At 53.5% G+C, this 112338-nt stretch carries 125 protein-coding genes; 95 read left to right on the top strand and 30 right to left on the bottom strand.

Annotated elements, in window-relative coordinates:
• Positions 1-85 precede the first annotated feature (85 nt).
• The 4 genes from EL29_RS16790 (at position 86) to gntU (ending at position 3898) form a co-directional block, all read left to right on the top strand.
• The gene (locus EL29_RS16790) at positions 86-781 is read left to right on the top strand and encodes a pirin family protein (protein ID WP_014594800.1); all 696 of its coding nucleotides are present in this window, start codon (positions 86-88) and stop codon (positions 779-781) included.
• 99 nt (positions 782-880) lie between these two features.
• Positions 881-1876, top strand: coding sequence for a gluconate operon transcriptional repressor GntR (gntR, locus tag EL29_RS16785; RefSeq protein WP_013027543.1), 996 nt, complete (start codon positions 881-883; stop codon positions 1874-1876).
• 141 nt (positions 1877-2017) lie between these two features.
• Entirely contained in the window at positions 2018-2554 is a 537-nt protein-coding gene (gene gntK, locus EL29_RS16780; RefSeq protein WP_014604836.1) for a gluconokinase, read from the top strand.
• Positions 2555-2557: 3 nt separating this feature from the next.
• Positions 2558-3898: a gluconate transporter gene (gene gntU / locus EL29_RS16775; protein WP_028715885.1), complete on the top strand. Its 1341-nt coding sequence runs from the start codon at positions 2558-2560 to the stop codon at positions 3896-3898.
• Positions 3899-3942: 44 nt separating this feature from the next.
• On the opposite strand, the gene EL29_RS16770 is transcribed toward gntU, so the two are convergent.
• A complete protein-coding gene (locus EL29_RS16770; RefSeq protein ID WP_006121032.1) occupies positions 3943-4536 on the bottom strand; it encodes a YhgN family NAAT transporter in 594 nt (197 codons plus the stop codon).
• A 219-nt stretch (positions 4537-4755) separates the two neighbouring features.
• On the opposite strand from EL29_RS16770, the gene asd reads away from it, so the two are divergent.
• The 6 genes from asd to glgP all read left to right on the top strand — a co-directional run bounded on the left by asd (position 4756) and on the right by glgP (position 16184).
• Positions 4756-5865 carry an aspartate-semialdehyde dehydrogenase gene (asd, locus tag EL29_RS16765; RefSeq protein WP_013027540.1) on the top strand — a complete coding sequence of 370 codons (1110 nt, stop codon included), beginning with the start codon at positions 4756-4758 and terminating at the stop codon, positions 5863-5865.
• Positions 5866-6755: 890 nt separating this feature from the next.
• Complete coding sequence (glgB, locus tag EL29_RS16760) at positions 6756-8939, top strand: 1,4-alpha-glucan branching enzyme (RefSeq protein ID WP_028715884.1); 2184 nt, start codon at positions 6756-6758, stop codon at positions 8937-8939.
• Positions 8936-10915, top strand: coding sequence for a glycogen debranching protein GlgX (gene glgX, locus EL29_RS16755; RefSeq protein ID WP_235193337.1), 1980 nt, complete (start codon positions 8936-8938; stop codon positions 10913-10915). The genes glgB and glgX overlap by 4 nt, the downstream gene beginning before the upstream one ends.
• A 13-nt stretch (positions 10916-10928) precedes the next feature.
• Positions 10929-12221, top strand: coding sequence for a glucose-1-phosphate adenylyltransferase (glgC, locus tag EL29_RS16750; protein ID WP_014604839.1), 1293 nt, complete (start codon positions 10929-10931; stop codon positions 12219-12221).
• A 63-nt stretch (positions 12222-12284) separates the two neighbouring features.
• Positions 12285-13718: a glycogen synthase GlgA gene (glgA, locus tag EL29_RS16745; RefSeq protein ID WP_014604840.1), complete on the top strand. Its 1434-nt coding sequence runs from the start codon at positions 12285-12287 to the stop codon at positions 13716-13718.
• 18 nt (positions 13719-13736) lie between these two features.
• A complete protein-coding gene (gene glgP / locus EL29_RS16740) occupies positions 13737-16184 on the top strand; it encodes a glycogen phosphorylase (RefSeq protein ID WP_013027535.1) in 2448 nt (815 codons plus the stop codon).
• Between the two features lie 993 nt (positions 16185-17177).
• Here glgP and glpD read toward each other — a convergent pair.
• Complete coding sequence (glpD, locus tag EL29_RS16735; RefSeq protein WP_015699383.1) at positions 17178-18683, bottom strand: glycerol-3-phosphate dehydrogenase; 1506 nt, start codon at positions 18681-18683, stop codon at positions 17178-17180.
• 226 nt (positions 18684-18909) lie between these two features.
• On the opposite strand from glpD, the gene glpE reads away from it, so the two are divergent.
• The 5 genes from glpE (at position 18910) to malQ (ending at position 25523) form a co-directional block, all read left to right on the top strand.
• Positions 18910-19236: a thiosulfate sulfurtransferase GlpE gene (gene glpE, locus EL29_RS16730; RefSeq protein ID WP_014604842.1), complete on the top strand. Its 327-nt coding sequence runs from the start codon at positions 18910-18912 to the stop codon at positions 19234-19236.
• 29 nt (positions 19237-19265) lie between these two features.
• Positions 19266-20084: a rhomboid family intramembrane serine protease GlpG gene (glpG, locus tag EL29_RS16725; protein WP_013027532.1), complete on the top strand. Its 819-nt coding sequence runs from the start codon at positions 19266-19268 to the stop codon at positions 20082-20084.
• Positions 20085-20123: 39 nt separating this feature from the next.
• On the top strand, positions 20124-20882 hold the full coding sequence (locus EL29_RS16720; protein WP_013027531.1) for a DeoR/GlpR family transcriptional regulator: 759 nt from the start codon (positions 20124-20126) through the stop codon (positions 20880-20882).
• 153 nt (positions 20883-21035) lie between these two features.
• Positions 21036-23441, top strand: a complete 2406-nt coding sequence (malP, locus tag EL29_RS16715; RefSeq protein ID WP_028715881.1) for a maltodextrin phosphorylase — start codon at positions 21036-21038, stop codon at positions 23439-23441.
• A 9-nt stretch (positions 23442-23450) separates the two neighbouring features.
• The gene (malQ, locus tag EL29_RS16710; RefSeq protein ID WP_014594792.1) at positions 23451-25523 is read left to right on the top strand and encodes a 4-alpha-glucanotransferase; all 2073 of its coding nucleotides are present in this window, start codon (positions 23451-23453) and stop codon (positions 25521-25523) included.
• Between the two features lie 37 nt (positions 25524-25560).
• Here malQ and nfuA read toward each other — a convergent pair whose 3' ends face one another.
• Together nfuA and gntX are read right to left on the bottom strand one after the other, a co-directional pair.
• Complete coding sequence (gene nfuA / locus EL29_RS16705; protein WP_013027528.1) at positions 25561-26136, bottom strand: Fe-S biogenesis protein NfuA; 576 nt, start codon at positions 26134-26136, stop codon at positions 25561-25563.
• Positions 26137-26194: 58 nt separating this feature from the next.
• On the bottom strand, positions 26195-26875 hold the full coding sequence (gene gntX / locus EL29_RS16700) for a DNA utilization protein GntX (RefSeq protein ID WP_028715880.1): 681 nt from the start codon (positions 26873-26875) through the stop codon (positions 26195-26197).
• A 34-nt stretch (positions 26876-26909) separates the two neighbouring features.
• On the opposite strand from gntX, the gene bioH reads away from it, so the two are divergent.
• Both bioH and EL29_RS16690 read left to right on the top strand, forming a co-directional pair.
• A complete protein-coding gene (gene bioH, locus EL29_RS16695; RefSeq protein ID WP_013027526.1) occupies positions 26910-27686 on the top strand; it encodes a pimeloyl-ACP methyl ester esterase BioH in 777 nt (258 codons plus the stop codon).
• A 169-nt stretch (positions 27687-27855) separates the two neighbouring features.
• Positions 27856-28125: a YdgH/BhsA/McbA-like domain containing protein gene (locus tag EL29_RS16690; RefSeq protein ID WP_026021071.1), complete on the top strand. Its 270-nt coding sequence runs from the start codon at positions 27856-27858 to the stop codon at positions 28123-28125.
• Here EL29_RS16690 and EL29_RS16685 read toward each other — a convergent pair whose 3' ends face one another.
• From EL29_RS16685 to yjbE, 4 genes are all read right to left on the bottom strand, one after another.
• A complete protein-coding gene (locus tag EL29_RS16685) occupies positions 28126-29811 on the bottom strand; it encodes an alpha-amylase family glycosyl hydrolase (RefSeq protein WP_028715879.1) in 1686 nt (561 codons plus the stop codon). It abuts the gene before it with no gap.
• Between the two features lie 282 nt (positions 29812-30093).
• Entirely contained in the window at positions 30094-32418 is a 2325-nt protein-coding gene (locus EL29_RS16680; protein ID WP_028715878.1) for a Tex family protein, read from the bottom strand.
• Between the two features lie 99 nt (positions 32419-32517).
• Positions 32518-32994 carry a transcription elongation factor GreB gene (gene greB / locus EL29_RS16675; protein ID WP_014604849.1) on the bottom strand — a complete coding sequence of 159 codons (477 nt, stop codon included), beginning with the start codon at positions 32992-32994 and terminating at the stop codon, positions 32518-32520.
• Positions 32995-33157: 163 nt separating this feature from the next.
• Positions 33158-33406, bottom strand: a complete 249-nt coding sequence (yjbE, locus tag EL29_RS16670) for an exopolysaccharide production protein YjbE (RefSeq protein WP_014604850.1) — start codon at positions 33404-33406, stop codon at positions 33158-33160.
• 535 nt (positions 33407-33941) lie between these two features.
• Here yjbE and ompR point away from each other — a divergent pair.
• Together ompR and envZ are read left to right on the top strand one after the other, a co-directional pair.
• Positions 33942-34661 (top strand): osmolarity response regulator transcription factor OmpR, encoded by a 720-nt coding sequence (ompR, locus tag EL29_RS16665; RefSeq protein WP_001157751.1) that lies wholly within the window; start codon positions 33942-33944, stop codon positions 34659-34661.
• A complete protein-coding gene (gene envZ / locus EL29_RS16660; protein ID WP_013027520.1) occupies positions 34658-36022 on the top strand; it encodes a two-component system sensor histidine kinase EnvZ in 1365 nt (454 codons plus the stop codon). The genes ompR and envZ overlap by 4 nt, the downstream gene beginning before the upstream one ends.
• A 38-nt stretch (positions 36023-36060) precedes the next feature.
• On the opposite strand, the gene pckA is transcribed toward envZ, so the two are convergent.
• From pckA to EL29_RS16635, 5 genes are all read right to left on the bottom strand, one after another.
• Complete coding sequence (pckA, locus tag EL29_RS16655) at positions 36061-37680, bottom strand: phosphoenolpyruvate carboxykinase (ATP) (protein WP_019106462.1); 1620 nt, start codon at positions 37678-37680, stop codon at positions 36061-36063.
• A gap of 280 nt (positions 37681-37960) precedes the next feature.
• On the bottom strand, positions 37961-38827 hold the full coding sequence (gene hslO / locus EL29_RS16650; protein ID WP_013027518.1) for an Hsp33 family molecular chaperone HslO: 867 nt from the start codon (positions 38825-38827) through the stop codon (positions 37961-37963).
• 45 nt (positions 38828-38872) lie between these two features.
• Positions 38873-39274: a ribosome-associated heat shock protein Hsp15 gene (gene hslR / locus EL29_RS16645; RefSeq protein ID WP_013027517.1), complete on the bottom strand. Its 402-nt coding sequence runs from the start codon at positions 39272-39274 to the stop codon at positions 38873-38875.
• Positions 39271-39936, bottom strand: a complete 666-nt coding sequence (gene yrfG / locus EL29_RS16640) for a GMP/IMP nucleotidase (protein WP_370620537.1) — start codon at positions 39934-39936, stop codon at positions 39271-39273. Before yrfG ends, hslR begins: the two co-directional genes overlap by 4 nt.
• Before the next feature lie 56 nt (positions 39937-39992).
• Positions 39993-42128, bottom strand: a complete 2136-nt coding sequence (locus EL29_RS16635; protein WP_013027515.1) for an intracellular growth attenuator family protein — start codon at positions 42126-42128, stop codon at positions 39993-39995.
• A 382-nt stretch (positions 42129-42510) separates the two neighbouring features.
• Here EL29_RS16635 and nudE point away from each other — a divergent pair, with 382 nt between their 5' ends.
• Positions 42511-43077 (top strand): ADP compounds hydrolase NudE, encoded by a 567-nt coding sequence (gene nudE, locus EL29_RS16630; protein ID WP_013027514.1) that lies wholly within the window; start codon positions 42511-42513, stop codon positions 43075-43077.
• Positions 43078-43132: 55 nt separating this feature from the next.
• Here nudE and mrcA read toward each other — a convergent pair whose 3' ends face one another.
• On the bottom strand, positions 43133-45685 hold the full coding sequence (gene mrcA, locus EL29_RS16625; protein WP_014604852.1) for a peptidoglycan glycosyltransferase/peptidoglycan DD-transpeptidase MrcA: 2553 nt from the start codon (positions 45683-45685) through the stop codon (positions 43133-43135).
• Between the two features lie 116 nt (positions 45686-45801).
• On the opposite strand from mrcA, the gene pilM reads away from it, so the two are divergent.
• From pilM to EL29_RS16560, 13 genes are all read left to right on the top strand, one after another.
• Positions 45802-46605: a type IV pilus biogenesis protein PilM gene (gene pilM, locus EL29_RS16620; protein ID WP_028715877.1), complete on the top strand. Its 804-nt coding sequence runs from the start codon at positions 45802-45804 to the stop codon at positions 46603-46605.
• Positions 46605-47147: a PilN domain-containing protein gene (locus EL29_RS16615; RefSeq protein ID WP_028715876.1), complete on the top strand. Its 543-nt coding sequence runs from the start codon at positions 46605-46607 to the stop codon at positions 47145-47147. Before pilM ends, EL29_RS16615 begins: the two co-directional genes overlap by 1 nt.
• Positions 47140-47628: a HofO family protein gene (locus EL29_RS16610; protein WP_028715875.1), complete on the top strand. Its 489-nt coding sequence runs from the start codon at positions 47140-47142 to the stop codon at positions 47626-47628. The genes EL29_RS16615 and EL29_RS16610 overlap by 8 nt, the downstream gene beginning before the upstream one ends.
• Positions 47615-48007 carry a HofP DNA utilization family protein gene (locus tag EL29_RS16605; RefSeq protein WP_028715874.1) on the top strand — a complete coding sequence of 131 codons (393 nt, stop codon included), beginning with the start codon at positions 47615-47617 and terminating at the stop codon, positions 48005-48007. Before EL29_RS16610 ends, EL29_RS16605 begins: the two co-directional genes overlap by 14 nt.
• On the top strand, positions 47940-49211 hold the full coding sequence (gene hofQ / locus EL29_RS16600) for a DNA uptake porin HofQ (protein WP_071999637.1): 1272 nt from the start codon (positions 47940-47942) through the stop codon (positions 49209-49211). The genes EL29_RS16605 and hofQ overlap by 68 nt, the downstream gene beginning before the upstream one ends.
• Positions 49212-49574: 363 nt before the next feature.
• Entirely contained in the window at positions 49575-50096 is a 522-nt protein-coding gene (gene aroK / locus EL29_RS16595) for a shikimate kinase AroK (RefSeq protein ID WP_013027507.1), read from the top strand.
• Between the two features lie 38 nt (positions 50097-50134).
• Positions 50135-51223, top strand: a complete 1089-nt coding sequence (aroB, locus tag EL29_RS16590; protein WP_014594780.1) for a 3-dehydroquinate synthase — start codon at positions 50135-50137, stop codon at positions 51221-51223.
• A gap of 71 nt (positions 51224-51294) precedes the next feature.
• A complete protein-coding gene (locus EL29_RS16585; RefSeq protein WP_028715872.1) occupies positions 51295-52347 on the top strand; it encodes an SPOR domain-containing protein in 1053 nt (350 codons plus the stop codon).
• 96 nt (positions 52348-52443) lie between these two features.
• Positions 52444-53256 carry an adenine-specific DNA-methyltransferase gene (dam, locus tag EL29_RS16580; RefSeq protein WP_013027504.1) on the top strand — a complete coding sequence of 271 codons (813 nt, stop codon included), beginning with the start codon at positions 52444-52446 and terminating at the stop codon, positions 53254-53256.
• A gap of 66 nt (positions 53257-53322) precedes the next feature.
• Entirely contained in the window at positions 53323-54006 is a 684-nt protein-coding gene (gene rpe / locus EL29_RS16575) for a ribulose-phosphate 3-epimerase (RefSeq protein ID WP_014594778.1), read from the top strand.
• Positions 53990-54667, top strand: coding sequence for a phosphoglycolate phosphatase (locus EL29_RS16570; protein WP_019106456.1), 678 nt, complete (start codon positions 53990-53992; stop codon positions 54665-54667). The genes rpe and EL29_RS16570 overlap by 17 nt, the downstream gene beginning before the upstream one ends.
• Before the next feature lie 17 nt (positions 54668-54684).
• Complete coding sequence (trpS, locus tag EL29_RS16565; RefSeq protein ID WP_013027501.1) at positions 54685-55689, top strand: tryptophan--tRNA ligase; 1005 nt, start codon at positions 54685-54687, stop codon at positions 55687-55689.
• 275 nt (positions 55690-55964) lie between these two features.
• Entirely contained in the window at positions 55965-57248 is a 1284-nt protein-coding gene (locus EL29_RS16560) for a cytosine deaminase (protein ID WP_013027500.1), read from the top strand.
• A 36-nt stretch (positions 57249-57284) separates the two neighbouring features.
• On the opposite strand, the gene tsgA is transcribed toward EL29_RS16560, so the two are convergent.
• Complete coding sequence (gene tsgA / locus EL29_RS16555) at positions 57285-58463, bottom strand: MFS transporter TsgA (protein WP_013027499.1); 1179 nt, start codon at positions 58461-58463, stop codon at positions 57285-57287.
• Positions 58464-58723: 260 nt separating this feature from the next.
• Here tsgA and ppiA point away from each other — a divergent pair, with 260 nt between their 5' ends.
• From ppiA to argD, 5 genes are all read left to right on the top strand, one after another.
• A complete protein-coding gene (gene ppiA / locus EL29_RS16550; RefSeq protein ID WP_014604860.1) occupies positions 58724-59296 on the top strand; it encodes a peptidylprolyl isomerase A in 573 nt (190 codons plus the stop codon).
• A gap of 78 nt (positions 59297-59374) precedes the next feature.
• Positions 59375-59545, top strand: a complete 171-nt coding sequence (ficA, locus tag EL29_RS16545; RefSeq protein WP_013027497.1) for a FicA/YhfG family antitoxin — start codon at positions 59375-59377, stop codon at positions 59543-59545.
• Positions 59535-60134: a putative adenosine monophosphate-protein transferase Fic gene (locus EL29_RS16540; protein ID WP_013027496.1), complete on the top strand. Its 600-nt coding sequence runs from the start codon at positions 59535-59537 to the stop codon at positions 60132-60134. Before ficA ends, EL29_RS16540 begins: the two co-directional genes overlap by 11 nt.
• A 170-nt stretch (positions 60135-60304) precedes the next feature.
• The gene (locus EL29_RS16535; protein WP_014594773.1) at positions 60305-60880 is read left to right on the top strand and encodes an aminodeoxychorismate synthase component II; all 576 of its coding nucleotides are present in this window, start codon (positions 60305-60307) and stop codon (positions 60878-60880) included.
• 88 nt (positions 60881-60968) lie between these two features.
• Positions 60969-62189: a bifunctional acetylornithine/succinyldiaminopimelate transaminase gene (argD, locus tag EL29_RS16530; RefSeq protein WP_028715871.1), complete on the top strand. Its 1221-nt coding sequence runs from the start codon at positions 60969-60971 to the stop codon at positions 62187-62189.
• Between the two features lies 1 nt (position 62190).
• Here argD and EL29_RS16525 read toward each other — a convergent pair whose 3' ends face one another.
• Both EL29_RS16525 and crp read right to left on the bottom strand, forming a co-directional pair.
• Positions 62191-64266 carry a YccS/YhfK family putative transporter gene (locus EL29_RS16525; RefSeq protein WP_028715870.1) on the bottom strand — a complete coding sequence of 692 codons (2076 nt, stop codon included), beginning with the start codon at positions 64264-64266 and terminating at the stop codon, positions 62191-62193.
• 58 nt (positions 64267-64324) lie between these two features.
• Positions 64325-64957, bottom strand: coding sequence for a cAMP-activated global transcriptional regulator CRP (gene crp, locus EL29_RS16520; protein WP_000242758.1), 633 nt, complete (start codon positions 64955-64957; stop codon positions 64325-64327).
• 303 nt (positions 64958-65260) lie between these two features.
• Here crp and EL29_RS16515 point away from each other — a divergent pair, with 303 nt between their 5' ends.
• A complete protein-coding gene (locus EL29_RS16515) occupies positions 65261-65665 on the top strand; it encodes an OsmC family protein (RefSeq protein WP_013027492.1) in 405 nt (134 codons plus the stop codon).
• 29 nt (positions 65666-65694) lie between these two features.
• On the opposite strand, the gene EL29_RS16510 is transcribed toward EL29_RS16515, so the two are convergent.
• From EL29_RS16510 to EL29_RS16500, 3 genes are all read right to left on the bottom strand, one after another.
• Positions 65695-66564 carry a phosphoribulokinase gene (locus tag EL29_RS16510; protein ID WP_013027491.1) on the bottom strand — a complete coding sequence of 290 codons (870 nt, stop codon included), beginning with the start codon at positions 66562-66564 and terminating at the stop codon, positions 65695-65697.
• Between the two features lie 61 nt (positions 66565-66625).
• Positions 66626-66844 (bottom strand): YheU family protein, encoded by a 219-nt coding sequence (locus tag EL29_RS16505; RefSeq protein ID WP_013027490.1) that lies wholly within the window; start codon positions 66842-66844, stop codon positions 66626-66628.
• 4 nt (positions 66845-66848) lie between these two features.
• Positions 66849-67865 (bottom strand): hydrolase, encoded by a 1017-nt coding sequence (locus EL29_RS16500; RefSeq protein ID WP_014594769.1) that lies wholly within the window; start codon positions 67863-67865, stop codon positions 66849-66851.
• 54 nt (positions 67866-67919) lie between these two features.
• Here EL29_RS16500 and EL29_RS16495 point away from each other — a divergent pair, with 54 nt between their 5' ends.
• Positions 67920-68522 carry a LysE family translocator gene (locus EL29_RS16495; protein WP_028715869.1) on the top strand — a complete coding sequence of 201 codons (603 nt, stop codon included), beginning with the start codon at positions 67920-67922 and terminating at the stop codon, positions 68520-68522.
• Between the two features lie 2 nt (positions 68523-68524).
• On the opposite strand, the gene EL29_RS16490 is transcribed toward EL29_RS16495, so the two are convergent.
• Positions 68525-69505 carry a LacI family DNA-binding transcriptional regulator gene (locus EL29_RS16490; protein ID WP_014604864.1) on the bottom strand — a complete coding sequence of 327 codons (981 nt, stop codon included), beginning with the start codon at positions 69503-69505 and terminating at the stop codon, positions 68525-68527.
• A gap of 221 nt (positions 69506-69726) precedes the next feature.
• Between EL29_RS16490 and tauA the strand changes: the two genes are divergently transcribed.
• Genes tauA through tauD form a run of 4 tightly spaced genes read left to right on the top strand, consistent with a single transcriptional unit; the run spans position 69727 to position 73157 of the window.
• Complete coding sequence (gene tauA, locus EL29_RS16485) at positions 69727-70716, top strand: taurine ABC transporter substrate-binding protein (protein ID WP_014594767.1); 990 nt, start codon at positions 69727-69729, stop codon at positions 70714-70716.
• 10 nt (positions 70717-70726) lie between these two features.
• Positions 70727-71494 carry a taurine ABC transporter ATP-binding subunit gene (gene tauB / locus EL29_RS16480; RefSeq protein WP_028715868.1) on the top strand — a complete coding sequence of 256 codons (768 nt, stop codon included), beginning with the start codon at positions 70727-70729 and terminating at the stop codon, positions 71492-71494.
• Positions 71491-72321 carry a taurine ABC transporter permease TauC gene (tauC, locus tag EL29_RS16475; RefSeq protein WP_014594765.1) on the top strand — a complete coding sequence of 277 codons (831 nt, stop codon included), beginning with the start codon at positions 71491-71493 and terminating at the stop codon, positions 72319-72321. The genes tauB and tauC overlap by 4 nt, the downstream gene beginning before the upstream one ends.
• On the top strand, positions 72318-73157 hold the full coding sequence (tauD, locus tag EL29_RS16470) for a taurine dioxygenase (RefSeq protein ID WP_028715867.1): 840 nt from the start codon (positions 72318-72320) through the stop codon (positions 73155-73157). The genes tauC and tauD overlap by 4 nt, the downstream gene beginning before the upstream one ends.
• Positions 73158-73222: 65 nt before the next feature.
• Here the strand turns inward: tauD and EL29_RS16465 are convergent, their stop codons facing one another.
• Complete coding sequence (locus tag EL29_RS16465) at positions 73223-75127, bottom strand: ABC transporter ATP-binding protein (protein ID WP_028715866.1); 1905 nt, start codon at positions 75125-75127, stop codon at positions 73223-73225.
• A 111-nt stretch (positions 75128-75238) separates the two neighbouring features.
• Here EL29_RS16465 and kefG point away from each other — a divergent pair, with 111 nt between their 5' ends.
• The 4 genes from kefG (at position 75239) to slyD (ending at position 78571) form a co-directional block, all read left to right on the top strand.
• The gene (gene kefG / locus EL29_RS16460; protein WP_013027481.1) at positions 75239-75790 is read left to right on the top strand and encodes a glutathione-regulated potassium-efflux system ancillary protein KefG; all 552 of its coding nucleotides are present in this window, start codon (positions 75239-75241) and stop codon (positions 75788-75790) included.
• Positions 75791-77596 carry a glutathione-regulated potassium-efflux system protein KefB gene (kefB, locus tag EL29_RS16455; RefSeq protein WP_013027480.1) on the top strand — a complete coding sequence of 602 codons (1806 nt, stop codon included), beginning with the start codon at positions 75791-75793 and terminating at the stop codon, positions 77594-77596.
• Between the two features lie 23 nt (positions 77597-77619).
• Positions 77620-77814, top strand: coding sequence for a YheV family putative zinc ribbon protein (locus tag EL29_RS16450; RefSeq protein ID WP_006120567.1), 195 nt, complete (start codon positions 77620-77622; stop codon positions 77812-77814).
• A 196-nt stretch (positions 77815-78010) separates the two neighbouring features.
• Complete coding sequence (gene slyD, locus EL29_RS16445; protein ID WP_014604868.1) at positions 78011-78571, top strand: peptidylprolyl isomerase; 561 nt, start codon at positions 78011-78013, stop codon at positions 78569-78571.
• An 84-nt stretch (positions 78572-78655) separates the two neighbouring features.
• Here the strand turns inward: slyD and EL29_RS16440 are convergent, their stop codons facing one another.
• Complete coding sequence (locus EL29_RS16440) at positions 78656-78874, bottom strand: protein SlyX (protein WP_013027478.1); 219 nt, start codon at positions 78872-78874, stop codon at positions 78656-78658.
• A 270-nt stretch (positions 78875-79144) separates the two neighbouring features.
• Here EL29_RS16440 and fkpA point away from each other — a divergent pair, with 270 nt between their 5' ends.
• The 11 genes from fkpA to bfr all read left to right on the top strand — a co-directional run bounded on the left by fkpA (position 79145) and on the right by bfr (position 87390).
• Entirely contained in the window at positions 79145-79981 is an 837-nt protein-coding gene (gene fkpA / locus EL29_RS16435) for an FKBP-type peptidyl-prolyl cis-trans isomerase (RefSeq protein ID WP_024471368.1), read from the top strand.
• A gap of 159 nt (positions 79982-80140) precedes the next feature.
• The gene (locus EL29_RS16430) at positions 80141-80863 is read left to right on the top strand and encodes a helix-turn-helix transcriptional regulator (RefSeq protein ID WP_014604869.1); all 723 of its coding nucleotides are present in this window, start codon (positions 80141-80143) and stop codon (positions 80861-80863) included.
• Complete coding sequence (gene tusD, locus EL29_RS16425; protein ID WP_013027475.1) at positions 80863-81249, top strand: sulfurtransferase complex subunit TusD; 387 nt, start codon at positions 80863-80865, stop codon at positions 81247-81249. Before EL29_RS16430 ends, tusD begins: the two co-directional genes overlap by 1 nt.
• Positions 81249-81608 carry a sulfurtransferase complex subunit TusC gene (gene tusC / locus EL29_RS16420; protein ID WP_015699398.1) on the top strand — a complete coding sequence of 120 codons (360 nt, stop codon included), beginning with the start codon at positions 81249-81251 and terminating at the stop codon, positions 81606-81608. The genes tusD and tusC overlap by 1 nt, the downstream gene beginning before the upstream one ends.
• 9 nt (positions 81609-81617) lie before the next feature.
• Positions 81618-81905 carry a sulfurtransferase complex subunit TusB gene (gene tusB / locus EL29_RS16415; RefSeq protein WP_013027473.1) on the top strand — a complete coding sequence of 96 codons (288 nt, stop codon included), beginning with the start codon at positions 81618-81620 and terminating at the stop codon, positions 81903-81905.
• A 128-nt stretch (positions 81906-82033) separates the two neighbouring features.
• Positions 82034-82408 (top strand): 30S ribosomal protein S12, encoded by a 375-nt coding sequence (gene rpsL / locus EL29_RS16410; protein WP_006120575.1) that lies wholly within the window; start codon positions 82034-82036, stop codon positions 82406-82408.
• A gap of 96 nt (positions 82409-82504) precedes the next feature.
• Complete coding sequence (gene rpsG / locus EL29_RS16405; protein WP_006120576.1) at positions 82505-82975, top strand: 30S ribosomal protein S7; 471 nt, start codon at positions 82505-82507, stop codon at positions 82973-82975.
• Between the two features lie 93 nt (positions 82976-83068).
• Positions 83069-85183: an elongation factor G gene (gene fusA, locus EL29_RS16400; protein WP_013027472.1), complete on the top strand. Its 2115-nt coding sequence runs from the start codon at positions 83069-83071 to the stop codon at positions 85181-85183.
• 68 nt (positions 85184-85251) lie between these two features.
• Positions 85252-86436, top strand: coding sequence for an elongation factor Tu (gene tuf / locus EL29_RS16395; RefSeq protein WP_013027471.1), 1185 nt, complete (start codon positions 85252-85254; stop codon positions 86434-86436).
• Between the two features lie 179 nt (positions 86437-86615).
• Positions 86616-86810: a bacterioferritin-associated ferredoxin gene (gene bfd / locus EL29_RS16390; protein WP_013027470.1), complete on the top strand. Its 195-nt coding sequence runs from the start codon at positions 86616-86618 to the stop codon at positions 86808-86810.
• 106 nt (positions 86811-86916) lie between these two features.
• Positions 86917-87390, top strand: coding sequence for a bacterioferritin (gene bfr, locus EL29_RS16385; RefSeq protein WP_014604871.1), 474 nt, complete (start codon positions 86917-86919; stop codon positions 87388-87390).
• Here bfr and EL29_RS16380 read toward each other — a convergent pair.
• On the bottom strand, positions 87377-88150 hold the full coding sequence (locus EL29_RS16380; protein WP_028715863.1) for a prepilin peptidase: 774 nt from the start codon (positions 88148-88150) through the stop codon (positions 87377-87379). The two genes, bfr and EL29_RS16380, sit on opposite strands and share 14 nt — an antisense overlap.
• A gap of 400 nt (positions 88151-88550) precedes the next feature.
• Between EL29_RS16380 and rpsJ the strand changes: the two genes are divergently transcribed.
• The 30 genes from rpsJ to EL29_RS16230 all read left to right on the top strand — a co-directional run bounded on the left by rpsJ (position 88551) and on the right by EL29_RS16230 (position 103013).
• Positions 88551-88862, top strand: coding sequence for a 30S ribosomal protein S10 (gene rpsJ, locus EL29_RS16375; RefSeq protein ID WP_006120582.1), 312 nt, complete (start codon positions 88551-88553; stop codon positions 88860-88862).
• A gap of 32 nt (positions 88863-88894) precedes the next feature.
• A complete protein-coding gene (rplC, locus tag EL29_RS16370) occupies positions 88895-89524 on the top strand; it encodes a 50S ribosomal protein L3 (protein WP_013027467.1) in 630 nt (209 codons plus the stop codon).
• Between the two features lie 10 nt (positions 89525-89534).
• Entirely contained in the window at positions 89535-90140 is a 606-nt protein-coding gene (gene rplD / locus EL29_RS16365) for a 50S ribosomal protein L4 (RefSeq protein ID WP_006120584.1), read from the top strand.
• Positions 90137-90439, top strand: a complete 303-nt coding sequence (rplW, locus tag EL29_RS16360) for a 50S ribosomal protein L23 (protein ID WP_006120585.1) — start codon at positions 90137-90139, stop codon at positions 90437-90439. Before rplD ends, rplW begins: the two co-directional genes overlap by 4 nt.
• Before the next feature lie 17 nt (positions 90440-90456).
• Positions 90457-91278 (top strand): 50S ribosomal protein L2, encoded by an 822-nt coding sequence (gene rplB, locus EL29_RS16355; protein ID WP_006120586.1) that lies wholly within the window; start codon positions 90457-90459, stop codon positions 91276-91278.
• A gap of 16 nt (positions 91279-91294) precedes the next feature.
• Positions 91295-91573, top strand: a complete 279-nt coding sequence (rpsS, locus tag EL29_RS16350) for a 30S ribosomal protein S19 (protein ID WP_001138115.1) — start codon at positions 91295-91297, stop codon at positions 91571-91573.
• Between the two features lie 13 nt (positions 91574-91586).
• Positions 91587-91919 carry a 50S ribosomal protein L22 gene (rplV, locus tag EL29_RS16345; RefSeq protein WP_002919773.1) on the top strand — a complete coding sequence of 111 codons (333 nt, stop codon included), beginning with the start codon at positions 91587-91589 and terminating at the stop codon, positions 91917-91919.
• Positions 91920-91936: 17 nt separating this feature from the next.
• Positions 91937-92635, top strand: a complete 699-nt coding sequence (gene rpsC / locus EL29_RS16340; protein ID WP_006120587.1) for a 30S ribosomal protein S3 — start codon at positions 91937-91939, stop codon at positions 92633-92635.
• Between the two features lie 11 nt (positions 92636-92646).
• A complete protein-coding gene (gene rplP / locus EL29_RS16335) occupies positions 92647-93057 on the top strand; it encodes a 50S ribosomal protein L16 (RefSeq protein WP_002438716.1) in 411 nt (136 codons plus the stop codon).
• Entirely contained in the window at positions 93057-93248 is a 192-nt protein-coding gene (gene rpmC, locus EL29_RS16330; protein WP_006120588.1) for a 50S ribosomal protein L29, read from the top strand. The genes rplP and rpmC overlap by 1 nt, the downstream gene beginning before the upstream one ends.
• Entirely contained in the window at positions 93248-93502 is a 255-nt protein-coding gene (gene rpsQ, locus EL29_RS16325) for a 30S ribosomal protein S17 (protein ID WP_006120589.1), read from the top strand. The genes rpmC and rpsQ overlap by 1 nt, the downstream gene beginning before the upstream one ends.
• A 168-nt stretch (positions 93503-93670) precedes the next feature.
• Positions 93671-94042 (top strand): 50S ribosomal protein L14, encoded by a 372-nt coding sequence (gene rplN, locus EL29_RS16320; RefSeq protein WP_006120590.1) that lies wholly within the window; start codon positions 93671-93673, stop codon positions 94040-94042.
• A 10-nt stretch (positions 94043-94052) separates the two neighbouring features.
• Positions 94053-94367, top strand: coding sequence for a 50S ribosomal protein L24 (gene rplX / locus EL29_RS16315; RefSeq protein ID WP_003850150.1), 315 nt, complete (start codon positions 94053-94055; stop codon positions 94365-94367).
• A 14-nt stretch (positions 94368-94381) separates the two neighbouring features.
• Positions 94382-94921 carry a 50S ribosomal protein L5 gene (rplE, locus tag EL29_RS16310; protein WP_006120591.1) on the top strand — a complete coding sequence of 180 codons (540 nt, stop codon included), beginning with the start codon at positions 94382-94384 and terminating at the stop codon, positions 94919-94921.
• A gap of 14 nt (positions 94922-94935) precedes the next feature.
• Positions 94936-95241, top strand: coding sequence for a 30S ribosomal protein S14 (rpsN, locus tag EL29_RS16305; RefSeq protein ID WP_006120592.1), 306 nt, complete (start codon positions 94936-94938; stop codon positions 95239-95241).
• A gap of 32 nt (positions 95242-95273) precedes the next feature.
• Positions 95274-95666: a 30S ribosomal protein S8 gene (gene rpsH / locus EL29_RS16300; RefSeq protein ID WP_013027465.1), complete on the top strand. Its 393-nt coding sequence runs from the start codon at positions 95274-95276 to the stop codon at positions 95664-95666.
• A 13-nt stretch (positions 95667-95679) separates the two neighbouring features.
• Positions 95680-96213, top strand: coding sequence for a 50S ribosomal protein L6 (gene rplF / locus EL29_RS16295; protein ID WP_013027464.1), 534 nt, complete (start codon positions 95680-95682; stop codon positions 96211-96213).
• 9 nt (positions 96214-96222) lie between these two features.
• Entirely contained in the window at positions 96223-96576 is a 354-nt protein-coding gene (rplR, locus tag EL29_RS16290; protein WP_013027463.1) for a 50S ribosomal protein L18, read from the top strand.
• A 14-nt stretch (positions 96577-96590) separates the two neighbouring features.
• A complete protein-coding gene (rpsE, locus tag EL29_RS16285) occupies positions 96591-97091 on the top strand; it encodes a 30S ribosomal protein S5 (protein WP_006120595.1) in 501 nt (166 codons plus the stop codon).
• A gap of 5 nt (positions 97092-97096) precedes the next feature.
• Entirely contained in the window at positions 97097-97276 is a 180-nt protein-coding gene (gene rpmD, locus EL29_RS16280; RefSeq protein ID WP_013027462.1) for a 50S ribosomal protein L30, read from the top strand.
• 3 nt (positions 97277-97279) lie between these two features.
• Positions 97280-97714, top strand: coding sequence for a 50S ribosomal protein L15 (gene rplO, locus EL29_RS16275; protein WP_009087579.1), 435 nt, complete (start codon positions 97280-97282; stop codon positions 97712-97714).
• 7 nt (positions 97715-97721) lie between these two features.
• Positions 97722-99053: a preprotein translocase subunit SecY gene (secY, locus tag EL29_RS16270; RefSeq protein ID WP_013027461.1), complete on the top strand. Its 1332-nt coding sequence runs from the start codon at positions 97722-97724 to the stop codon at positions 99051-99053.
• Between the two features lie 32 nt (positions 99054-99085).
• Positions 99086-99202 (top strand): 50S ribosomal protein L36, encoded by a 117-nt coding sequence (gene rpmJ / locus EL29_RS16265; protein ID WP_004160566.1) that lies wholly within the window; start codon positions 99086-99088, stop codon positions 99200-99202.
• A 144-nt stretch (positions 99203-99346) separates the two neighbouring features.
• A complete protein-coding gene (gene rpsM / locus EL29_RS16260) occupies positions 99347-99703 on the top strand; it encodes a 30S ribosomal protein S13 (protein ID WP_003850176.1) in 357 nt (118 codons plus the stop codon).
• A 16-nt stretch (positions 99704-99719) separates the two neighbouring features.
• The gene (gene rpsK, locus EL29_RS16255) at positions 99720-100109 is read left to right on the top strand and encodes a 30S ribosomal protein S11 (RefSeq protein ID WP_004160563.1); all 390 of its coding nucleotides are present in this window, start codon (positions 99720-99722) and stop codon (positions 100107-100109) included.
• Between the two features lie 33 nt (positions 100110-100142).
• Positions 100143-100763, top strand: coding sequence for a 30S ribosomal protein S4 (gene rpsD, locus EL29_RS16250; RefSeq protein WP_013027460.1), 621 nt, complete (start codon positions 100143-100145; stop codon positions 100761-100763).
• Positions 100764-100788: 25 nt separating this feature from the next.
• Positions 100789-101778, top strand: a complete 990-nt coding sequence (locus tag EL29_RS16245) for a DNA-directed RNA polymerase subunit alpha (RefSeq protein WP_007891688.1) — start codon at positions 100789-100791, stop codon at positions 101776-101778.
• Between the two features lie 40 nt (positions 101779-101818).
• Positions 101819-102205 carry a 50S ribosomal protein L17 gene (gene rplQ, locus EL29_RS16240; protein WP_003850180.1) on the top strand — a complete coding sequence of 129 codons (387 nt, stop codon included), beginning with the start codon at positions 101819-101821 and terminating at the stop codon, positions 102203-102205.
• 93 nt (positions 102206-102298) lie between these two features.
• Positions 102299-102667 (top strand): DnaJ family domain-containing protein, encoded by a 369-nt coding sequence (locus EL29_RS16235; protein ID WP_019105358.1) that lies wholly within the window; start codon positions 102299-102301, stop codon positions 102665-102667.
• Between the two features lie 85 nt (positions 102668-102752).
• Positions 102753-103013, top strand: a complete 261-nt coding sequence (locus EL29_RS16230) for an alternative ribosome-rescue factor A (protein WP_013027458.1) — start codon at positions 102753-102755, stop codon at positions 103011-103013.
• Here EL29_RS16230 and mscL read toward each other — a convergent pair.
• The 5 genes from mscL to def form a co-directional block, all read right to left on the bottom strand.
• Positions 102988-103398 (bottom strand): large-conductance mechanosensitive channel protein MscL, encoded by a 411-nt coding sequence (gene mscL, locus EL29_RS16225; protein WP_028715862.1) that lies wholly within the window; start codon positions 103396-103398, stop codon positions 102988-102990. The genes EL29_RS16230 and mscL overlap by 26 nt on opposite strands.
• Positions 103399-103505: 107 nt before the next feature.
• Complete coding sequence (gene trkA, locus EL29_RS16220) at positions 103506-104882, bottom strand: Trk system potassium transporter TrkA (RefSeq protein ID WP_013027456.1); 1377 nt, start codon at positions 104880-104882, stop codon at positions 103506-103508.
• 17 nt (positions 104883-104899) lie between these two features.
• On the bottom strand, positions 104900-106201 hold the full coding sequence (gene rsmB, locus EL29_RS16215) for a 16S rRNA (cytosine(967)-C(5))-methyltransferase RsmB (RefSeq protein ID WP_014604875.1): 1302 nt from the start codon (positions 106199-106201) through the stop codon (positions 104900-104902).
• A gap of 47 nt (positions 106202-106248) precedes the next feature.
• Positions 106249-107193: a methionyl-tRNA formyltransferase gene (gene fmt, locus EL29_RS16210; RefSeq protein WP_014604876.1), complete on the bottom strand. Its 945-nt coding sequence runs from the start codon at positions 107191-107193 to the stop codon at positions 106249-106251.
• 20 nt (positions 107194-107213) lie between these two features.
• Complete coding sequence (gene def / locus EL29_RS16205; protein ID WP_013027453.1) at positions 107214-107726, bottom strand: peptide deformylase; 513 nt, start codon at positions 107724-107726, stop codon at positions 107214-107216.
• Between the two features lie 117 nt (positions 107727-107843).
• Between def and dprA the strand changes: the two genes are divergently transcribed.
• Genes dprA through EL29_RS16175 form a run of 6 tightly spaced genes read left to right on the top strand, consistent with a single transcriptional unit; the run spans position 107844 to position 111639 of the window.
• Positions 107844-108968, top strand: a complete 1125-nt coding sequence (dprA, locus tag EL29_RS16200; protein WP_014594751.1) for a DNA-protecting protein DprA — start codon at positions 107844-107846, stop codon at positions 108966-108968.
• Entirely contained in the window at positions 108940-109413 is a 474-nt protein-coding gene (gene smg, locus EL29_RS16195) for a DUF494 family protein Smg (RefSeq protein WP_013027451.1), read from the top strand. The genes dprA and smg overlap by 29 nt, the downstream gene beginning before the upstream one ends.
• Before the next feature lie 22 nt (positions 109414-109435).
• Complete coding sequence (locus EL29_RS16190; RefSeq protein ID WP_014594750.1) at positions 109436-109981, top strand: DNA topoisomerase family protein; 546 nt, start codon at positions 109436-109438, stop codon at positions 109979-109981.
• 9 nt (positions 109982-109990) lie between these two features.
• Positions 109991-110563, top strand: a complete 573-nt coding sequence (tsaC, locus tag EL29_RS16185; RefSeq protein WP_014594749.1) for an L-threonylcarbamoyladenylate synthase type 1 TsaC — start codon at positions 109991-109993, stop codon at positions 110561-110563.
• Positions 110564-110566: 3 nt separating this feature from the next.
• Positions 110567-111385, top strand: coding sequence for a shikimate dehydrogenase (gene aroE / locus EL29_RS16180; RefSeq protein WP_028715861.1), 819 nt, complete (start codon positions 110567-110569; stop codon positions 111383-111385).
• Positions 111382-111639, top strand: a complete 258-nt coding sequence (locus tag EL29_RS16175; RefSeq protein WP_014604878.1) for a DUF1488 family protein — start codon at positions 111382-111384, stop codon at positions 111637-111639. The genes aroE and EL29_RS16175 overlap by 4 nt, the downstream gene beginning before the upstream one ends.
• Here the strand turns inward: EL29_RS16175 and EL29_RS16170 are convergent.
• A complete protein-coding gene (locus tag EL29_RS16170; RefSeq protein ID WP_014604879.1) occupies positions 111594-112160 on the bottom strand; it encodes a gamma carbonic anhydrase family protein in 567 nt (188 codons plus the stop codon). The genes EL29_RS16175 and EL29_RS16170 overlap by 46 nt on opposite strands.
• Positions 112161-112338 lie beyond the last annotated feature (178 nt).

The raw sequence follows: 112338 nt of genomic DNA, 5'->3' as shown, positions 1-112338 counted from the left end.
TTTTTGAACAGAGAGGTGAAGTTTTTCAGCTATCAATCTTTTACGCCGGATACCACACTATAAAAAACAGTGAGGAGATTTGAACATGATCTATTTACGTAAAGCTGAAGAACGCGGTCACGCGAATCACGGTTGGCTGGACAGCTGGCATACCTTTTCCTTTGCCAACTATTACGATGCCAATTTTATGGGCTTTTCGGCGTTACGCGTCATTAACGAAGACGTGATCGATCCGGGTCAGGGCTTTGGTACGCATCCCCATAAAGACATGGAAATTCTGACCTATGTGCTGTCAGGTACCGTTGAACATCAGGACAGCATGGGGAATAAAGAACAGATACCGGCAGGCGAATTCCAGATTATGAGTGCCGGTACGGGCGTGCGTCATTCAGAATATAACGCCAGCCAAACCGAACCCCTGCACCTCTACCAAATCTGGATTATTCCAGAAAGCACAGGGATAGAGCCGCGCTACGCTCAGCGCCGTTTTCCCGACGTACAGGGACGCCAGTATATTCTGACGCCTGATGCCCGTGACGGATCGCTCAAAGTCTGGCAGGACATGACGTTGTCGCGCTGGGTATTTGCGGCGGGCGACAGCGACAGCGTGGTACCCGACGCGGGCCGCCGTATCTGGATCCAGGTGGTGAAGGGCCAGGTCAAGGTAAACGGTCAGCCAGCGACAAACAGCGATGCTTTTGCCATCTGGGACGAAAGCAGCCTGGTGCTCGAAGCAGACAGCGCCGCGGAAGTCCTGCTGTTTGATCTGCCGCCGGTATAAGCCTGTTGGGGCGGGCATATCTCGCCCCACTGGCAATCTGGCTGCAAAAAAGTGATAGACTCGTCGTAACTTGCTTTCAGGGCTATCCAGGCGCTTACGATGAAGAAGAAAAGACCGGTTTTACAGGACGTTGCCGATCGTATCGGTATCACCAAAATGACTGTCAGTCGTTATCTGCGTAATCCCGAGCAGGTGTCCGTTGCGCTGGGGAAAAAGATTGCCGTGGCGCTGGATGAACTGGGATACATACCGAATCGTGCCCCGGATATGCTGTCGAATGCGACCAGCCGCGCCATTGGCGTGTTGCTGCCTTCCCTGACCAATCAGGTTTTTGCCGACGTACTGCGTGGCATTGAAGCCGTCACCGATGAGGCCGGTTATCAGACGCTGGTGGCGCACTTTGGCTATAACCCGGAAAAAGAAGAGCGTCAGCTACGGTCGTTGCTGGGCTGGAACATCGACGGCGTTATCCTGACGGAGCGCACCCACACGCCCGGCACGTTGCGCATGCTGGAAGTGGCGGGGATTCCGGTCATTGAAATGATGGACAGCGTTACCCCTTGTCTTGATATGGCGGTCGGCTTTGACAATGTCGAGGCGGCCCGGCAGATGACGCTGGCAATCATCAATAAAGGTCATCGTCATACCGTTTATCTGGGCGCGCGTCTGGATGAGCGAACGCTGCAAAAACAGCGCGGTTATGAAGCCGCCATGCGCGAGGCCGGATTAACGCCGCGCAGCGTGATGATGGAAGAAGCCTCCTCGTTTAGCGCAGGCGGCGATCTGCTGCGTGAAGCGCAGCGCCGTTATCCTCAGACAGACAGCCTGTTCTGTACCAATGACGATCTGGCGGTCGGCGCGATGTTTGAGTGTCAGCGACAGGGACTCAAGGTGCCTTCCCAAATGGCGATTGCCGGTTTCCACGGCCATGATATTAGCCAGGTTGTCACGCCGCAGCTGGCAACGGTACTCACCCCGCGCGACCGAATGGGACGTGAGTCTGCTGCATTATTACTGGCGCGTATCGCCGGGGAACACAGCGTTACACCACCTCTGGATATCGGTTTTGAGATTCTGGAAGGTGGCAGTATCTGATTAACGCGATTTTATGAAGCAGCTCACACTTTAACGCTTTGGGATGTAAAAAGGTTGCCAGCATGTAATGCCACCAGGACAATGTGCTCCACCATTGTTATCGGTAACATGGCAGACTGACTGAACTTGCCGGAGTAAAAAATGACCACGCAATCTTCGCCACATCACGTTTTTATTCTGATGGGTGTTTCAGGCAGCGGTAAATCCGTTGTCGCTAACCAGGTTTCTCACCAGTTGAACACCGCGTTTCTCGACGGTGATTTTCTTCATCCGCGTGCCAATATCCTGAAAATGGCAGAAGGCCATCCACTGGATGATAACGATCGTCTGCCCTGGTTACAGGCTCTGAACGACGCGGCTTTCGCGATGCAACGCACCCAGGCCATTTCCATCATCGTCTGTTCAGCCCTGAAAAAGCATTACCGCGACATTCTTCGTCAGGGCAATGACAACCTGCGTTTTGTGTATCTGAAAGGGGATTTCGATACCATCGAAGCCCGTCTGAAGGCGCGTAAAGGCCACTTCTTCAAGCCGCAAATGCTGGTGACGCAGTTTGCCACCCTGGAAGAGCCGGGCAGTGATGAAAAAGATGTGCTGGTCGTGGATATCGCGAACCCGCTGGATGAGGTTGTGGCGGCGACGGTTGCGACCATCAAGGACGCCATTAATCAAGGCTAGGCCATGAATACCGCAACACTTATTTTAACCGCAGCAGGCTCTGTCCTGCTGCTGCTCTTTCTGGTGATGAAAGCCCGCATGCATGCCTTTCTTGCCTTGATGCTGGTTTCAGTCGGAGCCGGGCTGTTATCCGGTATGCCACTGGATAACATCGCCGAAACCATGCAGAAAGGCATGGGCGGCACGCTGGGCTTTCTGGCAATTGTGGTGGCGCTGGGCGCGATGTTCGGCAAGATCCTGCATGAAACCGGTGCCGTTGACCAAATTGCGGTTCGCATGCTCAAGACCTTTGGCGAAAACCGCGCCCACTTTGCCATGGGAATCGCCGGGCTAATCTGCGCCTTACCGCTCTTCTTTGAAGTTGCCGTGGTACTGCTTATCAGCATTGCTTTCGCCGTCGCCCGACGCACGGGGGATAATCTGGTGAAGCTGGTGATACCGCTGTTTGCCGGAGTGGCCGCCGCCGCGGCCTTTCTGCTGCCGGGGCCTGCGCCCATGTTGCTGGCGTCTCAGATGCACGCAGATTTTGGCTGGATGATTTTAATCGGCCTGTGCGCTGCGCTGCCGGGCATGCTGATTGCCGGGCCGCTGTTTGGTAATTATATCGCCAGACGCGTTTCGTTCAGCGCGCCTCCTGAAGATCATCAGCCGGATATTGATGAAAACAAGCTGCCCTCTTTTGGTTTTAGCCTGGCATTAATCCTGTTTCCTCTCGTGCTGGTCGGGTTAAAAACCATTGGCGCACGCTTCACCACGGAAGGCACCGCGCTTTATCAATGGCTGGAATTTATCGGCCATCCTTTTATCGCCATTCTGCTGGCCTGCCTGGTGGCTATTTACGGCCTGGCTTATCGTCAGGGCATGGAAAAAGAGAAAGTGATGCAGATTTGCGGCAGCGCACTGCAGCCAGCGGGCATTATTTTGCTGGTGATTGGTGCAGGCGGCGTCTTTAAACAGGTACTGGTCGATTCCGGCGTAGGGCCTGTGCTGGGAAATGCCCTGACCGGTGCCGGGCTGCCCGTTGCGCTGGCCTGTTTTATTCTGTCTGGGGCGGTCCGGGTGATTCAGGGATCGGCCACGGTCGCCTGTTTGACGACAGTGGGACTGATCATGCCTGTGATTGAGCCACTGCATTATAACGGCGCGCAGCTGGCGGCCTTGTCCATCTGTATCGGTGGCGGTTCCATTATTATCAGCCATGTTAACGATGCAGGTTTCTGGTTGTTTGGGCGATTTACCGGCGCCACGGAAGGGGAAACCTTAAAGACGTGGACATTGATGGAGACCATTTTGGGCACCGTCGGTGCCGTAGTCGGCATGATCGCCTTTACGCTGCTTTCCTGATGCGTTGTAACCGGGCAGGGCTGCCCGGTTACAATCGACCATGGTTACAACTTCAGATACACGCGAATCCCGTCTAAGAACATCTGCGTTGCCAGCATAATCAGTATCAATCCCATCAGACGTTCCAGCGCATTAACGCCCTTATCGCCCAGCAGCCGAAGAAACAGGCCTGACAACAGCAGAATCATGACCGTTACGCCCCAGGCAATGAGCAGGGCACCCACCAGATGCGACATTTGATTGGGATACTGATGCGACAGCAGCATCAGGGTCGCCAGCAATGACGGCCCTGCCACCAGGGGAATCGCCAGCGGCACCAGAAAAGGCTCTTCTCCCGCCGGTAAGCCCGTGCTACTGCTTTCAGGTGACGGGAAAATCATTTTGATGGCGATTAAAAACAGGATGACGCCACCAGATATGGACACGGTTTCAGTACGCAGGTTGAGAAAGGCCAGAATTCGCTCGCCGGTAAACAAAAACAGCAACATGATGATGAGCGCAATCAGCATTTCACGAATAAGCACGACTCGCCGACGTTTCGGTTCCAGATGCTTTAAAACCGACATAAAAATCGGCAAATTGCCTAAGGGATCCATTATTAACAACAATAATATTGTTGCCGAGATCATTTCAGTCATTCGTTTTACGTCTTCTCGTTATAGATAAAGTCAGGTTATTAGCGGTGTTGCTGAAAAAGTTGGCCTGATTACATTAATTCACTTGCCAGAAAAGCTGCATTTTGTAGAGTAAATCATCACAGGCAGATCTGATTATTACGCAGAGTGGCGTGAGAGTACCACGACACTTTTCCCTTCGATAAGAAAGTCAGGTGTTTATCATCCTGAAACGGACATGACATGAAGAATGTAGGTTTAGTTGGTTGGCGCGGTATGGTTGGCTCAGTGCTGATGTCCCGCATGAGCGAAGAACGGGATTTTGATGTGATCAATCCGGTCTTCTTCTCCACCTCGCAGCACGGTGAAGCGGCCCCGACGTTTGCAGGCAAGCAGCAGGGTACGTTGCAGGATGCCTTTGATATTGAGGCGTTGAACGCGCTGGATATCATTATCACCTGTCAGGGCGGTGACTACACCTCTGAGATCTATCCAAAACTGCGCGCCAGCGGCTGGAATGGCTACTGGATCGATGCGGCGTCAACGCTGCGTATGAAAGACGATGCCATCATTATTCTCGATCCGGTTAACCATCAGGTTATTCGTCAGGGCATCGACAGCGGCGTAAAAACCTTTGTTGGCGGTAACTGCACCGTCAGCCTGATGTTAATGTCGCTAGGCGGTCTGTTTGCACAGGATTTGGTGGAATGGGCCTCAGTGGCAACCTATCAGGCGGCATCCGGCGGCGGCGCGCGTCATATGCGCGAACTGCTGACGCAGATGGGCATGTTGCACGATCACGTGGCGACTTCTCTGCAAAACCCGGCTTCGGCGATTCTGGATATTGAGCGAAGCGTAACGGATTTCACCCGCTCTGGTACGCTGCCAACGGATAACTTTGGCGTGCCGTTGGCGGGCAGCCTGATTCCGTGGATCGACAAGCAACTCGAAAACGGTCAGAGCCGCGAAGAGTGGAAAGGTCAGGCCGAAACGAACAAAATTCTGGCGACCCCGCGCGTCATTCCGGTTGACGGGCTGTGCGTCCGCGTGGGCGCGCTGCGCTGCCACAGCCAGGCCTTTACGCTGAAGCTTAAAAAAGACCTGCCGCTGGCGGAAATTGAGCAACTGCTGGCTTCCCACAATGAATGGGTGAAAGTGGTGCCTAACGATCGTGAACTCACCCTGCGTGAACTCACCCCAGCCGCCGTGACCGGTACGCTGAATACACCGGTAGGACGTCTTCGCAAGTTGAATATGGGGCCAGAATATCTTTCTGCCTTTACTGTCGGCGATCAGCTTCTTTGGGGCGCTGCCGAGCCGCTGCGTCGCATGTTGCGTTTGCTCATCGACTAAATCTGAAAGCATCAAAAGACCGGACTTGTCCGGTCTTATTCCCATAAATCACTGCAAATTGTTCTACTGTTACGATCGCTAAGTGATCCGCTTCCCCTTTTTGCCTGTCCAGAAATAAATTTTTGCTTATCTGCTCTTATAACCGCTGTCATCAAGCTATGATTTAACAAGGGTGCGCCGCGAGTTAACTGTTTTACTTTATTAACTAAATGGTTGTTGTAGATGGGAAAGACATTTTTTCGAGGAACGTACTGGCACTGTTTTTCACCGATGTCCATCAAACCGATGAGGCGGATAAATCATATCTGACTGGCAGCGCTTAACCCGCGATGCTGGCGGCTTCGCTCTGCGCTAAAACCCGGCGGCGCCTGAGATACGCGGTGCAGCAGCTGGGCGGTAAAACGTCCTCCTCCCGGCCGGTCTTTCCGAAAAAAAGAACGGCTTAAGCGGAATGGCGGGCTCTTAGCGAAAAGTGGCCGGTTTTTATTAAATAAGATGAAACGCGAATCTGTTATACATTAATATAATTTAATTTTTTGCGGGGCGGTTCGCAAAAATAAAAGGCGGGTGTTCTCTCTTAAAAACGTTCTTACATCAGATGATGTAGGTGATGACTGCCTTTTTTAGCCAGGGCCGGCTTGCACGTGAAAGTAAAAGTTATTTAATGTCTGGAGGCTTGCCGGATGGGCATCTGGCGGTACTACGGGCTTTGCATTGAGCAGACAGGCTTGATGCTAACTGGTTGTGATTTAAGGAGGCGCGTGGTGAGGAGCGTTTCGTTTTGACACCCACGCCGCTGTACTCATGGCTCAATGAAGAGCAGCGCAACAGACCTGCGATAACACGACGTCGTGGTCTTTTCGCCTGCCAACTATCACAGGAAGAAAGTCATGTCAGAGCTACCCGATCGCCAGGCGATCAATGCCCTTTTTGCGGGTAATTATTCCGACCCCTTTTCACTGCTGGGGATGCATAAAACCGAAAATGGTCTTGAAGTGCGTGCGCTGCTTCCGGAAGCCCTGGAAGTCTGGGTCATTGAAACCTCAACAGGACGCAAACTGGTCCAACTGAAGTGTGATGATTCTCGTGGTTTTTTCAGTGGCGTCGTTCCTCGTCGTAAAAATCCGTTTCGCTATCAACTGGCGGTTAACTGGCACGGCCAGCAGAACCTCATTGATGATGCCTACCGCTTTGGCCCTTTGTTGCAAGAGATGGACTTGTGGCTGCTGGCAGAAGGCACGCACCTGCGGCCCTATGAAACGCTGGGCGCCCACGGCGACGTCATTGATGGTGTGATTGGTACGCGTTTTTGTGTCTGGGCACCTAACGCACGCCGCGTATCGGTTGTCGGTGATTTCAACTTTTGGGACGGCCGTCGTCATCCGATGCGTCTGCGTCAGGAAATGGGCGTCTGGGAGCTGTTTGTTCCCGGCGCCGTTAACGGGCAACTCTATAAATTTGAAATCATCGATGCCCATGGACAGCTCCGTATCAAGGCCGATCCTTTAGCATTTGAAGCACAAATGCGTCCGCAAACCGCATCAATGATTTGCGGCCTGCCCGAAAAAGTGGAGATGTCGGCCTCACGCAAAGCGGCAAATGAGTTTGATAAACCCATCTCTATCTACGAAGTGCATCTGGGATCGTGGCGTCGCCATACTGATGACAACTTCTGGCTCAGTTACAAAGAGCTGGCTGAACAGCTGGTGCCTTACGTTAAAGAGATGGGGTTTACCCATATCGAGCTGCTGCCCATTAACGAACATCCGTTTGACGGCAGTTGGGGTTATCAGCCGCTCGGTATGTACGCGCCCACCCGCCGTTTCGGTACCCGTGATGAATTCCGCTACTTTATCGACAGCGCCCATGCCGCAGGGCTGAATGTGTTACTGGACTGGGTGCCAGGCCATTTCCCGAGCGATGATTTTGGTCTGGCGAAGTTTGATGGCACCGAACTGTATGAGCACAGCGATCCGCGTGAAGGTTACCATCAGGACTGGAATACACTGATTTACAACTTTGGCCGTCGGGAAGTCAGTAACTTCCTGGCAGGCAATGCACTGTACTGGATGGAGCGCTTCGGTATTGATGGCCTGCGTGTCGATGCGGTGGCTTCAATGATCTATCGTGATTACAGCCGCGCCGAAGGCGAGTGGATCCCCAATCAATACGGTGGTCGCGAAAATCTCGAAGCCATCAATTTCCTGCGTTATACCAACCGTACTTTGGGACACTTCGCCCCAGGTTCAGTGACGATGGCTGAAGAGTCCACAGACTATCCTGGTGTTTCACGACCGCCTGAAGGTGGCGGCCTGGGGTTCTGGTACAAATGGAACTTGGGCTGGATGCATGACACGCTGGACTATATGAAACTCGACCCGGTACATCGCCGCTACCATCATAATCTGATGAGCTTTGGCATCATGTACAACTACAGCGAAAACTTCGTCCTGCCGCTGTCGCACGATGAAGTGGTGCACGGAAAACGCTCTATTCTTGATCGCATGCCGGGAGATGCCTGGCAAAAATTCGCTAACCTGCGTGCCTACTACGGCTGGATGTGGGCGTTTCCGGGTAAGAAGCTGTTATTCATGGGCAACGAATTTGCGCAGGGCAAAGAGTGGAATCACGATGTCAGCCTTGACTGGCACCTGCTCGAAGGTGAGGACAACTGGCATCACGGCGTTAAGCGTCTGGTGCGCGATCTGAACCATACCTATCAGCATTACACCTCCCTGCATCAGCTTGATTTCGATCCAGCGGGGTTTGAGTGGCTGGTTGTTGATGATGCAGAGCATTCCGTCTTTGCGTTTGTACGTCGCGACCGTGATGGCAATGAAGTGATTGTTGTCAGCAACTTTACCCCTGTCCCGCGTCCGGGCTATCGCTTCGGCGTGAACCAGGCGGGCAGCTGGCGCGAAGTGCTTAATACCGACCAGCATGAATACCACGGCAGCGACGTGCGCAATCATCTGGTGCACACCGATCAGCAGGAAAGTCATGGCCGCCCGCAATCGCTGAGCCTGAATTTACCGCCACTGGCGACGGTATGGTTCGTGCGGGAGGGGGAATGATATTACGTGCCGGACATCCCCAACCGCTGGGTGCCAGCTACGATGGGAAAGGGGTCAATTTTACGCTGTTTTCCCATCACGCTGAGCGTGTTGAACTGTGCCTGTTCGATGAGAACGGCCTTGAGCAGCGCGTTGAACTCACTGAGCGAAGCGGCGATATCTGGCACGGCTATCTGCCCGGACTCAAGCCCGGACAGCGTTATGGCTATCGGGTACACGGGCCGTGGGCGCCCCAGCAGGGGCACTTTTTTAATCCTGCCAAACTGTTAATCGATCCCTGCGCCAGAGCAGTGCAGGGCGATGTCCCCGACGATCCGCGCTTTCACTGCGGGTATGGCGAGCCTGATGGTCGTGATAACGCCGCCCTCGCTCCCAAGAGCATTGTCGTGACGGACGATTTCGACTGGCAAGGGGATGTGCCGCCGCGCACGTCGTGGGGCGATAGCGTCATTTACGAAGCGCATGTCCGCGGTCTGACGCAGCTGCATCCCGGCATTCCCGAACCCCTGCGCGGCACCTATGCTGCTCTGGGCCATCCGGTGATGGTGGATTACCTGCTGAAAATGGGCATCACCGCCATTGAGCTCCTGCCCATTGCGCAGTTCGCCAGCGAGCCTCGCCTGCTGCGCCTGGGACTGACTAACTACTGGGGTTATAACCCCTTTGCCCTCTGGGCTGTCGATCCCCGCTATGCATCGGGTCAGGATGGCCTGTCTCCTCTGCAAGAGTTTCAGCAGGCGGTAAAGCGTCTGCACGCTGCCGGGATTGAGGTGCTGCTGGATGTGGTGTTTAACCACACGGCGGAACTGGATGACACCGGACCGACGCTTTCCTTTCGCGGCATTGATAACGCCAGCTATTACTGGCTGGACGAACAGGGCGATTATCACAACTGGACCGGCTGCGGCAATACCCTGAACCTCAGCCATCCGCAGGTAATGAACTGGACGCTGGAGGCGCTGCGCTACTGGGTGCGCGTCTGTCACGTCGATGGTTTCCGCTTTGATCTTGCGCCGGTGCTGGGTCGCGAACCGGATTATCACCGCGATGCGGCTCTGTTTGAGGCCATTCGCGCCTGTCCGATACTGTCAAAAGTCAAACTGATCGCCGAGCCCTGGGATATCGGTCCAGGCGGTTATCAGGTAGGCAATTTTCCTGCGCCCTTTGCAGAATGGAACGATCAATTTCGCGATACGACCCGGCGCGCATGGCTGCATGGTGACGTCAGCCTGGGGGAATTTGCCTGCCGGTTTGCCGCGTCAAGCGACCTTTTTCAGCATGACGATCGCAGGCCACACGCGACCATCAATCTGATTACCGCTCACGATGGTTTTACCCTGCGCGACCTCGTGAGTTTCAACAATAAACATAACGAAGTTAACGGTGAAGAAAACCGTGACGGGCATGGTAACAACTATAGCCACAATCATGGTACAGAAGGTCTGGAGAGCAGTGCGGAGGTGGCGCAGCGTCGGCGCCGCAGCATGCAAGGGCTGCTGACCACGCTGCTGCTTTCTCAGGGAACGCCCATGCTGCTGGCGGGAGACGAACGGGGTCAAAGTCAGCAGGGCAATAACAATGCGTATTGCCAGGACAATCCTCTGAGCTGGCTCAACTGGCACGATGACGAAAAAGCGCTGGTCGATTTTACGGCGTCGCTGATTCAACTGCGCAAGCGAATTCCTGCACTCACAGCAGATCGCTGGTGGCAGAACGATGACGGCAATGTTCAGTGGCTGGACGCCCAGGGTAATCCCGTAGATGAAGCTGGCTGGAAGCAGGGCATGTGTAGCCTGCAGATTCTGCTTTCAGACCGCTGGTTAATAACAATAAATGCGACAGATTCGATATGTGATATCGCCTTACCAGACGGAGAATGGCACGTCCTTCCTCCTTTCACCGGGGAATGTCACCCCATCCGGTTAACTGTCTGGCATGGTCCCGCACACGCTGTGTGTGTGTTCCAAAAGCAATGATAAGGAGTCAGACATGGTCAAATTAGAAAGAGCAGAACATCTCATGCTGGCGCGCCAGCTCCCTACACAAACCGTTGCCCTTGTACTGGCTGGTGGACGCGGTACGCGTCTGGTCGATCTTACCGCTAAGCGTGCCAAGCCCGCCGTTCACTTTGGTGGCAAATTCCGCATTATCGACTTTGCACTTTCCAACTGTGTGAACTCAGGGATTCGCCGCATTGGGGTCATTACGCAATACCAGTCTCATACGTTAACTCAACATATTCAGCGTGGTTGGTCTATCTTCAACGAAGAGATGAATGAATTTGTTGACCTGCTACCTGCGCAGCAGCGCTTCTCGACGGAGCAATGGTATCGCGGAACAGCGGATGCAGTAACACAGAACCTTGACGTTATCCGACGCTATGGCGCGCAGTACGTCGTCATCCTGGCCGGTGATCATATCTATAAGATGGATTACTCAAGGATGTTGCTGGACCACGTGCTGAACGATGCGCGATGCACCATCGCCTGTCTGCCCGTGCCGGTGCATGAGGCGACCGCATTTGGTGTGATGGCCGTCGACGAAAACAATAAAGTAATCGATTTCGTAGAGAAGCCGCCGAAGCCACCGACAATGCCGGGCGATGACACCAAATCGCTGGCCAGTATGGGAATTTATGTCTTCGACGCCGAATACCTCTATGGCTTGCTGGAAGCCGACCTGCATGAAGCGGGTTCAAGCCACGATTTCGGCAAAGATATTCTGCCAAAAGTGGTCGCGAGTGGAGAGGGCTACGCCCATTCGTTTGCGATCTCTTGTGTGCAAAACGATCACGAGGCACCGCCTTACTGGCGGGATGTGGGTACGCTGGAAGCCTACTGGCGCGCCAACCTTGATTTAGCCTCTGTTACACCCGAGCTGGACATGTACGACAGCACCTGGCCGATTCGGACGCACATGGAACCTTTGCCACCGGCAAAGTTTGTTCAGGACCGTTCCGGCAGCCATGGTATGACGATGAACTCACTGGTCTCCGGTGGCTGCATTATCTCGGGATCGGTGGTGGTGAATTCGGTCATGTTTTCCCGCGTGCGGGTGAACTCATTTTGCAATATCGATTCAACGGTACTGCTACCTGATGTGGTAGTCGGCCGATCCTGTCGTCTGCGCCGCTGCGTCATTGACCGCGCCTGTGTGCTGCCAGAAGGGATGGTGATTGGTGAAAACCCTGATGAAGACAGCCGCCGGTTTTTCCGTTCAGAAGAAGGCATTGTACTGGTTACGCGCGCCATGCTGGCCAAACTAAATAGCGCGGGATCATAAACGACAAGCGGCACACAACCCATCGGCACGAGGATCGTGCCTGGTAACTTAATGAGGTCGAGGATGCAGGTTTTACATGTCTGTTCAGAACTTTTCCCGCTGCTGAAAACGGGCGGGCTGGCTGATGTAGTCGGAGCATTACCTCAGGCACAAATTGCGGGTGGAACAGATACGCGTGTGTTGTTACCCGCGTTTCCTGCATTACGTAAAGGAATACCCGATACGCAGGTGGTTGCGGAACTGCAAACCTTTGCCGGTCCGGTGCGCCTGCTTTTTGGGCGATTCGATGGGGTAGGTATCTATCTTATCGACGCTCCCGATCTCTACGATCGGCCGGGCAGTCCTTATCATGATGAATCGCAGTTTGCCTACGTCGACAACTATTTGCGCTTTGCTTTACTGGGGTGGATGGGCTGTGAGTTAGGCTGCGGGCTGGATAGCTACTGGCGACCGGATATTGTTCATGCACACGACTGGCATGCGGGTCTGACGTGTGCTTATCTGGAGGCGCGTGGCCGTCCGGCTAAGTCTGTCTTCACCGTGCATAACCTGGCTTATCAGGGGCTTTTTTCGGCGCACCATTTGGATCAGATTCAGCTGCCACAATCGTTTTTTAACATGTTTGGTCTGGAGTTCTTTGGCCAGATCTCTTACCTGAAGGCCGGCTTGTTCTACGCCGACCACGTGACGGCAGTCAGCCCAACTTACGCGCGTGAAATTACGACGCCAGAGTACGGCTATGGCATGGAAACGTTGCTGGCACAGCGTATGCGTGAAGGTCGCCTGAGCGGCGTTCTGAACGGCGTGGACCCGGCTATTTGGGATCCTTCTCACGATCTGTTGCTGAGCTCCCGCTACAACCGGGATACGCTGGAAGCTAAAGCGGAAAACAAGCGCCAGCTGCAGGTTGCGATGGGACTGAAGGTTGACGATAAAGCACCGGTGTTTGCCGTGATCAGCCGCCTGACCCGGCAAAAAGGGCTGGATCTGGTGCTGGAAGCGCTGCCGGGTTTACTGGCGCAGGGCGGACAGCTGGTGCTGTTAGGACAGGGTGATGCTGAGCTGCAGCAGGGCTTTCTGGCCGCCGCCGCCGAACATCCCGGCAGCGTGGGCGTGCAGATTGGCTACCACGAGGCATTCTCGCATCGCATCGTTGGTGGGGCCGATGTCATTATGGTACCGAGCCGTTTTGAGCCTTGCGGCCTGACACAGCTCTATGGACTGAAATACGGCACGCTGCCACTGGTCCGCCGCACGGGCGGGCTGGCGGATACGGTCAACGACAGTTCGCTAGAAAATTTAGCGGATGGCATTGCCAGTGGGTTCAGTTTCGAAGACAGTAATGCCTGGTCCTTATTAAGGGCCATTCGTCGTGCTTTTGTGTTGTGGTCTCGTCCTTCACTGTGGCGTTATGTGCAGCGTCAGGCGATGGGAATGGACTTTAGCTGGCAGGTTGCCGCTCAAGCCTACCGCGATCTTTACCAACGTTTGTTGTAACGGATTGGGAAACAGAAAATGAATACACCATTCACTTACGCTTCACCTACGTTGACGGTTGATGCCTTAAAGCACTCAATCGCTTACAAACTGATGTTCACCATTGGTAAAGACCCTTCGATTGCGAACAAACATGAATGGCTCAACGCCGCGTTGCTTGCCGTGCGCGATCGCATGGTAGAGCGCTGGCTGCGTTCTAATCGTGCTCAACTTTCCCAGGATGTGCGTCAGGTTTATTACCTGTCGATGGAATTCCTGATGGGCCGCACGTTGGGCAATGCGCTACTGGCCATGGGGATCTACGACGATCTCAATCTGGCACTGGACGAAATGGGCCTCGATCTGGCCGAACTCATGGAAGAAGAGAACGATCCCGGCCTGGGCAACGGGGGTTTAGGCCGTCTTGCCGCCTGCTTCCTGGATTCTCTGGCTACGCTGGGCATGCCCGGACGCGGCTACGGCATCCGCTATGATTACGGCATGTTCAAACAAAATATTGTGGACGGCGAGCAGAAAGAGTCTCCGGATTACTGGCTGGAATACGGTAACCCGTGGGAGTTTCAGCGCTTCAACACCCGTTATAAAGTTCGCTTCGGTGGCCGCGTTCAGCACGAAGGTGCCAAAGTGCGCTGGCTGGAAACCGAAGAAATTCTCGCTATGGCCTACGATCAAATTATCCCTGGCTACGACACTGACTCGACCAATACGTTACGTTTGTGGGGCGCGCAGGCCAGTAACGAAATCAACCTGGGTAAATTCAACCAGGGTGACTATTTTGCGGCTGTGGAAGATAAAAACCACTCAGAAAACGTGTCGCGCGTGCTTTATCCCGATGACTCGACCTATTCCGGGCGTGAGCTTCGTTTGCGTCAGGAGTACTTCCTGGTGTCAGCTACCGTGCAGGATATCCTGAATCGCCACTGGATGATGCACCGCACCTGGAACAATCTGGCTGATAAAATCGCCATTCACCTTAATGACACACATCCGGTGTTAGCGATTCCTGAGCTGATGCGGTTGTTGATTGATGAGCATAAATTCACCTGGGATGATGCGTTTGATGTGTGCTGCCAGGTGTTCTCTTACACCAACCACACGTTAATGACTGAAGCCCTGGAAACCTGGCCGGTAGATATGATCGGTAAGATCCTGCCGCGTCATCTGAGCATCATCTTTGAAATCAACGACTTTTTCCTTAAAACTATTCAGGAATACTATCCAGACGACTGGGATCTGCTGTCGCGTATTTCGATCATCGACGAGAACGACGGGCGTCGGGTACGTATGGCCTGGCTGGCTGTTGTTGTCAGTCATAAGGTTAACGGCGTTTCTGAACTGCACTCGAACCTGATGGTTCAGTCCCTGTTTGCCGATTTCTCGCGGCTGTTCCCAGGCCGATTCTGTAACAAAACCAACGGCGTAACGCCACGTCGCTGGCTGGCGCTGGCTAATCCGCCACTGTCAGAATTACTGGACGAACAAATTGGCCGTAACTGGCGCACCGATCTAAGCCAGCTCAGTGAACTCAAAAGCTGTGTTGATTATCCTGCGTTTATTGAGAAAGTGGCCGAAGCCAAGCTGGAAAACAAAAAACGTCTGGCGATCTGGGTGGCGAAGAATCTGGATGTCGTTATCGATCCTAACGCGCTGTTTGACGTACAGATTAAGCGCATCCATGAGTACAAGCGCCAGTTGCTTAACGTTTTGCACGTGATTACGCGTTACAACCGCATCAAAGCCGATCCGGACGCCGAGTGGGTGCCGCGTGTTAACATTTTTGCAGGTAAAGCCGCGTCCGCTTACTACGTTGCCAAGCACATTATTCATCTGATTAACGATGTGGCTAAGGTCATCAACAACGATCCTCAGGTTAAAAACAAACTCAAGGTCGTATTTATTCCTAACTACAGCGTGAGTCTGGCGCAGATTATTATTCCTGCTGCCGATCTCTCTGAGCAGATTTCAACGGCAGGTACCGAAGCATCGGGTACCAGTAATATGAAATTTGCGCTCAACGGCGCGTTGACTATCGGCACGCTGGACGGGGCCAACGTTGAAATGCTGGAGCATGTGGGTAAAGAGAACATCTTCATTTTTGGTAACACAACGCCGCAGGTCGAAGCCTTGCGTAAAGCAGGTTATAACCCGCGTAAATACTATGAAGAAGATGCAGAGTTGCATCAGGTGCTGACTCAGTTGGCCTCAGGCGTCTTTAGTCCGCAGGATCCCGGCCGTTACCGTAATCTGTTCGACCTGCTGGTCAACTTCGGCGATCACTATCAGCTGTTGGCAGATTACCGCAGCTATGTGGATACGCAGGATAAGGTTGATGAACTGTATCGCCAGCCGGATGTCTGGCAGCACCGGGCGGCTATGAACATTGCTGGCATGGGCTATTTCTCGTCTGACCGTACGATTCAGGAATATGCGGATGAGATTTGGAATATTTCGCCGGTAAGGTTGTAGTTTGGCGGTAACGTTTCTGCTCTGAGCAGGTTCCCCCCGCAACGGTTGTGCACCTGGCAGGTGTGGGGGCACGGTCTTGCATTGAGCAGGTTCCGCCCGCCAGGCACCGGGGAGTTTCAGCCTGTCCGTGCAGGCGGTCGGGTTAAGGGGCTTGCGCCAGCCCCTTAACAATCCCGGCGTCCGGCAGCCGCCGCTGTACCTTCGTCATTCACTGCGGCCTGACGGACCGTCCGGATGCGCCGTCCCTGGCGCAGCCGTCCTCGTCGCGGCTTCCGTGCCGCGCCGTCCTGGCCTTCGTTCTCTCCTCAGCGCGGCGGATGCCTCGAGCAAACCCTCGCCTGTGAGGGCGTGTATTTTTCCCAAAGGCCTGCTTTGCCTGTTATTAACATGCGCAATCAGAACTGAAGACAGGAAGGCCTGACGAAAATGAAAAAATGAACAGCAATAAGCTGTGATGCTTTTCTGGCATCTGAAGCGATGTTTTCTGACATCTGAAGCGATACAGGCGTTGGTTTTCACACAGTTATCAAAGCGGGGGAGTTGGGCCGGCCTTCCCGTCCCGCTGAGCGGATGCAGGATTTCCGGATGAGCCGACAGGACGTCGGCGAAAGTCAGGCCGCGCCAGGGACGGCGCGTCCTGGCGGTCCGGCAGAAATCCTGAAGCAGCGAAGGGACCGCGCAGCGGCGGGTGGGCAGGACGGGAGCCCGGGGTCAAGGGGCTGCGGCGACTGGCGGCCCCTTGTCGGTCGCCCGCATGGGGCGGACTGAAACTGCCCGCCGCCTGGCGAGCGAAACCTTCTCAGAGTTACATAACTGGATGCCGCTCAGGCTGGCAATCGAAACCTTCTCAGAGTTACATAACTGGACGCCGCTCAGGCAACCAACCAAAAGCCACGTTCATGCAATGAACCTCAACACGTTGCCGCGCAGGCAAAAAAAAGCGGCACAACAGGCCGCAACCTGTTGCACCGCGCTTTCTGCGCTGACGCGCGACTACGATGCCAGCGACAGCGTAGGCTTCGCCTTAGCCGCCAGCCATTCGGCAATGCGTGCCTGCTGGGCTTCGTTCAGCCACATACCTTGCTTGGTACGGCGCCAGATAGCGTCATCCACTTCACGCACCCACTCATGCTGCACAAGGTAACGTAACTCCGCCTCATAAAACTCATGACCGAAGTTTTCACCCAGGTCTTCCAGCGATGTCGCATCTTTAAGCAGCACTTCGGTGCTGCTACCGTAAGTGCGGGCGTAGTGACGTGCCATGTTTTCAGTAATGAACGGGTAACGGCGGCGCAGGCTGGCAGCGTAATCGTCGCTGCTGCCGGAAATATTACCGCCGGGCAGCACGCAGTTTTTAGTCCATGCTGCGCCCGCATCAGGATAATACTTCGACAACTTCTCCAGCGCATGCTCGGCCAGCTTACGGTAAGTCGTCAATTTGCCACCGAAAACGGACAGCAGCGGAGTCTGACCGTTGTCATCGCGGACATCCAGGGTGTAATCGCGAGTAATCGCCTGCGGCGAATCGGACTCGTCATCACAAAGCGGACGCACGCCGGAATAGGTCCACACAATGTCGTCAGGCGTCAGCTGCTTTTTGAAATGGCCGTTGTACACCTTCAGGATGTAGTCGATTTCATTATCATCAATAGCGACGTTTTTCGGATCGCCTTTATATTCCACGTCGGTGGTGCCGATGATAGAAAACTCATCCATCCACGGAATGACAAACACAATACGGTTATCTTCGTTTTGCAGGATATAAGCCTGCTTCTCATTGTGAACGCGCGGCACCACAATATGGCTGCCTTTGATCAGGCGAATACCGTAAGGCGATTTCAGCTCCAGGCCATCGTCGAAGAACTGCTTAACCCATGGACCGGCGGCGTTGACCAGGCCTTTGGCCTGCCAGGTGAAGGTTTTGCCGCTGTCGATATCCTCAGCTTCTACCATCCACAGGCCGTTCTCACGCCATGCGCGAGTCACGCGAGTGCGGGTACGCACCTCACCACCATGTTTAACCACTTCCTGCGCATTGAGTACCACCATTCGGGCATCGTCCACCCAGCAGTCGGAATACTCAAAACCGCGCTTAATTTCAGGCTTAAGTGCAGACTCTGCACCAAAGCTCAGGCTTTTACTGCCCGGCAGACTCGTGCGCTTGCCCAGATGATCGTACATAAACAGGCCGGTACGGATCATCCACGCCGGACGCAGATGCGGGCGGTGTGGTAAGCGAAAGCGCATTGGGAACGCGATATGGGGTGCCATCTTTAACAGCACTTCGCGCTCGGCCAGCGCTTCGCTCACCAGACGGAATTCATAATGTTCAAGGTAGCGCAGGCCACCGTGAATCAGCTTTGAGCTGGCGGAAGAGGTCGCGCAAGCCAGGTCCCGCGCCTCTAGCATTAACACCGACAGTCCGCGTCCTGCAGCGTCTGCTGCGATGCCAGCACCGTTGATGCCGCCGCCGATAACGATCAGGTCTTTGGTTTCCACGTTGTCTCCTCCGATGTTCGGAATAGTTCACTTATGTTCGTTTTCGAGCATAATCATAATCGCAAACCAACATTGATGCCAGTATTTAACCACCTAAAAACAATTTTGCGTGATATGGATAACATTATCTGGGCGCAAAGGTGAATAGCCGTAGTGATTGTCAGGTTATTGGCGAGGATTATCAGGTTACACTAGACGTCATTTTGATGATGTTATGAGAGACACCATGGAAACTTACCAATGTATTGATGTTCATCAGGCTCAACAGCGGCTGGCACAAGGCGCAGTAATGGTGGATATCCGCGATGCGCAAAGTTTTGCTCTTGGTCATGCCAACGGCGCCTTGCATTTATCGAATAACAACCTTAATGATTTTATCAGTTCAACCGATACAAGCCTGCCGGTGCTGGTAATGTGCTATCACGGCAACAGCAGTAAAAGTGCAGCGGATTATCTGCACGCCCAGGGATTTACCACTGCTTACAGTATTGATGGCGGGTTTGATGCCTGGCGCGCCGCCTTCCCTCAACAGGTGACCAGTGGCGCTGAGTGACTGGTCAGGCGTAACACGGAGAGTGAGTAATGCGCATTACCCAATTTAACCAGCCGCGCATGGCGCAGGCTTTTGTTGACTATATGGCAACGCGCGGCGTGAAATTGCGTATTGAACGTGAAAGTCATTACGTCATTATGCTGGATGATGAAAGCCAGCTTTCGATGGTCGAAAACGAACTTCAGCAGTTTGTGCGCGATCCCAACCATCCGCGCTACCAGGCGGCAAGCTGGCACAGTGGTAAAACCGACAGCGGGTTGCGCTATGAGCGAAGCAATATCTGGGCAAACATCCGTGAGCGTGCCGGGCCGTTGACCATGGTGGTTATGTTTGCCTGTATTGCGGTATTTGTGCTGATGCAGGTACTGGGCGATCGTACCGTAATGTACTGGCTGGCGTGGCCAGATGCCGATCAACATTTTGAGATCTGGCGCTGGTTCAGCCATGTGCTACTTCACTTTTCACTGTTGCACATCCTGTTTAATCTGATGTGGTGGTGGTATCTCGGTGGAGCCGTAGAAAAACGGCTGGGCAGCGGTAAGCTTTTTGTTATTTTTATCATTTCTGCACTGCTCAGCGGCTGGCTTCAGTCGAAATTTAGCGGTATCTGGTTTGGCGGCCTGTCCGGTGTGGTCTATGCGCTGATGGGATACTGCTGGCTGCGCGGTGAACGCGATCCCGACAGCGGTGTTTATCTGGAGCGTGGGTTAATCGGCTTTGCACTTGTCTGGCTGGTGGTGGGCTGGTTTGGTGCATTTGGTCTGGCTATCGCTAACGCAGCACACGTTGGTGGCCTGCTTGTCGGACTGGCAATGGCGTTTGTCGACACACGCAAGCGTAAACGGTAGTCACAACGAATAAGAATAAGCCCGAAACAGGAGAGGAATGTGAAGCAGACGCAACGTCATGACGCCATTATTGATCTGGTTCGGCGTCAGGGATATGTCAGTACTGAGGAGCTGGTCGATCATTTCGAGGTCAGCCCACAAACGATTCGTCGTGATTTAAACGACCTTGCCGATCAAAATAAAATTCAGCGCCACCACGGCGGCGCGGCCTTGCCTTCCAGTTCAGAGAATACCGCCTGGCAGGATCGTAAGATGATGTGGTCAGCAGAAAAAGCGCGTATCGCACAGCGAGTGGCCAGCCAGATACCGGACGGGGCGACGCTGTTTATCGATATCGGTACCACACCAGAAGCCGTGGCACATGCGTTGTTAAACCATAGCGATTTACGCGTGGTGACCAATAACCTGAACGTGGCAATGCTGTTGATGGGCAAGCCGGATTTCAGGGTTATTATCGCTGGTGGAGAAGTGCGTACCCGTGATGGCGCAGTCATGGGGGAAGCGACGCTGGACTTTATTTCACAGTTTCGTCTTGATTACGGCATCCTCGGGATCAGCGGCATCGATATGGACGGATCGCTGCTGGAGTTTGACTACCACGAAGTCCGTACCAAACGCGCCATCATCGAAAACTCCCGCTGTGTCATGTTGGTGGTAGACCACTCGAAATTTGGCCGTAACGCGATGGTCAATCTGGGGAATATGAGCCAGCTCGACTATCTCTACACCGATAAGATGCCGCCTAACAGCATCATGAAAGTTATTGAACAGCATGAGGTTCACCTCGAACTCTGCTGAGACCTGCACGCCAGTCAGATCACTGGCGTTTTTCAAACCTGCCTGTCGCTTTTTTCTCCACTCGCGTATTTAATTAACATGGCCGCCAGCAATATGGCTGGCCCATGCGCATTCCATTTTTGCTTTACCCATATGGATACAAAAGGGAGTGATATGCCACAGCAGAAATTCAACAAATCCCGTTTTCAGGCTGCGTTAACCCGCCACTGGCAGCATCTTGGTTTCTCGTCCGCAAAACAAATGACGCCGCGCCAGTGGTGGCAGGCACTGAGTGCCACGGTCAACGAATTGCTCAACGCCCAACCGGCGGTCCGGGGCGCGCAACCCCAGCGTCACGTTAACTATCTCTCAATGGAGTTTCTGCTGGGGCGCCTTACAGGAAATAACCTGATGAATCTGGGGTGGTACGACGAGGTCAAATCCCTGCTGGCGGAATACCAGGTTGAGTTAAGCGAATTACTGGAAGAAGAAGTTGATCCGGCATTGGGGAACGGTGGCCTGGGCAGGCTGGCTGCCTGTTACATGGACTCAATGGCGACGGTTGGGCAGCCCGCTACCGGGCACGGGCTTAACTACCAGTACGGTTTGTTTCGCCAGCGTTTTGCAGAGGGGAAACAGGTCGAGGAACCCGACGACTGGGCGCGCGAGACGTACCCCTGGTTTCGGCATAACGCCGCGCTGGATGTCCGCGTCGCGATGGGCGGAAAAGTCATTAAGCAGGATGACGGGCGTAAAGTGTGGGAGCCCGCCATTTATCTTCGTGGAGAAGCCTGGGATTTACCGGTAACAGGTTATCGCAATGGCGTCACCCTGCCGTTGAGGCTGTGGAAAGCGACCAGTGAGCATCCCTTTAACCTGACCCTGTTCAACGACGGTCAGTTTTTGCAGGCTGAGAAGCAGGGGATTGATGCCGCCAGCCTGACCAAAGTGCTCTATCCCAATGATAACCATCCACAGGGCAAACGCCTGCGTCTGATGCAGCAGTATTTCCAGTGTGCCTGTGCGGTGGCCGATATTCTGCGTCGCCATCATCAGGCGGGGAGAAGCATTCATGCGCTGCCTGATTTTGAGGTCATTCAGCTTAACGATACGCATCCCACTATCGCCATTCCGGAGATGCTGCGCCTGCTGCTGGATGAGCACCAGCTAAGTTGGGACGAGGCCTGGCACATCACCAGCCGCGTGTTTGCCTATACCAATCACACCTTAATGCCCGAAGCCCTGGAGCGCTGGGATGAGAAGCTGATACGCAGCCTGCTGCCGCGCCACATGATGATCATCAAAGAGATCAACCGTCGCCTCAAACAGCAGGTTAAACAGCGCTGGCCTGATGACAAAGCGCTTTGGAACAAACTGGCTGTGGTCGCCGAGGGGCAGGTCAGAATGGCTAATCTTTGCGTTGTCAGTGGCTTTGCGGTGAATGGCGTGGCGGCCCTGCATTCCGGGCTGGTCGTGACGGATCTTTTTCCCGAGTACCATCAGCTCTGGCCGCAGAAGTTTCATAATGTCACCAACGGCATTACGCCGCGCCGCTGGATAAAGCAGTGCAATCCTGCGCTGGCTGGCCTGATTGATGACACCCTGAAGCGTGAATGGGTCAACAACCTGACCGCGCTGCAGGGCCTGGAGCCTTACGCCGACGATCCCGTTTTCCGTGAGCGTTTTCGCGCGGTTAAGCAACACAACAAAGCGCGGTTAGCCACCTACATTGCTCAGCACACCGGCATTGTGGTTAACCCAAACGCGATTTTTGACGTGCAGATCAAGCGGCTACATGAATATAAACGTCAGCATCTGGGTCTGCTCCATATTCTGCACTGCTATAAAAACGTCCGCGACAACCCCAATGACGCCAGTATCATCCCCAGAGTGTTTCTGTTTGGGGCAAAGGCGGCACCAGGCTACTACCTGGCAAAGAACATTATCTATGCCATTAACAAGGTGGCAGAGGTGGTGAACAACGATCCGCTTGTCGGCGACAAGCTGAAGGTGGTCTTTATTCCGGATTACCGCATCACGGCCGCCGAATACCTGATTCCCGCCGCCGATCTGTCAGAGCAGATTTCCACCGCAGGTTATGAAGCTTCCGGCACCGGCAACATGAAACTGGCACTGAATGGCGCGCTGACTATCGGCACGCTGGATGGGGCCAACGTGGAAATTGCGGAGCAGGTAGGGGCAGAAAATATCTTTATTTTTGGCAATACCGTGGATGACGTTAAAGCCCTCAAGGCCGGAGGCTACAAACCGCAAAAAGTCCGTAAGCACAACAAGGAACTGGATGAACTGTTGAGATCACTGAAAAAAGGAACGTTCAGTCATGGCGATAAGCATGCATTCAACCTAATGTTGGATAGCCTGACAAAAAATGGCGATCCCTGGCTGGTGCTGGCGGATTATCAGGCCTATATCGATGCGCAGAAACGGGTTGAGGCCTTGTGGCGCGATCGGGAAGCCTGGACGCGCGCCGCCATTCTCAACACGGCGCGAACCGGTATTTTTAGTTCGGATCGGTCGATTCGGGACTATCAACAGCGCATCTGGCAGGCGCAACGCTAAGGAATTGCGATGAAATCCACTTCACTTGATAAAGCCGCCCAGGCGGCGGGAATAGCGCTCACGTATTTCGATGCGAACGGTGAACCTGAAGCCATCAGCGATGATACCAAACGCGCCTTACTGGGCATAATGGAAAACCCACAGAAAGCCGGTAAATCTCCGCTGCCCCCCGTTGTGGTTTTTAGCGGTAACCGTAAACGCGAGCTGACGCCTCAGATGGACGGCAGCTTCCGCTGGCAGTTGCAGACAGAGAAAGGCAAAACCCTTAGCGGAACCCTCGAAGGCGGTGCGCCCTTTAAACTGCCTTCGCCTCTGGGGCAGGGTTATCACCAGCTGACCTTGAGCAAGGGCAAGCGTGAGTGGCAGACGCGCGTGATCGTGACACCGCGCCGTTGTTATCTGCCACCGGCCTTGCGCGCCGGAGAGAAACGTTGGGGGGCGCTGGTGCAGCTTTATACCGTGCGTTCAGAGAAAAACTGGGGCATCGGTGATTTTGGCGATCTGGAAATGTTGCTGGAGCAGCTTGCCGCACGCGGCGGCGACTTTGTTGGCCTGAACCCGTTGCATGCGCTCTATCCGTCCAGCCCCGCTTTTGCCAGCCCCTACAGTCCTTCATCGCGCCGCTGGCTGAATATTATTTACATCGATGTGGCACAGGTTGCCGATTTCCAACAAAGCAGCGCGGGTCAGAAGTGGTGGAAAAGTGCCAAAACCCAAAAGGCGTTAAAGCAAGCCCGTGAAAGCGAATGGGTGGATTATGACGCGGTTATGGCACTGAAAATTGCGGCATTACGTCACGGCTGGGCCCGGTTCCAGTCGCGCGATGCGCAAGACGCACAGAAGCAGCAGTTTGCGGATTTCATCCAGCAGGGGGGCGACAGCCTGCGCTATCAGGCGGCCTATGAGGGTCTGCAGGCTGAAATGCAGGGGAAAGGTGCCACGCACGCGGGCTGGCCGGCCTGGCCTGAGCGCTGGCGTAACAGTCAGTCTTCTGACGTTCAGGATTGGTGCGCGCAGCACGCGGATGAGATTGCCTTCTGGCAGTGGTTACAGTGGCTGGCACAGCAGCAGTTCTCTCAGTGTTGGGCACGGAGCCAGGCGCTGGGCATGAGCGTGGGGCTGTATCGTGATTTAGCGGTCGGTGTGGCCGAAGGCAGTGCCGAAACCTGGCACGATCCGGAGCTGTACCGCCTTAAGGCATCAATCGGCGCGCCGCCTGACAGGCTGGGGCCGTTGGGGCAAAACTGGGGGTTGCCGCCAATGGATCCTCACGTCTTGCAGGCCAGGGGCTATCAACCATTTATCGATATCCTGCGCGCCAATATGCGTGACTGCGGGGCGCTGCGTATTGACCACGTCATGGCTCTGCTGCGCCTCTGGTGGGTTCCGGCAGGTGAAACGGCGGATAAAGGCGCCTACGTCGCTTACCCTGTACACGATCTGCTTGGCATTCTGGCGCTGGAAAGCCAGCGTTTGCGCTGTATGGTGATTGGTGAGGATCTCGGTACGGTACCTAAAGAGATCGTCAGCCTGCTGCGCGACAGCGGCGTGTTTTCCTGGAAAGTTTTGTGGTTTGAGCAGGAAAAACAGGGGAATTACCGTGCCCCCCAGGCCTATCCACGCCAGTCCATTGCCAGCGCCAGTACGCACGATCTTCCCACGTTGACCGGCTTCTGGAGTGCAGGTGATTTAGAGCTTGGCGAGAAAATCGGGCTTTATCCAGACGGGCAAATGGTACAGAACCTGCAGCAGCAGCGGATGAAGCAAAAACAGGCCTTACTGGATGCTCTGCATAAAGCGGGAGCCGTACCGTCGCGCCGCGCAAAGCGGGCGGATGCTCTGGCGATGACGGCCGAACTGAATCAGTCCGTTCACCGTTTTCTGGCGGACACGAACAGTGCGCTGCTGGGGCTACAGCCGGAAGACTGGCTGGGGATGACGACGCCGGTGAATGTGCCGGGAACGGTCGACCAATATCCCAACTGGCGGCGCAAGCTCGCGCAGCCGCTGGAACGCATTTTTGCCGACGATAACGTGAATAAACTGCTGGAAACCGTGACTAAACGACGCAAGGCAGGATAACGGATGCGCGCGACAGCCGGGCTGTCGCGCGGAAACATCAGTAGAAAGAGTGCTCGCCACGCTGATGTTCGGTGATATCGCGCACGCCTTTCAGCTGCGGGAACGCCGCCAGCAGTTCTTTCTCAATGCCGTCTTTAAGGGTGACGTCGATCATCGAACAGCCGTTACAGCCGCCGCCGAATTGCAGAATAGCAAAACCGTCGTCGGTGATTTCCATCAGCGAAACGCGACCGCCGTGGCCTGCCAGCTGCGGGTTAATCTGAGCCTGTAACAGGTACTCAACACGCTCAACCATGGGCGCATCATCGGAAACTTTACGCATTTTGGCATTAGGCGCCTTGAGCGTCAGCTGCGAACCCAGGTTATCCGTTACAAAGTCGATTTCAGCGTCTTCCAGATAGGGCGCGCTCAGCTCATCCACATAGGCTGACAGCTTTTCAAATTTCAGTTCAGTATCTGTCGCTTCTACCGCATCCGGTGGGCAGTAGGACACACCGCATTCGGCAGTTGGCGTACCCGGGTTAATCACGAATACGCGAATCTGGGTGCCATCTTCTTGTTTGGATAGCAGTTTTGAAAAATGCTCTTGGGCAGAATCAGTAATTCGGATCATGTCAGTTGCTCAATAGTTGACTAATTTAGTTGGTTATAATACGCCCATCATTCAGGCTCTACAAGGTACGGCACAGGCACCACACTTGCACGCTGGCTGCGCCTCGCCCCTGTAACAGGCGGCTGATTTCTCTGACCGTGCTGCCGGTCGTCACCACATCATCGATTAAGGCGATATGGCGTCCGTTAACATCCGTTTCAAGGCAAAACGCACCGCGTAGATTGCGGCGCCGCTGACGGGCACTCAACTGATGCTGAACAGCGCCGGCGCGCTGACGGGATAACGCCAGGCTGAATTCACACTCCAACCAGCGTGCCAGCGGCGTTGCCAACAGGGCCGTCTGGTTGTAACCGCGCCGCCAGCAGCGTCGGGCATGCAGCGGAATACACATCAGTAAGTCGGGACGAACGGTCTGTCCTCTGCGATACGCATTGAGCCAGCTTAGCAAAAGCAGCCGGGCCAGCATCACCCTGAGTGCGGTAATACCCGAAAATTTTAATTGATTCACCCATGTGCTGAGCGGGGGCTGATAGTGGCTGACGCTGATTAGCGCCTGCCAGGGCGGCGGTCTAAGCAGGCAACGACCGCAGGGCAGGGCATCGGATGCGGCAGGCAGGCCGCAGCACGGACACAGTGATGGCAGCCGTGGTAGCTGGCGCAGGCAAATGCTGCAGAGTCCATGCAGGGCAATCCGCAAGGGTAACTGACATAGCCAACACAGGGCGGGCATTGGTAGCATAGTGACCTCCTTATCAATCATGGAATAGTAACGGATGAGCTCACTTTACTGGCATACCTGTGGCGAAGGAGATGACGATCTTGTGCTGCTGCACGGCTGGGGACTGAATGCGGAAGTGTGGCAAAACATTGTGCCGCGACTCAGCGCACAGTTTCGCCTGCACCTGGTGGATCTGCCTGGCTATGGTCGCAGCCGCGGGTTTGCTGCCCTGTCGCTGGAACAGATGGCACAGACACTGGTGCCCTTTCTGCCGCCTCGCGCTATTGTGCTGGGGTGGTCGCTTGGCGGGTTGGTCGCCACACAGCTGGCGTTGAGCGAGCCAGAGCGGTTACGCGCCCTGATTACGGTGGCTTCTTCGCCCTGTTTTACGGCCCGCGATGACTGGCCGGGTATTGCCCCCTTAACCCTGCATAACTTCCAGCAGCAGCTCAGTCACGATTTTCAGCGTACCGTCGAGCGTTTTCTGGCGCTGCAGACCATGGGAACGGAAACCGCTCGGACGGATGCACGTAAGCTCAAGGAGGTGGTATTGTCGCAGCCGATGCCAGACGTGGACGTGCTCAATGGCGGACTGACGATTCTGAGCGACGATGATTTGCGTGACAGGCTTACGGCCATTACGCTGCCCTTTTTGCGGATGTATGGCGCGCTGGATGGTCTGGTGCCGCGCCGGATTGTGCAGCAACTCGATCCGCTGCTGCCCACGTCGCCGTCTGTCGTAACGGACAAAGCGGCACATGCCCCCTTTATTTCGCACCCGGATGCGTTCTGCCAGCACATTGTTTCATTTATCAGCAAATTAGACAGATAACCCTGGCCGTTACTGGCAAATTTCTGCGCAGCGGCAATACTTCATGAGTGAGCAAGGCCGCTGCACTTCTATGCGATTAGTCAGGGAGATGACTATGCCGTTCGATATAGCCTTAAGCGATTTGCGGCTGCTTACATCTCAACAATGGATCATGAATGAGGGTAGACAAATGAAGGTTATGAAATGGGTTGTTGCATCAATGATGATGGGCGCAGTGTCATTCTCTGCTCTGGCGGCGAAAGAAGTCACCAAAGAAGAAGTGCAGAAGATGCATCTGACCAAAATCGGCACCGTAAATACCACGGCCGAAACCACGTCGCCGATGGATGCTAAGAAGAAGCTGTCAGAGGCCGCTGATGAGAAGGGTGGCAAATACTTCCTGGTGATCGCGGGTCGTGAGCACGGTAAGTTCAGTGCGACAGCGGAAGTGTACAAGTAATTATCGTAGCCACATGAATTGCCAGGCATCCAGCGTTACTGGCTGGGTGCCATCAATTTTCTCACCGCTTACCACATCCTGAAAAAGATGCGCCTCCGGTAACGGGGCTTCAATCTGCCTGCCACTGAGATTAAACACACACAGTAATTCATCACCGCCGTTATGCGAATAACGCTTCATGATGAGCAGGGCATTATCGCTCTGAAACAACGTCAACGGGTTGTCGGGATGAAAGGCCGTCTGGCGTCGACGCTGCTGAATCAGTTTGCTCAGCCGGGTATAAACCTGATGGCGTAAGCCGCCACTGTTCACCAGTGCGTCTTCGATAGCGGAGAGCGAATATTTTTGCCGGTTAATGGCCCGGTTATGGCCTGCCTCACGCACGCCGTCATAGTCATTACGCGATCCCAGGATGCTTTGAATATAGACGGCTGGAACACCCGGAAAGGCCAGTAAAATAGCATGCGCCAGCATAAAGCGTTTGAGGCGCGTTTCGTCGTCATCGCCTTCACGGTTAAGCGCGTCGAAATAGGTCACGTTGATTTCGTATGGGCTGGTGCTGCCGTCAGGATTGTTTTTATAGGAGATCAGCGCCCCCTCCAGTGCCAGATCGCGCACCAGCGCCGTGATCTCCACCTCCGATAAAATCCCGCGTGCCGGATTAAGACCTATACCATCGTGCGAGGCCAGGAAGTTAAAAAAGGTTGTATTGCCATTGCCCACCTGCAGGGTGCTGGCCCATTGACGCAGAGCGCGAGCCGATCCGGTGTGAATGGCATGCAGCACCAGCGGCGGCAGGGAAAACTGATACACCATCTGGGCTTCGTCTTGCCCGTTACCAAAGTAGCTGATGTTGTCTTTGTGCGGCACATTCGTTTCGGTGATGATGACGGTGCCGGGTGCGACCACGTCGGCAATGGCGCGAAACAGTTTGACCAGCAGATGCGTTTTTTCGAGGTGAATACAGTTTGTGCCTGGCGTTTTCCACATGTATCCCACCGCATCCAGTCGCACATAGTCCGCGCCACGTTTCAGATAGTCGAGTAGTACCTCTACCATGCGCACCAGCACCCTGGGACGGGCAAAGTTAAGGTCAATCTGATCGGCACTGAACGTGGTCCAGACAAAGCGGATTTCACCGTTTTCCAGCGTAAAGGGGGTGAGCAACGGTGACGTTCTTGGCCGCGTGACCGCGCTGAGGTCGGTGGTGGGCGGCAGGCTGATAAAAAAATCATCCCAGCCTTCATCCTGAGCAAGATAATGTTTAAACCACGCACTATGCGCTGACATATGGTTACAGACAAAGTCGAACATCAGGCGCGTTTCCTGATGCAGTAAGGCAATGTCCTGCCAGTCGCCACACAGCGGATCGACCTGATGGTAGTTAATGACCGAAAAGCCGTCGTCAGACGAATAGGGATAAAACGGCAGGAGGTGCACCAGCGGAAACGTGGCGTGCAAATGCTGCTGGTAGAAACGTGAAAAGGTGTTGAGTGTGGGTTTGCCCGGCTCGCGGAACTGATCGGCATACGTAATCAGCACTACGTCCTGCTCATCCCAGTGGGCCTTTCTCGGCAGCTTAGTGGTGTCACGGGCTTCAACGATCGTGGCGAGCAGGCGTTCGCGCATAGCCTGAGGAAAGGCATCGGCATAAATCTTATCGATTAAAGCAGTGATCTTTTCCATTATCAAAGTGTGCCACAGCAGGTGTCGTTATTATGACGGGCGTCTTTTTAGCGTAGCCTCAGGGCGGGGATTTTCAACTCAAACGTGCCAGGTCGGCCTGAAAAGCCAGTGCAAAGCAGCAGGCGTGAAGCCCCACATCGGCAACCGCGCCCACGTCAGAAGGTAAACAGGGGCAGCCTGGAACGTTTTTTCTGTTCAGATAAAACGAGCGACCAGCGAGAGAAGGATGACAGTCACCTCCTTCTCCATGACGGGGATAAGAGGTGACTGCGTGGTGCGTAACTAGCGTTTTTTACCGAATGCCGCCGCCAGCGCGTCGCCCATGGCGCTGTTGCCCGAGGGCTGGCTGGCTGGACGTGCGCGGCCTTTGTTCGCGGCCGGACGTTTTTCTTCGCGTGGCGCACCGCTCTTAGCGCCACGCGCGTTGCCTTCTCCCGGCTGCTCGTCAAGGCGCATGGTTAAGGCAATGCGCTTACGTTGTAGATCCACTTCCATCACTTTAACTTTAACGATGTCGCCCGCTTTCACGACCTGATGAGGATCTTCCACAAACTTGTCCGACAGCGAAGAAATATGAACCAGGCCATCCTGATGCACGCCAATATCGACGAACGCACCAAAGTTGGTGACGTTGGTCACGGCGCCTTCAAGTACCATGCCTGGCATCAGGTCATTCAGGGTTTCCACGCCTTCGGCAAACTGTGCCGTTTTAAACTCAGGACGGGGATCGCGGCCCGGCTTTTCCAGCTCTTTCATGATGTCGGTCACAGTCGGTAAACCAAAGCGGTCGTCTGTGAAGTCCAACGCTTTCAGGTTACGCAGGCTGGTGGGATTGCCCATCAGCTCACTCAGCGCCTGCTCGGTCGCGGCCAGAATGCGTTCCACCACCGGATAAGCTTCCGGGTGCACCGTCGAGGCATCCAGTGGATTATCGCCGTGGTTGATGCGCAGGAAGCCAGCGCACTGCTCAAACGCTTTAGGCCCAAGACGGCTGACCTTGAGAAGCTGCTGACGGTTCTGGAAACGGCCGTTTTCATCGCGCCAGCCAACAATATTTTGTGCCATCATGCGGGTTAACCCGGCCACGCGCGTCAGCAGCGGTACCGAAGCCGTGTTAAGATCGACACCGACGGCGTTCACACAGTCTTCCACCACCGCATCCAGTTTTTTCGCGAGCTGGCTCTGGCTGACGTCATGCTGATACTGGCCTACACCGATCGATTTCGGATCGATTTTCACCAGTTCGGCCAGCGGATCCTGCAGGCGACGGGCGATCGACACTGCGCCACGCAGTGAGACATCCAGATCCGGAAATTCCAGCGCAGCTAATTCAGACGCGGAGTAGACTGAGGCGCCCGCTTCGCTGACAATCACTTTCTGGGCGGTGACCTGGGGAAACTGTTTTTGCAGATCCAGAAAGAAGCGCTCGGTTTCACGTGAGGCAGTGCCATTACCGATGGCGACCAGTTCCACCTGATGTTTCACGCACAGCGCCGCGACCGCTGCCGCCGCCTTGGCCGTTTGCCCGGTATGCGGATAAACTGTATCGGTGGCGACCAGCTTGCCGGTCGCGTCAACCACGGCAACTTTCACACCGGTACGCAGGCCGGGATCCAGGCCCATCGTGGCCCTCATGCCCGCAGGTGCCGCCATTAACAGGTCGTGCAGGTTACGGGCAAAGACGTTAATGGCCTCGTCTTCCGCACGCTCGCGAACGGTACCCATCAGCTCGGTTTCCAGATGCAGCATGACTTTGATGCGCCAGGTCCAACTGACCACGGCCTTGCGCCAGCTGTCAGCCGGTGCGTTATTCAGTCGCAGATTCAGGTGTTCCGCAATCAGGGTTTCACCGTGGCTTTCGCGCGGTGGCTCATCAAACTGCGGATCGGCATTCAGCGACAGCTGTAAAATACCTTCATTACGACCGCGCAGCATGGCCAGCGCGCGATGCGAAGGAACGCTGTGCAGCGGCTCATGGTGATCGAAGTAGTCGCGGAATTTCGCGCCTTCTTCCTCTTTGCCTTCCACCACGTTTGAGACCAGATGGGCATTTTTCCACAAATAGTGGCGGACTTTAGCCAGCAGGGCGGCATCTTCAGCAAAGCGCTCCATCAGGATATAACGCGCGCCATCCAGCGCCGCACGAACGTCAGCGACACCGTTATCCACATTCACATAGCCTGTTGCCAACTGCTCAGGGTCCTGTGAAGGATCCTGCCATAAGGTATCGGCCAGGGGTTCCAGCCCGGCTTCAATCGCGATTTGGCCACGCGTACGGCGCTTAGGCTTATAGGGCAGGTAGAGGTCTTCAAGTTCGGTTTTGCTGAGGGTGGTATTGATGGCATTCGCCAGATCGTCGGTGAGTTTTCCCTGTTCCTCTATAGATTTCAGGATGGCCTGCCGACGCTCGGATAATTCACGCAGGTAGCTGAGGCGGGTTTCGAGCTGGCGGAGTTGTGTATCATCCAGGCCGCCCGTCACCTCTTTACGATAACGTGCGATAAACGGCACGGTATTCCCTTCATCCAACAGGCGGACGGCCGCATCAACTTGCTCAGGGCGCGCCTGTAGCTCACTTGCAATTAGCTGGCTAAGAACATTCATCATCGGACTATTATGCTTTCTGGGTTGAGAAATAGCCGATAGTTATACGGATTGATGGCTGAAATTGCCAGAGAAGCGGCCTGCTTTCAGCGATATTCTGAATCAGCCTTCAACATAGCTAATTTCATTGACATACCAGCATGCCGGGCCCGCTGGCGTTTCTACTACCGCCGCGTCGCCGACGGCCTTTTTTAACAGCGCCCGCGCCATGGGCGAGTCAATTGAGATGTAATCCTTGCGGCCAAAAATCTCATCGTAACCCACGATACGGAAGCGCTTCACATCGCCGTCATCGTTTTCGACTTCAACCCAGGCGCCAAAAAATACTTTGCCATCCTGCTGGGGTGAATAATCCACAATGCGCAGTTGCTCAATGCTCTTGCTCAAATAGCGCACGCGGCGGTCAATTTCACGCAGGCGTTTCTTATTGTATTGATAATCCGCATTTTCGCTGCGGTCGCCGAGGCTGGCGGCCCAGGTCACTTTTTTGGTGACTTCAGGTCGCTCTTCACGCCACAGGTGATCGAGTTCAGCTTTTAAGGTGTTGAAACCTTCTCGGGTAATCAGTCGGGTTCTCATGGTACAAGCCGGTCAAATCGAAAGAGGATCAGTGTAAAGCAAATCGTGCGTGGCGAAAAAGAGGTGGGAAAAGGGTTTTTTACCTGTTAAAAAACCCTTATACGGCGATGACAGAGGATGGGGCTGTCATATCCAGACCGGTGCGGTTCCGTGGCGGCAGGAATTACTTACCGGCTTTGGTCGAGGTGGTCGTCGAGGTGCTGCTGTTGGTGCCGTCACCGCCGCCGCCGCCAGCCGTTGCCAGTCCAACGCCCAGCAGAGCGGCGACTGCGCCAATACCAATCGCGTTGGAGTTACCCTGAGCGGTGGTCGTTGCCTGTGCGCCCGCGGCTTCACCGGTTGCGGTTGCGGCATAAGTCTGACCGACGCTGGCCAAAGCCAGTGCGCTCAGCAGTAAAATCGTTTTTTTCATTATGGTTTCCCCGTAAAGCGGCAAGTTGGTGTCGCTATAGTGTGGGTGAAATCCATTGGGCCGCAAAGCGGGCTTTACTGTTTGATTTATCTCTCTTTACCTGCAGATGGCCTTGTTCGGGAGGCTTCTCAAACTAATCCGAGAGAGGTCGCGTATTAACCTGTTTTTTTTCCGAATATTATGCTGTTATCAGTCTAAAAAACCGGACTATACGGGATTCGTCGTCAGATACGAACGTCATTTAAGTCAAATTTTCCGGCAAGCGCTTGAATTTGCAAGTGCTGTGCCACGGTGTGCCGCGTCTAAACCAGTGAATAGCGGAATTTTACCCAATATTTCAGATTTGCCGTATTCTGTTCAACGCCGTGGTCATTACGCAGCTTGCCCGGCCGTCAGACCAAAATTTAAATATAAGCTGCTGTTTAATATGCTTTGTAACAATTTTGACTAGAATATAAACCATTAAACACTGTCACTGTGCCGCATCTTTTTTTAACAATATCGGCTCAGGCAATAGCGCCTTTGGGAGTTAAAAATGCAAGAAAACTACAAGATTCTGGTCGTCGATGACGATATGCGTTTACGTGCACTATTAGAGCGCTATCTTACCGAGCAGGGCTTTCAGGTGCGCAGTGTCGCCAACGCCGAGCAGATGGACCGTCTGTTAACCCGCGAATCCTTCCATTTAATGGTGCTTGATCTGATGCTGCCTGGCGAAGATGGTCTTTCCATTTGCCGCCGCCTGCGCAGTCAGAGCAACCCGATGCCTATCATTATGGTGACCGCCAAGGGCGAAGAAGTGGATCGCATCGTTGGGCTGGAAATCGGTGCTGACGACTATATTCCAAAGCCGTTCAACCCACGTGAGCTGCTGGCGCGTATTCGTGCGGTATTGCGCCGTCAGGCCAATGAACTGCCCGGTGCGCCGTCTCAGGAAGAAGCGGTCATCGCTTTTGGCAAGTTCAAGCTTAACCTGGGCACGCGTGAGATGTTCCGTGAAGACGAACCTATGCCGTTGACCAGCGGTGAATTTGCCGTTCTCAAGGCGCTGGTAAGCCATCCACGTGAGCCGCTGTCGCGCGATAAGCTGATGAATCTGGCCCGTGGTCGGGAGTACAGCGCCATGGAACGTTCTATCGACGTACAGATTTCCCGCCTGCGACGCATGGTGGAAGAAGATCCGGCCCATCCACGCTACATCCAGACCGTTTGGGGCCTGGGCTATGTATTTGTTCCGGACGGCAGTAAAGCATGAGGCGGCTGCGCTTCTCGCCACGAAGTTCATTTGCACGCACCCTGTTGTTGATCGTTACCTTGCTGTTCGTCAGCCTGGTAACGACCTACCTGGTGGTACTGAACTTTGCCATTCTTCCCAGCCTGCAACAGTTTAATAAAGTCCTCGCCTACGAAGTGCGTATGCTGATGACCGACCGTTTACAACTGGAAGATGGTACGCAGCTGGAAGTGCCGCCCGCTTTTCGTCGCGAAATTTATCGTGAACTGGGTATTTCGCTTTATACCAATGCGGCGGCAGAGGAGAGCGGACTGCGCTGGGCGCAGCACTACAAATTCCTTAGCGATCAGATGGGCCAGCAGCTTGGCGGCCCGACAGACGTTCGCGTCGAGGTCAACAAAAACTCCCCTGTTGTCTGGCTCAAAACCTGGCTATCGCCCGACATTTGGGTACGGGTGCCGTTAACGGAAATTCATCAGGGTGATTTCTCGCCGCTGTTCCGCTATACCCTGGCGATAATGTTGCTGGCGATAGGCGGCGCATGGCTTTTTATCCGCATCCAGAACCGCCCGTTAGTCGATTTAGAACATGCCGCATTACAGGTGGGCAAGGGCATTATTCCCCCACCATTACGTGAATACGGTGCGTCAGAGGTGCGTTCGGTGACGCGCGCGTTTAACCAAATGGCGGCGGGCGTTAAGCAGCTTGCCGATGACCGCACTTTGTTGATGGCGGGCGTCAGCCACGATTTACGCACCCCTTTGACGCGCATCCGGCTCGCGACGGAAATGATGAATGAACAGGATGGCTACCTGGCAGAGTCGATTAACAAAGACATCGAAGAGTGCAATGCCATCATCGAGCAGTTCATCGATTACCTGCGCACCGGGCAGGAGATGCAGACTGAGCTGGCCGATCTTAACAGCGTGCTGGGCGAAGTAGTGGCCGCAGAAAGCGGTTATGAACGTGAAATTGAAAACGCCGTCATGGCAGAAGAGCTCATGTTGGAGATTAATCCCCTTTCGATTAAGCGCGCCCTGGCTAACCTGGTGGTGAACGCGGCGCGTTACGGCAACGGCTGGATCAAAGTCAGCAGCGGACGCGAGCTGCATAGGGCCTGGTTCCAGGTTGAAGATGACGGTCCCGGCATTAAGCCGGATCAGCTGGCGCATCTCTTTCAGCCATTTGTGCGCGGTGACAGCGCACGCAGCACCAGCGGCACGGGCCTTGGGCTGGCGATCGTCCAGCGCATTATTGATGCGCATCAGGGTTCGCTAGAGATCGGTGACAGTGAACGCGGCGGATTACGTATCCGTGCCTGGTTACCCTTAGCGGAAAGCCCGGAGTCGGGCGCCAACAACAGCAACCTTGCACTGAGTTAAACAGCAGCGGCGCGGCCTGTTAAGCCGCGCCGCTGTGATTAACGCTGAGGACCTGCTTTTACCAACGCGGCACCGGCCGCATTATCGGTATATTTTTCAAAGTTAGTGATAAAGCGCTGGGCTAAATCATCTGCCGCCGCGTGCCACTTCTCTTCGCTTTCCCAGGTACGACGTGGGTCGAGCGTTTCGGCATCCAGATCGCCCAACGTTTTTGGCACCTGCAGGTTAAATACCGGCAGCGTTTCCGTTGGCGCATCGTCCAGTTCACCGGCCAGAATGGCGTTGATGATGGCACGGGTATTTTTCAATGAGATACGCTTGCCACTGCCGTTCCAGCCCGTATTAACCAGATAAGCCTGCGCGCCCGCCGCTTCCATGCGTTTCACCAACACTTCTGCATACTGTGTGGGATGCAGCGTCAGGAAGGCTGCGCCAAAACAGGCTGAGAAGGTTGGCGTTGGCGCCGTTACTCCGCGCTCCGTGCCTGCCAGCTTCGCTGTAAAGCCCGACAGGAAATGATACTGAGTCTGCTCTGGCGTCAGTCTGGAGACGGGCGGCAGCACGCCAAAGGCGTCGGCGGTCAGGAAAATGACTTTCTTCGCATGGCCTGCTTTGGAAACCGGCTGAACAATATTGTCGATATGGTTAATCGGATAGGACACACGGGTGTTTTCGGTTTTGCTGCCGTCAGCAAAATCGATGCTGCCGTCTTCACGTACCACGACGTTTTCCAATAAGGCGTTACGACGAATGGCGCGATAGATTTCCGGCTCAGCCTGTTCAGAAAGGTTAATCGTTTTCGCGTAACAGCCGCCTTCAAAGTTGAACACGCCGTCATCGTCCCAGCCGTGTTCGTCGTCACCGATTAACTGGCGGTCCGGATCGGTAGAAAGCGTGGTTTTACCCGTGCCGGACAGTCCAAAGAATACCGCGACATCGCCTGCTTTACCCACGTTGGCGGAGCAGTGCATAGAGGCAATGCCCTTCAGCGGCAGCAGATAGTTCATCACCGCGAACAGCCCCTTCTTCATTTCTCCGCCGTACCATGTGCCGCCAATCAGCTGCATACGTTCGGTCAGGTTAAAGGCAACAAAGTTCTCGGAATGCAGCCCTTGTGCCTGCCAGTCAGGGTTGGTGCATTTAGCCCCATTCATCACTACAAAATCGGGCGTGAAGTTATCCAGCTCAGCCGCGCTCGGTTGAATGAACATGTTTTTGACGAAATGCGCCTGCCAGGCAACCTCGGTAACAAAACGCACGCTCAGGCGTGAATCCGGGTTAGCCCCGCAGAAGGCATCAATAACGAACAGACGCTTCCCTGAGAGCTGCCGGGTCACGCATTTTTTCAGCGCCTGCCAGGTTTCCTGGGACAGGGGCTGATTATCGTTCTTTCCGGTTCCTTGATCGTTCCACCACAGCGTATCGCGCGTGGTGTCATCACGCACAATGTACTTATCCTTGGGCGAGCGCCCGGTAAAAATCCCGGTATCAACGGCGATTGCGCCGCTCTGCGTCAGGGTGCCACGCTCAAAACCTTCGAGCTCCGGACGCATCTCTTCCTGAAATAGCGTAGCGTAATCAGGGTTATGAACCACCTCAGTGGTATCGGTGATGCCCAGATCGGCAAGGGCTTTCGAGGTCAGGCCGTTAACGCGCATTTTACTGCTCCTTAAATCGGTGTCTGTTCTGTAGGGCAAAGAGAGTTTGGGATCGCGTCCTTAAAATGCCACAGAGTGAGGGGCGGAGACGCGATCGCGCGCAGTTTACGCTACTGTGCCAGGCGAGAAAGGCTTGTTCGTTAAAAATGAGACTTAGGGCGCGTTAAGGATATGTTTCGAACGTTTTTAAGATGTTATGAAAGTAAAAAAAGATAATTTGCTAAGTAAATTAATGGCATAGCAGTGAGGCAGGCAGGGCGGCATAACCGCCCTGGTCCGATCAGTGAAGTCGATTGCTGTTCTCAACGGAGTTGCTGCGGATCCCGGCAATGTCTACCGCATCGAATACGTAATGCGATCCACAATAGTCGCAGTTCATATCGATTTTGCCATCTTCTGCAATGATCTCGTCAACTTCTTCCTGCGGCAGGGTTTTCAGCACCTCGCTACAGCGTTCGCGTGAACATGTGCATTTATAAACAACCGGCTGCGGATCGTAAACGGTCACCTCTTCCTGGTGATAAAGTCGCCACAGGACATCGGTTGCAGGCAAATCAATCAGCTCTTCGGTTTTAATGGTTTCTGTCAGCGTCGCCAGATGCTCAAAGTCATCTTTACTCGTGTCCTGAGCCGGTAGGACCTGCAGCAGAATCCCGGCTGCGCCTGCGTCGCTGGTGCGGATAAACAGTCGGGTCGGCAATTGCTCTGAGCGCATAAAGTAGTCTTCCAGACAGTCGCTCAGCGTGTCACCTTCCAGTCCTACCACGCCCTGATAACGCTCGCCCTTTTCAGGCGTGATGGTGATAACCAGATAGCCGTTACCCACCATGCTTTTGAGCGTGCTGTCGTCAGGAATGTCACCTTTCATGCGGGCGATGCCACGTAACTCCTGCTGATTATTACCATTGATCACGGCTAAGGTCAGGGGGCCATCGCCTTGAAGCTGCACGGTAATTTCACCGTCAAATTTAAGCGTGGCAGTCAGCAAGCTGGTTGCCACCAGTAACTCCCCCAGCAGCGTTTGTACGGCTGGCGGGTAGTCGTGATTTTTAAGGATAGCGTGCCAGGTGTTTGAAACATTAACCAGTTCGCCGCGGACGGCAGCATTTTCAAACAAATAGCGGCGCAGTTGATCTTGTACAGACATAGTTTTTCTCTCTTTTGGCGGACGATAACCGGCTCAGTAGCCGGTTTACTCATCGCCCGATAACTTAAACTTCATCAAATCGCGGCGTTCTTTCTTATCGGGCCGGCGATCGGGATGGGGCATGGTCAGCGCATTCATCTTGCGTGCCAGAGCCACTTTTTCACGTTTTTCAATACTGGCTTCGGTTTCGCGGTAAAGCAGCTGTGCTTCACTGGCGGGGCGCCGCTGCTCGCTGATTTCGGCAATGACGACCGTTCGCTCCTCATTGCCCTGACGCAGGGTTAACTCAGCATCCCGTTCGACCAGTTTACTGGGTTTACTCCGCTGACCATTGTAATGAACCTTGCCACCTTCAATCATTTCGCGCGCAATCGAGCGGGTTTTGTAGAACCGTGCCGCCCAAAGCCATTTATCAAGACGAACGCCTTCGTCGGGTTTCTCTTTCATTGCTGCTCCCAGAACGGAATCAGTGTGCGGTAGTCGCTGATCGCACAGTGACGCTGAAAGTGTTGTTCAGGACGGCCAGAGTCAGGATTACTGACGCCCAGGCACCAGCCGATTCCCCATGATTTGGCGGCATCGAGGATGATTTCGCTGTCATCGATGAACAATGTCCGCGATGCATCAAAGCCAGTGTGCTGCTCAACTGCCTGCCACAAACGCTGATCTTCTTTCGGATAGCCAAAGGTATGGGTGGAAAGCAATAAATCAAGGTGTGGTGCTAAAGCTGTCTGTTTGAGTTTCACATCCAGATTCCAGGGATGCGCATTGGTCAGCAGGATGGTGCGCTTACCCGCGCGACGCAGTGCCTGTAGAAAAGGCAGCGTATCCGCGCGGATACTGACCCGGTGACGTTGTTCCCAGGTCATGGCATGAATGTCCAACTGCAACGCCTGTGACCAGTAATCCAGACAATACCAGTTTAGCGTATGCGCTACGGCCTGATATTTTTCTTCAATAATCAGCCGGGCCTGAGCAGCAGGGATGCCGCGTTGGGTGCTCAGGATGTCGGGGACATGCTCCAGCCAGAAAAAGCGGTCAAACGCCAAATCAAGCAGCGTGCCGTCCATATCGAGCAGCACGGTGTCAATGTCGGACCCGTTGAACATCATGGCAATTCACCCGTTGCTTGTCAGCGCAACAGGGTAGCACAGTTGCAGGTGGCTCAGAATATGGAGCGCACGCCCTGTATAGTGTTAAGCGAGGGATTAAAGCACTTATCGTAATACTGCTGGATAGCAAGCATTCGCTGGCGGTTAAGATGGATGCGCCGCAGTGCCAGCAGACCGTTGGTAATGGCGCAGGTCAGCAACACGATAAGCAACAGTGCGGCGCCCAGATAGCGCCATTTTGCCATGGCGTCAGGCTCATTGTGCAGGGCGATATGACGCGTGCCGTTGGCATCGGTATAAATGCCGGTAATGATGCCTGTAGCGCTAAACGGTGTGTGCAGCAACAAGGAGGACAGACGCTGCAGCTCTTGCCACTGCGAACCCGCATCCAGATCAAACAGAGGAACGGCGGGCTGAGGCTGATTGACGAGCTGATGCCCTTCATCACTGGCGATAACAAACCCGCCTGGCGGTGGGCTGTTCAGGTTCTCTGCGGCGCGGCGCGTTTCGCGGAAGAAGAAGGTAGAGGTAGCCGTGTGCACCAGGTTTTCCAGCGCCTCCGCACTGACCGGACGCAACAGGACATTCATCCCGTTTAGCTGGCCAGAATCGGCACGGCTGACTAAGGTGTCCCAGTCTTTGGCATTCCCCAGATTGACCAGCGCATTTTTGAGTCGCATACAGTCCTGTGCCTGATTGCAAAGCGCCTGCGTTTTTAACACGAGGTCCGAAAAGTCATCCAGCAGAATCATGCCTGATTTCTGAATCGCCGACGCTAACTGTGGGTTCAGTTTGGGGTCGGTGTTCGTTTCAGGATGGAGCTGCCTGGTGGTGGTGTCCAGCAACGCCGAGGCTTTCTCAATAATATCTGAGTGGGGCAGCGGCAGCGGTGTGGCGTTATTCCAGTAAATTTGCGAGCAATCGAACGGCATATAAGTATAGGTGCGGTTGCTTTGGTAGTTGTCCGGTACCGCACACATACCGGTTCCGGTGACCTTAAGGCTGTCGCCTACTTTAAGATCTTCACGACTCAGCTGGTTTACGCTATTCACATCCAGGCTCTCCGTCCCTTTAGCCCATGCCAGACTGAGTTTGATGGGCATACTGAGGGGGATCCAGGTGATCAACAAGGCCAGAACAATCAGCGAGCCAACGGCAAGAACAACATTTTTCCGCCAGCGCTGTAGCGGAAAATTCCTTACCTCGTCCTGAAGGGAAAGGAAGCGCCCCTGGCGTACTACCTGACGATTCAGATAAATATCGACATCCGTTACCTGACCAAGATCGTGCGCGACGTAAGGCTGCCAGTGTGCAGGATAAGCCAGATCGATGATCCCCAGCGTAATGTTGCTCTGCTCCTGATTTGACTCCCCAAACAGGCCCCAGCGCTTAGGGGCCCCGCGCAAGCAGTGAATTTCGCGCAGGCCATTTTCACCCGGTACGCGATACATCAGCCACAGGCTGGCGACAATCATCATGCCAGCAAGGACGGACAGCCAGATCATCAGGCTCGCGGGCAGCAGCAAACCAATAAAAAACAGCAGCAGGGCAAATGAGATAATTACGGCTTCGCGCGTGCCATCGGGACGAGACAGTCGGTATTCTTCCAGCGTTTCTTTGCGTACTCGTACCAGCTCGACGTTTTCACTTTCGGCTTTACGGATCGAGGCGTTGGTGGAGGACGGACGTATCAGATTGGGCAGCGACTGCTGATCGATAGCGTAATCCACCAGAGAATGCCCGTTCAAAGAGATGATCAAGGGGATCGACTGGGTGCGGATTAACTCAACGTAGTTTTCGTCCGTAATATACTGTTCCCACAGCGGCGGCAAATGCACTTCGACTTCATCGAGGTAGTAGCGCCACTTATGCGGATCGTCCGTGGAAAGGCCATAACGGGTTATCGCCCGCGTAACAGGGTAAACGTTGTTGCTTTGTGCCGTGAGCACCAGTTTTTCATGACGACGACGGGTTTCACCCGGGCTGAGGATACGGGGCTGTTTTTCCAGTGCGGCAAGGTATTGTTCAACCGCCTTGCGCTCCCGCTCAGAAAGTTTACGGCAGGGCGGACTAATGAATGGCAGCGGTTTCGCCAACGGCGGCCTGCGCCGCATAGCGTACCAAAATCCAATACCTGCCAGAATTGAACAGGTTAGCACTACGGCCAATATAATAATTATTGTGCTCATGCTTTGCTCAATTCAGCCAAAATACTGCCTTCACTTTAAACTTATTATCCCCAGATGCGCCGGATAGTTAAGACGACTTATGGGAGGTTAAACAACGCTGACAAGTTTAACAATAAACGAAATAGTAATGTAAATCATTTAATTAGGCGTTATTACATCACACATTGCCAGAATAGTAACCACAGTGCACAGGTTATTGTATCGGCATTGTCTGAATTTTGGCGTGAGATATTGACTAACACAAATTTTTTGTACCTGAGAAACCAATGTTATCGTAGAAAAACAACATACGCTTCGCGTGCGCCTTGAGAGTCGCACAATGGCGGAGGGTTAGGTATGCTAATTCGTTCCTGAGTGCTGGCGCAGCAAGTTTGAGGCTGATATGAGAAAGTCGTTAAAAAAACCGGACATCCTCAATGTAGAAACCGTGGCGAAGTCACGATTGTTTACTGTTGAAGCGGTAGATCTGGCCTTTAGTAATGGCGCACGGCGTATCTACGAGCGCATGAAGCCCTCGGAACGTGAAGCGGTGATGATCGTGCCGATTATTGACGATCACCTGGTGCTGATTGAAGAGTACGCGGTGGGCCTGGAGAGCTACGAACTGGGCTTTCCTAAAGGCTTAATTGATCCGGGTGAAACCGTAAATCAGGCTGCCGATCGGGAACTTAAAGAAGAAGCGGGATTTGGTGCGGGTCAACTGACCACCCTGGGCAAACTGACCCTGGCGCCGTCCTACTTTTCCAGCAAGATGAATATTGTGGTGGCGGAAGGGCTTTATCAGGAGAAGCTGGAAGGCGATGAGCCTGAACCGCTGGTCGTCCATCACTGGCCGTTGAGCAATCTGCTGGCTTTGTTGCAGGAGCCTGATTTTCGCGAGGCACGCAACGTCAGCGCATTGTTTATGGTGCGTGAGTGGCTGGTGAAGCAGGGACGTATCAGTTATTGATGGGCCGTAAAAGCAGTTTTCGGTGAGCAGGGGCGACTTGCGCCGCCCCTGAAGATTAAAACAGTTCGTGGCTCTCGCCATTATCCATGATGGTTGTCCCTGCATCATGTACCGAATACTCGGTTGGCTGAGTACCATTGATAAAGTATTCCTGGCGCGTATTGCCCCCGCCGTTGGCCAGTTTGCCGGTGCTGCGATCGATAGTAACCGTCACAATCCCCTCTGGTGGCGTCAGCGGCTGCACAGGAACGCCCTCCAGGGCAACCTTCATGAAGTCATCCCAGGCAGGCTGTGCACTCTTCGCGCCGCCCTCGTAACCCGAGATCTGATCGGGAATGGCGCCGGAAAGCGTACTGCGGCCCAGATCGCGGCGCGCATCGTCAAAACCAATCCACACCGAGGTCACCACGCCAGGCCCGTACCCCGAGAACCAGGCATCTTTGGAACTGTTGGTTGTCCCCGTTTTACCACCGATGTCATTACGTTTCAGGTCGCGGCCGGCACGCCAGCCTGTTCCCATCCAGCCCGGTTCGCCAAAAATGTTACTGTTCAGCGCGCTCTTAATCAGGAATGACAGCGGTGTATTAATCACATGTGGCGCATACAGCTGTTCGCCACCTGACTGTGGCTGTGCAGGTACCTGCTCCAGCTCAGGCTGTGGCACCGTCTGGTTTTGCTGCTGAGCGGAAGGCGCAACGTTCTCAACGCTTTCGGCGTTCAGCGCCAACGCTTTTTTGGTTTCACCGTAAATCACGGGCAGGTTGCACTGTGGACAGGCAATTCTCGGTTTTTCTTCGAAAACGGTTTGTCCCTGCTCATTTTCAATCTTGCTGATGAAGTAAGGATCAATCAGGAAACCGCCATTCGCCATAACCGAGTAGCCGCGCACGACCTGCAGAGGCGTAAACGAGGCTGCGCCAAGGGCCAGCGATTCGGTATGCACGATATTCTGAGCCGGGAAGCCAAAGCGCTGTAGGTACTCTGCAGCATAGTCCACGCCCATCGCACGCATCGCACGCACCATCACCACGTTTTTCGACTGGCCAAGGCCCTGACGCAGACGAATCGGACCATCGTAGGTCGGCGGAGAGTTCTTCGGACGCCAGTCAGCCCCGGCACCCGCATCCCAACGGGAAATAGGAACGTCATTAAGAATGGATGCCAGGGTTAATCCCCGATCCATCGCGGCCGTGTAGAGGAACGGTTTGATGTTCGAACCGACCTGGCGCAGGGCCTGGGTGGCGCGGTTAAACATGCTTTGGTTAAAGTCAAAACCGCCCACCAGTGCACGCACGGCACCGTTGGCAGGATCCAGCGAAACCAGCGCCGAGTTAACATCCGGCACCTGGCCCAGCCACCATGTCTCACCGACCTGACGCACCCAAACCTGCTGGCCCGGCTGCAGAACCTGAGTAATGCTCTTAGGGGTTGGCCCCTGCGCCGTGTCCGACTTAAAGGCACGCGCCCAGCGCACGCCTGCCATGGTCAGCGAGACGTTGCTGCCATCTTTCATCATAACGGTGGCTTCATCGCTCTGGACATGTGTGACCACGGCCGGGTGAAGCGGGCCGTATAACGGCAGGTCTTTTAACGCCTTAACAATTTGCGCCTGTCCCCACGCGGGCTCGCCAACTTTCCACAGCACGCTGGTAGGGCCGCGGTAGCCGTGGCGCATATCGTAGGCCATCACGTTATTCCGAACGGCCTCCTGCGCGGACTGCTGCAGACGACGTGTGACGGTGGTGTAAACCTTGTAGCCATCGGTATAGGCGTTGTTGCCATAACGTTTTACCATCTCCTGACGCACCATCTCACTCAGATAAGGCGCAGCGAAGACGATTTTAGGCCCATGATAAGTGGACACTAAAGGCGTATTACGTGCTTCATCGTACTGTTGCTGGGTGATGTAGTGCTGATCCAGCATGCGGGCCAGGACGACGTTGCGGCGTGCTACCGCACGGCTGTGCGAATAAAGCGGGTTAAACGTCGAAGGCGCTTTAGGCAGGCCTGCGATGGTCGCCATTTCACTTAATGACAGCTCATTGACAGGCTTACCAAAATAAACCTGTGAGGCTGCGCCCACGCCGTAAGCCCGATAGCCGAGATAGATTTTATTCAGATACAGCTCAAGAATTTCGTCTTTATTCAGCAACTGCTCGATGCGAATCGCCAGGAAGGCTTCCTTTATCTTACGCATCAGGGAGCGTTCCGGACTCAGGAAAAAGTTACGCGCCAGCTGCTGGGTAATCGTACTGGCACCCTGAGAGGCATGACCTGACACCAGCGCAACGCTGGCAGCACGAAAAATCCCGATGGGATCCACACCGTGATGCTCATAGAAGCGGCTGTCTTCCGTGGCAATGAACGCTTTCACCATTTCAGGCGGAACCTGCTGCAGGCTAAGCGGTATACGGCGCATTTCACCGTACTGAGCGATAAGATCGCCCTCAGCGCTGTAAACCTGCATAGGGGTTTGCAAACGCACATCTTTCAGCGTGTTAACGTCGGGCAGCTGTGGCTCAATGTATTTGTACAAACCATAAATCGAGCCAGCTCCCAGCAAGATGCAACACACTGCAAGGATCAATAAATACTTTACGAACTTCACCTGAGATTTCCCATCTGTTGTCGTTTGGGCAGTTTATAAGCAACCGCGCAGTAGTATAAAGGCAAGCCAGACGCTTTGATATGTCCATTTTTCTGGACGATAAGGAGATCGCGCGCATGACTTTGCACACCTGGCAAATTGGGCTGGATATCCAGAACAGGCAGTGCTGCGCCATTGCCATCCTGCGTCGCCGCCAGGGCTGGCAGTTATGCCACTGGTGGCAGCAGCGGCTGGCGCAAGATACGTTAAGAAACGGCGTGCTGCAATCTTCCCCTGAATTGCTGACCGTGTTAACCCGCTGGCGCAAGCGCTTGCCTCTACGCTACTCACTGCGTGTGGGCCTGCCTGCCCAGCTGGTATTGCAGCAGCCGCTTTCCCCTCCCGAACTGCCGTTAAAAGAACCCGCATTAAGCCGTTTCATCCAGGCGGCGGCCCAACGCCTTTTTCCCGTTGACGTGCGCGAACTGGCGCTGGATTACCGTCTCGATCCCACTCATAACCAGCTGTGTATTACGGCAGCCCGGCTTGATGTGGTGCAACAGTGGCTGGCCCCGCTGACGCAGGCAGGACTCAAGCCCCGCGTGTTTGAACTGGCTACGCATGCGCTAAAAATGGTGACTGAGCAGGCGCAATTAGCAGCGGGAAGTGTAGTGGTTTTACGACAGGATGCACGTTACCTGTGGAGTGACGGCATCAGTGCAGCATCTTTGGCTGAAGTGGACGGGTTATCGGCTCTGCGTGAGCAGGCCTTTCCGCAGGCAAGCCACCTGTTTTATTGCGATGCCGACAACCTCTCGTCTCCTGAGGGTACGCGTCCTTTTTCACCCTTCCAGCCACTTCGCTATCAGCCGCCTTTACCTGACAATCCCGGTGCGTTCGCGCTGGCAACCGGGCTGGCGCTGCGAAAGGAGGATCGCTGATGGTGGCGGTTAATCTTTTACCCTGGCGGGCGTGGCGCTGGCAGCGTCAACGGCGCCAGAGCATTATCGCGCTGGGCCTGACATTACTGCTCTTAACGCTGGCGGTGCTGCTGTTGTACTGGCAGGAACATCAGGCTCTCATTCATGTCCGGCGGCAGCATGCTCAACTCAGTCCTGTTCTTGAGCGCCTTGTTGCGCGAGCAGAGCAGCAAAAACATCTGCTGCAACAGCTGGACGGGTTGCAGCAACAGCGCATCTGGCTTCGTCAGCAGTCCAGGCAATTCAGCGTCTGGCAGCAGCTTTGGCAGGACCTGCCGGTCATGCTGCCCGATGGGCTGTGGTTAACGCGGCTGGAAAAGCACGATGCGCAGTTGCTGCTGGAGGGCAGGGCACTGCAGATGCAGGCTATCCGCCATTTTCGTCAGCGCTTAACGAGCGTGGCTTTTTTTGCACAGATTCGGCAGGGCAATGTGCAGCGCCAGCCAGAAGGGGATTACCACTTCATGCTGCGCATTACACTCAAGGAGGAAGTCAGTGAGTAACGCTATGCAGCACTGGTTACAGTTAACCTGGCCGCTTCGCTATCTCAGCCTGCTGGCGGCAGCCTTTGGGCTGTTCTTTATTGCCTGGTGGATGCTGTTGCAGCCGCAGCGGCGGGTAACGCACGAAGCCCGGCTTCAGTTGGCGCAGCAGCAGCAGCGGGTGCAACAGCGGCAGTTTCAGCTGGCTCAGCATCCTGACATTGCGACATTACAGGCTCAGTTGGTGCTGGAAACGGCAAGACAACCTGCAGCGCCACGCACGCTGGAGGCCATCATCGCGGAGCGGGGGACGCAGTTAATGCAGTGGCTTACTGATGAAGAGCCGAGGGTGCTGACGTTCCACCTGCAATGGGTGCAGTTTCAACCGCTGTTTTCAGCGTTGTCGCAATCAGCGACGGCATTTCCGGGGCGTTTTCAACTCACCGCACATCCGGCGCATCTGGTCGCGCAACTCTGGCTGCAATCCGATGAAGCCCGTTAGCGTCATCCTGGTATTGCTCTGCTGCGGTGCCGTTCATGCGCGCGATCCTTTTCGTCCTCTTCCCGGTACGGCTTGTCTGGCAGACGTTGAGCCGCTCAGCGAATGGCGCTTACAGGGCATTGTGGGTCGTGCGCCGAGGTTTCAGGGCTGGCTGGTGACGCCGCAGGGTCACGGCGTGAAGGTTCTCAGCGATCGCCCTTTCCCGATGGGGCCGTGGCAAACCGTGCAGTTCACGTCGCGTACCCTTGAGCTGTCAGTACCGGGCAGTTGTTCATCTCAACGTTTCACCTTTCGTCTCAAAGGAAGCCTGCATGATAAGGACAGCGATTCTGACGTGGCTGGTGCTCTGCCTGACGCCCGCTCACGCCAGCCACGATGACGGCTTAAGCCTGGCATTTGACGATGCACCTGTTGAACGCGTTTTGCAGGCGCTGGCTGATTATCAGCACATTAACCTGATGATTTCGCCTGAGGTTGAGGGAAGACTGTCATTGCGGCTGGAGAATGTACCCTGGCAACAGGCGTTGTCGCTGGTCGGCCGTATGGCTCGCCTGACCTTACTGGAAGAGGAGAACGTTCTGCTGGTTTATCCTGAGAGCTGGCAGCAGCAACGGCATGAGGCCGAAAAGGCTCAACAGGCCGAAGCGTTACAGCAACAGCCGCTCCAACAACGCAGGATCTCCCTGCACTATGCCAGTGCCAGCGACGTCCATCGCAGCCTGCAGAGTGAACGGCCATCGCTGATGACCGCGCGCGGCAGTGCAACGGTTGACAGCCGGACCAACAGCCTACTGCTGCGCGACAGCCCGTTGGCGCTTGAGGAGACTGCGCGCTGGATACGTGCGCTGGATGTCCCGCTGGAGCAGGTGGAACTGGCGGCGCATATCGTCACCATCAGCGAAGAGCACTTGCATGAACTGGGCGTCAACTGGCGGCTGTATAACGAAGGCGATGTCATAAATCGTGCATTACGTCATCCTTTACTTGATATTCCATTGGGGCTGAATTCCCACGACGTGTCTGTGGGCGTCACGCTGTCGCGGATTGGCGGCAAACTTCTGGATTTAGAACTCAGCGCTCTGGAGCAGGAAAATCAGGTGGAAATTATCGCCAGTCCGCGCTTGTTTACCTCCCACCAACAAACGGCGTCCATTAAGCAAGGCACTGAAATCCCTTATGAAGTCTCTGCCGGCAACAGCGGAGCGACCAGCATTGAGTTCAAAGAGGCAGTGCTGGGCATGGAGGTCACGCCTGCCGTTTTAGGCAATGGCCGCATTCAGCTCAAAATACGCATCAGTCAGAACGTGCCGGGTCGGGCGGTTCAGACCGGCGATTCACAGGTTTTGTCCATTGATAAGCAGGAAATTGAAACTCAGGTCACGGTCAGTGACGGGCAAACGCTGGCGCTGGGGGGAATTTTTCATCAGCAGCGCACTCGCGGGCAGCGCCAGGTTCCGCTGCTCGGTAATCTTCCTGTTGTGGGCAGCCTGTTTCGGCAGCATGCAGAAGAGCAGAGAAAACGTGAGCTGGTCATTTTCATGACGCCGCGATTGGTCAGGGAAGCAGCGCTTTCGGCACGATAAAACGGAAAATGTGCCCATAAAGTCCAACTGCGTTGACGCAGGGCTGGAATTAGCTTACAAGGTTTAGCGATTTTTAACACGTTGTAAGCGTCTGTGTTGGAAAAACCAGGCAAGCAGATGAAAGAATTCCTCTGCTCGCCGTAATGTCACAACGCTGTACTGACGCATTACAGTTTCGCGAACGACGGGCCAATTCAGAAATGGATGTGCTGTAAGCAATATAATCGGTTGCCAAACAGCCTTGAGTGTTGAGATAATTTTTCGTCTGACTCTTGCTAACGCTCATGAGGTCTCAGTTCCTGTCCCGCCAGCAAAATGCTGAAAGCGGGGTATCATTAACGAATTCTTAGTAATACCGACAAAATGGCAGAGAAACGCAATATCTTTCTGGTTGGGCCGATGGGTGCCGGCAAAAGCACTATTGGCCGTCAGTTGGCTCAGCAACTCAATATGGAGTTCTTCGATTCCGATCAGGAAATTGAGCGACGCACCGGAGCGGATGTGGGCTGGGTTTTTGACGTTGAAGGCGAAGCTGGCTTCCGCGATCGTGAAGAAAAAATCATCAATGAACTGACCGAGAAGCAGGGCATCGTCCTGGCGACAGGCGGTGGCTCCGTAAAATCCCGGGAAACACGTAATCGTCTCTCCGCTCGCGGCGTCGTGGTGTATCTTGAAACCACTATTGAGAAACAACTGGCACGTACACAGCGTGATAAAAAACGCCCCTTACTGCAGGTAGAATCACCGCCGCGTGAAGTGCTTGAAGCGCTGGCAGGTGAACGTAACCCGCTTTATGAAGAGATCGCCGACGTCACTATCCGCACTGACGATCAAAGTGCAAAAGTGGTGGCGAATCAGATTATCCACATGTTGGAAAAAAGTTGATCCAACGTTTGAAGGCTCTTTGACAGGTATCGAGCATCATGGAGAAGATCACCGTTTCACTGGGGGAACGTAGTTACCCCATCACTATCGCCGCCGGACTGTTTAACGATCCGGCTTCTTTTTGGCCGTTAAAAGCGGGTGACAATGCCATGCTGGTGACCAACCAGACGCTGGCACCGCTCTACCTGGATAAGGTATCGGCTCTGCTGAAGGCGGCGGGGGTGAAAACGGATCAGGTGATTTTGCCCGACGGTGAGCAGTATAAAACGCTGACCGTGATGGATCAGGTCTTTACCGCACTACTGCAAAAACCCCACGGCCGTGATACTACGCTGGTGGCGCTTGGCGGTGGTGTCATTGGCGATCTTACGGGGTTTGCTGCGGCAAGCTATCAGCGCGGCGTGCGCTTTATTCAGGTACCGACAACGCTGCTGTCGCAGGTTGACTCATCGGTTGGCGGCAAAACGGCCGTTAACCATCCTCTTGGCAAAAACATGATCGGCGCGTTTTATCAGCCCGCCTCGGTGGTGATCGATACGGTGTGTCTTCGTTCACTGCCGCCACGTGAACTGGCTTCCGGTCTGGCTGAAGTCATCAAGTATGGCATTATCCTGGACGGTGAATTCTTTCAGTGGCTTGAGCAGAATCTTGATGGGCTTCTGGCACTGGATGAATCTGCACTGGCCTGGTGTATTCGCCGCTGCTGCGAGTTGAAGGCGGAGGTCGTTGCCGCAGATGAGCACGAGCACGGTCAGCGCGCATTACTGAATCTGGGTCATACTTTTGGTCATGCCATTGAGGCCCATATGGGCTACGGCAACTGGTTACATGGTGAGGCGATTGCTGCCGGGATGGTCATGGCGGCGCGCACGGCGCAACGTCTGGGCCAGTTCAGCGCACAGGACACCGATCGCATCATTGCTTTACTGCAGCGGGCCGGTTTACCGGTGAACGGGCCGGTAGAGATGCAGGCAGAGGACTATTTGCCGCATATGATGCGTGACAAAAAAGTGCTGGCCGGTGAATTGCGTCTGATACTGCCGCTGTCCATTGGTCGCGCTGAAGTGCGCGGTGGCGTGGCTCATGATATGGTGATGGCTGCAATTAATGATTGCCAGAAATCTTGATATTAAGCAGGTAAGTGGTGACGCGGCGCGCAGGTGCGCAGTGCGGGATGCCGCTTTACGGAGGAGGCAAAATGGATGAGTTCAAACCGGATGATGAGTTAAAACCTGACGCCAGCGACCGTCGTCCCTCGCGCCCACGTAAATCGTCTTCTGCGACGAAAGCACCGGTATCGCGCCAGCATGTCATGATGGGCGTCGGGATTCTGGTGTTACTGCTGTTAGTGCTGGGAATCGGTTCTGCGCTCAACGGTTCTGACGACAGTAAGTCCTCTTCGGCCAGCGATAATAAGAACGCGCCTGCCAGCGGAGCCGCGGGAACGGGCAGCGAAAAAAATATTGATCTGAGTGGATCTACCGCCATGAGCGGTGGACAAAATGCCGCAGGGACTCAGCCGTCCTCTTCGACAGCGCAGAATGCACCGGGTACGGATTCTTCTGCTGGAGCGACAAATGCGCCACGCGATATTTCTATGCCGCCGGTTGCTTCAACGCCGACGCAGGCAGCGCCCGTTGAAACGCCAGCAAATCAGCAGCGCGTAACGTTACCCGGCGATCTCAACAGCGCCCTGACCAATCAACAGCAGCAGGTTGATGGCGCGGTGCAGGGAGCAGAAAACAGCAGCTCACTGCCTACGGCGCCTGCCACGGTTAGCGGCAAAGCCGGTTCAGCGCCAGCAACAACAGGCCGGGCGCCTTCAGGTCAGACCGCAGTCGCCCCACGTCACATGCGTGAGCAACCGGTCAAAACCGCGACTAAGCCCGCAGCCAGCGAGCACAAAACCCACACCACGCCAGCGCACACTGCCGCGCATACTGCGCCAGCTAAAGCCACTGGCAGCGGCACAGCGGCGAGTAAATCGCTGCCTGGCGGCAATTACACTCTGCAGCTGAGCGGTGCCTCCAAAGCAGAAAGCCTGAATGCATGGGCCAGGAAACAGAATCTGAGCGCGTACCATGTGTATAAGACGACGCGCAATGGCCAACCCTGGTACGTGCTGGTGAGTGGTGCGTATGCAACGCCCGCGGACGCAAAACGCGCTGTAGCAACCTTGCCTGCCGCCGTCCGCGCACAGAACCCATGGGTAAAACCGGTCAGTCAGGTCAGGAAAGAAGCCAGCCAATAAATGATGTGGGACCGGCCGTTGCCGGTCCCGTTTTAAGCGCAGATCTGCTGTCGGTTTAACCACAGCCTCACAATAAGATGTAATTACCACGACAGCATGAAAAAAAATCGCGCTTTTTTGAAATGGGCGGGGGGAAAGTTTCCCTTAGTCGAAGAGATCCACCGTTACCTGCCGCAAGGTGATTGCCTGATCGAACCCTTTGTTGGCGCTGGCTCAGTGTTTCTCAACACCGATTTTGATCGCTATCATCTGGCTGATATCAACAACGATCTCATCAATCTCTACAACATCGTGAAAACGCGTACGGCAGATTTTATCCGCGATGCGCGTTTACTCTTTACGCCTGAAGGGAATAACGAAGCCTGCTATTACCAGCTCCGCACTGAATTCAATCTCAGCCAGGATGCTTATCAGCGTGCGCTGCTATTTCTCTATCTTAATCGTCATTGTTACAACGGCCTGTGTCGCTACAATTTACGCGGCGAGTTCAACGTCCCTTTTGGTCGCTACCGCAAACCATACTTTCCGGAAGCAGAGTTACTGTGGTTTGCCGAACGTGCGCAGAAAGCGACGTTTGTCTGTGAATCATACGATGTTACCCTGAACAATGCCCGGAAAGGCTCTGTGGTATATTGTGATCCGCCGTACGCGCCACTGTCCGCGACGGCTAACTTTACGGCTTACCACACCAATAGTTTCAGCCTGCATGAACAGCAGCATCTGGCACAGCTGGCGGCTAAGCTGGCGTCTGAGAGCCAGATTCCGGTACTGATTTCTAATCATGATACTGAGCTGACGCGTTGCTGGTATCAGGATGCCGTGTTACATGTGGTTAAAGTCCGGCGTTCTATTAGCCGAAGCATAACCGGCCGCACCAAGGTCGACGAACTGCTGGCACTCTATCGCTAGTCTGTTTCGTCCGCGGCCAGGGTATTTCGCCAGCAGCGATGCTGGCGCACAACAGTGGAGAATCGGATGAAACAATATTTGCTGGCCCCTTCCATCCTTTCGGCAGACTTTGCTCGCCTGGGTGAAGACACTGCGAAAGCACTGGCGGCCGGAGGCGACGTGGTTCACTTCGACGTTATGGACAACCACTATGTTCCCAATCTGACCATGGGACCGATGGTACTGAAAGCGTTGCGCGATTACGGTATTACGGCCCCAATCGATGTGCATTTAATGGTGAAGCCCGTGGATGCGTTAATTCCCGAGTTTGCCAAAGCCGGTGCCACCTACATTACTTTCCACCCGGAAGCCAGCGAGCATGTTGACCGTACGCTGCAGTTGATCAAAGAGCACGGTTGCAAAGCCGGCCTGGTCTTCAATCCCGCCACGCCGCTCAGCTACCTTGATTACGTGATGGATAAGCTGGATATCATTCTGCTGATGTCGGTGAACCCTGGCTTCGGCGGGCAGTCATTTATTCCCGGCACCCTGGATAAGCTACGTGAAGCGCGTAAGCGTATCGATCAAAGCGGCTACAGCATTCGTCTGGAAGTGGACGGCGGCGTGAAGATTGATAATATTGGCCAGATCGCCGCAGCAGGCGCGGATATGTTTGTGGCCGGTTCAGCCATCTTTGGTCATCCAGACTACAAAAAAGTAATCGATGACATGCGAAACGAGCTGGAGAAAGCCAATGGCTCATTTCACTGATATACGCGCACTGGCGTTCGATCTGGATGGTACGCTGGTCGACAGCGCGCCGGGCCTGGCTGACGCAATCGATCTGACGCTTGCGGATCTGCGTTTACCGGCTGCTGGCGTGGCGCGCGTGTCCACCTGGATTGGTAACGGTGCGGATATCATGATGGCCCGCGCGCTGACCTGGGCGCTGGGGCGTGAGCCACAGCAGGATGAGCAGCGTGATGCGCGAGTGCTCTTTGACAAGCACTATGCCAGTACCGTGGAAGCCGGCAGCACGCTGTTTCCTCAGGTTAAGGAAACGCTGGCAACCCTGCAGGCGCAGGGGATACCGATGGCGATTGTGACCAATAAGCCTACGCCGTTTGTCGCCCCGCTGCTGAAGTCTTTGGGGATTGATGACGCGTTTTCGCTGATTATTGGCGGTGATGACGTCGTAGCGAAAAAACCGCATCCTGCGGCCATTTTTTTGGTGCTGGGTAAATTTGGCCTGCTGCCCGCGCAGTTGCTGTTTGTCGGGGATTCGCGCAACGATATTTTGGCTGCGCAGTCGGCTGGTGTTCCCAATATTGGTATGACCTTTGGCTATAACTACGGCGAGCCTATTGCGACCAGCCAACCCGATCTCACCCTTGACTCTTTTGACGAACTTTTGCCCGCTATCGGGCGGTAATTTATCAGGACATAAGCATGAGCAAACCCATCGTTTTCAGCGGCGCACAGCCGTCCGGCGAACTGACCATTGGCAACTATATGGGTGCGCTGCGTCAGTGGGTGCAGATGCAGGATGATTTCCACTGCATTTACTGTATCGTCGACCTGCACGCGATCACCGTTCGCCAGGACCCGGCAGCACTGCGTAAAGCCACCTTAGATACGCTGGCGCTGTATCTGGCCTGTGGTATCGATCCCGAGAAAAGCACTATCTTCGTTCAGTCCCATGTGCCCGAGCACACGCAACTCAGTTGGATCCTGAACTGCTACACCTATTTTGGTGAGCTGAACCGTATGACGCAGTTTAAAGACAAATCCTCGCGCTATGAAGAAAACATCAACGCGGGATTGTTCAGCTATCCGGTGCTAATGGCTGCAGACATTTTGCTTTATCAGACGACGCAGGTGCCAGTGGGTGAAGATCAGAAACAGCACCTTGAACTGAGTCGCGACATTGCGAGCCGGTTTAACGCGTTGTATGGCGATATCTTTAAAGTGCCCGAGCCGTTCATTCCTAAATCTGGCGCACGCGTGATGTCCCTGCTGGAACCGACGAAAAAGATGTCTAAGTCGGACGATAACCGCAATAACGTCATCGGCCTGCTGGAAGATCCAAAATCCGTGGTCAAAAAAATCAAGCGCGCGATGACCGACTCGGAAGAGCCACCTGTCATTCGCTATGACATTAAAGAGAAGGCGGGCGTATCAAACCTGCTGGACATTCTGTCAGGCGTGACCGGCAAGCCCGTAACGGCGTTGGAGCAGGAGTTTGAAGGCAAAATGTACGGGCATCTGAAAGGCGCAGTAGCTGATGCGGTGTCCGGTATGCTGACTGATCTGCAGGAACGCTATCATCGCTTCCGTAACGATGAAGCGCTGCTGGAGCAGGTGATGCGTGACGGTGCGCAGAAAGCCCGTGCTCAGGCGCAGGAAACCCTGAAAAAGGTTTATGACGCTGTAGGTTTTGTCGCTCAGCCCTAATCGGCGAGTCGGGCATGTAAACGGCGAGCATAGGCTCGCCGTTTTGTTTTTACCACCAGCGTAATGTTTCGTGCAGGACAGTCCGACAGCGAAGAATCACCTGTCTGGCGCTTATTGATGTACATCAATCGCAGTACGCTATACCTCTCAAGGGAGCGCTGCACGATTCAGCCCATTACCTTAAGTGAGGTCACTGACTTACAAAGTCATCTGGAGCAGGGCAACGCTATCGTGTTAGCTTTAATCAGCAGCGCTTAACGTATCAGGAGCCCGCAATGACAACCGCACCACTTCGATGGATAAACAATCTGCGTCTGCCCACACGTGACGGACTGTGGCAGATAGAAATTGCTGAAGGGAAAATCGTCCGAATGACGGCACAGCCTCAGCAGATATCTGCGGACGGCGCCTCGCTGGATGCGGAAGGTGGCCTGGCCCTTGCGCCTTTTATTGAACCTCATATTCACCTGGATACCACGCAAACCGCGGGAGAGCCAGCCTGGAACCAGTCCGGGACATTGTTTGAGGGCATTGAGCGCTGGGCAGAGCGCAAAGCGTTGCTGAGTCATGAGGACGTCAAACGGCGGGCAATGCAGACGCTGAAGTGGCAAATAGCGAACGGCGTACAGTATGTCCGTACCCATGTGGACGTATCCGATCCCACCTTAACGGCTCTCAAAGCGATGTTGGAACTTAAAGCGGAGATGGCACCCTGGATTGATATTCAGATCGTGGCGTTTCCGCAGGAAGGCATCCTGTCTTATCCCAATGGTGAAGCGCTTCTTGAAGAGGCGCTGCGGCTCGGCGCAGATGTCGTCGGGGCGATTCCTCATTTTGAATTCACCCGGGAATACGGCGTCGAGTCGTTGCATAAAACGTTCGCGCTGGCTAACCGTTATGACCGGCTGGTGGATGTGCACTGCGACGAAATTGACGATGAGCAGTCGCGCTTTGTTGAAACCGTGGCCGCCTTGGCCCACCGCGATGGCATGGGGGCACGCGTGACCGCGAGCCACACTACGGCGATGCACTCCTATAACGGTGCCTACACATCGCGTCTGTTTCGACTCCTGAAGCTCTCCGGGATTAACTTTGTAGCGAATCCGCTGGTCAATATTCATCTTCAGGGTCGTTTCGACAGTTACCCTAAGCGGCGCGGCATTACCCGCGTTAAAGAGCTTCTGGAGGCGGAGATTAACGTCTGCTTTGGTCACGATGATGTGTTTGATCCCTGGTATCCGCTGGGCACGGCCAATATGCTCCAGGTGCTGCATATGGGGCTACACGTGTGTCAGCTAATGGGCTATGAACAAATTAATGCCGGGCTCGATCTCATCACCCATCACAGTGCCAAAACGATGAATCTTGCAGAATACGGCATTCAACGCGGGCATGACGCCAGCTTGATTATCCTGCCAGCGGAAAACGGCTTTGACGCGGTGAGAAGACAGGTACCGGTGCGCTATTCGCTGCGTCGCGGAAAGGTGATCGCCGAGACTCAGCCTGCGAAAAGCGCAATCTGTTTAGAACAGTGGGAAGACGTGACGTTTAAACGCTGAAAGGCGAGGGCGGCACGGTGGCGCCGCCCAGAGAGATTAATGGGTGTTATGACCGTGGGAGCGGTGTTTGGTCACCAGACCTAACAGCACACACATAATAAACACCACCGCGTACAGGCCGTTTGCGGTTAACAGCGCGCTGTGAACGCCGCTGTTTTTCACAATCGGTGACGTCACAACAAAGGTCAGCATGGTGCCGACCGTGCCGCAGGTCAGAATAAAGTTAACCAGCTTGGGTGAGGCCACTTTGGTTTGCAGCGAGCCCAGGGTGATAATGGTGGTATAAATCGCGCTTGAGCTAAAGCCCAGCGTTAAGATAATCCATCTCAGCATGCTGGCGTCATGGCTGCTTACGAACCAGTACATCAACACCGTTGCCAGGCCTGCCAGCACCATCAAAATACGTTGCAGATCAAAGAAGCGCAGCAGGAAGCTGAACACCCACATACCGACCATGTAGGCGGTCCAGAAACTGCCCACCAGCTGACCGGCGTCGTCAATGTTCATGCCCATGACTTTGGTCGCGTACTCTGGCACCCAGGAAATAAAGCCTAACTGGCCCAGGATGTAGCATAGCGCCGCAATGGCCAGAAACAGGACGCCAGCCCCCCATTTCTCTTTCTCAACGGTCGGGCTGTTCTCCGGCTTGCGCAGCACCGGGAATTCAACAAACAGCGTCATGATAAAAATGCCAACATAAATCACGCCAATACAGACGTAAACCCAGTACCACGGCAGATGACGCGCCAGCAGGATACCGGCAAGGATGGGGAAAATGGTGCCTGCCATACTGAAGAACGAATCCGTAAACAGCAGACGTGAACCGCGCTGACGGCCTTCGTACATGTGGGTTATCAGGAAGGTGCCAATCGACATGGTAATGCCGCTGACCACGCCAAGCACGAACATGCACAGAGAAAATACCGACAGATCGCGGCTGGTCATTAAGCCGATGACGGCTAACACCATCAGCACAAAGCCGAATATCAGCTGCCGTTTGAGCGGCACAATCACCATCAGCCAGGCATTAAGGAAAACTGCAGCCAGAATGCCACTGTTCAGGAAGGTGAAGGTGTTGCCCATACTGTCGATAGGAATCTGGAAATCTTTCGCGATATCGCCCATTACCATGCCGGTGACAATCACCAGTGCGCCGGTAAGCGCATACGATAGAAAGCTAATCCAGGTAAGGCCGATACGATTACGATTTGTCATGTTCTGAACCTGTTAGGAAGCGGGAGAGCCTGAAGCGTCAGAAATTGTAAACGTAACCGTGATCTTAATAAACTAAGAGTGAAAACTGATGTCATTCATTTCATCAATACTGTGATTTTAGTCACGAAGCGCAAGCAACCTTATTCAGGCTCTGGTGGGTGCCTTTAGCGTAAATATAGGTAAAACGCTGGCTCTTGTATTACATGCTCTTTACAATCAATATCGTTTTTGAGCTGGCTCTCCAAAGTAAGGAATTACTCATGTTTAAACGTACTTTGACAGCGGCAGTTGCCCTGTTAGCGCTCTCTTCTGTTTCCGCCTCAGCTTTAGCGGCTAAAGGTGATACGCATGTTCTGCTTACCACCTCTGCTGGCAATATCGAACTCGAACTGAATAATCAAAAAGCACCGGTTTCAGTTAAAAACTTCGTTGATTACGTCAACAGCGGTTTCTATAACAACACGATTTTTCACCGCGTCATTCCTGGCTTTATGATCCAGGGCGGTGGCTTTACCAGTGAAATGCAGCAAAAACAGACCAACGCGCCGATTAAAAACGAAGCAGACAACGGCTTGCGCAACCTGCGTGGCACCATCTCAATGGCCCGTACCGCCGATAAAGACAGCGCCACCAGCCAGTTCTTCCTGAACGTTGCTGACAACGCTTTTCTGGATCATGGTCAACGTGATTTTGGTTACGCCGTATTTGGTAAGATTGTCAAAGGCCAGGACGTGGTGGATAAAATTTCTCAGGTGCCGACAAAAGACGTGGGCCCGTATCAGAATGTGCCAACCAAACCTGTGGTCATTTTGTCAGCGAAAGTCTTACCGTAATTTGATCCCATGCCATCTCGTCTCCGGCAAAGGGAAAATTTGCTCTTATACTTAGAGCAAACCTGAGCAGGAGGCGGTATGGCAAACAAACTCACAGATAAACAAAAAGCAGCGCTCTGGCAACAGCGGCGAAATGCCAGCTATCGGGCAAGCTGTCGGCTCGAAGGCTTTACCCTGACGGAACCGGAAATCAAGGGTGAAGATGCAGAAGCGCGTCTGGCCTCACTGAGGAGGCAATATGGCTGCTAACACTGCCGTCACTCAGGATCCCTACCTGTGGCAAAACGATACCGTACTGAAAAACCGTCTTGATATTCACGATGCCGCGCAGCTGCGTAAAGCCGAGTTAAGCTTTAGTGCCGCGCGCCTTGCCACGCTTGAACTGGGCCCGTGCAAGATCGGATTACCCTACCTCTGCCATATTCACCGTACCCTGTTTCAGGACGTCTATAGCTGGGCCGGCGAACTGCGTACGCTGGACATCTGGCGCGACGAAACCCCTTTTTGTCATTTCGAGTACATCGAAAAAGAGGGAAATGCACTGATGGCGGCGCTGGAAGAGGAGAAAGCCTTGGCCTGTCTGCCTCAGGCTGAGTTTGTGAAACGGATTGCCTGGTACTATTGCGAAGTCAATATGCTGCATCCCTTCCGCGAAGGTAACGGCAGGGCGCAGCGTATTTTCTTTGAACAGCTGGCGCTGCATGCCGGCTACGTGCTGGAATGGGACAACCTGAGCGCCGAAGACTGGGTTGCGGCAAATCAGGCCGGTGCCGCCGGCGCGTTGCAGCCGCTGGAAAAGCTCTTTGCCCGTATCGTCAGTGAAGCCAAAGCCCCCTGATCCGCTTACGCCACAGGGCGGCGCACCAGGTGCGTCGCCCTGCACGAAATCGGTTATCCGGCATCCCCACATCACACTCATCCTGAACAGCATGATAGGATAGCGCTCTGGTCATCACTCTGGATGCTGAACGCTCCGCGCATTCCTCCGGTCTGCCTGAAATCACAATCATGTTGCTGCTTATTGATAACTACGACTCGTTTACCTGGAACCTCTACCAGTATTTTTGCCAACTGGGTGCTCAGGTTCGGGTAGTAAGAAATGATGCTATTACCCTTGATGAGATGCGCACGCTGCCGCTGACTCATTTGGTGATTTCTCCTGGCCCCTGCACGCCCGATCAGAGCGGTATTTCCTTGCAGGCCATCCGCCATTACGCTGGCCGTCTTCCTGTACTGGGCGTTTGCCTGGGCCATCAGGCGATAGCCCAGGTTTTTGGGGCGCAGATCGTTCGCGCTCGCGAGGTAATGCACGGTAAAACCTCGGCGGTGCAGCACAATGGTTGTGGCGTCTTCCGCGGTCTGAATCAGCCGTTGACCGTTACGCGCTACCATTCACTTATTGTCAAAACGGAAACCTTACCTGATGAGTTCGAGGTGACCGCATGGAGCCTGCGTAACGGCCAGCCGGATGAGATTATGGGGATTCGCCATAAAACGCTCGCACTGGAAGGCGTGCAGTTTCATCCAGAGAGCATCCTCAGTGAACAGGGACACCAGCTGTTGGCTAATTTCCTGCACCAGTGAAGTTGTGTTTGCCTTTAAGTGATTTTTTATGCATATTTCATGATTATTATTTCATCGTGACTCAACGAATCAGTTAATGAGGTTGTCAATGACAGCGGAAAATATGGCAGTAACGCGTGAGACGTTCGATCAGGTCATTTTGCCTGTTTATGCACCTGCTCAGTTTGTACCGGTAAAAGGCAAAGGAAGCCGCGTCTGGGATCAACAGGGTAAAGAATATATCGACTTCTCTGGCGGCATTGCCGTGACCGCTCTGGGCCATTGCCACCCGGCGCTGGTTGAGACCCTGAAGAAACAGGGCGAAACCTTATGGCATACCAGCAATGTGTTTACCAATGAACCTGCGCTGCGTCTGGCCAGTAAACTGATCAACGCCACGTTTGCGGAGCGGGTCTTTTTTGCTAATTCGGGGGCAGAAGCCAATGAGGCCGCGTTTAAGTTGGCTCGCTACTATGCCTGTAAACGCCACAGCCCGTTCAAAAGCAAAATCATTGCCTTTCACAACGCCTTTCACGGACGGACGCTGTTCACCGTAACGGTGGGCGGTCAGCCCAAGTACTCCGACGGTTTTGGCCCGAAACCCGCCGATATCGTTCATGTGCCGTTCAACGATCTGGACGCGGTTAAGGCGGTGATTGACGATCACACTTGCGCCATTGTGGTGGAGCCGATTCAGGGGGAAGGCGGTGTGATGCCTGCAACACCAGCGTTTATGCAGGGGTTACGTGAACTGTGCGACAAACACCAGGCGCTGCTGGTACTGGATGAGGTGCAAAGCGGCATGGGGCGCAGCGGTAAGTTGTTTGCCTATGAGCACTACGGCGTGACGCCCGATATTCTGACCTCGGCGAAGGCGCTGGGCGGCGGTTTTCCTGTAAGCGCCATGCTGACCACCAATGAGGTAGCCTCAACCATGGCGCCTGGCGTGCATGGCACGACTTATGGCGGCAATCCGCTGGCATGCGCGATCGCAGAAACCGCGTTAGATATTATTAATACGCCAGCTGTACTGAATGGGGTAGAAATCCGCCGCCAGCAGTTTGTTGAGGCGCTCAAGGCTATTGATGCGCGTCACGACCTGTTCAGTGATATCCGTGGTAAAGGCCTGCTGATTGGTGCAGCCCTGAAGCCGCAGTATGCGGGCAAGGCGCGCGATATTCTGAATGCGTCAGCTGCGGAAGGCGTCATGGTGCTGGTGGCCGGAACAGATGTGATGCGCTTCGCACCGTCGCTGATTATCGAGCCTGCCGATATCGAAGAGGGCATGGCTCGCTTTGCCCGTGCGGTAGAGAAAGTGCTGTCTGCCTGAGTTATTTGCGGCGCAGACTGCGCAACAGCCAGCGGCCATGATGAGGCCGCTGGTTCCAGGCCAGAGAAGAGATCGTGTGCATGACTTTCAGATGCTCCAGGATGCGCCTGACGTGCTGCTCCAGTACCGTGACCGGCCCCTCATTTATATCTTCCACGCCCTGTAGCAGATCCGTCTGCGAACTTTCCCCATCATATTCCAGCCTTTGCTGACACCGTTGCAGGGCGATCTCGCACCATTGCAGGTAGTGCTCAGCCAGCGTGGGCGGCAGCATGGTATGTTCACGTGCCAGAATGGTCATGGCGTTAATGTGCTCCACGATAAACTGGCAGTGCGTGACCCATAAGCGCATATCCTGCAGGTAGCGTGAATTAAATCCCGGCTCCTGCATGGCCTGATTCAGGGAGTTGAATACGGCGTTATGCGCCTGGTTGACCTTAACCCGCTGGTAAGCCAGCGCATCGGGTGACTGCTCCGGGCCCAGCAACATTCGCAGGGCATCCTGACAGGCCTCCAGCGCATCATGGGCATTCTGGCGCAGCAGGGCACTTTGCCACTGCGGCCACAGCCATAACATGCCCCCAAAGGCGATCAGGCAGCCCATCAGCGTATCCAGCAGGCGGGGCAGTAAAAACTGTGCCCCGTTAAGGGAGAGCAGTTGCAGCGTATAAACGGCCGTCACCGTAAATCCCACTATTGACCAGCCGTAAAACTGGCGGGTAAAACGGTAGCTGATAAAGGTAATCACCAGCATGATGCTCAGCACCAGCGGTTCAGGCACATCCAGGCGTAGCGACGCCGCCGCGATAGCCAGTCCGGCAAAGGTTCCCAGGGCCCGGTGCTGAATACGTACGCGGGTTGCGCTGTAGTTGCTCTGGCTGACAAACATGATGGTCATCAAAATCCAGTAGGGCTTAGGAATCGAAAAGAACACGGCCAGGGCGCTGCCCAGCATCAGCATGACGGAAAAACGCCCGGCCGTTCGCAGTGCGGAAGACCGCAGCGACAGATAGCTCCGCAACGCGGGCAGCAGCGGTAAACGACGCTGGCGATCGGCCATCAGGTCGCGTTGATAAAGCGGCTTTTGGGTTCGAAGCACCCGGGCGATACGGCTGAAATGATAGAGACAGAAGTTACCCACCGGATTGTCCGGATGCTGAAGGGCGATTTTCTCCAGCGCACCCAACTGCTTGTCCATATCGAAACGACCAGAGAGTTGGTGATACAGAATATCGTCGGCCAGCGAGCGCAGCCGGGCTGAAATCGTTCTGGCGTTCCAGCGGATGACGGCTTCAGCATGGCTTTGCTCGACCAGCTTCTGGACCTCTTCCGGCTGATGCAGGCTGACGGAGATATGCTCCTGCAGATCCAGTGCTACCTGAAACGCCCGGGTCAGGCGTTTGTGGCTGTGATCGCGACTCGCAGACAGCATATGCATTTGCTGATAGCAGGTGTTGATCAGATCGATCGCTTTTTGCTGACGCGCCAGCAGGGGCGGCAGGGCTTTTTCCGGATCGGTCAGCTGCGTCAATAAGCTGTACTTGGCGTCACAGTAATTTGCCAGCTCACGGTAGATCAGGCTCAGGCTTTCGCGCATCGGCTGCTCTTTCCACAGCCAGAACCAAAACCAGTTGAACAGGCCATACCAGAGCGTTCCACCGATATAGAGCAGGGGCGGAACGTAAATGGGCATACGGCCAATCAGGCTGAGGGTAAAAATTGCCGCGATTAACGTGCCGGGCAGCAGTCGGGCGTGCAGCGGACTGATCTCTCCGGTGACGCCAAGCAGCAAAGGCAGGGCAAACAGGATGAGCGGCAGCGGCACGTCTTTAAGCAGCAGCCACTGCATCAGTAAACTGCCAAGGGCAAACAGGCTGCCGCCGATGATCAGGCGTTTAAAGAAGCGTTTGTGGGGCGTGTCCAGACCGGCAATGTTGCAGCAGGCGGGAACCAATGAGAACAGCAATCCTTTTTGCAGATCGCCGAACAGCCAGCCGAGCGCTACGGGAAGGCACAACACCAGCGTCTGGCGCAGCGCATAGTTAACTTCGGGGTGATAGATTATTCTTCGCCACATCGGCTCAACACAAGACATTCACGGCATAATGTCGCCATCACGCCGTGAACAGTCAGGCTTAGCGTGTGCCGTAAACAACGATGGTTTTGCCGTGTGCGGAGATCAGGTTCTGATCTTCCAGCATCTTCAAGATACGGCCCACGGTTTCACGTGAACAACCAACGATTTGGCCAATTTCCTGACGAGTAATTTTAATTTGCATGCCGTCAGGATGCGTCATGGCATCTGGCTGTTTAGCCAGATTAAGCAACGTTTGTGCAATGCGTCCGGTCACATCCAGGAAAGCGAGATTCCCCACTTTTTCTGACGTCACCTGCAGACGGCGAGCCATCTGAGAAGAAAGGCGCATCAAAATATCCGGGTTAACCTGAATGAGCTGACGGAATTTCTTGTAGGAAATCTCTGCCACTTCGCACGCAGTTTTCGCACGTACCCAGGCGCTGCGCTCCTGACCTTCTTCAAACAGGCCAAGCTCACCAATAAAATCGCCTTGATTCAGATAAGAAAGAATCATCTCTTTGCCTTCTTCATCCTTAATCAGTACCGCGACGGAACCTTTCACGATGTAGTAAAGCGTTTCGGCTTTTTCACCTTGGTGAATCAGCGTACTTTTGGATGGATACTTGTGAATATGGCAATGGGACAGGAACCATTCAAGTGTAGGGTCTGTTTGCGGTTTGCCGAGAACCATTCGCTATTATCCTCTATTGTAATCGTGCCCAAAATACAGGGCTCAGTTTCCCTGCCAGGCGATGAAAGCGTTAAGCGTGTTTCCATTCAGGAAATTATTCGGGCTGCATTTGCGCAGAGCGCATCATTCTTCCCGGCTTCGTCTTCGGATGACGAAAAATATTTTCAGCACTGTTTGTAGCACAGCTTTCGCCGACTGTCTTGTGTTGTCTCGCTTCAGCAATAAGGCTGATTTCTCCGGATTGCTGTTTACCAGGCAAAAGCGTACTCTGACGCAAAAACAGGGCATTCTGGGGGCCAGATTATGCAGGCAAGAGTCAAATGGGTTGAAGGGTTAACATTCCTCGGCGAGTCTTCGTCCGGACATCAGGTCTTAATGGACGGCAATTCCGGCGATAAAGCGCCCAGCCCTATGGAAATGGTGCTGATGGCGGCCGGCGGATGCAGCGCCATTGATGTGGTATCAATTTTGCAAAAAGGTCGCAACGATGTGGCTGATTGCGAAGTAAAACTCGAATCAGAACGCCGGGAAGAAGCGCCTCGCATCTTTACCCGCATCAACCTGCATTTTATCGTCAGTGGAAAAGCACTTTCAGATAAAGCCGTGGCGCGTGCGGTCGACCTTTCAGCTGAGAAGTATTGCTCGGTTGCCATTATGTTAGGCAAAGGGGTGGAAATTACCCACAGTTACGAAGTTATCGAGCTGTAATTATTCAGAGGCCAGCGCGGCCTCTGATTTTATTCAATGCGTTTGCCTTCCATGAGCCGTTTTACCAGCGGTGCCATAATTAATTCCATCGCCAGCCCCATTTTCCCGCCAGGTACAACCAGCGTGTTGATATTGGAAATAAACGATCCCTGCAGCATGGCCAGTAGGTAGGGAAAATCAATATCTTCCAGCCCCTGAAAGTGGATGACGACAAAACTTTCATCCAGTGAAGGAATGGTGCGTGCCGCAAAGGGGTTAGAGGTGTCGACGGTTGGAACCCGCTGAAAGTTAATATGGGTGCGTGAGAACTGCGGCGTAATGAAATTGATGTAATCTTCCATTGAGCGCACCACCGAATCCATTACGGCTTCACGCGAATGACCGCGTTCACCGGTATCGCGTACCAGCTTCTGAATCCACTCCAGGTTAACGATGGGGACGACGCCGACCAGTAAATCCACTTTTTCAGCGACGTTGTGCTGAGCCGTCACGACGCCGCCGTGCAGTCCTTCATAAAACAGCACGTCCGTATCCGGTGGCAGCGGCTGCCACGGGGTAAAGGTACCTGGTACCTGATTCCAGGGCACCGCTTCGTCGTAGGTATGCAGGTATTTACGTGACTGGCCCTTGCCCTGATCACCGTATTCAACAAAGGTCTGCTCCAGCAGACCGAAATCATTCGCCTCCGGGCCAAAGTAGCTGATATGGCGACCCAGATCGCGCGCCTTACGGATAGCCATATCCATTTCAGGCCGGGTAAATCGGTGGAAACTGTCCCCTTCCAGCTCGGCCGCGTGCAAATTGAGTTGCTGAAAAATTTTACGGAATGCGAGGCTGGTGGTAGTGGTTCCGGCACCGCTGGAACCTGTTACCGCGATAATCGGATGACGTGCCGACATAGTGAAACTCCCTGTGAAATCAGGCGATGAGCATTGTTAGCACGATTTTTCATTCTGTGCATCAGCCACGGAACTCACTTTTGCGCATGATGTTGACCGATTCGTGAAGCTCAGACCAGACCAGCACGACTTCACCTTGCTGCAGCTGGCGTCGCACATTGGCGACTTTTTCGGTCAGGCTGAGTTCCTGTTCGCCGTAGTCGGTACCTTCGCGTAGAACAAAGGCTTCAATAACGTTTTCAAGAGTTTCGGGAGAAACCTGTTGCCAGGGAATAATCACAGGGTTAGCTATCCAGATAAGGGGAAATCCACTGCGGCACGCGCTGTTCCAGCCACAATTCAGGCTGACGCAGGGTACCACTCACAAATCCAACATGACCACCGTGTGTTGTCAGCTGATAGGTAATAGTGGCAGATAACTGGTCATTCTGCGGGATCACCTCATCGCTCATAAAGGGGTCATCTTTTGCATGGATAATCAGCAACGGTTTTGTCACCGATCTCAGCAACGGCAGGGCGCTGGCACGGCGATAATAGTCCGTGGCGTCGGCAAAGCCATGCGCCCGGGCCGTGATGGCGTCGTCAAAATCACGCAGGCGACGCAGGGCATTCAGCTGACTGAGATTGACCGGTAAGGTGTCGGGCCATGCGTGCAGCTTGCGCCTGGCATTCTTTTTAAGCTGGCTCAGCAGGTAACGCTGATAAATTTGGGAAAACCCGCGTTCCAGTCGGGCGCTACAGGGTTCAAGCATCAAGGGTGCCGAAACGATAACGCCGGCATCCAGCGCAACGTCACTGCCCTGTTGGCCCAGCAGGCAACCCAGCATATTCCCGCCCAGCGAAAACCCCACAGCTGCAGTAGGAACCTGTCCCCAGCGGGCCTTCAGCCAGGTCAGGAAAAAGCGTGCATCTTCCGTCTCGCCGGAGTGGTAAATCCGGTTTAGCCTGTTCGGCTCGCCGCTACAGCCGCGAAAATGCATCACTACGGCCAGCCAGCCACGTTGCCTGCAGACTTGCATCAGGCCATGGATGTAGGGACTGTGGAAGCTTCCTTCCAGACCATGAAACAGCACCACGCGTGGTTTATGCGCGGCAAACTGTGGATCTTCACTCCAGGCCAGATCGACAAAATCACCATCGGGTAAATCCAGCCGCTGCCAGTGAGGCGTTAACGCTAGAGTACGGCGGAACAGGCGCGGCAGTATGGTTTGCACATGCGGATTGGTCAGGCCGCGCATGGGGCTGAACGCCGCGCCGTCCGGGCCCGAAAATTTCATGTTGTAAAGGCTTGTCTGTTCCATATCACACTGTTAGCTTCGATAAGTTTTCACATAATGGAGGGAGAACCCGGATTAATGGAACTCAGTCTTTTTTTATCAATGTTAGGGTTTCTCTGGGTCGCGGCGATTACACCCGGCCCTAATAATATGTTACTCACCGCCTCGGGCGCCAACTTTGGCTTTTTCCGTACCCTTCCGTTAATGGTCGGCATCATGATTGGTATGCAACTGATGCTACTGATGGTGGCGTTTGGCGTAGGGGGATTGATCCTGCTCTATCCCTCACTGCACCTTATCCTGAAAGTTGCCGGGAGCCTCTATCTTCTGTGGCTGGCATGGAAAATTGCGACCGCCGCATACGAAAAGCTGGAGACCGATGCGGCGCCGGTCTCGCCCATGCCCTTCTGGCAGGGAGGATTGTTGCAGTTGATCAATCCCAAAGCCTGGTTAATGGCCCTGGGGGCGATAGCCAGCTTTAGCCTGGCCGGTGCCGGATATCGCCACTCTGTCCTGTTAATCAGCGTAGGGATGGTGATGGTCAATCTGGTCGCGGGCATCATCTGGATGGGGTTTGGCGCGATGATTGGCCGTGTTTTACGCAGTCCGCGCGCGTGGAAGATATTTAACCTCAGTATGGGGCTGTTAACCGCAGCCTGCGTACTGCTCATCTGGCGCTGACATTAACTGGAGGCGCGTTCCAGGCGCTTCCAGGGCAGCACCTCCCTGACAACCGGCGCATGGGGCTGACGGATTTTTTTCAGCAGCAACTGTACGCTGCGGGCGCCCAGCTCATTCATCGGTTGCTCTATGGTGGTCAAAGGCGGATTCAGGCTGCCGGTAAAGGGAATACCGTCAAACCCTACCACAGCCAAATCCTCGGGTACGCGCAAGCCTGCTTCCAGCGCCGCATGCACGACGCCGACCGCCAGTACATCGGACACGGCAAAGACCGCGTCTGGTCGCTCGGGCGAGTGCAACATCTCCCGTAAAGCCCGACTGCCTTCTTCACAGGAAATATCCGCAGTATAGACGACCTTAGACCAGCCCAAATCCGTTTGCTCAATGGCCTGGCGATAACCCTGCTCACGATACTGGGAATACAGATAACGCATGTCGCCGTTGACCAGTGCAATGCGTTGGCGGCCTCTGGCAGCAAGGTAATGTACGGTATCGCGCGCAGCCTCAAGATGATCGATGGAGACCGAGGATGCCGCAATCTGGGGATCAAACTCTGAGCACTGTACCCAAGGCGCATCTCCAATGATATCGATAAGGCTTTCCAGACCGGCCGCCGCGTCCATGGTAATGACGCCATCAACGACTTTGCCTGTGAGCAGCGTCAGGTAAGCGGCTTCGCGTTTAAACTGCGAGGCGGAATTACACAACAGGATATGGTAGCCATGCATTTCGGCTTCCGCTTCGATGCCTTGCACCACCCTGGAGCAAAAGGGATTGGTGATATCTGAAATCAGCACCAGCAGCATATGGCTTTGTGAGGTACGCAACTGACGCGCTAACAGGTTTGGCTGATAGCCGCTGGTTGAAATGGCATCCAGCACTTTCTGGCGCGTATCCGCTTTCACACCTGGATGAGCGTTAAGCACGCGGGATACCGTGGCTTTAGACACGCCAGCTAACAGGGCAACTTTGTCGATCGACATCGAACTCGCAGGCCTCACCGGGAGCAAATAATAGCGCATATCAATAGCACACCCAGCATGTGAGCGCCTGACAAATTTATGGCTTTTTGTCTGAATTTTAATTTGCATATAACAGCAATCTATTGCAGATGATGATCTAAGAATTTCTTTCTATTAGGGATAACTTTTAATTCCTTTGTGAAATTAATCCTGCCAGCAACACTGCCCACATCATAAAAGTGATGGGGAAAATCATGTTAAAAGGGCAGTCAACCATTTTGGCTACTGTGCTGGCACTGCTGGCGTTTCAGGCCGGCGCGGTCGACGTGACGGTGGCGTATCAAACCTCTGCTGAACCGGCCAAGGTGGCGCAGGCAGATAACACTTTTGCTAAAGAGAGCGGCGCAACGGTAGCCTGGCGCAAATTCGACAGTGGGGCGGGCGTATTGCGCGCCCTGGCATCCGGAGATGTGCAGATAGGCAATATTGGGTCCAGTCCGCTAGCGGTTGCGGCGACGCAGCAACTCCCGATAGAAGCGTTTTTGCTCGCCTCTCAGTTGGGGAATTCAGAAGCGCTTGTTGTCAGGAAAACCATCGCCAGCCCTCAGGATCTGATTGGCAAACGCATCGCCGTTCCCTTTATCTCCACCACGCACTACAGCCTGCTTGCTGCCTTGAAGCACTGGGGAATTAAACCCTCCCAGGTCCAGCTGGTGAACCTGCAGCCGCCCGCTATTGTGGCCGCCTGGCAGCGGGGCGATATCGACGGCGCGTACGTTTGGGCACCGGCTGTCAATGCACTGGAAAAGGACGGCAAGGTCCTGACAGACTCTTCTCAGGTTGGCCGCTGGGGATCGCCTACGCTGGATGTCTGGGTCGTGCGTAAAGACTTCGCACAGCAGCATCCTGATATTGTTACCGCCTTTGCCCGCAGCGCCCTTGAGGCGCAGAAAGCCTATCTGGATGACCCGGAAAAGTGGCTGAAACAGGCTGACAACCTCAGCAAGCTTTCGCGTTTAAGCGGCGTGCCAGAGCAAGCGGTTCCGGAACTGGTAAAAGGCAATACCTACCTTACGGCCGCGCAGCAGGTTAAACAGCTGGATCAGCCGGTGAACAAGGCCATTGTGGATACGGCGCAGTTTCTGAAAGCGCAGGGAAAAGTGCCACAGGCTGGCAGTGATTACAGCCGTTATGTCACCAGCCGCTTTGTTGCCCCCTTGGCTAAACCCTGAGGAGAACGCCATGTTACGTATCGCTCACCTGAACGCGAGTTATGGCGGCCAGCCTGTGTTGCAGGACATCACGTTACAGCTTGATAAAAAAGCGTTGATGGTCGTGCTGGGGCCGTCAGGCTGTGGCAAAACAACCCTGCTTAACCTGATCGCCGGATTTTTACCGGTTCAGTCCGGCACGGTTTCCCTGGACGGGGAGCCTGTGCGCGGGCCGGGCGCAGAGCGTGGCGTGGTGTTTCAAAACGAAGGCCTGCTGCCGTGGCGTAACGTGCTGGATAACGTGGCTTTCGGCTTGCAGATAGCCGGCATGGCGCGCCAGCAGCGTGAGGAGATTGCACGGGGCTTCATCAAAAGCGTCGGACTCGAAGGTGCGGAAAAACGCCCTATCTGGCAGCTGTCAGGAGGCCAGCGTCAGCGCGTCGGAATCGCCCGGGCGCTGGCGGCCAATCCACAACTGTTGCTGTTGGATGAGCCTTTCGGCGCACTTGACGCGTTTACGCGTGAGCAAATGCAAACCCTGTTATTAACCCTGTGGCGCAACAGCGGTAAGCAGATTCTGCTTATCACTCACGACATTGAAGAAGCCATCTTTCTGGCCAGCGAGCTGGTGCTGCTCTCTCCCGGGCCTGGGCGCGTGCAGGAAAAAATGACGCTTAATTTTGGTCAGCGTTTCGTGGAGGGCGAACCCTGCCGGAGCATTAAATCCGATCCTGATTTTATTGCCCAGCGGGAATATGTGTTGAGTCGGGTATTTGAACAGCGGGAGGCCTTTGTATGAGTGCGCTGATCAACGATGAGCCGGCCACCGTGCGCCACAGTCGCCTGCGCTGGCCTTTTTCCACCTCGTTTACGCTGAGCGCCCTGAGCCTGCTTGTGCTGCTGTTCGTCTGGTGGAGCGTGACCGCGCTGGGCCTCATTGCACCGCTGTTTTTACCTTCGCCGCAGCAGGTAGTAAGTAAGCTGCTGCTGGTGGCTGGCCCGCAAGGATTTATGGACGCCACGCTGTGGCAGCATCTGTCGGCCAGTCTGACGCGGATGCTGATTGCCTTAACCGCGGCGGCGGCGATCGGCATCCCGGTGGGGATCGCGATGGGCATCAGCCCGGTCGTGCGTGCGTTGATCGATCCGCTGATTGAGCTGTACCGGCCCGTACCGCCGCTGGCGTATTTGCCGCTGATGGTGATCTGGTTTGGTATTGGCGAGACCTCGAAAATCCTGTTGATTTATCTGGCTATATTCGCCCCGGTGGTGCTGTCGACGGTGGCGGGCGTGCGTCATGCTCAGCAGGTTCGTCTGCGTGCGGCGGCCTCGTTGGGAGCGACCCGCTGGCAACAGCTGCGTTGGGTCATTTTGCCTGGCGCCCTGCCGGAGATACTGACCGGGTTACGGATTGGTCTGGGCGTGGGATGGTCAACGCTGGTGGCTGCCGAGTTAATCGCGGCAACCCGAGGCTTGGGTTTTATGGTGCAGTCGGCGGGCGAGTTTCTTGCTACGGATGTGGTGCTGGCAGGGATCGCGGTCATTGCCGTGATTGCGTTTGGTTTAGAGCTGAGTCTGCGTGCGTTGCAACGCCGGTTAACGCCCTGGAATGGAGAGCAAAAATGAACGAAAAGTTAGCCATCAAGCCGCTGGGGCCTTTTATCGGTGCCCAGGTCGGCAACCTTGATGTATCACGTCCCCTCAGCGACGCGCAGTTTGAACAGCTTTATCATGCGCTGCTGCGTCACCAGGTGCTGTTCCTGCGCGAACAGGTCATTACGCCCGAGCAGCATCGCGCACTGGCGATTCGCTTTGGCGATCTCCATATTCATCCGGTTTACCCTCATGCCGAGGGCGTGGAAGAGATTATCGTTCTGGACACGCACCAGGATAATCCGCCGGATAATGACAACTGGCATACCGATGTGACCTTTATTCAAACGCCGCCCGCCGTGGCGTTACTTGCGTCTAAAGTGCTGCCTGAGTCTGGCGGCGATACGTTGTGGACCAGCGGCATTGCCGCTTATGAGGCGCTGTCTGCGCCTTTTAAGACATTACTGGTTGAGTTACGTGCAGAGCATGACTTTACCAAGGCGTTTCCTGAATATAAGCATCGCAAGACGGAAGAGGCGCATCGGCAGTGGCAGCAGGCTGTGGCGAAAAATCCCCCTGTTTATCATCCGGTAATCCGCACCCATCCCGTGAGTGGCAAGAAGGCCCTGTTTGTCAACGAGGGGTTTACGACGCGGATTATGGATATCAGTCAGAAAGAGAGCGACGCGCTACTGGGCTTTTTGTTTGCCCACGTGACCCGGCCCGAGTTTCAGGTGCGCTGGCGCTGGCAGCCAAACGATCTGGCTATCTGGGACAACCGGGTGACACAGCACTATGCGAATGCGGACTATTATCCGGCGAGGCGAGTGATGCAGCGGGCGACGGTGCTAGGTGACCAGCCTTATTGATCCGCACCCGGCGCTGGAGCCGGTGCGGAGGAGTAAGGCAAGAGCAAGAAACATCACCGCCTTTATCAGGCGGTGAGCATGGCTTCCAGTTTTTCCTGTGCATCCAGCCAGGCCATCTCCACCTCTTCCAGGGCCGATTTACTCTCGGCCTGTTTTTGTAGCGCGGCGCTGAGATCGGCCTTACGGCTTTGCTCATAGAGGGCGCTATCTGAGAGCAGGGCTTCGGCGTCGGCGAGCTGGCTTTGCCATTTTGCCATCTGCTTTTCCAGCTTCTCAATTTCTTTACGCAGCGGCTGGGTCTGCGTGCGCAGCTCCGCTTCACGGCGCTTCTGGTCCTTGCGCGCCTGAGCGCTGTTGCCGGAATCCTGCCTGGGTGCCGCATCCTGCTGAGACTGCTGTTTTTGCAGGTCGCTCAGCCACTGCTGATAGTCTTCCAGATCGCCGGGAAACACATCTACGCTGCCATCGTGAACCAGATAGAGATCGTCCGTGGTGGCACGTAACAGATGACGATCGTGCGAAACCACCACTAACGCGCCTTCGAAATCGATAAGCGCTTCGGTGAGTGCCTGGCGCATATCCAGATCCAGATGGTTGGTTGGCTCATCCAGCAGCAGCAGGTTAGGGCGCTGCCAGACAATCAGCGCCAGCACCAGGCGCGCCTTTTCTCCACCGGAGAAACGCGCTGTTATCTCTGTGACTTTATCACCCTGAAAACCAAAACCGCCGAGATAGTCACGTAACTGCTGCTCCAGCACTTTCGGCGCGATACGGGACAGGTGCTGTAAAGGGGACTCGTCGGGGCGCAGGAACTCCAGCTGATGCTGGGCGAAGTAACCCAGCTTGATGCCTTTTGCCAGCCCAATCTCACCCTCTTTGGCACTGAGCTCACCGGCCAGCAGCTTAATCAGGGTCGATTTACCGGCGCCGTTGCGCCCCAGCAGGCCAATACGTGAGCCGGGCACCAGGTTAAGCTTAATGGCATCAAGAATGATGCGATCGCCATAGCCTGCGGTGACTTTTTCCATTTTCAGCAGCGGATTCGGCAGGCTCTCCGGTGCACGAAAGCTGAAGCTGAAGGGGTTATCCACGTGCGCTGGCGCAATCAGCTCCATGCGCTCCAGCATCTTAATGCGGCTTTGGGCCTGCTTCGCCTTGGTTGCCTGAGCACGGAAGCGATCAATATATTTCTGCAGATGCGCCACTTTTTCCTGCTGGCTCTGATATAACGCCTGCTGCTGGGCCAGTTTGGCGCCGCGCTGGCGTTCGAAGGAGCTGTAGTTCCCGGTGTACTCCATCATCGTCTGCTGCTCGATGTGGATAATTTTATCCACCACGGGATCGAGAAAATCGCGATCGTGCGAGATCAGGATCAGGGTACCTTCATAGCTTTTCAGCCAGCGCTCCAGCCAGATAACCGCATCCAGATCGAGGTGGTTGGTCGGTTCATCCAGCAGCAACAAATCTGAGCGGCACAGTAACGCCTGAGCCAGGTTTAGCCGCATGCGCCAGCCGCCCGAAAAGTCGCTTACCGGGCGCTGAAGCTGCTCCTGACTAAATCCCAGTCCATGCAGCAGGCTCGAGGCGCGTGACTGTATGGTCCAGGCCTGAATGGTATCGAGCTTTCCGTGTACCAAAGCAATGGCATTTCCGTCATTTCTGATGTTCGCCTCTGCCAGTTCTGCCTCAAGCTGGCGGTATTCACGATCGCCATCGATCACATAGTCAAGGGCGGCCTGGCTCAGGGCAGGGGTTTCCTGGTTAACCCAAGCAAGCGACCAGTTGCCGGGAAAGGTGAATGAGCCAGCATCGCTGCTGATCTCGCCTTTCAGCAACGACAGCAGCGTGGATTTTCCACAGCCGTTTTTACCCACCAGTCCGACTTTTTGGCCGGGATTGATGGTGGCGGTCGCGTTATCGAGCAGAACGCGAATACCGCGGCGAATTTGTAGGGCAGAGAAGACAATCATAAGCGCCGTATCGTCAGAATATGTTAATTTACCTGCAACATAATTGGGTTTTTGTTGCGTTGTGCATGGTAGCGGAAATCTGCACCAATGACGACGCTTTGGAGGGAAAGGATGTCGCAGCCACCTAAGATTTTGCTGCTTTTTGCTCATCCTGAAGCACAGGATTCAAAGGCAAATCGCATTTTGCTGGAGGCGGCAGAGAAAACAGAACATGTCACCGTTCACGATCTCTATGCTGCCTACCCGGATTTTTTTATTGATGTCTACCACGAGCAACAGCTGCTGCGTGAGCATGATGTGATTATTTTTCAACATCCGCTTTACACCTACAGCTGCCCGGCGCTGTTAAAAGAGTGGCTGGATCGCGTGCTGTCGCGCGGCTTTGCCAACGGCGTGGATGGTAATGCGCTCGAAGGCAAATACTGGCGCAGTATTGTGACCACCGGTGAGCCAGAGTCCGCCTTTCAGCGCCAGGGGCTAAATCGCTACGCCATGAATGACATTTTACGTCCCTTCGAGCTGACGGCGCAGATGTGCCGCATGCACTGGATGCCGCCGATGATTATTTACTGGGCTCGCCGTCAGGATCCCGATTTACTGAAAAACTATGCCCGCGCGTACAGCGACTGGCTGGCAGCACCGCTGCCAAATGGAGGGTTATAAATGGAAGGACAAACGCTACTGACCGCGGGGGTAATCTATCTCGTTGCGGCGGTGCTGATCGTACCGGTAGCGGCGCGTCTCGGTATTGGCGCGGTTTTAGGGTACTTGCTGGCCGGTATTGCTATCGGGCCATGGGGACTGGGGTTTATTAGCGACGTCGATGAGATTCTGCACTTTTCTGAGCTGGGCGTCGTGTTTCTGATGTTTATCATCGGGCTGGAGCTTAATCCGGCAAAGCTTTGGGCGCTGCGCCGTTCTATTTTTGGTATCGGCGCGGCGCAGGTGATTTTTTCAGCGGCCATTCTCGGCGTATTGCTGTGGCTGACCAAATTTGACTGGCGAGCGGCGGTTATTGGCGGCATTGGTCTGGCAATGTCATCCACGGCGATGGCGCTCCAGCTGATGCGCGACAAGGGAATGAATCGCAGTGAAGCCGGGCAGTTAGGCTTTTCAGTACTGCTGTTCCAGGATCTGGCCGTCATTCCAGCTCTGGCGTTGATTCCGCTGCTGGCAGGCAATGACAGCGGCAGTATCGACTGGATGAAAGTGGGCATGAAGGTGCTGGCCTTCGCTGGCATGTTAGTGGGTGGCCGTTATTTGCTGCGCCCCATTTTTCGTTATATCGCGGCATCGGGCGTACGCGAGGTGTTTACCGCTGCTTCACTGCTGCTGGTATTAGGATCGGCGCTGTTTATGGATGCGCTGGGATTGTCCATGGCGCTGGGGACATTTATCGCCGGCATTCTGTTGGCGGAAAGTGAATACCGGCATGAGCTGGAAGTGGCGATTGAGCCGTTTAAAGGTTTGCTGCTGGGGCTGTTTTTTATCTCAGTCGGCATGGCGCTGAATCTTGGCGTGCTCTATACCCATATTATCGCGATTTTGCTGGGCGTACTGGCGCTGGTGGCGGTAAAAATCCTGGTTTTATACGTACTGGCGCGTATTTATGGTCTGCGCAGCTCGGAGCGCCAGCAGTTTGCCGGTGTACTGAGTCAGGGCGGTGAGTTTGCCTTCGTCCTGTTTTCAGCCGCGTCATCCGCCAAACTGTTTTCGGGCGATCAACTTCCGCTTCTGCTGGTAACCGTGACCTTGTCCATGATGACGACGCCACTGCTGATGCAAGGCATTGACCGTCTGTTAGCGCGTCGTTTCAATGAAATCGACGAAGATGCTGAAAAGCCGTTCGTTGAAGACGATCAGCCGCAGGTTATTGTGGTGGGCTTTGGTCGTTTTGGTCAGGTCGTTGGCCGCTTGCTGATGGCGAACAATAAACGTATCACGGTACTGGAGCGCGATATCAGCGCGGTGAGCCTGATGCGTAAATATGGCTACAAGGTTTATTATGGCGATGCCACCGAGCTGGAGCTACTGCGTGCAGCCGGGGCGGCCAGTGCGCAATCCATTGTGATTACCTGCAGTAATCCGGAAGATGCCATGACGATTGTCCATCTCTGCCAGCAGCATTTTCCGCATCTGCACATCATGGCGCGTGCTCGCGGCCGCGTAGAAGCCCACGAGCTACTTCAGGCGGGCGTTACGCAGTTCTCGCGTGAAACCTTTTCCAGTGCGCTGGAACTGGGGCGTAAAACATTGATGTCGTTGGGTATGCATCCGCATCAGGCGCACCGCGCACAGCAGCATTTCCGTCGGCTGGATATGCGCATGTTACGGGAACTGATGCCCGCCCATTCCGACAATGCACAGATTTCTCGTGCGCGTGAAGCCCGTCGGGAACTTGAAGATATCTTCCAGCGTGAAATGCAGCATGAACGGCGTCAGATCCATGACTGGGACGACGATCAGTAATCAGAGAAGGCAGGTAGAGCATCATGCGTAAACGTTTTATTGCCGGTGCGGTTTGTCCGCACTGCCAGGAAAAAGACACGCTGGCCATGTGGCGTGAAAACAATGTCGATGTGGTTGAGTGTGTGAAGTGCGGCCATCAAATGCGCGAAGCGGATAAACAGGCACGCGATCAGGTTCGCAGCAATGAGCAGGTGATCGGAATTTTCCATCCCGAGTAGCGAAATGGCCCAGCTTTTTTTAAGCTTAACCACACAGCGGGATTGAATTCCGTTACAATTGACGCCATTAACGCTGTGGTCGCAAGAGAAAAAGATAACCTCTTGTACTCAGCCCCGAACCTTTCTGGTTGGTGTTATTGCACGCAAGAATAGACCAATGAGACGGGATCTTTGTTCTCAACGGTTAGGAGATATCATGAAAGTAGCAAAAGACCTGGTGGTAAGCCTGGCCTATCAGGTACGTACAGAAGACGGTGTGTTGGTTGACGAGTCACCGGTGAGTGCACCGTTAGACTATCTGCACGGTCATGGTTCCCTGATTTCTGGTCTGGAAAACGCGCTGGAAAACCACGTAGCGGGCGATAAGTTTGAGGTGCACATTCCTGCAAACGACGCTTACGGTCAGTACGATGACAACCTGGTACAGCGCGTACCAAAAGACGTTTTTATGGGCGTTGATGAATTACAGGTTGGTATGCGTTTCCTGGCAGAAACCGATCAGGGCCCAGTACCGGTTGAAATCACCGAAGTTGAAGACGAGCATGTTGTGGTTGACGGTAACCACATGCTGGCAGGTCAGAACCTGAACTTCAATGTTGAGGTGGTTGCGATTCGTGAAGCCACACCGGAAGAGCTGGCCCATGGCCACGTTCACGGTGCCGATGGTCATCATCACGATCATGACCACGATCACGATCACGGCCATGACCACGGTCAGGGTGGTTGCGGTACCGGTGGTTGCGGTTGCAGCCACTAAGTTCAAATCTGCATGTCAAGGCCACCTCCGGGTGGCCTTACTTTTTTCTGCCTGTCGCGGTGCGCGCGTCGATAACCGCCTGAATCAGTAATGAGGCGGTGGCGTTTCTTCAGAAGGATCGGCAATCATCGATGGCGCGCTGGCTTTGAACTTCTCAAGCAGCAGGCGCATATGTTCGCGCATCTTACTCATTTCAAGTTCATGCTGGACCACGGTATTGTTCAGTTGATCGATGGTCATCTCCTGAAAAGCCAGTTTACTTTCAAGCGTTTCAATACGTTGTTCCCACTCTGACTGTTGCATGACCTGTTCTCCTGTTAAGGTGCTACTCAGCGCGCAATTCTAATGGCTGACGTTGCAGAATTGCCCTATTTTTTATCTTTAATTTAGTGTTTAGCTTGAAAATGGCCCAGATGGCAGCATCTCTGGTGAAACTTCCTGATGCAAAAAAGGTCGGAAGTAGACCAGGATAATTACGCTGTGGGAGTGTTCGCCACTGCCACGTAAAGTTATAGTGTGGGCCCGCAGTCCGCAATGATTCCCGAGGTGTCAGGCTTCGGTTTTGGAGAAAGGATGAAATCACTGTTCAAAGTCACATTGTTAGCTACCACCATGGCCGTTGCGCTAAATGCTCCGCTGGCAATGGCCGCAGAAACTGCAGCGGCACCGGCTGCTGCTGATGCACCTCAGACTGCTCCCCAGGCTCCAAAAAACGCTGCCTTCAAAAACGAAGATCAGCAATCTGCATATGCATTAGGTGCATCGCTGGGCCGTTACATGGACAACTCTCTGAAAGAACAAGAGAAGCTGGGCATCAAACTGGACAAACAGCAGCTGATTGCCGGTGTTCAGGATGCATTCGGTGGCAAGAGCAAACTGTCTGACGAAGAAATCGAGCAAACACTGCAGGCGTTTGAAGTGCGTGTGAAAGGCGCGGCTTCAGCCAAGATGGAAAAAGACGCGAAAGAAAACGCTGAGAAAGGGGAAGCTTACAGCGCTAAGTTTGCCAAAGAGAGCGGCGTGAAGAAAACTGACAGTGGTCTGCTTTACAAAGTAGAGAAAGAAGGCACCGGCGATGCGCCGAAAGACAGCGATACCGTGGTCGTCAACTATAAAGGTACGCTGATTGACGGTACTGAGTTCGACAACTCTTACACGCGCGGTGAGCCTCTGTCATTCCGTCTTGATGGCGTGATCCCGGGCTGGACCGAAGGCCTGAAGCACGTTAAGAAAGGCGGTAAGATCAAGCTGGTCATTCCACCGAACCTTGCTTACGGTAAAAACGGCGTTCCGGGTATTCCGGCTAACTCCACCCTGGTGTTTGATGTTGAACTGCTTGATATCAAACCTGCTCCGAAAGCGGATGAAAAAACGCAGGCCCCTGCTGCTGACGCGAAGAAATCGCAGTAATCTGTCTACCGCCACCTTCGGGTGGCGGTTTCTGTTTATGACAAACCTCTGGCATAAGCCCGCGACATTTGCCAGACTATCGCCTGCATAACTATCCCAATATTGAGTCTGCCCGTAAGCCGCTGAGACAGGCTCCAGCCATGTAGGGTGATGTCTTCAATGTCTAATCCATTCAATCCCGGTGAACTGAGCGACTTCGATCTTCTGGAGCAGCATCCGTTCGAGCAAACTGATTACGATATTCTAAAGTCGTATGAGGCCGTCGTAGATGGCCTTGCCATGTTGATTGGCTCGCATTGCGAAATCGTCCTTCACTCACTGGAGGATTTGAACTGTTCGGCCGTGCGCATTGCTAACGGCGAGCACACAGGGCGTAAAGTGGGATCGCCCATTACGGATTTAGCACTGCGCATGCTGCACGATATGCAGGGTGCAGACAGCAATGTTTCCCGTGCCTACTTTACCCGCGCGAAAAGCGGTGTGCTGATGAAGTCAGTGACCATCGCGATTCGTAACCGACAGCAGCGGGTGATTGGGCTGCTGTGTATCAATATGAACCTTGATGTTCCGTTTTCGCAGATTATGTCGACATTTCTTCCCCCTGAGATGCATCAGGTTGACTCCAACGTCAACTTCGCCAGTTCGGTAGACGACCTGGTGATGCAAACGCTGGAATTTACTATTGAAGAGGTGAGCGCCGATCGCAACGTCTCTAATAATGCCAAAAATCGTCAGATCGTATTGAACCTGTATGAGAAAGGTATTTTTGACATCAAGGACGCGATTAATCAGGTGGCGGACCGCTTAAATATTTCTAAACACACCGTGTATCTGTACATCCGTCAGTTTAAAAATGGCGACTTTCAGGGGCAGGATCGCTAATGCGCTATGCGCTGTTAGTGACGGGACCGGCTTATGGCACGCAGCAGGCGACCAGCGCCTTGCTGTTTGCCAACGCGTTGCTGGCAGCCGGCCATCAACTGGAAAGCGTGTTCTTTTACCGCGAAGGGGTGCTGAATGCGAATCAGCTGACGGCACCGGCCAGTGATGAGTTTGATCTGGTAAGGGCATGGCAGACACTCAGTCAGACTCAGGGCGTCGCGCTGAATATCTGCGTTGCGGCGGCGTTACGCCGCGGCGTGACCGACCAGCAGGAAGCGTCACGGCTGGCGCTGCCCGGCGCTAATCTTCAACCCGGCTTTACGCTGGCGGGGTTAGGCGCGCTGGCGGAAGCTCTGCTGCGTTGCGAACGTATGGTGCAGTTTTAATGAATCGTGTTGCATTTGTTTTTACCCGTGCGCCGCATGGTAGCAGCGCGGGGCGTGAAGGACTGGATGCTGCGCTGGCCACCGGCGCGTTAAGCGACGATATTGGCCTGTTTTTTATCGGCGATGGCGTGCTCCAGCTCTGCAGCGGGCAACAGCCAGAAAGCATTCACGCCCGTCATTATGCCGCGACCTTTGGTGTGCTGGCGCTGTACGATATTGAGCAATGTTACCTGTGTCGGGACGCGTTACGGGATCGCGGTTTAGCGGAACGTGCGCCGCGCATGTTGGATGCTGAGATTTTAGATGCGCCGTTGCTGCGTCAAAAACTCGCGAGCTATGACCGTATTGTGACTTTTTAAGAGCGTGTAATGCTGCATACTTTATTTCATTCTCCGGCCTACAGTGATATCGATTCGCTGTCTTTGCTCCTCAGCCCGGACGACGACCTGTTATTGCTGCAGGACGGCGTGCTGGCTGCGATGCAGGGCAGTAAGGCGTTGGAAAAACTGAGCGCCAGTGGGGTAAACGTGTGGGCGTTGGAAGCGGACCTGAATGCACGCGGGCTGGGCGAGCAAATTTCCCCCATTGTGCAGCCAGTAGACTATACTTTCTTCGTTGCGTTAACGGTAAAACATCGACAACAAATGGCCTGGTAATTCGTTAACCCCCTGGTTATTTCTTGACACCCTTTTGACACAGCCCTAAAATTCTGCCTCCTCGTAATTCTACGAGGTGATTTATTACGTGTTTACGAAGCAAAAAGCTAAATCCCAGGAGCTATTTAATGGCAACAGTTAACCAGCTGGTTCGCAAACCACGCGTCCGCAAAGTTGCAAAGAGCAACGTGCCGGCGCTGGAAGCTTGCCCGCAGAAACGTGGTGTTTGTACTCGTGTGTACACCACCACTCCTAAAAAACCAAACTCAGCACTGCGTAAAGTTTGCCGTGTGCGTTTGACTAACGGTTTTGAAGTCACCTCCTACATCGGCGGTGAAGGTCATAACCTGCAGGAACACTCCGTGATCCTGATCCGTGGCGGTCGTGTTAAAGACCTGCCAGGTGTGCGTTACCACACCGTTCGTGGCGCGCTGGACTGCTCAGGTGTTAAAGACCGTAAGCAGTCACGCTCCAAGTACGGCGTGAAGAAGCCAAAGGCTTAATGGTTCTCCGTTAAGTAAGGCCAAACGTTTTAACTTAAATGTCAAACTAAACTCGTAGAGTTTTGGACAATCCTGAATTAACAACGGAGTATTTCCATGCCACGTCGTCGCGTCATTGGTCAGCGTAAAATTCTGCCGGATCCTAAGTTCGGATCAGAGCTGCTGGCTAAATTTGTAAACATCCTGATGGTAGATGGTAAAAAATCTACTGCCGAATCTATCGTCTATACCGCGCTTGAGACCCTGGCTCAACGTGCTGGTAAAGATGGCCTGGAAGCGTTCGAGGTTGCTCTCGAAAACGTACGTCCGACTGTCGAAGTTAAGTCACGTCGCGTTGGTGGTTCAACCTACCAGGTTCCAGTTGAAGTCCGTCCGGTTCGTCGTAATGCCCTGGCAATGCGTTGGATCGTAGAAGCTGCTCGTAAACGCGGTGATAAATCTATGGCTTTACGCCTGGCGAACGAACTTTCTGATGCTGCAGAAAACAAAGGTACTGCAGTGAAGAAACGTGAAGACGTTCACCGTATGGCTGAAGCCAACAAGGCGTTCGCTCACTACCGCTGGTAACAGCTGCGTAGGTGTTATTAACCCAGCGGGCGTCCCAGTGGCTTACCTGCTGGGCTTTATTAACTTAGAACGTCTAAGAATCAGAGGAATCAAATGGCTCGTAAAACACCCATTGAGCGCTACCGTAACATTGGTATCAGTGCGCACATCGACGCCGGTAAGACTACAACTACCGAACGTGTTCTGTTCTACACCGGTGTAAACCACAAAATCGGTGAAGTTCATGACGGCGCAGCAACCATGGACTGGATGGAGCAGGAGCAGGAACGTGGTATTACCATCACGTCAGCTGCGACCACCTGCTACTGGTCTGGTATGGCTAAGCAGTTTGAACCACACCACGTAAACATCATCGACACCCCGGGACACGTTGACTTCACCATCGAAGTTGAGCGTTCTATGCGTGTGCTTGATGGCGCAGTTATGGTTTACTGTGCAGTTGGTGGTGTTCAGCCACAGTCTGAAACCGTATGGCGCCAGGCTAACAAATATAAAGTTCCACGCATCGCGTTCGTTAACAAAATGGACCGCATGGGTGCTAACTTCCTGAAAGTTGTTGACCAGATGAAAGCGCGTCTGGGTGCAAACCCAGTCCCACTTCAGCTGGCTATCGGCGCAGAAGACAGCTTCACCGGTGTTGTTGACCTGGTGAAAATGAAAGCGATCAACTGGAACGATGAAGACCAGGGCGTGACCTTCGTTTACGAAGACATTCCAGCCAACATGCAGGAACTGGCTGAAGAATGGCGTGCGAAACTGGTTGAAGCCGCAGCTGAAGGTTCTGACGAGCTGATGGAGAAATTCTTCGGCGGTGAAGAGCTGACAGAAGAAGAGATCAAAACTTCTCTGCGTAAGCGCGTTCTGAAAAACGAAATCATCCTGGTGACCTGTGGTTCTGCATTTAAGAACAAAGGTGTTCAGGCGATGCTGGATGCGGTTGTTGAATACCTGCCAGCACCGACTGACGTTACCGCGATCAACGGTATCCTGGACGACGGTAAAGACACACCGGCTGAGCGTCATTCCGATGACAAAGAGCCGTTTGCTGCGCTGGCGTTTAAAATCGCTACCGACCCGTTTGTAGGTAACCTGACCTTCTTCCGCGTTTACTCTGGTGTGGTTAACACGGGTGATACCGTATTCAACCCGGTTAAGTCAAACCGTGAGCGTCTGGGCCGTATCGTTCAGATGCACGCCAACAAGCGTGAAGAAATCAAAGAAGTTCGTGCGGGCGATATCGCAGCAGCGATCGGCCTGAAGGACGTGACGACAGGTGACACCCTGTGTGACCCAGATAACGTCATCATCCTTGAGCGCATGGAATTCCCAGAGCCGGTAATTTCTATCGCCGTTGAGCCGAAAACCAAAGCTGACCAGGAAAAAATGGGTCTGGCTCTGGGTCGTCTGGCGAAAGAAGACCCGTCATTCCGCGTATGGACTGACGAAGAGTCTAACCAGACTATCATCGCTGGTATGGGTGAACTTCACCTCGATATCATCGTTGACCGTATGAAGCGTGAATTCAACGTTGAAGCGAACGTGGGTAAACCACAGGTTGCTTACCGTGAAGCCATTCGCTCTAAAGTCACCGGTATCGAAGGTAAACACGCCAAGCAGTCTGGTGGTCGTGGTCAGTACGGTCATGTTGTTATCGACATGTACCCACTGGAGCCGGGCGTTAACCCGAAAGGTTACGAATTTGTCAACGATATCAAAGGTGGTGTAATTCCTGGTGAATTCATCCCGGCCGTTGATAAAGGTATCCAGGAGCAGTTGAAATCAGGCCCACTGGCAGGTTATCCGGTTGTGGATCTGGGTGTTCGTCTGCACTTCGGTTCTTACCATGACGTTGACTCCTCTGAACTGGCGTTTAAACTGGCCGCGTCTATTGCCTTTAAAGATGGCTTTAAGAAAGCGCAGCCTGTTCTGCTTGAGCCTATCATGAAGGTTGAAGTTGAAACCCCAGAAGAGAACACCGGTGACGTAATCGGTGACCTTAGCCGTCGTCGTGGTATGCTCAAAGGGCAAGAATCTAACGCTACTGGCGTTCAGATCCACGCTGAAGTTCCGCTGTCTGAAATGTTCGGATATGCAACTCAGCTGCGCTCTCTGACCAAAGGTCGTGCTTCGTACTCCATGGAGTTCCTGAAGTATGACGACGCACCGAGCAACGTTGCGCAGGCCGTTATTGAAGCTCGTAGCAAATAAGCTACGGTTTAAATTTGAACTGATGCCTTCATCCAGAGTGATGAAGGCATAACGTAAGGAATATCGCCATGGCGAAAGAGCAATTTCAACGTAACAAACTGCACGTAAACGTGGGCACCATCGGTCACGTTGACCACGGTAAAACCACCCTGACTGCAGCGATCACCACCGTTCTGGCTAAAACCAACGGCGGCCAGGCACGTGCGTTCGATCAGATCGACAGCACCCCGGAAGAAAAAGCACGTGGTATCACCATCAACACGGCACACGTTGAGTATGAAACCCCGTCTCGCCACTATGCGCACGTTGACTGCCCAGGCCACGCCGACTATGTGAAAAACATGATCACCGGTGCTGCGCAGATGGACGGCGCGATCCTGGTTGTTGCTGCGACTGACGGCCCAATGCCGCAGACCCGTGAGCACATCCTGCTGGGTCGTCAGGTAGGCGTTCCTTACATCATCGTGTTCCTGAACAAGTGTGACATGGTTGATGACGAAGAGCTGCTGGAACTGGTTGAGATGGAAGTTCGTGACCTGCTGTCACAGTACGACTTCCCGGGCGACGATACACCAATCGTTCGCGGTTCAGCCCTGAAAGCGCTGGAAGGCAACCCAGAGTGGGAAGAGAAGATCGTTGAGCTGGCTGGTCACCTGGATAACTACATCCCGGATCCAGTACGTGCAATCGATATGCCATTCCTGCTGCCAATCGAAGACGTATTCTCAATCTCTGGCCGTGGTACTGTTGTAACCGGTCGTGTAGAGCGCGGTATCGTTAAAGTCGGCGACGAAGTTGAAATCGTTGGTATCAAAGATACCGCGAAATCAACCTGTACCGGTGTTGAAATGTTCCGCAAACTGCTGGACCAGGGTCAGGCAGGCGAAAACTGTGGTGTTCTGCTGCGCGGTATCAAGCGTGAAGACATCCAGCGTGGTCAGGTTCTGGCGAAGCCAGGCTCAATCAAGCCACACACCAAGTTCGAGTCAGAAGTTTACGTTCTGTCTAAAGACGAAGGTGGCCGCCATACTCCGTTCTTCAAGGGCTACCGTCCACAGTTCTACTTCCGTACCACAGACGTGACCGGTTCAGTAGAGCTGCCAGAAGGCGTTGAAATGGTTATGCCAGGCGACAACATCAAAATGGTTGTTACCCTGATTCACCCAATCGCAATGGACGAAGGTCTGCGCTTCGCAATCCGCGAAGGTGGCCGTACCGTTGGCGCGGGTGTTGTTGCTAAAGTTATCGCTTAATTGTGATATCTGATGTGGCCGCGTAAGCGGTCACAGCAAGACAGAAGAGGGCACTTAGGTGCTCTCTTTTTTTTGGGCTTAAACAGGCTACCTGAACGTTTTCCCTACAAAGGGTAGGTTTGAAATAAAAACGATTCGCATTTACACTGTGTGCACGAAATAGACTGAGTGATGAAGAAATGTACGTCTGTCTGTGTAATGCCATTAGTGATAAGACCCTCCGTGAAGTCGTGCGCCGCTACCAGCCGAAATCTATTCAGCAGCTTCGCCAAATCGTACCCGTGGGTAAGCAATGCGGTAAGTGCATTCGTGTCGCCCGTGAAATCATGGATGAAGAGATGCAGCAGGTTCCGCAGTATAAAGAGATCGCCTGAGCGCTTTCTTTCCTGGGACATGATAATACCCACAGTTTTCATCGCGTTTTTTTGACTTCTTTTTAACCGCATCTACGCTCAAATAAACATGAGCGGAGGACGTGAAATGAAGGGCGATGCGAAAATCATAAGTCATCTCAATAAACTGTTAGGGAATGAACTGGTTGCGATTAATCAGTATTTTCTCCATGCGCGGATGTTCAAAAACTGGGGGCTGATGCGTCTTAATGACGTTGAGTACCACGAATCCATTGATGAAATGAAGCATGCGGACAAATACATTGAACGCATTCTGTTTCTTGAGGGCATTCCAAATCTGCAGGATCTGGGACGACTCAGGGTCGGAGAGGATGTGGAAGAGATGCTGCAGTCCGATCTTAACCTTGAACTTGAAGGCGCAAAAGATCTGCGCGAAGCGATCGCGTATGCCGACAAAATTCATGACTACGTCAGTCGGGATATGATGATCGAAATCCTTGCGGACGAAGAGCACCATATCGACTGGATCGAGACCGAACTCGATCTGATCAAAAAAATGGGCATTCAAAACTATCTTCAGGCGCAAATCAGAGACGAATGAGGCTTTGCAGGACGATCATTCCCCAGCCCGCGGCGGCCAGAAAAGGGCCAAAAGGAAGCGGGCTGTTCATATACAAGCGCTTGTGGATGATAGCCCTGACCGCAAAGGCAAGCAGGGCTGACACACTGGCTATCAAGGCAATCCACGGCAGAGCCTGCCAACCACACCATATGCCCAGTGCGGCAAAGAGTTTGATATCGCCGTTACCCAATCCCTCTTGATGCTTTATCTGACGATACAGCCAGGCCAGTAGCCAGAGTGAACCGTAACCTGCGACGGCACCACCGACTGCCGAGGTGACGGAGAGCGGCGCAGCGAAAAAGAAGCGCGACAGTCCCAGCCAGAGTAAAGCGCCCGTCAGCACATCCGGCAGCAGGAAGTGGCGCTGGTCAATAACCGCAAGTAACAGAAGCAGGCAGGACGCCACCAGAATAAATGCTGCGGTGAGGGGGCACGCGTTAAACACGATCACCAGCATCAGGCAAAGCAGGGCGCCCGTCAGCTCAAACAGCAGGGGCAGCACGCCGATAGCCTGGCGACAGGCACGACAGCGCCCCTGAAGACACAGCCAGCTGATTAAGGGGATTTTATCGCGCCACAGGATGGGGGCCCGGCACAGCATGCATCGCGAAGGTGGCGTCCACAGCGCGCGGAACCAGTCGGACGGTGACGCCGTGGGCGAGTAACGTTGGCAGGCCAGGGCAAGAGTGCTACCCAGAGCGGCGCCAAGCGCAGTGACAGTGAACAGGATGATAAGCACCGCATTGCCTCAAATGAACTGACATGTCGCCTCAGCCTGGCGGAAGGCCCATCTGACGTCGCGGGCAAGATGAGCAGAGTGGAGCGCCCCTCACAGAGAAATTGCGGCTTTACATCTCTTATTCATCATTTTGTGCGGGCTGTGCCAGCACATCAGTTTCCACTTTTCACCGGCAAATTCCTGACATGGGTTGCTTCCTGAGCAAATATACGTATAATGCGCGGGCCTACCGATATTGGTAGGCGCGATTCGAGCTGAATCGCAGACGGCAGAATGTTGGGCCGTCTGACAATACTCCCAACTGTGGAGTTATATGCTGAACGATTACACTCTCCCATCAATCGTAATGGGTTCGAGTAGTAATTTTTTTCGTCTATAAAATGTTTGGAGCCTTGGTCTCATGTCGAACCAAAGAATCCGTATCCGTCTTAAAGCGTTTGATCATCGTCTGATCGATCAATCAACCGCGGAAATCGTCGAGACTGCCAAGCGCACTGGTGCGCAGGTCCGTGGTCCGATCCCGCTGCCAACCCGCAAAGAGCGCTTTACCGTTCTGATCTCCCCGCACGTTAACAAAGACGCGCGTGATCAGTACGAAATTCGCACTCACAAGCGTCTGGTAGACATCGTTGAGCCAACTGAGAAAACCGTTGATGCTCTGATGCGTCTGGACCTGGCTGCCGGTGTTGACGTGCAGATCAGCCTGGGTTAATCAGGTCATCGAGCGATTGAGAGGTTGAAACAATGATTGGTTTAGTCGGTAAAAAAGTGGGTATGACCCGCATCTTCACTGAAGATGGCGTTTCTATCCCAGTAACCGTAATCGAAGTTGAAGCGAACCGCGTTACTCAGGTCAAAGGCCTGGAAAACGATGGTTACCAGGCAATTCAGGTTACCACCGGTGCTAAAAAAGCAAACCGTGTGACCAAACCTGAAGCTGGTCATTTTGCTAAAGCTGGCGTAGAAGCTGGCCGTGGCCTGTGGGAATTCCGCACCGTTGAAGGTGATGAGTATGCCGTAGGTCAGAGCATCAGCGTTGAAATTTTCGCTGACGTTAAAAAAGTAGACGTAACTGGCACCTCTAAAGGTAAAGGTTTCGCAGGTACCGTTAAGCGCTGGAACTTCCGTACCCAGGACGCTACCCACGGTAACTCCTTGTCTCACCGCGTTCCGGGTTCTATCGGTCAGAACCAGACTCCGGGCAAAGTGTTCAAAGGCAAGAAAATGGCAGGTCAGCTGGGTAATGAGCGCGTAACTGTTCAGAGCCTGGACGTAGTACGTGTTGACGCTGAGCGCAACCTGCTGCTGGTTAAAGGTGCAGTTCCCGGTGCTACCGGTAGCGACCTGATCGTTAAACCAGCTGTGAAGGCGTAAGGGGATAGCAATGGAATTAGTATTGAAAGACGCGCAGAGCGCGCTGACTGTTTCCGAAACTACCTTCGGTCGTGATTTCAACGAAGCGCTGGTTCACCAGGTTGTTGTTGCTTACGCATCAGGCGCCCGCCAGGGTACTCGCGCGCAGAAAACTCGCGCTGAAGTAACCGGTTCAGGCAAAAAGCCTTGGCGTCAGAAAGGCACCGGCCGTGCGCGTTCAGGTTCTGTAAAGAGCCCGATCTGGCGTTCAGGTGGCGTGACCTTTGCTGCGAAGCCACAAGACCACAGTCAAAAAGTTAATAAAAAGATGTACCGCGGCGCGCTGAAAAGCATCCTGTCCGAACTGGTACGTCAAGATCGTCTGATCGTCGTCGAGCAGTTCTCTGTTGAAGCACCGAAAACCAAGTTGCTGGCGCAGAAGCTGAAAGACATGGCGCTGGAAGACGTGCTGATCATCACCGGTGAACTGGATGAGAATCTGTTCCTGGCTGCGCGTAACCTGTACAAGGTTGACGTGCGTGATGCAGCGGGTATCGATCCAGTTAGCCTGATCGCCTTCGACAAAGTCGTTATGACTGCTGATGCAGTTAAGCAAGTTGAGGAGATGCTGGCATGATCCGTGAAGAACGTCTGCTGAAAGTACTGCGCGCGCCGCACGTATCTGAAAAGGCATCTAGCGCGATGGAAAAAACCAACACCATCGTACTCAAAGTAGCTAAAGACGCGACTAAAGCAGAGATCGTTGCTGCTGTTGAGAAGCTGTTCGAAGTAGAAGTTAAAGACGTAAACACCCTGGTTGTTAAAGGTAAGGTTAAGCGTCACGGACAGCGTATCGGTCGTCGTAGCGACTGGAAAAAAGCTTACGTCACCCTGAAGGAAGGCCAGAATCTGGACTTCGTCGGCGGCGCTGAGTAAGTCGGAGGAGAAAGACAATGGCAGTTGTTAAATGTAAACCGACATCTCCGGGTCGTCGCCACGTCGTTAAAGTGGTGAACCCAGAGTTGCACAAGGGCAAGCCGTTTGCTCCATTGCTGGAAAAAAACAGCAAATCCGGTGGCCGCAACAACAACGGTCGCATCACTACCCGTCACATCGGTGGTGGTCATAAGCAGGCTTACCGTCTGGTTGATTTCAAACGCAACAAAGATGGTATCCCGGCAACCGTTGAACGTCTTGAGTACGATCCGAACCGCTCTGCGAACATCGCACTGGTTCTGTACAAAGACGGCGAACGCCGTTACATCCTGGCCCCTAAAGGCCTGAAAGCCGGCGACCAGATTCAGTCTGGCGTTGATGCTGCGATCAAAGCAGGTAACACACTGCCGATGCGTAACATCCCGGTGGGTTCTACCGTTCACAACGTAGAAATGAAACCAGGCAAAGGCGGTCAGATTGCTCGCTCAGCCGGTGCTTACGTGCAGATCGTTGCGCGTGAAGGTTCCTACGTTACCCTGCGTCTGCGTTCAGGTGAAATGCGTAAAGTCGAAGCTGACTGCCGCGCAACACTGGGCGAAGTCGGTAACGCTGAGCATATGCTGCGCGTTCTGGGTAAAGCCGGTGCAACCCGTTGGCGTGGTGTTCGTCCGACCGTTCGTGGTACCGCGATGAACCCAGTAGATCACCCGCACGGTGGTGGTGAAGGTCGTAACTTTGGTAAGCACCCGGTAACCCCGTGGGGCGTTCAGACCAAAGGTAAGAAGACCCGTAGCAACAAGCGTACCGATAAGTTTATCGTACGTCGCCGTAGCAAATAATATTAGAGGATAAGCCATGCCACGTTCTCTCAAGAAAGGTCCTTTTATTGACCTGCACTTGCTGAAGAAGGTAGAGAAAGCGGTGGAAAGCGGTGACAAGAAGCCTTTGCGCACTTGGTCCCGTCGTTCAACGATCTTTCCTAACATGATCGGTTTGACCATCGCTGTCCATAATGGTCGTCAGCACGTTCCTGTCTTTGTTTCCGACGAAATGGTTGGTCACAAACTGGGTGAATTCGCGCCGACACGTACTTATCGCGGTCACGCGGCTGATAAAAAAGCCAAGAAGAAATAAGTAGGAGGAAGAGATGGAAACTTTAGCTCAACATCGCCACGCTCGTTCTTCTGCTCAGAAGGTTCGCCTTGTTGCTGACCTGATCCGCGGTAAGAAAGTGTCGCAGGCACTGGACATTTTGACCTACACCAACAAAAAAGCGGCTGTACTGGTCAAGAAAGTTCTGGAATCTGCCATTGCTAACGCTGAACACAACGATGGCGCTGATATCGACGATCTGAAAGTCGCGAAAATTTTCGTCGACGAAGGCCCAAGCATGAAGCGCATTATGCCGCGTGCAAAAGGTCGTGCAGATCGCATCCTGAAGCGCACCAGCCACATTACTGTGGTTGTGTCCGATCGCTGAGACTCTGGAGACTAGCAATGGGTCAGAAAGTACATCCTAATGGTATTCGCCTGGGTATTGTAAAACCATGGAACTCTACCTGGTTTGCGAACACCAAAGAATTCGCTGACAACCTGGACAGCGACTTTAAAGTACGTCAGTACCTGACTAAGGAACTGGCTAAGGCGTCTGTATCTCGTATCGTTATCGAGCGTCCGGCTAAGAGCATCCGTGTGACCATTCACACCGCTCGTCCTGGCATCGTGATCGGTAAGAAAGGTGAAGACGTAGAAAAACTGCGCACGGTCGTGGCGAAAATCGCTGGCGTACCTGCACAGATCAATATCGCCGAAGTCCGTAAACCGGAACTGGACGCTAAACTGGTTGCTGACAGCATCACTTCACAGCTGGAGCGTCGCGTGATGTTCCGTCGTGCTATGAAGCGTGCGGTTCAGAACGCCATGCGTCTGGGCGCGAAGGGTATTAAAGTTGAAGTTAGCGGCCGTCTGGGCGGCGCCGAGATCGCACGTACCGAATGGTATCGTGAAGGTCGCGTGCCGTTGCACACTCTGCGTGCTGACATTGACTACAACACCTCTGAAGCGCACACCACTTATGGTGTAATCGGCGTTAAGGTATGGATCTTCAAAGGCGAGATCCTGGGTGGTATGGCTGCTGTTGAACAACCGGAACCGGCTGCTCAACCTAAAAAGCAGCAGCGTAAAGGCCGTAAGTAAGGAGAGTCGCTATGTTACAACCAAAGCGTACAAAATTCCGTAAAGTGCACAAAGGCCGCAACCGTGGTCTGGCGCAGGGTACGGATGTTAGCTTCGGGACTTTCGGTCTGAAAGCTGTTGGCCGTGGTCGTCTGACTGCCCGTCAGATCGAAGCAGCACGTCGTGCTATGACCCGTGCAGTTAAGCGTCAAGGTAAGATCTGGATCCGTGTATTCCCGGACAAACCGATCACCGAGAAGCCGCTGGAAGTGCGTATGGGTAAAGGTAAGGGTAACGTCGAGTATTGGGTTGCCCTGATCCAGCCTGGTAAAGTCCTGTATGAAATGGACGGCGTACCAGAAGAGCTGGCCCGTGAAGCATTCAAGCTGGCAGCAGCAAAACTGCCTATCAAAACCACCTTTGTAACTAAGACGGTGATGTAATGAAAGCAACAGAGCTGCGTGAAAAAAGCGTTGAAGAGCTGAACACTGAGCTGCTTAATCTGCTGCGTGAGCAATTTAACCTGCGCATGCAGGCAGCATCTGGCCAACTGCAGCAGTCTCATCTGCTGAAGCAGGTTCGCCGTGATGTTGCGCGCGTTAAGACTTTACTGACTGAGAAGGCGGGTTCGTAATGACCGATAAAATCCGTACTCTGCAGGGTCGTGTCGTTAGTGACAAAATGCAGAAATCTGCGGTTGTTGCTATCGAGCGTTTCGTGAAGCATCCAATCTATGGAAAATTCATTAAGCGTACGACTAAGCTGCACATCCATGACGAGAACAACGAATGTGGAATCGGTGACGTGGTAGAAATCCGCGAATGCCGTCCACTGTCCAAGACTAAGTCCTGGACTCTGGTTCGCGTTGTAGAGAAAGCAATTCTGTAATAGAATCTGCCCTCTTTAAAAATCGAATGAACGGCTCGCAAGAGCCGTTCATTTTTTCTACCCATCTGCGAGAACCGGTGTTATAATGCCGCGCCCTCAATTATGGGGCTTTCAATCGACCTGAGGTCTAGGTCCCGAAGTAGTAGTTGACATTAGCGGAGCACTGAAATGATCCAAGAACAGACTATGCTGAACGTCGCCGACAACTCCGGTGCACGTCGCGTAATGTGTATCAAGGTTCTGGGTGGCTCGCACCGTCGCTACGCAGGCGTCGGCGACATCATTAAAGTTACCATCAAGGAAGCAATTCCACGTGGTAAAGTTAAAAAAGGTGATGTCCTGAAGGCGGTAGTGGTGCGCACCAGGAAGGGTGTTCGTCGCCCGGACGGTTCTGTCATTCGCTTCGATGGTAATGCATGCGTTATTTTAAACAATAACAGTGAGCAGCCTATCGGTACGCGTATTTTTGGGCCGGTAACTCGTGAACTTCGTACTGAAAAGTTCATGAAAATTATCTCTCTGGCACCAGAAGTACTCTAAGGAGCGAACAATGGCAGCTAAAATCCGTCGTAACGACGAAGTTATCGTGTTAACCGGTAAAGATAAAGGTAAGCGCGGTAAAGTTAAGAACGTCCTGTCTTCTGGCAAGGTCATCGTTGAAGGTATCAACCTGGTTAAGAAACATCAGAAGCCTGTTCCGGCTCTGAACCAACCAGGCGGCATCGTTGAAAAAGAAGCTGCTATTCAGGTTTCTAACGTTGCTCTCTTCAATGCGGCAACCGGTAAGGCTGACCGTGTAGGCTTTAGATTCGAAGACGGCAAAAAAGTCCGTTTCTTCAAGTCTAATAGCGAAACTATCAAGTAATTTGGAGTAGTACGATGGCGAAACTGCATGATTACTACAAAGACGAGGTAGTCCAGAAACTCATGAGTGAGTTCGGCTACAATTCTGTCATGCAAGTCCCTCGGGTCGAGAAGATCACCCTGAACATGGGTGTTGGTGAAGCGATCGCTGACAAGAAACTGCTGGATAACGCAGCAGCTGACCTGGCAGCAATCTCCGGTCAAAAACCGTTGATCACCAAAGCACGCAAATCAGTTGCAGGCTTCAAAATCCGTCAGGGCTATCCGATCGGCTGTAAAGTAACTCTGCGTGGCGAACGCATGTGGGAGTTCTTTGAGCGTCTGATCACCATTGCTGTACCGCGTATCCGTGACTTCCGTGGCTTGTCCGCTAAGTCATTCGATGGTCGTGGCAACTACAGCATGGGTGTACGTGAGCAGATCATCTTCCCAGAAATCGACTACGACAAAGTCGATCGCGTTCGTGGTTTGGATATTACCATTACCACTACTGCGAAATCTGATGATGAAGGCCGTGCTCTGCTGGCTGCCTTTGACTTCCCGTTCCGTAAGTAAGGTAGGGTTACTTAATGGCTAAGCAATCTATGAAAGCACGCGAAGTTAAGCGTGTGAAATTAGCAGACAAATTCTTCGCAAAACGCGCTGAACTGAAAGCGATCATTTCTGATGTGAACGCTTCCGACGAAGACCGTTGGGATGCCGTTCTCAAGCTGCAGAGTCTGCCGCGTGATTCCAGCCCTTCACGTCAGCGTAACCGCTGCCGTCAAACAGGTCGTCCGCACGGTTTCCTGCGGAAGTTTGGGTTGAGCCGTATCAAGGTCCGTGAAGCCGCAATGCGCGGTGAAATCCCGGGTCTGAAAAAGGCTAGCTGGTAATTGTCACCAATTGAATCACGGGAGTAACACAGATGAGCATGCAAGATCCGATCGCGGATATGCTGACCCGTATCCGTAACGGTCAGGCCGCGAACAAAGTTGCGGTCACCATGCCCTCCTCCAAGCTGAAATTGGCAATTGCCAACGTGCTGAAGGAAGAAGGCTTTATTGAAGATTTTAAAATCGAAGGCGACATCAAGCTGGAACTGGAACTGACTCTTAAGTATTTCCAGGGTAAAGCTGTTGTAGAAAGCATTCAGCGAGTAAGCCGTCCCGGCCTGCGCATCTATAAGAAAAAAGATGAGCTGCCAAAGGTAATGGCTGGTATGGGTATCGCTGTCATTTCTACATCGAAAGGTGTCATGACTGATCGTGCAGCGCGCCAGGCTGGTCTTGGTGGCGAAATTATCTGCTACGTAGCGTAATCGGAGGAATAAAATGTCTCGTGTTGCTAAAGCACCTGTCGTTATTCCTGCCGGCGTAGAGGTAAAACTCAACGGTCAGGTAATTTCGATTAAAGGTAAAAACGGCGAGCTGACTCGTACTATCAATGATGCTGTTGAAGTTAAGCATGCTGACAACGCTCTGACTTTCGCTCCGCGCGAAGGTTTCGTTGACGGCTGGGCGCAGGCGGGTACTTCTCGCGCGCTGCTGAACGCAATGGTTATCGGTGTTACCGAAGGCTTCACTAAGAAGCTGCAGCTGGTTGGTGTTGGTTATCGTGCTGCCGTAAAAGGCAACGTAGTTAACCTGTCTCTGGGCTTTTCTCATCCAGTTGATCACCAGCTGCCCGCGGGTATCACTGCAGAGTGTCCGACTCAGACTGAAATCGTGCTGAAAGGCGCTGATAAGCAGGTGATCGGCCAGGTTGCAGCTGACTTGCGCGCCTACCGTCGTCCTGAGCCTTATAAAGGCAAGGGTGTCCGTTACGCCGACGAAGTCGTGCGTACCAAAGAGGCTAAGAAGAAGTAAGGTAACACTATGGATAAGAAATCTGCTCGTATCCGTCGTGCGACCCGTGCACGTCGCAAGCTCAAAGAGCTGGGTGCTACTCGCCTGGTGGTACATCGTACCCCGCGTCACATTTACGCACAGGTAATCGCCCCGAACGGTTCCGAAGTTCTGGTTGCTGCTTCTACTGTAGAAAAAGCTATCACTGAACAACTGAAGTTTACCGGTAATAAAGAAGCCGCAGCTGCTGTAGGTAAAGCTATTGCAGAACGCGCAATCGAAAAAGGCATCACTGGTGTTTCTTTCGACCGTTCCGGTTTCCAATATCATGGTCGCGTCCAGGCACTGGCAGATGCTGCCCGTGAAGCTGGCCTTCAGTTCTAAGGTAGAGGTCTAAGATGGCACACATCGAGAAACAAGCTGGCGAACTGCAGGAAAAACTGATCGCGGTAAACCGTGTATCTAAAACTGTAAAAGGTGGTCGTATTTTCTCCTTCACCGCACTGACTGTAGTGGGTGATGGTAACGGCCGCGTTGGTTTTGGTTACGGTAAAGCGCGTGAAGTTCCAGCAGCGATCCAGAAAGCGATGGAGAAAGCCCGTCGCAATATGGTTAATGTCGCGCTGATCAACGGCACCCTGCAGCACCCTGTTAAAGGTGCGCACACTGGGTCCCGTGTGTTCATGCAGCCGGCTTCAGAAGGTACCGGTATCATCGCCGGTGGTGCAATGCGCGCCGTTCTGGAAGTCGCTGGAGTACATAACGTTCTGGCAAAAGCCTATGGTTCCACCAACCCGATTAACGTGGTTCGTGCAACTATTGACGGTCTGGGCAATATGAAGTCTCCGGAAATGGTCGCTGCTAAGCGTGGTAAATCCGTTGAAGAAATTCTGGGGTAATCACGATGGCTAACACTATTAAAATCACCCAAACCCGTAGTTCAATCGGCCGCTTGCCTAAGCATAAAGCCACTCTGGTTGGCCTGGGTCTGCGTCGTATTGGTCATACCGTAGAGCGTGAAGATACGCCAGCTGTACGCGGTATGGTCAACGCGGTTTCCTACATGGTTAAAGTGGAGGAGTAAGAGATGCGTTTAAATACTCTGTCTCCGGCCGAAGGGTCTAAGCACGCTACCAAGCGTCTGGGTCGTGGTATCGGTTCTGGCCTCGGAAAAACCGGTGGTCGTGGTCACAAAGGTCAGAACTCTCGTTCTGGCGGTGGCGTACGTCGCGGTTTCGAAGGTGGTCAGATGCCTCTGTACCGTCGTCTGCCGAAGTTCGGTTTCACCTCTCGCAAAGCAATGATCACCACAGAGATTCGTCTGTCTGATCTGGCGAAAGTTGAAGGCGGTATCGTCGACCTGAACGCGCTGAAAGCAGCCAACATTGTCGGTGTTCAGATTGAATTCGTTAAAGTAATTCTTTCTGGTGAAGTTTCTGCACCGGTAACGGTTCGCGGCCTGCGTGTCACCAAAGGTGCTCGTGCTGCAATCGAAGCTGCTGGCGGTAAAATCGAGGAATAAGTAGCAGATGGCTAAACAACCGGGATTAGATTTTCAAAGTGCCAAAGGTGGCTTTGGTGAACTGAAACGCAGACTGCTGTTTGTAATCGGTGCACTGATTGTCTTCCGTATTGGCTCTTTTATTCCGATCCCTGGTATTGATGCCACTGTACTTGCCAAACTGCTTGAGCAACAGCGTGGCACCATCATTGAAATGTTTAACATGTTCTCTGGTGGTGCTCTCAGCCGTGCTTCTATCTTTGCTCTGGGTATCATGCCGTATATTTCGGCATCGATTATTATCCAGCTGTTAACGGTGGTTCATCCCGCGTTAGCTGAAATTAAGAAAGAAGGGGAGGCTGGCCGTCGTAAGATTAGCCAGTACACCCGTTACGGTACGTTGGTATTGGCCATATTCCAGTCAATCGGTATTGCTACCGGTTTACCGAATATGCCTGGTATGCAAGGCCTGGTAATGAATCCAGGCTTTGCATTCTATTTTACCGCTGTTGTGAGTCTGGTTACCGGGACAATGTTCCTGATGTGGCTGGGCGAACAGATAACTGAGCGTGGTATCGGTAACGGTATTTCAATCATTATCTTCGCAGGTATTGTTGCGGGTCTTCCGCCGGCCATTGGCCATACCATCGAGCAAGCGCGGCAAGGTGACCTGCACTTCCTTCTGTTGCTGTTGGTTGCAGTTCTCGTATTTGCAGTGACCTTTTTTGTTATTTTCGTTGAGCGTGGTCAACGCCGCATTGTGGTGAACTATGCCAAACGTCAACAAGGTCGCCGTGTATACGCTGCACAGAGCACACATTTACCGTTGAAAGTGAATATGGCAGGGGTTATCCCGGCAATCTTCGCTTCCAGCATTATTCTGTTCCCGGCAACGATTGCATCGTGGTTCGGGGGCGGTACCGGTTGGAACTGGCTGACAACAATTTCGATGTATTTGCAGCCAGGACAGCCGCTTTATGTGCTACTCTATGCGACTGCTATCATCTTCTTCTGTTTCTTCTACACGGCGTTGGTTTTCAACCCGCGTGAAACAGCAGATAACCTGAAGAAGTCTGGTGCATTCGTACCGGGAATTCGTCCGGGAGAGCAAACGGCGAAGTATATTGATAAAGTAATGACGCGGTTAACCTTAATCGGTGCCCTCTACATTACCTTTATCTGCCTTATCCCGGAGTTCATGCGTGATGCGATGAAAGTTCCTTTCTACTTTGGCGGTACATCACTGCTCATCGTAGTGGTCGTCATCATGGACTTTATGGCTCAAGTGCAAACTCTGATGATGTCAAGTCAGTACGAGTCTGCATTGAAGAAAGCTAACCTGAAGGGCTACGGCCGTTAATTCAGGTGGTTGAGAAGTTACGGAGAGTAAAAATGAAAGTTCGTGCTTCCGTCAAGAAATTATGTCGTAACTGCAAAATCATTCGCCGCGACGGTGTCGTTCGTGTGATCTGCAGCGCCGAGCCAAAGCATAAACAGCGCCAAGGCTGATTTTCACATATTTTTCTTGCAAAGTCGGGTTGAGCTGGCTAGATTAGCCAGCCAATCTTTTGTATGTCTGTACGTTTCCATTTGAGTATCCTGAAAACGGGCTTTTCGGCATGGTACGTACATATTAAATAGTAGGAGTGCATAGTGGCCCGTATAGCAGGCATTAACATTCCTGATCAGAAACATACCGTTATCGCTTTAACCTCGATTTTCGGTATTGGTAAGACTCGTTCGAAAGCCATCTGCGCTTCAACGGGCATTGCTGAAAATGTTAAGATCAGTGAGCTGTCTGAAGAACAAATTGATCAGCTGCGTGATGCAGTTGCTAAATTCGTTGTAGAAGGTGATCTGCGCCGTGAAATCACCCTGAGCATCAAGCGTCTTATGGACCTTGGTTGCTACCGTGGTTTGCGCCATCGTCGTGGTCTTCCGGTTCGCGGTCAGCGCACCAAGACCAACGCACGTACCCGTAAGGGTCCGCGTAAACCGATCAAGAAATAATCGGGGTGAGTAAATAATGGCAAAGGCACCAGTTCGTGCACGTAAGCGTGTAAGAAAACAAGTCTCAGATGGCGTGGCTCATGTCCATGCTTCTTTTAACAACACAATCGTTACCATTACTGATCGTCAGGGTAACGCACTGGGTTGGGCAACCGCCGGTGGTTCCGGTTTCCGCGGTTCACGTAAATCCACTCCGTTTGCTGCTCAGGTCGCTGCAGAGCGCTGTGCAGAAGCGGTAAAAGATTACGGTATTAAGAACCTGGAAGTTATGGTTAAGGGTCCGGGTCCGGGTCGCGAATCAACAATTCGTGCACTGAACGCCGCTGGTTTCCGCATCACGAATATTACTGATGTGACTCCGATCCCTCATAACGGTTGTCGTCCGCCGAAAAAACGTCGCGTATAACGCCCCGTTTTTTAGGATAGTTGGAGAAAGAAAATGGCAAGATATTTGGGTCCTAAGCTCAAGCTGAGCCGTCGTGAGGGCACTGACTTATTCCTTAAGTCTGGCGTTCGCGCGATTGATTCCAAGTGTAAAATTGAACAAGCTCCTGGTCAGCACGGTGCGCGTAAGCCACGTCTGTCTGACTACGGCGGCCAGTTACGTGAAAAGCAAAAAGTTCGTCGTATGTACGGTGTTCTTGAGCGTCAGTTCCGTAACTATTACAAAGAAGCAGCACGTCTGAAAGGCAACACCGGTGAAAACCTGTTGGCTCTGCTGGAAGGCCGTCTGGACAATGTCGTTTATCGTATGGGCTTTGGTGCCACGCGTGCGGAAGCACGTCAGCTGGTGAGCCATAAGTCTGTTCTGGTAAATGGTCGCGTTGTTAACATCGCTTCTTATCAGGTATCTCCGAATGATGTCGTTAGCATCCGTGAGAAAGCCAAAAAGCAATCTCGCGTGAAGGCCGCTCTGGAGCTGGCTGAGCAGCGTGAAAAGCCAACCTGGCTGGAAGTTGATGCAGCTAAGATGGAAGGTGTGTTCAAACGTATTCCTGAACGTACCGATCTGTCTGCGGACATTAACGAACACCTGATCGTCGAGCTTTACTCCAAGTAAAGCTTAGTACCAAAGAGAGGACACAATGCAGGGTTCTGTGACAGAGTTTCTAAAACCGCGCCTGGTAGATATCGAGCAAGTGAGTTCGACGCACGCCAAGGTGACCCTTGAGCCTTTAGAGCGTGGCTTTGGCCATACTCTTGGTAACGCGCTGCGCCGTATTCTGCTTTCATCAATGCCGGGTTGCGCGGTGACCGAGGTTGAAATTGATGGTGTACTGCATGAGTACAGCACCAAAGAGGGTGTACAGGAAGATATCCTGGAAATCCTGCTCAACCTTAAAGGTTTGGCGGTAAGAGTTCAGGGCAAAGATGAAGTTATTCTTACCTTGAATAAATCTGGCATTGGCCCTGTGACTGCAGCCGACATTACCCATGATGGTGATGTCGAAATCGTCAAGCCGCAGCATGTGATCTGCCATCTGACCGATGAAAATGCATCTATTAGCATGCGTATCAAAGTTCAGCGTGGTCGTGGTTATGTGCCGGCTTCTGCCCGAATTCATTCGGAAGAAGATGAGCGCCCAATCGGCCGTCTGTTAGTTGACGCTTGCTACAGCCCTGTAGACCGTATCGCCTACAATGTTGAAGCAGCGCGTGTAGAGCAGCGCACCGACCTGGACAAGCTGGTCATCGAAATGGAAACCAACGGCACAATCGATCCTGAAGAGGCGATTCGTCGTGCGGCAACCATCCTGGCAGAACAACTGGAAGCTTTCGTTGACTTACGTGATGTACGTCAGCCGGAAGTGAAAGAAGAGAAACCAGAATTCGATCCGATCCTGCTGCGCCCTGTTGACGATCTGGAATTGACTGTCCGCTCTGCTAACTGCCTTAAGGCAGAAGCTATCCACTACATCGGTGATCTGGTACAGCGTACTGAGGTTGAGCTGCTTAAAACGCCTAACCTTGGTAAAAAATCTCTTACCGAGATTAAAGATGTGCTGGCCTCACGTGGTCTGTCTCTGGGCATGCGCCTGGAAAACTGGCCACCGGCAAGCATTGCTGATGAATAACCCGATCACAGGTTAAGGTTTCACTGAGAAGGATAAGGTCATGCGCCATCGTAAGAGTGGTCGTCAACTGAACCGCAACAGCAGCCATCGTCAGGCTATGTTCCGCAACATGGCTGGCTCTCTGGTTCGTCATGAGATCATTAAGACGACTCTGCCGAAAGCCAAAGAGTTGCGCCGCGTAGTTGAGCCGCTGATTACTCTTGCCAAGACCGACAGCGTAGCTAATCGTCGTCTGGCATTCGCCCGCACTCGTGATAACGAGATCGTGGCAAAACTGTTTAATGAGTTAGGCCCGCGTTTCGCGAGCCGTGCAGGTGGTTACACTCGCATTCTGAAGTGTGGCTTCCGCGCTGGTGACAACGCTCCGATGGCATACATCGAGCTGGTTGATCGTCCAGAAGCTCAAGCAGAAGCTGCGGCAGAGTAATCTGTTGCAACGTGAAAAACCCGCTTCGGCGGGTTTTTTATTGTCTGCAGTTCCGCGTCTGCTACGCTTGTCATGTTATGAAGGAGGCGAACAATGTGGTTAATTGATCAGCTTGTTGAACAGCATATCAAAGCGGCGCAGGAGAAAGGCGAGCTAAGTAACCTGCCGGGTGAAGGTGCGCCGCTGCAACTTGAAGACGACAGTCAGGTTCCACCTGAGCTGCGTGCAGGATTTCGACTGTTAAAAAATGCAGGCTTCCTGCCCCCGGAGCTCGAACTCCGGCGCGAAGCGCTGCAGGTCAGCGATCTGTTACACCATTTAGATCCTGACGATCCTGAGCGACTGATTCAGACACAACGGCTGCTGCTGCTGAAGGTTAAACTTCGTCAGGCCGGCATGAGCACAGATTTTCTGGATGGGGAATATGGCCGCGCAATTAAGCGCAAAATTTCGCCAGATTAGCATGTTTTATGTCGTCAGCATCCGCGTATAATAGTGGCTGCTGCATCTTTAACAGCCTTATTTCTATCAACGACACGGAGAAATTATGTCCAGTTATCGCCATACGAAAGGGCAAATACAGGATAACGCCTTACAGGCATTGTTACACGATCCTCTCTTCAGACAGCGGGTCGAACAGAAACAAAAAGGGAAGGGCAGTTTCAAACGTAAAGCAAAACATGGAAAAGGAAAAGACTGGGAGGCCAGTGATAAGCAAGCCGTTTATCACTGGCCTTCTGCTTTTTGGGCACAAAAAAGCCGCGTTGAAGCGGCTTCGTCGTTTAAATTTTCGTGTTTTGTTGTTTAAGTAAGTCGCGAATTTCGGTCAGAAGCAGTTCTTCGTTTGTAGGTTTGGGGGCCGGTTTTTCCACTTCTTTCTTTTTATACAGTTTGTTCATCAACTTGATTGCCATGAAGATAGCAAAAGCAACAATGATGAAATCAAATACGGTTTGCAGGAAAACACCATATTCCATGACGACAGCGGGCGCATTACCTACGGCGGGTTTAAGCACCCAACTAAACGATTTGAAATCAACGCCGCCAATCAGCAAACCCAAAGGTGGCATAATGATGTTCGCCACCAATGATGAAACAATTTTACCAAATGCCGCACCAATGATGACACCGACTGCCAGGTCAACCACATTGCCGCGCATCGCAAAATCACGAAACTCTTTGAATAAACTCATACTTCTCTCCTTGCCTTAGCCAATGCCATAAAGTTTAACAAAGCTTGCCATATTTGCCATTGCTGCGAACAATTTGCTAAATGATGTCAGACACAGCCCTGAATTTTTTACAGGAAGAACGGACTTGGCTGAAACAGGCGTTCGACGTCCGGTACAAATTTCTTATCGGTTAAAAACATGACGACGTGGTCGCCCTGTTCAATACGCAGGTTGTCATTCGCTATCATCACATCATCGCCGCGAACCACCGCACCAATCAATGTGCCTGGTGGAAGCTTGATATCATCAATTGACCGTCCCACCACGCGTGAGGTGGTTTCATCACCGTGCGCAATGGCTTCAATGGCTTCGGCAATACCGCGGCGTAAAGACGAAACGCCTACAATGTCCGCTTTGCGCACGTGCCCTAACAGGGCTGAAATCGTGGCCTGCTGTGGCGAAATGGCAATATCAATTACGCTGCCCTGGACCAGATCGACGTAAGCCCGTCGTTGTATCAGCACCATGACTTTCTTGGCACCCATTTTTTTAGCCAGCATGGCCGACATAATATTCGCTTCGTCATCGTTGGTGACGGCAATGAATAAGTCGACCTGCTCGATGTGCTCTTCCGCCAGCAGCTCCTGATCGGACGCATCACCATAGAACACCACTGTATCATGTAACTGTTCTGCCAGCTCGGCAGCACGCTGAGGATTACGCTCAATGAGTTTGACGCTGTAATTTTTCTCAAGCCGCTGCGCCAGGCCAAAACCAATATTTCCGCCGCCCACCAACATGATGCGTTTATAGGGTTTTTCCAGCCGCTGCATTTCACTCATGACTGCACGAATATGCTGGCTTGCGGCAATGAAAAAGACCTCATCCCCTGCTTCAATAATGGTGGATCCCTGTGGACGGATAGGGCGATCCTGACGGAAGATTGCCGCCACGCGCGTATCGATATGTGGCATATGGTCCCGCAGGATCGACAGCGGATTGCCTACGAGCGGACCGCCATAATAGGCTTTGACAACGGCAAGACTGACCTTACCTTCGGCAAAGTTAACGACCTGCAGTGCACCAGGATACTGAATCAGACGATATATGTTGTCGATGACCAGTTGCTCAGGCGAAATCAAATGATCGATGGGCACGGCTTCAGGAATAAACAGTTTATCGGCGTCGCGCAGATAGTCCGCCGCACGGATACGGGCGATGCGATTTGGCGTGTTGAAAAGCGAATAAGCGATTTGGCAGGCAATCATATTGGTTTCATCCGAGCTGGTCACGGCAACCAGCATATCGGCATCCTCTGCACCGGCCTCACGGAGAATACGTGGGTGAGAACCATGGCCCTGCACGACACGTAAATCAAATTTGTCCTGCAGTTGGCGTAACCGCGTTGAGTCTGTATCCACAACGGTAATATCGTTATTTTCACCAACCAGGTTTTCTGCCAGTGTGCCGCCGACCTGACCAGCACCAAGAATTATGATTTTCATCGCTTATCAATGCCTTTTCAGAGTGGACCCGTGCGTTTCACCAGCTTAGCGTAGAAAAAACCATCTCCGCCTTCTGCCTCGGGAAAGACCTGCCAACCGTTCAGGGGCGCGCCGGACAATGAAACCGCTTCCGCATCAGCGTGACGCTCGATGAACTCGCTGATTTGCCGCTGGTTCTCGTCCGGTAAGACAGAGCAGGTTGCATAGATCATCGTACCGCCGGGTTTGAGCAGCGGCCAGGTCGCATCCAGAATTTCACGTTGTAATGCGGCCAGCTCTGCAATGTCGCGATCGCGACGTAACCACTTAATGTCGGGATGCCGGCGGATAACGCCGGTCGCTGAGCAGGGCGCATCCAGCAAAATGCGGTCAAACTGACGTTGGTCGCACCACTGCTGCGGCGTGCGCCCATCTCCCTGTTTTACCTCGGCGGTCATCCCCAGACGAGTCAGATTTTCATTCACGCGTTTCAGTCGTTGGGCATCAACATCGACAGCAAGCACCTGTGCCTCGGGAGCAATCTCCAGAATGTGGGTCGTTTTCCCTCCCGGCGCCGCGCAGAGATCCAGAATCTGCTCACCGTTTTTTGGCTCAAGCAGAAGCGCACAGCGTTGAGCGGAGAGATCCTGTACCGTAAACCAGCCTTGCTCAAAGCCAGGCAGCAGAGTAACCGGTGCAGGCGCCGCAAGACGCAGCGCTTCTGGCACATCTTGGGCGACAGCAGCACTCTTCTCCTCTGCGGTGAGGCGCGCCAGCCAGCTGTCACGTGAATGATGTTGGCGATTAACACGCAACCACATCGGTGGTCGCTGGTTGTTTGCCTCAACAATTTGCTGCCACTGCTCTGGCCATGCCTGCTGAAGCCGGTTCAGTAACCAGCCCGGATGAAGATGACGCTGAGGACCATCCTGAATACTGGCAAGAAGGGCTTCCTGCTGACGCTGGAACTGGCGCAAGACGCCATTGATTAATCCTTTCAGGTTTGCGCGTTTCAGCACCTCCGCCCCGGCCACTGTCTCCGCTAATGCTGCATGAGCGGGCACGCGTGTATAAAGTAGCTGATATAAGCCCACCATAATCAGGAAATGCAGCGTACGCTGCTTACCCGTTAAGGGACGTTCCATCAGTTTGCCGATCAGCGCTTCTAGCTGCGGTAACGTGCGCAGTACACCAAAGCAGATCTCTTGTACCAGGGCAGCATCTTTATCTGAGAGTTTTTTCTGTGCCGCGGGCAAGGCGGTATTGAGTGATTCGCCTTTATCGACAACGCGTTCGATCAGTTGAGCAGACAGGCTACGAAGATTGGTTGATTTAGTCATAAGATAGTGCCATCAAGCAAAAGGCCCGGTTTTGCCGGGCCTGAGGGTCAGTCCAGAAGCGTGCCGGTTTCAAACCATTCGCGACGCGAGTTAAGCAGGTCCTGTGCTGACATCGTTTTTTTACCGGCGGGTTGAAGCTGAAGTAAATTCAGCACGCCGTCGGCAGTGGCAATGTGAATGCCGTGTTTGTCAGCCTGGATAATCTCTCCCGGCTGCTTGTTGACATGAGGTAAGACGCTGGCTTGCCAGACTTTCACCGGCTGGTCATTCACCATAAAGAAGCTTATCGGCCAGGGATTAAAAGCACGAATGCAGCGTTCCAGCTGTTCAGCCGGCAACGTCCAGTTAAGGCGCGCCTCTTCTTTGCTCAGTTTTTCTGCGTAGTTAGCCAGACTTTCATCCTGCTGAACGGCCTGCGCGTTACCGTCACGTAACTGGGATAATGTGGTCATCAACCCTGCCGGACCAAGATCTGCCAGCTTATCGTAAAGCGTTGCGCTGGTGTCTTCAGCGCTAATCGGACAGGCGAGTTTTAACAACATGTCACCCGTATCCAGCCCGACATCCATCTGCATAATGGTCACGCCGGTTTCGCTGTCACCCGCCCAGAGTGCGCGCTGAATAGGCGCGGCGCCACGCCAGCGTGGTAACAGGGAACCGTGCACGTTGATACAACCCAAACGGGGCATCTCAAGCACGGTTTTTGGCAGGATGAGCCCATAAGCGACGACAACCATGACGTCAGCCTGTAAGTCTGCAACCAACTGTTGGTTTTCGGCCGGGCGCAGGGATTGGGGTTGAAATACCGGAATGTTGTGAGCCTGGGCCAATGACTTGACCGGGCTGGCGGTCAACTTATTGCCGCGACCTGCAGGACGATCCGGCTGGGTGAAGACGCCGACAATCTGATGCTCAGAAGCAAGCAGCGCGTCAAGATGACGCGCTGCAAAGTCTGGCGTGCCAGCAAAGATAATTTTAAGCGGAGCAGACACGTTTATCCCTTATTCCGATCTCAGGAAGCCTGAGCATTTTGACGCGCCAGCTTTTCTAACTTTGTTTTAATGCGCTGACGCTTTAAAGGCGAAAGATAATCGATGAACAGCTTACCATCGAGATGGTCGATTTCGTGCTGGATGCAGATAGCAAGAAGATCACCGGTTTCAAGTTCGAAGCTTTTACCCTCGCGGTCCAGTGCACGGACTTTTACCCGCTCGGCACGAGGCACAAAGGCACGTTGCTCAGGAATAGACAGGCAACCTTCTTCGATACCCGTTTCGCCGCTCTTTTCCAGCAGCTCAGGATTGATTAAGACCAGGCGTTCGTCGCGGTTTTCAGAGACATCAATCACAATGATGCGCTGATGAATATCCACCTGCGTCGCGGCAAGGCCGATACCTTCTTCGGAATACATGGTTTCGAACATATCATCGACGATACGCTGAACGTCCGCGTTAACTTCTTTAACAGGCGCGGCAATTTTGCGCAGGCGCTCGTCAGGGAAATGTAATACCTGTAAAACTGACATAAATATCCAGATATAAATTCTAAAAGGGAAAGATTACTTCCTCATATTGTAGACTTTTTACTACCCGATTGACAGCATTCTGCGGAGGGACGCGATGCTTGTCAGAGGGCTTTGAAGATGAGAAAACGGGAGCAATTACTGCGGCTGGGCACTATACCGGGCTTAACCGGCAGGCGTTGGTTAAAGGCGGCACAGCAACTGTCTGAAGGCAAAGATGTTGACGATGTGTTGACCCAGAATGGATTAGAGGTTTCACAGCGCCACCATTACCATCATCTCTCCCCGGGTTGGCTGAAAACGGTAAACAAGTGGCTGTCGCAAAGCCCGTTACATCATTTGATTACCGCCCTTGATCCGCTTTATCCCGCTCAGCTCACTGAAATCAGCTGTTTTCCTCCTTTGCTGTATGTAAAGGGCGATCCTTCCGTTCTGGGTACATCGCAGCTGGCGGTGGTGGGCAGCCGCCAGTGCTCTCACTCCGGTCGTTACTGGTGTGACGTGTTCACACAGGCGTTGTCGCTCAGTGGCTTCACCATCACCAGCGGCCTGGCTCTCGGTATTGATGGTGTTGCACATCGTGCTGCGCTGAACGTGAGGGGGAAAACCGTTGCGGTACTGGGCAGCGGACTGGCCCACCTCTATCCCAGGAGGCATGTTGCGCTGGCTCAGGAAATTGTCGAGCAGGGGGGCGCGGTGATATCCGAGTTTCCGCTTGATGCACTTCCTCTGGCACACCGGTTTCCACGCAGAAACCGGATTATCAGCGGATTAAGCCAGGGCGTGTTAGTCATTGAAGCGTCATTAAAGAGTGGTTCATTAGTCACAGCCCGTTACGCATTAGAGCAAAATCGCGCTGTTTATGCCTTGCCTGGAGCATTGGGCAACAGCGGCAGTGAGGGAACAAACTGGTTGATTCAGCAGGGAGCAATGCTGGTGGCACATCCTAATAACATCATTGAAGATTTACGCGCTATGCTTAACTGGTTACCTGTTACACAATCAGACGAAATTTATTCTGATGCCAGTGACGATGCTCCATTGCCATTTGCCGAGCTGTTGGCTAACGTAGGTGATGAGGTTACACCTGTTGACGTTGTCGCTGAACGTGCCGGCCAACCTGTGCCAGTTATTACAGCTCAGTTGCTGGAACTGGAGTTAGCAGGATGGATCGCAGCTGTACCCGGCGGCTATGTCCGATTGAGGAGGGCATGCCATGTTCGACGTACTCATGTACTTGTTTGAGACCTATATCCACAACGAAGCAGAAATGGGTGTTGATCAGGACAGATTGACAGATGACTTGACGGATGCCGGTTTTCATCGCGAAGACATTTATAACGCGTTGAACTGGTTAGAAAAGTTGGCAGACTACCAGGAAGGTCTGGTCGCACCAATTTTACTGGCAAATGATCCGCTCTCCATGCGCATCTATACAGATGAAGAGAGCAAGCGTTTAGATGCCGAAAGCCGCGGTTTCCTGCTCTTCCTGGAACAAATTCAGGTATTGAGCCTTGAAACACGAGAAATGGTCATTGAACGTGTCATGGCGCTTGATACTCTTGATTTCGATCTTGAGGATCTTAAATGGGTGGTGTTGATGGTGCTTTTTAACATCCCAGGATGTGAAAATGCCTACCAACAAATGGAAGAACTGTTATTCGACGTCAACGAAGGTATGCTGCATTAAATTTCACTGATGCATTATCGTTATGAGTAAAACCGCACTCTTCACTGTGCGTAAACAGGATCCCTGCCCCGCTTGCGGGGCAGAACTTGTTATACGTTCAGGAAAACACGGCCCTTTTTTGGGCTGTGCAAACTACCCTGCCTGCGATTACATTCGGCCCTTGGGCAACCAGGCCGACGGGCACGTTGTGAAAGTTCTGGAAGGTCACGCCTGCCCGCAATGTGGCGCAGATAAAGTATTACGCCAGGGCCGTTTTGGTATGTTCATTGGCTGTAGCCATTATCCAGAATGTGATTACACAGAAACGATCGATAAACCTGATGAGACGACTCTCGATTGCCCGCAGTGTCAGCAGGGTAAACTGGTACAGCGGCGATCGCGCTTTGGTAAAACGTTTCATTCCTGTGATCGCTATCCAGCCTGCCAGTTTGCCGTCAACCTGACACCCGTGGCCGGGCGTTGTCCGCATTGTGAATTTCCACTTTTAGTTGAAAAAAAGACCACGCAAGGCACCCGGCTTTTTTGCGCCAGTAAACGTTGTGGCAAAGCTATCATTGAAGAGACGTAAGACATCATCATGCAAAATCAACCAGTTTCCGGCTCACTCCAGGATTGTGTGAACCATCTGAAGCAACATGCAGTCATTGCTTACCCTACAGAAGCGGTATTCGGCCTGGGCTGCGATCCTGATAATGAATCGGCCGTCATGGCGCTGTTGGCGTTGAAACGGCGGCCCGTGGAAAAAGGATTGATTCTGATAGCGGCCGATTATGGCCAGCTCATGCCCTACGTTTCCGATCACGTGTTAACGGCGATGCAGCGTGAACGTATGTTTGCCTGCTGGCCCGGCCCGGTGACCTTTGTCGTGCCTGCGGCACCGCATACGCCGCGTTGGTTAACCGGACAATTCGATTCTCTGGCTATTCGCGTCAGCGATCATCCTGACGTTCAGGCGTTGTGCCGGGCGTTTGGCAAGCCTCTGGTGTCAACCAGTGCGAATCTTTCAGGGCAGCCGCCCTGTCGCACAGTAGATGAAGTCAAACGGCAGTTTGGTCCGGCGTTCCCCGTGCTCAACGGGAACACGGGAGGCAGGTTAAATCCCTCCGAGATCCGCGACGTCATCAGCGGCAACCAGATACGGCAGGGTTAGCAGATGACACATTTTGCCGTTTTTGGTCACCCAATAAGCCACAGTAAGTCGCCGCAAATCCATCAGGCTTTTGCCAGACAAACGGGGATCACCCTTCAATATGATCGTATTGAAGCGCCTGTGGATAGTTTCCCCGAGGCGGTTACGACGTTTTTTGCCCAAGGCGGAGCGGGCGCAAATATCACGTTACCTTTCAAGCAGCAGGCCTGGGAATATGCCGATCAACTGACCGAGCGGGCTTCTACCTCGGGGGCGGTTAACACGTTGAAAAAGTGCCCGGACGGACAGATTCTTGGCGACAATACGGACGGCATTGGTTTAGTCAGCGATCTTCAGCGTCTGTCGATGATCAAACCAGGCGATCGTGTCTTACTGATGGGGGCTGGTGGGGCAGCGCGTGGCGTTATCCTGCCTCTGCTTTCTCTGGGAACGACGATTACGCTAGTCAACCGCACGGCTGCGAGTGCCCAAAGCATGGCAAAGGCGTTCGGACAGTATGGGGCGGTGAGCGCATGTTCATTTAATGCGCTGAGTGGTAAACAATTTGATTTACTGATTAACGCGACATCGAGTGGCATTAATGGCGATGTGCCGCCATTACCCTCATCATTAATCCATGCTGATTTACACTGCTATGACATGTTTTATCAGAACGGATTAACCGCTTTTCTGCGCTGGTGCCAACAACAGGGTTCATCGCATCTTGCGGATGGATTAGGCATGCTGGTGGGGCAAGCCGCGCATGCATTTCATTTATGGCATGGCATCATGCCGGAAATTGCGCCGGTGATCGCGTCATTGAAAGCGGAGGTGTCGTCGTGAATCAGGCTATCCAGTTTCCAGATCGTGAAACGCTGGATACGACATTAATGGCTGTCTGTTTCCCTGTTTTGGTCAATGGCATGGGGCTAACCTGTGCCATCAGTGTGACGGCTTTACACCAACAATTCGGGGAAGGGGATGCGATGGCACTGTTTCGTGACCATCGCTGGGATTTGGAAGATCAGGCGGAAGACTGTATCCGTAACGATCAGGTCGATAATGAAGGATGGATCTGGCTGTCGCCGGCCAGGTAGTCGTTCTTCCAACTGACATAGTTGCTGGCAGAGTAGAGCAATCCTGCTATTTCTTTTTCATTCAGCGGTCGGATCTGTTTGACCGGACTGCCTACATAAAGATAACCACTTTCCAGCCGCTTACCGGGAGGAACCAGGCTCCCGGCACCAATCAGAACGTCATCCTCAACAATCACGCCATCCAGCACAATTGACCCCATTCCAACCAGTACGCGATTGCCAATAGTACAACCGTGCAGCATGGCTTTATGTCCGACAGTAACATCCTCACCGATCACCAGTGGGAAACCTGCAGGATTAGCATCAGACTTATGGGTAACATGCAGCACGCTACCATCCTGAATATTGGTGCGGGCGCCGATGCGAACCTGGTTCACATCACCACGAATAGCCACCAGAGGCCAGATACCGACATCGTCTTCCATGATTACGTCACCCGCCACAACGCTGGTGGGATCAACCATGACGCGCAGACCCAACTGCGGGAAGAGATGTTTATAAGGACGTAACGCTACAGTCATTGTGCTCTCCTTTACTGTGTTTACCGGCAGCCTGATGCGATTGTGACCAACTGGCAAGGGGATTTTGCGCCGGATCGTTGGTGATCTAATCAATATGAATGTTTTCTCGGCAGTCAGTAAAAAGATCCAAAAAAAGGGTTGTGCAATTAAATCGGATCCCTATAATGCGCCTCCATCG

The sequence above is a fragment of the Pantoea ananatis LMG 2665 genome (assembly GCF_000710035.2).
GTDB lineage: Bacteria > Pseudomonadota > Gammaproteobacteria > Enterobacterales > Enterobacteriaceae > Pantoea > Pantoea ananatis.
Note: the sequence above shows the minus strand (reverse complement) of the source record. Positions and strands in the feature narration are given on the sequence as shown.

Bases quoted from the DNA above. Each gene is read 5' to 3' on its own strand.
- EL29_RS16790 (WP_014594800.1), top strand. From the start codon at position 86: ATGATCTATTTACGTAAAGCTGAAGAACGCGGTCACGCGAATCACGGT.
- gntR (WP_013027543.1), top strand. From the start codon at position 881: ATGAAGAAGAAAAGACCGGTTTTACAGGACGTTGCCGATCGTATCGGT.
- gntK (WP_014604836.1), top strand. From the start codon at position 2,018: ATGACCACGCAATCTTCGCCACATCACGTTTTTATTCTGATGGGTGTT.
- gntU (WP_028715885.1), top strand. From the start codon at position 2,558: ATGAATACCGCAACACTTATTTTAACCGCAGCAGGCTCTGTCCTGCTG.
- EL29_RS16770 (WP_006121032.1), bottom strand. From the start codon at position 4,536: ATGACTGAAATGATCTCGGCAACAATATTATTGTTGTTAATAATGGAT.
- asd (WP_013027540.1), top strand. From the start codon at position 4,756: ATGAAGAATGTAGGTTTAGTTGGTTGGCGCGGTATGGTTGGCTCAGTG.
- glgB (WP_028715884.1), top strand. From the start codon at position 6,756: ATGTCAGAGCTACCCGATCGCCAGGCGATCAATGCCCTTTTTGCGGGT.
- glgX (WP_235193337.1), top strand. From the start codon at position 8,936: ATGATATTACGTGCCGGACATCCCCAACCGCTGGGTGCCAGCTACGAT.
- glgC (WP_014604839.1), top strand. From the start codon at position 10,929: ATGGTCAAATTAGAAAGAGCAGAACATCTCATGCTGGCGCGCCAGCTC.
- glgA (WP_014604840.1), top strand. From the start codon at position 12,285: ATGCAGGTTTTACATGTCTGTTCAGAACTTTTCCCGCTGCTGAAAACG.
- glgP (WP_013027535.1), top strand. From the start codon at position 13,737: ATGAATACACCATTCACTTACGCTTCACCTACGTTGACGGTTGATGCC.
- glpE (WP_014604842.1), top strand. From the start codon at position 18,910: ATGGAAACTTACCAATGTATTGATGTTCATCAGGCTCAACAGCGGCTG.
- glpG (WP_013027532.1), top strand. From the start codon at position 19,266: ATGCGCATTACCCAATTTAACCAGCCGCGCATGGCGCAGGCTTTTGTT.
- malP (WP_028715881.1), top strand. From the start codon at position 21,036: ATGCCACAGCAGAAATTCAACAAATCCCGTTTTCAGGCTGCGTTAACC.
- malQ (WP_014594792.1), top strand. From the start codon at position 23,451: ATGAAATCCACTTCACTTGATAAAGCCGCCCAGGCGGCGGGAATAGCG.
- nfuA (WP_013027528.1), bottom strand. From the start codon at position 26,136: ATGATCCGAATTACTGATTCTGCCCAAGAGCATTTTTCAAAACTGCTA.
- gntX (WP_028715880.1), bottom strand. From the start codon at position 26,875: ATGCTACCAATGCCCGCCCTGTGTTGGCTATGTCAGTTACCCTTGCGG.
- bioH (WP_013027526.1), top strand. From the start codon at position 26,910: ATGAGCTCACTTTACTGGCATACCTGTGGCGAAGGAGATGACGATCTT.
- EL29_RS16690 (WP_026021071.1), top strand. From the start codon at position 27,856: ATGAAGGTTATGAAATGGGTTGTTGCATCAATGATGATGGGCGCAGTG.
- EL29_RS16685 (WP_028715879.1), bottom strand. From the start codon at position 29,811: ATGGAAAAGATCACTGCTTTAATCGATAAGATTTATGCCGATGCCTTT.
- EL29_RS16680 (WP_028715878.1), bottom strand. From the start codon at position 32,418: ATGATGAATGTTCTTAGCCAGCTAATTGCAAGTGAGCTACAGGCGCGC.
- greB (WP_014604849.1), bottom strand. From the start codon at position 32,994: ATGAGAACCCGACTGATTACCCGAGAAGGTTTCAACACCTTAAAAGCT.
- yjbE (WP_014604850.1), bottom strand. From the start codon at position 33,406: ATGAAAAAAACGATTTTACTGCTGAGCGCACTGGCTTTGGCCAGCGTC.
- ompR (WP_001157751.1), top strand. From the start codon at position 33,942: ATGCAAGAAAACTACAAGATTCTGGTCGTCGATGACGATATGCGTTTA.
- envZ (WP_013027520.1), top strand. From the start codon at position 34,658: ATGAGGCGGCTGCGCTTCTCGCCACGAAGTTCATTTGCACGCACCCTG.
- pckA (WP_019106462.1), bottom strand. From the start codon at position 37,680: ATGCGCGTTAACGGCCTGACCTCGAAAGCCCTTGCCGATCTGGGCATC.
- hslO (WP_013027518.1), bottom strand. From the start codon at position 38,827: ATGTCTGTACAAGATCAACTGCGCCGCTATTTGTTTGAAAATGCTGCC.
- hslR (WP_013027517.1), bottom strand. From the start codon at position 39,274: ATGAAAGAGAAACCCGACGAAGGCGTTCGTCTTGATAAATGGCTTTGG.
- yrfG (WP_370620537.1), bottom strand. From the start codon at position 39,936: ATGTTCAACGGGTCCGACATTGACACCGTGCTGCTCGATATGGACGGC.
- EL29_RS16635 (WP_013027515.1), bottom strand. From the start codon at position 42,128: ATGAGCACAATAATTATTATATTGGCCGTAGTGCTAACCTGTTCAATT.
- nudE (WP_013027514.1), top strand. From the start codon at position 42,511: ATGAGAAAGTCGTTAAAAAAACCGGACATCCTCAATGTAGAAACCGTG.
- pilM (WP_028715877.1), top strand. From the start codon at position 45,802: ATGACTTTGCACACCTGGCAAATTGGGCTGGATATCCAGAACAGGCAG.
- EL29_RS16615 (WP_028715876.1), top strand. From the start codon at position 46,605: ATGGTGGCGGTTAATCTTTTACCCTGGCGGGCGTGGCGCTGGCAGCGT.
- EL29_RS16605 (WP_028715874.1), top strand. From the start codon at position 47,615: ATGAAGCCCGTTAGCGTCATCCTGGTATTGCTCTGCTGCGGTGCCGTT.
- hofQ (WP_071999637.1), top strand. From the start codon at position 47,940: ATGATAAGGACAGCGATTCTGACGTGGCTGGTGCTCTGCCTGACGCCC.
- aroK (WP_013027507.1), top strand. From the start codon at position 49,575: ATGGCAGAGAAACGCAATATCTTTCTGGTTGGGCCGATGGGTGCCGGC.
- aroB (WP_014594780.1), top strand. From the start codon at position 50,135: ATGGAGAAGATCACCGTTTCACTGGGGGAACGTAGTTACCCCATCACT.
- EL29_RS16585 (WP_028715872.1), top strand. From the start codon at position 51,295: ATGGATGAGTTCAAACCGGATGATGAGTTAAAACCTGACGCCAGCGAC.
- dam (WP_013027504.1), top strand. From the start codon at position 52,444: ATGAAAAAAAATCGCGCTTTTTTGAAATGGGCGGGGGGAAAGTTTCCC.
- rpe (WP_014594778.1), top strand. From the start codon at position 53,323: ATGAAACAATATTTGCTGGCCCCTTCCATCCTTTCGGCAGACTTTGCT.
- EL29_RS16570 (WP_019106456.1), top strand. From the start codon at position 53,990: ATGGCTCATTTCACTGATATACGCGCACTGGCGTTCGATCTGGATGGT.
- trpS (WP_013027501.1), top strand. From the start codon at position 54,685: ATGAGCAAACCCATCGTTTTCAGCGGCGCACAGCCGTCCGGCGAACTG.
- EL29_RS16560 (WP_013027500.1), top strand. From the start codon at position 55,965: ATGACAACCGCACCACTTCGATGGATAAACAATCTGCGTCTGCCCACA.
- tsgA (WP_013027499.1), bottom strand. From the start codon at position 58,463: ATGACAAATCGTAATCGTATCGGCCTTACCTGGATTAGCTTTCTATCG.
- ppiA (WP_014604860.1), top strand. From the start codon at position 58,724: ATGTTTAAACGTACTTTGACAGCGGCAGTTGCCCTGTTAGCGCTCTCT.
- ficA (WP_013027497.1), top strand. From the start codon at position 59,375: ATGGCAAACAAACTCACAGATAAACAAAAAGCAGCGCTCTGGCAACAG.
- EL29_RS16540 (WP_013027496.1), top strand. From the start codon at position 59,535: ATGGCTGCTAACACTGCCGTCACTCAGGATCCCTACCTGTGGCAAAAC.
- EL29_RS16535 (WP_014594773.1), top strand. From the start codon at position 60,305: ATGTTGCTGCTTATTGATAACTACGACTCGTTTACCTGGAACCTCTAC.
- argD (WP_028715871.1), top strand. From the start codon at position 60,969: ATGACAGCGGAAAATATGGCAGTAACGCGTGAGACGTTCGATCAGGTC.
- EL29_RS16525 (WP_028715870.1), bottom strand. From the start codon at position 64,266: ATGTGGCGAAGAATAATCTATCACCCCGAAGTTAACTATGCGCTGCGC.
- crp (WP_000242758.1), bottom strand. From the start codon at position 64,957: ATGGTTCTCGGCAAACCGCAAACAGACCCTACACTTGAATGGTTCCTG.
- EL29_RS16515 (WP_013027492.1), top strand. From the start codon at position 65,261: ATGCAGGCAAGAGTCAAATGGGTTGAAGGGTTAACATTCCTCGGCGAG.
- EL29_RS16510 (WP_013027491.1), bottom strand. From the start codon at position 66,564: ATGTCGGCACGTCATCCGATTATCGCGGTAACAGGTTCCAGCGGTGCC.
- EL29_RS16500 (WP_014594769.1), bottom strand. From the start codon at position 67,865: ATGGAACAGACAAGCCTTTACAACATGAAATTTTCGGGCCCGGACGGC.
- EL29_RS16495 (WP_028715869.1), top strand. From the start codon at position 67,920: ATGGAACTCAGTCTTTTTTTATCAATGTTAGGGTTTCTCTGGGTCGCG.
- EL29_RS16490 (WP_014604864.1), bottom strand. From the start codon at position 69,505: ATGTCGATCGACAAAGTTGCCCTGTTAGCTGGCGTGTCTAAAGCCACG.
- tauA (WP_014594767.1), top strand. From the start codon at position 69,727: ATGGGGAAAATCATGTTAAAAGGGCAGTCAACCATTTTGGCTACTGTG.
- tauB (WP_028715868.1), top strand. From the start codon at position 70,727: ATGTTACGTATCGCTCACCTGAACGCGAGTTATGGCGGCCAGCCTGTG.
- tauC (WP_014594765.1), top strand. From the start codon at position 71,491: ATGAGTGCGCTGATCAACGATGAGCCGGCCACCGTGCGCCACAGTCGC.
- tauD (WP_028715867.1), top strand. From the start codon at position 72,318: ATGAACGAAAAGTTAGCCATCAAGCCGCTGGGGCCTTTTATCGGTGCC.
- EL29_RS16465 (WP_028715866.1), bottom strand. From the start codon at position 75,127: ATGATTGTCTTCTCTGCCCTACAAATTCGCCGCGGTATTCGCGTTCTG.
- kefG (WP_013027481.1), top strand. From the start codon at position 75,239: ATGTCGCAGCCACCTAAGATTTTGCTGCTTTTTGCTCATCCTGAAGCA.
- kefB (WP_013027480.1), top strand. From the start codon at position 75,791: ATGGAAGGACAAACGCTACTGACCGCGGGGGTAATCTATCTCGTTGCG.
- EL29_RS16450 (WP_006120567.1), top strand. From the start codon at position 77,620: ATGCGTAAACGTTTTATTGCCGGTGCGGTTTGTCCGCACTGCCAGGAA.
- slyD (WP_014604868.1), top strand. From the start codon at position 78,011: ATGAAAGTAGCAAAAGACCTGGTGGTAAGCCTGGCCTATCAGGTACGT.
- EL29_RS16440 (WP_013027478.1), bottom strand. From the start codon at position 78,874: ATGCAACAGTCAGAGTGGGAACAACGTATTGAAACGCTTGAAAGTAAA.
- fkpA (WP_024471368.1), top strand. From the start codon at position 79,145: ATGAAATCACTGTTCAAAGTCACATTGTTAGCTACCACCATGGCCGTT.
- EL29_RS16430 (WP_014604869.1), top strand. From the start codon at position 80,141: ATGTCTAATCCATTCAATCCCGGTGAACTGAGCGACTTCGATCTTCTG.
- tusD (WP_013027475.1), top strand. From the start codon at position 80,863: ATGCGCTATGCGCTGTTAGTGACGGGACCGGCTTATGGCACGCAGCAG.
- tusC (WP_015699398.1), top strand. From the start codon at position 81,249: ATGAATCGTGTTGCATTTGTTTTTACCCGTGCGCCGCATGGTAGCAGC.
- tusB (WP_013027473.1), top strand. From the start codon at position 81,618: ATGCTGCATACTTTATTTCATTCTCCGGCCTACAGTGATATCGATTCG.
- rpsL (WP_006120575.1), top strand. From the start codon at position 82,034: ATGGCAACAGTTAACCAGCTGGTTCGCAAACCACGCGTCCGCAAAGTT.
- rpsG (WP_006120576.1), top strand. From the start codon at position 82,505: ATGCCACGTCGTCGCGTCATTGGTCAGCGTAAAATTCTGCCGGATCCT.
- fusA (WP_013027472.1), top strand. From the start codon at position 83,069: ATGGCTCGTAAAACACCCATTGAGCGCTACCGTAACATTGGTATCAGT.
- tuf (WP_013027471.1), top strand. From the start codon at position 85,252: ATGGCGAAAGAGCAATTTCAACGTAACAAACTGCACGTAAACGTGGGC.
- bfd (WP_013027470.1), top strand. From the start codon at position 86,616: ATGTACGTCTGTCTGTGTAATGCCATTAGTGATAAGACCCTCCGTGAA.
- bfr (WP_014604871.1), top strand. From the start codon at position 86,917: ATGAAGGGCGATGCGAAAATCATAAGTCATCTCAATAAACTGTTAGGG.
- rpsJ (WP_006120582.1), top strand. From the start codon at position 88,551: ATGTCGAACCAAAGAATCCGTATCCGTCTTAAAGCGTTTGATCATCGT.
- rplC (WP_013027467.1), top strand. From the start codon at position 88,895: ATGATTGGTTTAGTCGGTAAAAAAGTGGGTATGACCCGCATCTTCACT.
- rplD (WP_006120584.1), top strand. From the start codon at position 89,535: ATGGAATTAGTATTGAAAGACGCGCAGAGCGCGCTGACTGTTTCCGAA.
- rplW (WP_006120585.1), top strand. From the start codon at position 90,137: ATGATCCGTGAAGAACGTCTGCTGAAAGTACTGCGCGCGCCGCACGTA.
- rplB (WP_006120586.1), top strand. From the start codon at position 90,457: ATGGCAGTTGTTAAATGTAAACCGACATCTCCGGGTCGTCGCCACGTC.
- rpsS (WP_001138115.1), top strand. From the start codon at position 91,295: ATGCCACGTTCTCTCAAGAAAGGTCCTTTTATTGACCTGCACTTGCTG.
- rplV (WP_002919773.1), top strand. From the start codon at position 91,587: ATGGAAACTTTAGCTCAACATCGCCACGCTCGTTCTTCTGCTCAGAAG.
- rpsC (WP_006120587.1), top strand. From the start codon at position 91,937: ATGGGTCAGAAAGTACATCCTAATGGTATTCGCCTGGGTATTGTAAAA.
- rplP (WP_002438716.1), top strand. From the start codon at position 92,647: ATGTTACAACCAAAGCGTACAAAATTCCGTAAAGTGCACAAAGGCCGC.
- rpmC (WP_006120588.1), top strand. From the start codon at position 93,057: ATGAAAGCAACAGAGCTGCGTGAAAAAAGCGTTGAAGAGCTGAACACT.
- rpsQ (WP_006120589.1), top strand. From the start codon at position 93,248: ATGACCGATAAAATCCGTACTCTGCAGGGTCGTGTCGTTAGTGACAAA.
- rplN (WP_006120590.1), top strand. From the start codon at position 93,671: ATGATCCAAGAACAGACTATGCTGAACGTCGCCGACAACTCCGGTGCA.
- rplX (WP_003850150.1), top strand. From the start codon at position 94,053: ATGGCAGCTAAAATCCGTCGTAACGACGAAGTTATCGTGTTAACCGGT.
- rplE (WP_006120591.1), top strand. From the start codon at position 94,382: ATGGCGAAACTGCATGATTACTACAAAGACGAGGTAGTCCAGAAACTC.
- rpsN (WP_006120592.1), top strand. From the start codon at position 94,936: ATGGCTAAGCAATCTATGAAAGCACGCGAAGTTAAGCGTGTGAAATTA.
- rpsH (WP_013027465.1), top strand. From the start codon at position 95,274: ATGAGCATGCAAGATCCGATCGCGGATATGCTGACCCGTATCCGTAAC.
- rplF (WP_013027464.1), top strand. From the start codon at position 95,680: ATGTCTCGTGTTGCTAAAGCACCTGTCGTTATTCCTGCCGGCGTAGAG.
- rplR (WP_013027463.1), top strand. From the start codon at position 96,223: ATGGATAAGAAATCTGCTCGTATCCGTCGTGCGACCCGTGCACGTCGC.
- rpsE (WP_006120595.1), top strand. From the start codon at position 96,591: ATGGCACACATCGAGAAACAAGCTGGCGAACTGCAGGAAAAACTGATC.
- rpmD (WP_013027462.1), top strand. From the start codon at position 97,097: ATGGCTAACACTATTAAAATCACCCAAACCCGTAGTTCAATCGGCCGC.
- rplO (WP_009087579.1), top strand. From the start codon at position 97,280: ATGCGTTTAAATACTCTGTCTCCGGCCGAAGGGTCTAAGCACGCTACC.
- secY (WP_013027461.1), top strand. From the start codon at position 97,722: ATGGCTAAACAACCGGGATTAGATTTTCAAAGTGCCAAAGGTGGCTTT.
- rpmJ (WP_004160566.1), top strand. From the start codon at position 99,086: ATGAAAGTTCGTGCTTCCGTCAAGAAATTATGTCGTAACTGCAAAATC.
- rpsK (WP_004160563.1), top strand. From the start codon at position 99,720: ATGGCAAAGGCACCAGTTCGTGCACGTAAGCGTGTAAGAAAACAAGTC.
- rpsD (WP_013027460.1), top strand. From the start codon at position 100,143: ATGGCAAGATATTTGGGTCCTAAGCTCAAGCTGAGCCGTCGTGAGGGC.
- EL29_RS16245 (WP_007891688.1), top strand. From the start codon at position 100,789: ATGCAGGGTTCTGTGACAGAGTTTCTAAAACCGCGCCTGGTAGATATC.
- rplQ (WP_003850180.1), top strand. From the start codon at position 101,819: ATGCGCCATCGTAAGAGTGGTCGTCAACTGAACCGCAACAGCAGCCAT.
- EL29_RS16235 (WP_019105358.1), top strand. From the start codon at position 102,299: ATGTGGTTAATTGATCAGCTTGTTGAACAGCATATCAAAGCGGCGCAG.
- EL29_RS16230 (WP_013027458.1), top strand. From the start codon at position 102,753: ATGTCCAGTTATCGCCATACGAAAGGGCAAATACAGGATAACGCCTTA.
- mscL (WP_028715862.1), bottom strand. From the start codon at position 103,398: ATGAGTTTATTCAAAGAGTTTCGTGATTTTGCGATGCGCGGCAATGTG.
- trkA (WP_013027456.1), bottom strand. From the start codon at position 104,882: ATGAAAATCATAATTCTTGGTGCTGGTCAGGTCGGCGGCACACTGGCA.
- rsmB (WP_014604875.1), bottom strand. From the start codon at position 106,201: ATGACTAAATCAACCAATCTTCGTAGCCTGTCTGCTCAACTGATCGAA.
- def (WP_013027453.1), bottom strand. From the start codon at position 107,726: ATGTCAGTTTTACAGGTATTACATTTCCCTGACGAGCGCCTGCGCAAA.
- dprA (WP_014594751.1), top strand. From the start codon at position 107,844: ATGAGAAAACGGGAGCAATTACTGCGGCTGGGCACTATACCGGGCTTA.
- smg (WP_013027451.1), top strand. From the start codon at position 108,940: ATGTTCGACGTACTCATGTACTTGTTTGAGACCTATATCCACAACGAA.
- EL29_RS16190 (WP_014594750.1), top strand. From the start codon at position 109,436: ATGAGTAAAACCGCACTCTTCACTGTGCGTAAACAGGATCCCTGCCCC.
- tsaC (WP_014594749.1), top strand. From the start codon at position 109,991: ATGCAAAATCAACCAGTTTCCGGCTCACTCCAGGATTGTGTGAACCAT.
- aroE (WP_028715861.1), top strand. From the start codon at position 110,567: ATGACACATTTTGCCGTTTTTGGTCACCCAATAAGCCACAGTAAGTCG.
- EL29_RS16170 (WP_014604879.1), bottom strand. From the start codon at position 112,160: ATGACTGTAGCGTTACGTCCTTATAAACATCTCTTCCCGCAGTTGGGT.